Below are 115,343 nucleotides of genomic sequence, written 5' to 3' on the forward strand. Positions count from 1 at the left end.
TGATCTGTTGATCCAAGCTTGCGCTTGGCTTGCCTCTCAGAGGCTGTACTGCCAGTCCGAAGACCGGCTTGTGGTCTTGCGACCTCTCGAGTCTGGAGTCTTCCGAAGAAAACCGCTCGCACACCCTGTCGGGCGTTCCTTTGCTTCTCGAACATCTTCCGTTGTCATGCTTCGCGGAGCGGAAAGCTCCGGTGTGCCTGGGGTTTCCCCGTCAGCAACTCAGTAAATATAGCCTTTACTTGAAAATCTGTCAAGCTCCTGCTCACATCTTCCGAGCGCCTGCGGCGCAACTGNTGCCTGGGGTTTCCCCGTCAGCAACTCAGTAAATATAGCCTTTACTTGAAAATCTGTCAAGCTCCTGCTCACATCTTCCGAGCGCCTGCGGCGCAACTGAGGGCGAACCCGGACGAACCGCACCGTCCCACCAGCCCAGTCTGCCATAAAGCGGTCAGACCGGCCCAGAAAAATACGGTCTGTATCCGGCGATGTCAAGCCTGGACGTGGCGGTCATAGATTGGCTTCCGGAAGATGACGCTACAGTCTGAAATAGAGCTCAGCTGGCTGCTCCAGCTCTCGCTGACCTCTGACAGTGGCAAGTGGCGTTGCATGGCATAAAAAAATGCGCTCAGAGATGAGATCGGCCTGATCCTCGATGTTGATCCCCCGAAATATGGGCTCGACACCAGCAGGTGGACTACAGCGCATATTCGGCCCGTTGTCAGCGTGACCTACGACATCTGGCTCGATCGCACGCGCCTCTCCCGACAACTGAAACGCTGGGGGTTCTCGTATCAGCGGGCCGTAGAGCGTAACGACGACATCGCCACCTGGCTCCGCGTCCACCATGACACGCCGGGAAAAAATTCGCTGAAGGCACCACGACGGTGTGCCTACATGGGAATGATTTCATCCCCGCACCGAAGGAACGCGCCTAAACTATGCCTCATCCATGTCTTCACCCTCTGCGCCTGCCGCCGCACCCTTCGACGTGCTGGTCCTGGTTGCCCCGGTAGGTACCCCGGAGGCGACCTTAGCAGTGCTGGCCGAGCTTCCCCCCACCTTGCCCGTCGCGGTCCTGATCATGTCCCCGCAGGAGAAGCCTGCCTTGAAGGACCTGCGCCGCCTATCACTCCTTCCTATGCGCGAGGCGGAGGACGGCGCGGTTCTGGAGTCAGGCAACGTCTACGTCGCTCCACCGCGCCAAGTTCTCACCATCCGCCCTGGACTGCTCTGTGCCCTCACCCCGCAGGACGACCGGCCCTCGCCGCCCCCACTCGACCAGTTGCTGGGCTCCCTAGCCCTCAGTGCCGGTTCGCGTGCGCTCGTGGTGATCCTGGGCGGCGAGGGCCAGGAGGGGGTGGCTGGAGCGCGTGCTCTGCGCGGGGTAGGCGGCACCGTGCTCGTCCAGCGTCCAGAAGAAATGACTGGAGCTGCCTTACCGACCCTCCTGCTCCAGACGGCCACACTGGTGCTGTCTCCCGCGACGCTGGCTCGGGTGGTCGCTGACCTCCTGGGGCACCGCTTGAGTGGGTATAAAGATCCCTATCAGGCGGTCCCCTCCTTTGAAATCACGGAGCGTAAGTACCGCGAAGCGAATCAGGCCTTTCTGGTTGAAATTTCCAGAGACCTCAGCCAGCTCGCCAGCGAGAAAGAACTGTGCCATACGGTCGGCCTAAAACTGGCAGCCCATCTGGGACTGACCTGTTACCACTATGTGGATGTGGATGAGGACCGTGCCGAGGTGACGGTCCTGCATTTCTGGCATGCGCTGGACGTGCCAGAGATCCTGGGCACCTATCCCGTTGCCGGGTTCATCGCTTCTGACAGGCTGGGTGGGTTGCGCGCCGGGGAAACGACCATCATTCACGACGTTCAAAACGAGCTCCAGGAAGACTCGCCCGCAGCGGCGGGGCTGAGGGAGGGGGCCGCGGCCCAGAAGATCAGCGCTTACGTGGCCGTACCCTACAGCCAGGACGGACGGTGGAAGGCCTATTTCGCCGTCGCGGACAGCCAGCCGCGGCGGTGGACGGAACTGGAAGTTAGGCTGATTCAGGAGGTCGCCGGCCAACTGTCTCCGCGCATCGAGCGTCTCCGTGTCCAGGCTGCCCTGCGCGCCTCTGAAGCGCAGTACCGCCTGGCCGAAGAAGCCGCCAATGGTCTGAGCTATACCTGGAACCTGGAGGCCCTCCACGTTACGCCGGGCGGTTTAGCTTCGTCATCCACCCCTAAGGACATCCGGGAGTCGTTGAGGACCCTCACGCCCACGTATAGCGACGGCTTCAGCAGGGTTCTGGGATACAGTCCCGGCGAAGTGCCGCTGACCTGGGCGGCGTGGCAGGCGCTGATTCATCCGGATGACCTAGAGCGGGTATCGGCCGAATACGGCCAACCGTTTCTGCCGGGTCGCTCCTCGATTGAGTACCGGCTGCGTCACAGGGACGGCCATTATCTGGACGTCCTCGACCATGGCGTAGTGATCCTTGATGAACAGGGCCGTATTCGCCGCCTCACCGGCTCTGTCACGGATATCACCGAACGCAGGCGCGCCGAGGAAGCCCTGAGAGAGAGCAAGGAGCGGCAAGTGTTTCTGCTACGGCTCAGCGAGACCCTACGGACTGAGCCCGACGTGAACGCCGTGGCAGACCGGGCGCTGGGACTGCTTTTGGAACAGCTGAGCCTGGACCGCTGTTCCATCGCCGAGTACCAGCTGGAAGAAGACTGGGCAGACCTCACCCATCAGGTCGGCAACGGCCGCATGCCGCCCCTGCCGAACGGTGTCCGCCTGTCGGATTTCCCGGAGGCTCTCCAGGTGATGCTCGACCGGACGCTGGTGATTGAGGACGTGACCCACACGCCTGGCCTCTCGGACCTGGACCGGAAGAACATGAACAGACTCGGCGTGGGCGCGCTTGTCGCCGCGACCCTGCGCAGAGGGGAGGGGCGTCCGCTTCGGTGCATCTTCGCCGTCTCTGCAAGTGCTCGGCCCTGGACCTCCGGTGAGATCGCCCTGATCGAAGAGAGTACCGAGCGCACCTGGGCGGCGATGGAGCAGGCACGGGAGGAGATGCTGCGCCGGCAAGCGGAGGAACTCAACGCCTTTCTGGTCCGCTTCACTGACACTGTGCGCCGTTTCACCGACCCACAGGCCGTCGCCGAAACGGCTTGCCGACTCATTGCCGAACGGCTCGGCGTCGAGCACGCGTACTGGACGGAGGTGGACTGGGCCACGCGCGAGCACGTTATCACGGCCTCAGTCCACACCCCGGGCGTACCCGTACCCGTCATCGAGAGCCGTTTCCCGGTCGGGGACTGGGAACCCCTCGCGTCGTTACAACGCGCCGGCCTTCCCGTCGTGGTGGACGACACCCAGGAAGACAGCCGCCTTCCGCCCGAGGTGAAGGCAGGCTACGTTCAGATCGCTGTCGGCGCGGACCTGTCCGTTCCGGTGACAATAGACGAAAAGCTACGCTGCGCACTCGCAGTCAATCAACGGCTGCCGCGTCACTGGAGCGAGGGGGAGATCGCACTTGTTCAGGGTCTCGTGGGACGTTGCTGGTCCGAGGTGGAGCGCGCCCGAGCCGAGGAAGCCCTGCGCGCCTCGGAAGCCCGGTTCCGGGCCGTCGCCAACCTCGTGCCCGATCTGCTCTGGGAAAGCGAACCGGACGGGTTGACCCCCTGGTACAACCAGCGTTGGCTGGACTACACCGGTCAGACGTTCGAGCAGGCAACCGGCTGGGGCTGGACAGACGCTATTCACCCGGACGACCGCGAGGGCTCAGCCCGGCGGTACGGTCAGGCCGTTCAGTGCGGGCAGCCGCTCCGGCAGGAACACCGCATCCGCCGTCACGATGGCGAGTACCGCTGGTTCGTGGTCAATGCCTTTCCTCTGCGAGATGAAGACGGTGAGGTCAACCGGGTTTACGGCGCGGCCACCGACATTCACCACCTGCGCGAGAAGTCTGCGGTGCTCGAAGCGCGTGTAGAAGAACGGACCCACCAACTGGCGGAGCTCAACGCCGAGTTCGAATCACGCAACCGGGCCCTGGAAGCGTTCGCAGAGCTGACCCGCAGTCTGGCCCTGCATCTCGACCCGTATGCCCTGATCCGGCGGGGGCAGGAAGTCGCCCTCTCTCTGCTCCCGGAAGGCTTTGCGACGTACTAGGTTCCCTCTGGCGGTTACGCACCCAGGTGGGGGACATGCGCAACCCGGCTCTCCAGGCGATCGTAGAGGCCGGGCTGAACAGGGGTGATATTCCCAGTCTCGACCAACCTTGGAAGAGCGGCTCGCCGTTCTTTCAGGGACACTATGCGCCGGACACCGATGGCCTGGGCGCTCTGGAGCACGGCACGAACGCGGTGGCAACGCTTCCTCTGACGGTCGGTGGCCGTCAGGTCGGGGTTTTCGCTGTAGCACTCTTCGGTGAGCGTGCCTGGTCGGGCGCCGACCGGGCCATGCTGGAGACAGTCGTCCGCAACCTGGGGCTGGCTCTGGAGCGGGCAGAAGCAGTCCGTACCCTGGCCGAGGAACGCGAAGCACTGGGCACCTTCGCCCAATTCGCTGAGCAGGCCAATGAACTTCAGGAGGTGCCGGCCCTCGCGCAATACGCCACCGCGGTGCTTCAACAGGTGCTGTCTCCAGGCAACACCGTGTACCTCGAACGCGAAGGAGAAGTCTGGCAGCTGCGTCATGTCTCCGGCCAGCTCGACCCTGAACTGGAAGCTGCCCTGCGCGGGGGCGTACCTGCCGCTCTGCCCGGCTTTGAGGTTTCCTTCGGGCGCCGGGAACCCGTGTTCTTCGAGCATTGGGACCCTGGCGAACTCGCTCCTCCGGTTCACTTCACGGCTATCGCCACATACCCCCTGTTTCCCCAGGACCACCCTGCCGGAATGCTCAGCATGGCCCTCATGGACCGCCCCGCCTAGACTGAGCGGGAGAAGGCCGTGTTCCGCGCCGTGGGGGACAGTTTCCGCCTAGCTGTAGAACGCAACTCCCAGCTGCAACAGATCGGGCGGCAGCGCGAACGTCTGGCGGACCTGAACGCCGAACTAGGAAATCTCATCACCCGCACCGCCCATAACCTCGAAGCTCCGGCGCAGAAACTCAGCCACCTGCTGGGCCCCGGCCTGTCAGGCGGCGCGCAGCCTTTCGACGGCCTTTCCCCCTACGACCCCGCGCTCCTTCAGGAGGAGATCGCGCGCCTGAAAGGCGTGGCCGAGGACCTCCGGCACCTCGCCCACCTGGAAGTGCGTCCGCTCAGCGCCGCGCTGCTGCCCTTGGGCGAAGTGTTCGCGGAGATGCGGGCAGCGTTGCCACACTTCCCGGGGCGACCGGTGGCCTGGCAGGTGGCCCGCCTGCCCATCGTGCGGGGAGACCGGGCGCTCCTGCGGCAGGCCCTGGAGGTGCTGATGACCTTTACCCTGAGTGACACACGCGGCGCGGGCTACGTGACGGTGGACAGCGCTGTCGTCGGCGGCGAAGTGCAGATTACGGTAGAGGACGACGGTGTAGGCCTCGTGGCCGAGGAGGCGGCGACCCTCTTTGACCTAGTGGTCCGCACAGATCAGGGCGTCCCGGTGCTAGAGGGCGGCGGCCTGATCCAGGTGCGGCGTATCCTGGCCCGCCACGGCGGCTGGGCTTGGGCGGAAGCCCGGAGCACCGGTGGAAAAGTAGTGCTGACCTTTCCCCAGGATGAGAAGGTGGGTGAACTCGAGGCCCTGTTTGGAGATGACCTGCCGGGGGCCTGAGACGCAGCTCTGGTCTACTCGGCCGCCTTCGGCCAGGCGAACCAGAAGGTCGCGCCCTGGTCGACCCTGCCTTCACCCCAGGCCCGCCCTCCGAAACGTTCGCAGAGCCGCCGAACCACTGCCAGGCCCAGACCCGTTCCCTCGTACGAGCCTGGGGGATGCAGGCGGCCGAACAGCTCAAAGGCCTTGTCCTTGTGGCGCAGGTTGAAACCGACGCCGTTGTCCTCAACCCCGATGCGGTACTCGGTGTCTGTACTCTGAACCAGGATATGTAGGCGAGCGCGTTCGCGGGTCCGGGTGAACTTCAGGGCATTGCCAACATACTCGTGCAAGATCAGTTGCAGCACCTGGCTGTCCCCATACACGGTGGGCAGGGGGACGGCCGTCACCTGCACGTCACGCCCCGCCATCTGGGGCTGGACTTCCTTGAGGACCTCACGCAGGACTTTGCCGAGGTCCACACTGCGCATGCGGGCTCGCAGGTTCCGGGCCCGCATATACCCTTTGAGCGAATCGAGCAGGGCCTGCGTCTGCTGCATGGCCTTGGCAGCGTGGTCCAGCGGCGCCGCGTCCTCGGTACCCGGCTTGACCAGGGTCAGGAAGTTCTCGGCGCGGGTCACGGTGCTGGTCAACTCCCGGGCCGAGAGGAACATCACGCTCTCGAATTCCTCTTCGAGCCGCAGAATCCGGTAACGCTGATCCTGAAGTTGCTGCGTCTGAGTCTGGTTGACGTCGAGAAGGGTTCGGTGGGCGGCCTTGAACGCCGTCACGTCGGTCAACGTGAGGTGGCAGGTGGCCGGCTTGCCTTCCCGCTGCTGTGACACAGCTTCCACCGCCAGGTCAAGGACCTGCCCATCCGGGAGCCGCACCTGAATCTCACCGGTCTGCGCCCCCCGGTCTCCAAGGGCTCGTCCTAACAGGGCCGTGAACGTGGGCCGGGAGGCCGCAGCGATCAACGGCAACAATGGACGCCCCGTGAGCCCCTGAGGGCCAGACGCGAGCAGGGCGGCTCCCCGGGCATTGACATCTATCACACGTCCCTGGGCGGAGACCAGAAGGGCGGCCTGGGGGGCACCATGAAACAGGGCCTTGGCCTGCACAACAGCCGCCTGGAGATGCTGGACCTGAGCTTCCAGCGTTTGCAGTCGGGCTTGGGCCGACGAGGGAGTGTCGGTGGGCTGGGAGGGAGGCTGGTGGGTCATCTGAGTTCACCGGGCAGAGGAGGGAAGTGTCCCCGCTGTGACACGGGGTGCGGAGGAGCCACAGCGGCCGAAGATTAGAACTGGAGCTTACCGCTCCTTATCGTCTCGGATGTGGAAGCTGGGTCAGTTCGGCGCGGCCTATGCGTATGCCGGGAACCCCAGCAGACCGAACAGATGTTCCTGCTCTTGGGTCATCCGGTGGTCGCTTGAGCCACCTGGGACACCCGCCGCAGCACACCGAGCCTCCCTTGAAGAAAGTCCGCCGGCTCAGGGCCGGTCAAGCCGTGGCAACGTAAGGAAACGGGGGAGTGGCGAGGGCATCCGCAGGTTCTATCCCTCCTTCAATGTTCCCATCACGTCCCGGCCGACCTCGCGGAGAAAGGCGGAAATCACCTTCCGCTCTGCTGGATCGAACCCATTGAGGCAGGCCGAGAGCAGGCCGAGAACCGCGGCCAGCCTGAGCGTGTCCGTACTCTCGCCTTTGAGGGACTGCACCATGACACTGCGTCGGGCAGTTGAGTGGGAAGCCCGTTTCACAAAGCCCCGCTTGACCAGACGAGCGATCAGGGCCGTGGTCGCGCCCAAGCCCATCTGAACCCGGTCCACTCCCCCACATGGCATGCTCGGGGGGTGACCCGCACCTCCGCCCTGACCCCGCACCTGCGCGAACTCGCGCGGCTGCGCCGTGTCCGCGACCGGATCGACCGCGAGTACGCCCAACCCCTGAATGTCGAGACCCTCGCACGCGGCGCCAACATGTCGGCGGGGCACCTCAGCCGCCAGTTCCGTCTCGCTTACGGAGAATCGCCCTACAGCTATCTCATGACGCGGCGTATCGAGCGCGCCATGGCGCTGCTGCGCCGAGGCGACCTGAACGTCACCCAGGTCTGCTTTGAGGTCGGGTGCACCTCTCTCGGGACCTTCAGCACCCGCTTCACCGAACTGGTTGGGATGTCTCTCAGCGCCTATCTCCGCCAGGCCAGACAAACAGTAGTCGCCATGCCCCCCTGTGTGGCGAAACAGGTCACCCGACCGGTCAGAAATCGAGAAGCGTCAGAGCCGGGAGCGCGCCTAGAGTGAATGCCATGGACCTGCTCATCCACCAGACCTTCCTCCCTCATACCGGTCCCGCAGCCGCACTGGCCTTCTACCGTGACCTGCTCGGTTTCGAGGTGCTCGACGACGTCGGGTACAACGGGATGCACTGGCTGACAGTCAGGCCCCCCGGCCAGGCAGGTCCGTCCATCGTCCTGTACCCACCAGAGGCCACCCCCGGGATCACGGATGATGAGCGCCGCAGCATCGCGGAGATGATGGCCAAGGGGTCATACGCCACACTCATCCTGACCACGGTGGACCTCGACGGCACATTTGGACTTCTTCAGGGCCACGACATCGAGATCGTCCAGGAACCGGCGGCGCAGCCCTATGGGATTCGTGACTGCGCGGTCAGGGACCCGGCGGGAAATCTCCTGCGGATTCAGGAGCGGCGCTGAGCACCATGGAGAAAACTGATGAAAGCCCCCAGAGCCCCAGCCTGCTCCGGACGCCGACATATAAGTTCAGCCCTGCATAGGAGGAACAATAGATGACCGTGAAGCCCCCCAGCAAGCTGGCACAACCGTCCAGAAGTACAGCCAGAACAACGGAGCCGCAGGGATTCACAGCGGAGGAACGAGCGGCGATGAAGGCCCGTACCCAGGAGCTCAAGGCAGAGGCGCGCCTGGGCAGGAACCGGGCGGAGGGGGAACGCGCGGTTCTTGCTGCCCTCGCCCTGATGCCGGAACCAGACCGCACTCTGGGTGAGCAGTTCCACGCGCTCGTCGGTGCGGCGGCGCCGGAGCTCCTGCCGAGAACCTGGTATGGCATGCCCGCCTATGCCAGGGAAGGTCAGGTGGTCTGCTTTTTCCAGAGTGCGTCTAAATTCAAGACGCGGTATACGACGATCGGCTTCAGTGACGCGGCAAATCTCGACGAGGGCACCTTGTGGCCAACGACCTTCGCCCTGACGACGTGGACCCCCGAAGGAGAGGCGAAGATCGACGCGCTCGTGAGGAGAGCCGTGAGCGAGGGGCTGCCCAGTCAGTCGAAAAGGGACTGAGCCGGAGAGATCAGGTGTGAATGGTCCACCGCGAGGCGTCCCCGAAACACAGATCGGCATTAATGGCGGCGGCAGCCCGCGCGCCACTGGCCGCCGCCAGAACAACCTGCTGCTCGCCGATCATGTCGCCCGCAGCATATACGCCAGGAACGCTGGTTAGCCCCGTCTCGGGAGTGACAGCCAGCAGCACGCCGGCCAGTGGGCCACGGTCGATGCGGGCACAGCCGAGTTGCTCAGGGAGGGCGGAGCGCTGTGCCTGCCCAGGGGTCACGAACAGGGTGTCACGGCCGAGCCGGGTACCGTCCTCGAAAGTGACATTTCGTCCGTCCCACTGGGCGACGAGACGTTCATCAATGCGGACGCCCAGGTCATCGAGGTTCGATTGTTGCTGAGCTGTGAGATGGGCAGGGCCGTGGGTGAGCAGGACCAGGTGGGGCGTCCATTGCCGCAGCAGGACGCCGCGGTGGTAGGCCATATCGCCGCCGCCGGGAATCAGGTCGGCGAGGTCCTGATCGCGAACTTCCCAGCCATGGCAGTAGGGACAGTGGTGGACGGTCGTGCCCCAGCCCTCCTGCAGGCCGGGAATGTCGGGAAGGAGATCGGTGACGCCTGTAGCCAGCAATAGGCGGCGAGCGTGGACGGTGTTGCCGCCCTCCAGCGTGACGGCGAAGCCCTCCTGAGCAGGAACGACTCCTTCGGCAAGGCGGGCGAGGCGGGTCACAGGGTAGGGGGCAAGTTGTTCGCGGGCGAGGCGGGTGAGTTCGAGAGGTGGGGTGCCGTCGCGGGTGAGGAGGCCGTGGGAGGCCTGAGCTGGGGCATTGCGGGGTGGACCCGAGTCGAGAAGTAGAGTGGAGCGCCGGGCACGGCCGAGAACGAGAGCGGCGTTCAGTCCAGCGCTCCCGGCACCAACTATGACCACATCGAAGGAAGCATCTTTTGATATCACGTTATCAATAGATAGGATTTTTGCATGTTGGTCAACCCTGGAATGCACAATCCATAAGGGGCTGTAGAGGGGATGGGGTGGGACTCAGAGAAGAGAGGCTCGCCGACCACCAAGTCGCCCTCATGATCATTGTTTATCACTCTGTCCGGGCAGTACCAGGAGAGACAAGCGTGCGTACAGCCCGCCGGTCACACTCGGACGCTTCAAGCTGCCTTCTATTACGCAACGGTCCACCCTGGCACAGGAACAGCTTGAGCCCGGGTAGCCGGGCCCATCCCTGCCTACCTGCCTGTTCCCCTCTGGCCTCCTCACTGCCAAAACGTCCCGCCTCAGTGGTGGACATCCGAGACGAAGAAGGCACTCTGGTCCTTTCCCACGGCGTACCCCCACCGCACGTCGAACCAGATTTCCCGCGCTCCCCTGCACGTCTTCAGCTCCAGACCGACCGTGTGCATGCCTACGCGCTGCCCGAACTGAGGCTGGCCGTTCTGGACTGCCCGGGAGCCGTACCGCGTCTGACCGTAAACATCCAGAATCGTCGTGGTCTGAAGAGGGTCGAGCGCGACGTTCAGATCGTCACGCAGTTCCTGCGGACCGGCGGGTGTGCCCCAGTGCCAGGTCAGACTGCGCAGGGTCACGGGTCGTCCACCGACGTTCTCCATCCAGAGGTGGTCCACAGGCCGCGCCCGGTAGTGGTAGAGCTCGGGAGGGAGTTCACGGGCATGCAGGAGATAGTTAGGATGCTCGAGCAAGGTATGAATGGTGGTCTCGCAGCTCGGCATGGGACCCGCTATATCAGGTGGTCTGTAACGGGTGCGTTATCGCCGGCCTGGCCCTGTTCCGCCTGGAGGTGCCCCTCATCCCCAGGCCCAGGAGGACGCCCCAGCAGGCCTCCATCGACAACAAGAAATTCGATGCCCAGCAACGCGCTTCCTTTCCCCCTTCATGGGTGTCGGCCTCGCACCCAACGTCAAGCGAGGCTACGCGCACGACCCTCCCTACGGGCTGCGGCGCCAGCAGAAGTGGTCCCACTGTCTCAGGACCTACACCGAGCGGTACCGCGTGCTTGGCGAGGCCCTGAGGTGGCAGGTGCAAGCCGGCAGATTCAACTGCCGCTCAATACCGGACCGGCCAAGCGACTTGGTCGCCCTCCAGGTAGCCGCTCGCCTCGAGGCTGGTCAAGCCTATACGCACGTCCAGTCCATGTTCAGGCAAGGCCTCGCAACTTCATGGTCAACCAGAAACGCCTCTACCTTCTGAGCAGGAAGACCTCTACCCTGACCCAGCCCCGAGGAGCCACCTGGAGGCCTGTTTCCCTACGGTGGCTGTTGCTCAGGTGAGGCACCCACCCCCCACCCCCCCAGATGCGGTTACCAACACTTCCTCGTGCAGCGTCAGGTTCATGGGCAGCCAGATCGAACATGCTTTCCGCAGCCTTGTAGACGTCGTACTGACCTCACAGCCCACATCGGCTTCTGAACAACAGGGCAAATTTAGTTCCTCTGACGAAAAGTAATATTTTTGGTATTCCAGTCTTTCAAAGATGAGGTCTAAACAATAACTTTTTCGGCTACAGCGCCGCGTTCCCTTCCGTCTCTTACCGCCGGCCATCTTCCTTTGGTCTGCCTTTCCTGAGGTGCAGCATGTCTAGCGCAAAAACCGTACTTCGGCATTCGTTGTTCGTCCTCATCGGTTTGTCGAGCTTCGCCCAGGCCGCGACCCTCAAGATCGCGAGTGTCAGTCCGCTCTCAGGCGACTTGAGTCCCATCGGCACCGAACTACGCCGCGGGGTCGAACTCGCTGTCGAAGCGCGCGCCCGCGCCTTCAAATCCCAGGGCTACGATCTGCTTCTCGTTCCCTTCGACGATCAGGCGTCGGCCAGCCGTGCGGGCGGCATCGCGCGTGACATCGTGGCTGATCCGGCCATCGTCGGCGTCGTGGGTGCTGTGAATTCCAGTGTATCCAACGTGATCGCTCAGGTCTTCGAGGGGGCTCAGCTCGCGGCTGTCTCTCCGTCGAGTACCGACGACACGCTGACGACTCACGGCTGGAAGTCCTTCAGTCGTCTCGTCGCCCCTGACCGGGCCCAGGCCATCGCGGCCGCGACGTACCTTCAGGAAGAAGCCAACGCGAAAAACGTCTACATCGTCTCCGACAATACGGCTTACGGCAATGGCCTCTCGACGAGTGTTCAGGATCAGCTGAGACGGCGCAACATCACCGTCAGCGGCTACGTCGGCATCTCGGACGCTGCCGCGCTGGCAGGCGCCGTCAAGCGGATCGTCGACAGCCAGCCCGACACCGTGTACTTCGGCGGTAGTGACGACACGGGCGCAGAACTCGTCCGGGCTCTGCGCACAGCAGGGGTCACCGCTCTGTTCATCGGGGGAAACGGTCTGGATGCGCCGAGTTTCGCCAAGCGCGCCGGGAGTGCTGCCGCCGGCGTCGTCTACTCGACCGTCTATGGTCCGGTCAGCGCCTATTCCGGTTCCGAAGTGTTCGAGAAGCAGTACACGGCCCGGTACAAGTCGGCTCCGACCGGCCGCGCCCTGATGGCCTATGACGCAGCGAACGTTCTGCTGAGTGCGATCAATACGACTCTGAAGTCTCCAGCGGTTCTCCCAACCCGCGCGGACGTGAGCGGCGCAGTACGCAAGGTCAAGTTCGAGGCCTGTGTCAACAAGAGTGCGCTGTTATGTGAAAGCATTTCGGGGCCGGTGGCATTCGACCCGCGCGGGGAACGGATGAGAACCCGCGTGATGTTGATGCGTCTGGGCAGTGATGCCAAAGCCAACATTCTGAGTACCAAGACCGTCGCTGCCGAAAGTCTGAGATAGGAAGCCGACCAGGACACGTCAGCTGTAGGATTTGCTCAGAAGCTGTAGCCTACGCTCTCCAACTATATGGAGCACTATGTCCTATTATAACTGAGCGCTCCGAACTTGAGTACAGAAACAATCCCTCAACAGGCTCACTCTGAATATGAATACCGTACAGAGTAAGCCGTGTGGCAAATAATCATCCGGGCAGAAGTCTATAGTTACGGAGGAATGTTTCAGATACACTCCTCCGCAACACATCAAATACCCGGGAGGTCAGATGAGATTCTCGGTATCAATGCGCAATTCAGCCAGTGCCGATCAGCAGACTGGAAATCTTTCTACAGTGATTGGAGTGGAATTATTATCCATAGAAAATCAGGATTACAGCCGTTATAGGAATGCAAGGTGGCACTCGAAGAAAGGCTGGCTTCTCCCCAGCTCGCTCAGCTCTGGGTAGAGCCGGCCATCACAAGGGGCTTACCTTCTCTATCCACAAGTACGGTCAGGCCATCACCTGTACCGCCCCACTTTGTAGAGGTGACAGACCCCTGTTTCGCGGTCGCAGATCACCTCAACCACCTTGCCGAAAGTCTTTTCCTCATGGACCGTCTCAAAGCGTTTCTCCCTCACCATATAAGTCTTCTATCCAGAAATACATGTAGCAGAGTTTAAGAGGCATGAAAAACTAGTTCATGGAGCACTGCTGATCATCCTTGAGGCTTTGCAACGGCTTCGACAAAACGATTGGTTTTCACTACTGAGTAATTGAGCGTACAGCGATAGAGCCGGCCTCTAGACATCAGGTTACCCCTAGTCGATGAACTACCGGTATTTACTTGTACTCTGATCCGGAGCGGTGGGCGCAGCTGGCCGAGTATTCGATCTGCGGCGGGGTTCGGGGCATAGACCTGAGGGGTGCCGGCACGGCTCAACCAGTAAGTCTCAATCAGACCACCAGCTCGTTCTGAATAGAACGAGTCTGCACTTTTCCGCGCGGCGCCGACCCCGTCTCAATCCGACAATGTGATGGGAGGGGCTGGCCAGACTGGCTTCCCGTCATGTCAGTGGGCGCCACGAGGCATAGCCCCTTCTTCACCTGCATCATGAATACCACCCAGAACCTCCGTCCAGAAGGCAAGGTTGGCCTGTTCGTAAAGAAACCCCATGCGCAGCGTTCGCAGGGACGCAGGGACCAGCGCGTCACCGCTCATATCAGCCTGAATCTGTTCGTACTCCCGCATCCGCTCGCGGTGCACTGCCAGTTGCTCCTGGGCCAGCGAACGTAGCGCCGCTTCCGGCTCATCCGCGATGAAAAACAGTTTGAGCAACCCCAGGTCACGAAGTTCCGGCATACCTGCAGGCGCCCGCAGCCAGTCCCGGAGCGCCGCGCGGCCCGGGCCGGTCAGGTCGAAAAATCGCCTGCGCCGTCCCCCTGACTCCTGTTCCTCGCGCAACAAACCCAACCCCACGAGGCGCTGCGGCTCGGCGTAGAGCTGAGAGCGGGGGAAGTGCCAGAAATAACCGACCGACTCGTCGGCGCAGCGCTTGAGGTCATACGAGGTGCTGGGGCCACGCTGGGCGATGAGCCCCAGCACGATGTAGGACGAGGGGCTCAGGCTTGTGTCGCTCACCTTCTCAGTGTACTCTTGGTCCAGACCATCTAATTTGGACTGTCCAATATAGACTATTGGAGTCTGATGGGGGCCTTCAGGAGGACCTATGTCACAGCACACCGCACCCCCCACCCCCCGCCGCCTGACCGCCGAACTGGACGGGGGCTTCGTCGTTTTCCTGATCGGGATGCGTATCAACCAGCCCTGGAAGGTATGGGTCTGGCTGCCCGTGGCCCTGGCCATGCCGAAGATGCTGCGCGAGTTGGCCCAGCAACCGGAACTGGGCCTGCTGGCCACACAGATGCAGGGCGGGACGCTGGTGCAGTACTGGCGTGACGTGGACAGTCTCAACGCCTACGCCCGCAGCCGGGACCAGGTGCACCTGCCCGAGTGGGGCGCCTTCAACCGTCGGGCACGGCAGGCCCAGGGGGCGGTTGGGATCTGGCACGAAACCTATGTGGTCGGACCGGGGCAATATGAAACGGTGTATGTGGATATGCCGGCCTACGGTCTGGGCCGCGCCGGACGGTTGGTGGAGGCCAGAGGGCACCGTCAGACGGCTCAGGGCCGCTTGACAGGCCATCCTGTAACTCCGGGTCAGGCTGGCGCGGCGCAGCCTGACCCGAGCTGAGCAACTTCTGGCCTCAGACACGGCAACCGCGCCAGATAGGCCACAGGCTGCGCCTCCTTAAGCTGCCCACACTGTACCCACACCTGCGTTGGTCTGAGGATTACCACTCACTTGACCCTCCCCATAGGGGAGCTGTTTGCAAAGGAATCACGGCGATCCTCCCCCGTCAGTCCTCCGGCTGGGCCTGCCAGGGATCGAGCAGGGTCACGCCAGTCCCCTGAAAGTCACTGACGTTCCGCGTCACCAGCGTCAACCCATGGATCAGCGCAGTCGCGGCCAGCAAGCCGTCCCGTTCAGGTTGCGTCTCAGGCACGTTCAGCGCAGCACATTGGCGCGCGATAGCCACCGTCACCGGCAACAGGCGACCGGCAAAGGCAGGGAGCACCTGACCTTCGACCCATCCCCGCAACGCGTGGCCCCGCTCTGCATCCCGGCGCTCCTGAAGCAGGAGGCCGAGTTCCAATTCCTGAACCGTGATGACCGAGAGATACAGTTCGGTCGTCAGAACCCGCTGTGCCCACTGGGCGACGTGTTTATCGGCCCGTCCAGCCTTCACCTTGCGTAACTCGGAAACGGTGTCCGTATCGAGGAGGTACATTCAGTCGAACTCCGCGGCCTGCGCCAGACCCTGAGCCCTGGGAAATTCCACGTCCAGGTCGCCTCCGAAATGGAGAAGATCGACGATGGACATCTGGCCGCCCAACAGCGCCTCATACGCCTCGATACTCAGCAGCACATGGCGCGGCCGGCCCCGCTCCGTAATGAAGACCGGCTCCTCGAGGGCTGCCTGACGGGCCCTGCTGACCTGCTGATTGAACTCCCGTGCACTGATCGTCGTCATCGTCGGCTCCTTTGTAGTGACAAGACTACAAAAGAAATCCATGCAAGAGCCTGGACTCTCCGCAAGTACGGCCACCAGCAGCGCTGAGGGTCGAGGCGGTTCATCAGGACGCTGCATTTTGCTGGCCCTGTGTCCTCTGGAAAAACAAGGCGGGACCTGGCCGGGCTGGCACTGAGGTCCTCACCTCACCCCTCCGAACCACTGCCGTTTGGCCATCAGTCTTACGTCCACGAAGTTGCCCCCGAGCACAGCCTCGACCTGCAGCTAGCTATCCATGACTGGAGCCAGTTCTCACGACTCGGCACGGAGGCGCCGGTAGAGCTTGAGAGGGCGCCCGGTAGGGCGGTACTCGATATCCATCTCTATGAGGTGAACGGTCGCCAGATATTCCAGGTAGCGCCACGCCGTGATCCGGCTCACGCCGATCCGTTGACCGACCAGTTCCGCGCTCAGAGCTTCGTCGGTGCGGTTCAGCGTCTCCCGGACCTTCTGCAGGGTCGCGGCGTCAATGCCCTTGGGCAGGTGGGCCACGGGGTCGTGGCGCAGCAGACGGTCGACTCCTTGCTGGGTCAGGTGGGCCAGCGACTGGGGGCGCCGGCGCTCCTGGTGGCGCTGCAACGCGGTCTGAAGTCGGGCGCGGTGAAACGGCTTGATCAGAAAATCGAGTACGCCGCTGAGGACCGCGTGCTGGACGGTCGGCAGATCGTTGGCCGCCGTGATCATGATCACGTCCGGCGCAGCGGAGGTGCGGGGCAGGCCCTGGATCCAGTCCAGGCCACTGCCGTCGGGCAGATAGATGTCGACGAGGAGCAGATCGGGCGACAGGTCGGCCAGATCACGCTGCGCCTGGGCGAGGGTGCCGACCGCACTGACCACCTGGAAGCCCGGCGTCTCCTCAATCAGGGCGCGGTGAACGGTCCGGACGAGGTCGTCGTCCTCGACAATCAGGACCCGGCTGAGAAACTCCGGCGACATCACCAGGTGCCCCGCGAAGGCCGGGGAATACTCACGATGAAGACCGTCTCCCCCTCCATGCGCCGGTATTCGAGCTGACCCTGTAGACCGAAGAGCTGTTGCCGGATCAGGGTCAGTCCCTGGCCGTGTCCGGGCCCCTTGGTCGTGAATCCGGCGGTCTGCCAGCGCTCCAGCTCAGCCGGGGTCAGGCCGGGGCCGGTGTCGCGCACTTCGAGTTGCAGGCCTTCGTGATCCTCTCCGAGGAGGACGGAGACGACCGGCTCCGGCCGGCCCTGCACGGCGTCGAAGGCGTTCTCGATCAGGTTGCCCAGTGCGAGCACGAGGGCGTCGATCACCGGCTCCGGCCAGGTATCTTCCAGACCACAGGCCTCGTCCAGTCGCAGCTCGGTCCCCAGTTCGCGGGCCCGGGCGAACTTGCCGACGAGCAGGGCGGCCAGGCGCGGAGGCGCAATGCTGCGGACCCGGTCGCTGATCTCCTGCGCCTCGCCGGATTCGCGCTGAACGATCTGCAGGGCCAGTTCCGCACGGCCGATCTGGATGAGGCCCGCGATGGTGTGCAGCCGGTTGGTAAATTCGTGTGTCTGGGACCGCAGCAGATTCACGTACTGCCGGGTCTGGGTCAACTCCTCGGCCAGCCGCATGGCCTCCTCGCGGCGGCGGAACAGGATCAGGTGTTGCTGACTGGGCAGCACCGACCGCGTGACGAGCATGGAGTGCCCGGCCAGGGTCAGAGGACGGCTGACCAGCGTCTGGTCCGCTGCAGCCCGCAGCAGGGCGTGCAGTTCCGGCCAGAGGGCGGGCAGAGCGGGCAGGGCCGCCACCTCGTGGACCCGCAGCAGGTCCAGCGCCCGCTGGTTCGCCAGCGTAACCTGCTGCCCCGAAAGCACCAGGACCCCGTCCTCCAGGGCCGTGAGAACCGCGTGGTGCTGCGAGACCAGACCGGAAATCTGGTCGGGCTCCAGGTCGAACAGGTCGCGCCGGAGCCGGCGGCTCACGATCAGGCTGCTCAGGAGCGCGAACAGCAGGCTGAAGCCGTACCACGGCAGCAGGGCGCGCATGACCCCCTGCACGCTGGCCTGTACGGTGGGCAGGCGAAATCCGGTGGAGACCACACCGATGATGGTCTGGCCCGGACCCATGACCTCCGCCTTGCCCCAGATGAAGTCCTTGAGCTGCCGGGTGCCGACCTCGACCGGATCGCCACCGCCGAGCACGTCGTCCGTACTTGAGGAGACACTGATCTTCTGGGCCAGGTCGGCGGGAAAGGGATGGGCATAGCGCATCCCCAGCCTTCCTCCCACCACCAGGAAATCCGCGCCGATGTCCCGGCTGATGGCCTGCAACAACGGATCGATCTGCAACGGAATCTCGGGCCGCGTGAAATAGGTCTGGACGGTGGGCATGGTGGCGACCGTCCGCGAGAGCATCAGGGCGCGGTCGCCGTACTCCTGACGGGTACGGCCGGTCAGGGACGTGTACTGCACGGCGCCCAGAACCAGGGTCAGGAAGGTGAAGATCAGCACCTGGGTCCAGAAGAACCGCTGCCACATGCGCCAGCGCCGCCACCGCGCCGGCGGAATCACCGCGCGCGCCAGCTGAACAGCCTGCTGCGGCTGGAACGTCGGGCTAGAAGCGCGCATTGTAGGCCTGAAGAATCTGATCGGCGCGGACCTTGGCGGCATCGAGCGTCTTGTGGACCTCCGCCCCCGCCAGAACACGGTCGATGCAGGCCGCCATCACCGCCCGGACCTCGTAGAAGCTGCCGAACAGGGCGCCCTGCGTGGCCAGCGTGGGCTGGGTGTCGCGCAGTTGCCGGAACGCGACCGTGTGCGGCTCGCCTGTCCGGAACCAGCCCTGCCGCTTCAGCAGGTCCACGCTGCTCTGGCGCAGGGGATCGTATCCGCTCAGTCTGTGCCAGGCCGCCAGATTCTGCGTACTGCTCAGGAACAGGGCGAAGTCCTGCGCGGCCTGCGCCGTCCGGGTGGGCAGTTCGCGCGGAATCCACAGGCTGCTGCCCCCCACGACGACGCCCACGCGGGCGCTTCCGGACGGCACCGGCATCTTTCCGACCTGGACGGAGAACCCAGCCCTGCGCCCGCCTTCCATGACCTGTCCGATGCGGGAGGAGGAGGTCAGCAAAAAAGCAGTCTTTCCCTTCAGGAACAGCTCGACGGCGCCCGCATTGTCCTCGTGAACGCCGGTCTGGACGTAGTACCCCCTGTCGTTCATGCGCTTGAGCCAGCTCAGGGGCCGCTCAATGGCCGCGCTGTTCAGGAAGGTCTGCGTGGCCCGCCGCTGCCGGCCGTTGCCCCCGTCGACCCACAGAGCGTCCTGCTGCGCGGCCCACTGCTCGAAGTACCAGGCGTCCACCGGAAAGGTGAGGCACCGCGCCGCCGCCCGGACCTTCCCGAGCTGCTCGCAGCTGTGTTCAAGTGCCTCCAGCGTGTCCGGCAGCGGCCGCGCCGCTTTACCTGCGCGCCCCAGCAGGTTCAGGTTGGCGTACAGCACGGGAGACGACGTGTTGAAAGGCAGGCCGTAGACCTGGGTCCCCACGGTGTAGTACCGCGTGACGGCCGGCCAGTAGTCGCCGAGCTGCTGCACGAGCGCCCGGGGGTAGGGCCGGAAGAGCATGCTGTCGATGGCGAGCTGAGTACCCGCCTCCGAGATGAGGACCAGGGCGGGCGCCTTGCCGGTGCGGGCGGCGGTGGCGAGCGCCTGGAAGGTCTCGGGGTAATTGCGGAACGGCACCGGAACGACTACCGTGCCCGGGTGCGTCCGGGCGAATTCGGCCGCCCGTTGCTGCATCCACTCGCGGCGGGGGGCGTCCGTGAACACGTGCCAGAACTCCACGCGCACCGGCGCAGGAGCGGCGCCGGCCTGTCCCGCGCCGCACAGCAGGGCGAGGAACAGGACAAGGCGTGTCATCTGTCCGGAGAACGGAAGCAGTGACCGCGCAGACCTGCTGAAACAACCGATTTTCACGACTGTGTTCAGTCTAGACGCGGCCGCCAGATTTCACAGGGGCCGCGTCTGAACTCAATGAACCAAAGCTTGAGTCGCGGCCGGGTGGTCTGCACACTCGTGGAGCAGCACAATTCGTCTCTTTGCCGCCGGGCCGTCCGCAGGGACCGTCCATGCCTGTGGCGGCGTCACGCGCCGTGGGGACCGTGCCCCCCACTGCTCTTCTGGAGGATGTCATGAACCGAACGTTCAGTCTGGCCCTGTTGCTCTCGATGACCACCGCTTCTGCCCAGAGCAGTCTCACTTTCGTCTGCGGCGCCCAGGCCGACTGGTGTCAGGCGGTCGCCAACGCCTACAAGAAGGAGACGGGCGGCGAGGCCAAATTCCTGCGCCTGTCGGCCGGCGAATCGCTCGCGCGGCTCCGGGCGGAAAAGGCCAACCCCAGCTTCGACGTGCTGTTCGGCGGCACGGGCGACGTGCACGAGGCGGGGACCAGGGAAAAACTCCTGACGTACTACAAGCCCAAAGCCTGGAACGACCTGTACCCTTCCCTTCGCCAGCAGGTCAAGAACGCCTACGTTCCCCTCTATACCGGCGCCCTGGGCTTCGCGGTGAACGACACGGTACTCAAGCGCCGCAACCTGCCGGTGCCCGCCGACTGGACCGACCTGGGCGATCCCCGGTACAAGGGCCTGGTCGCCATGCCCAACCCCAACACCTCGGGCACCGCCTACACCATGATCACCACCCTCATCCAGATCTACGGCGAAAAAGCGGCCTTCGATCTGCTGAAAAAGATCCACAACAACGTCCCGCGCAACGGCTACACCCGGCCGGGCAGCGGCGCGGCGTTCCTGGCCGCGCGCGGTGAGGTAGCCATAGGGGTCACGTTCATGCACGACGCCGTGGCCCAGAACGTGCGCGGATTTCCGGTACGCGCCGTCGCTCCAAAATCGGGAACCGGCACCGAGATCGGCGGCGTGAGCCTCGTGACGGGCGCGCCCAACGCCGAGGCGGCCAAGCAGTTCATCGACTTCGTGCTGAAGCCGGAGACGCAGAAGCTCGCGGCGACGGTCGAGTCCTTCCAGATCCAGTCGAACAGCAAGACGCCGGTCGCCGCCGCCGCGCCCAACCTGAGCAAGATCAAGCTCATCGACTACGACTTTGCCAAGTGGGGTGACACCGCGACCCGCGCTCGCCTGATCTCCACATGGACCAAGGAGGTGTTCCCATTACCACGGCGGTAGGTCCGTCCCTGAACCCGGCGCGCGGGGTGGGCGGCGTCCAGTGGGGGCAACTGCTCTGGCCCCTGCTGGGGCTGCTGGCCTTCGTCTTCCTGCCCTGGCTGCGGCCCAGCCGGGCATTCCTGGCGGGCGGCGACAGCGCGCTCCAGACCCTGGGCGCGTCGCCCGTGCTCTGGATTCCGCTCCTGACCCTGGCGGGCACGCTGGCACTCAGCTTCCTGCCCAGGCGGGCGCGGGCGTGGCCCACCCTCGCGCTCGGCCTGGTCGGCTTCGTGGTCACGGCCTTCTTTATCGTCTCGGTCAACAAGCCCGCCGACCTGGGGGCCGTGCTGACCTCGCTGGCCCTGCTGTCCATCACGGGCATGGCGCTGTCGGATACAGGGGTCATCAAGGCGGACCGCTTCATCGCCAGCGCCACGCTCTGGGTGGGCCTGTTTCTCATCCTGTTCGTGATGTTCCCGCTCTTCAAGGTGTTGCGCAACGCGTTCGGTGAGTCGGGCTTCAGCCTTGAGGCCTTCCGCAGCGTCCTGAGTTCGCCGGCTTTCTTCGTGCTGGAAAACACCACAACCCCCCGCAGCGAGACCCTGCTCGTACAGGTCCTGACGGGCATCGGCGGCGTGGCCGGGCTGGCCTGGTCGCTCTGGAAACGCTACGCCCTGTGGCCCCTGCTGCGCACCACCGTGCTGGCGGCGCTCGGTACCGCCGTGTGCGCGGCCGTCCTGTTCGGCTTCGGGGCGCTGCGTAACAGCCTGCTCCTGTCAGTCAGCGTGGCCACGGCCTCAACCGCCCTGGCCTTCGCGTTCGCGCTCCTGGGTACCCGCAGCACCGCTGCGTTTGGCCCCTACCTGTTCCTGCCGCTGGGGCTGGCCGGGTACGCTACAGGATCACTGCTGTCCAGCACGCCTGAAACCCAGGGATTCGGCCTGTTGTTCAAGGGCCTGGGGGTCCTGGCAGGCCTGGGGCTGGCGTGGTGGATGACCCGCAGACGGACCACGGCTGCCCGGCTCCTGAACGTCTTTTCCCTGCTGCCGATCATCACGCCGCCCTTCGTGATCGGATTTTCGCTCATCTTCCTGCTGGGCCGCCAGGGCCTGATCACCAAGGGCCTGTTCGGTCTCGACACCGACGCCCTGCTGGGGCCGCTCGGCGTGGGCATCGCCCAGACACTCGCCTATACGCCTATCGCCTATCTGGTCCTGGTCGGGGTCGTTCGGAGCCTGAACGGCACGTTGGAAGAAGCAGCCGTGACCCTCGGCGCGAGCCGCGGGCAGGTCCTGCGCACCGTGATCTGGCCGCTGGTCCGCCCCGGCCTCGCCAACGCCTTTTTGCTCACCGTCATCGAGAGCCTCGCCGACTTCGGCAATCCCTTCGTGATGGGCGGCTCGTTTCTGTCCACCGAGGTGTACTTCGCGGTGGAATTCAACCCCAGCGAGGCTTCGGTGTACGGCACGGTCCTGCTGGCCCTGAGCATCACGGCGTTCCTCGTGCAGCAGGCCTGGCTGGGCCGCACCAACTTCACAACGGTGACCGGTAAGCCGCTCCAGAGCACCCTCACCCCGCTGCCCCCGGTGCTCGAACGCGCCCTGCTGCTCGTGTTCATGGTCTGGGTGCTGTTCGTCGGCGCGGTCTACGGCAGCATGCTGTTCGGCGCGCTCGTCAAACTCTGGGGCTTCAACAACACGTTCACGCTGGAGCACCTGCGCAACCTCTCGACCGGCTCGATGGACGTGTTCCTCAACACCCTCAAGATCGCCTTCATCAGCGCAGTTCCCGTCCTGATGCTCAGTGTCGTGATCGCCTTCCTGATCACCCGGCAGAAATTCTTTGGGCGCGGCTTTATCGAACTCGGCTCGCTGCTGTCGTTCGCGGTACCGGGCACCGTCATCGGTATCGGTTACGTTCTGGCGCTCAACAGCGGGTTCGGGTACATGACCAGCACCATGCTGATCCTGGTGATCGCATTCGTGTTCCGCAACATGCCTGTCGGGATTCGCAGCGCGGTCGCCAACCTGCGCCAGATCGACCCCTCGCTGGAGGAGGCGAGCACCACCCTGCGCGCCAGCAGCGTCACGACCCTCTGGCGGGTGGTCATGCCCCTGATCCGCCCGGCGCTGATCTCGGCCGTAGTGTTCGCGTTCGTCCGCTCGATGACGGCCATCTCGCAGATCATCTTCCTGATCTCGCCGGACCACAAGGTCGTGACCAGCGAAGTGCTGAGCATGGTGGAACGTGGCCAGCTCGGGGACGCGGCCGCCCTCTCTGCCCTCCTGGTCATCACGCTGGCGGTGGTCATCACCCTGATGAACCTCGCGGTGAACCGGTGGGGCACCAATTCCAGGGGAACCTCATGACGGCAATACTGACTCCGCCCACCCCCCGAATCCAGAACAAGGCGGCGGCGCCCGTCACCCTCCAGGGGGTCACCAAACGCTACGGCAAGAATGTCGTCGTTCAGACCGCGAACCTGGAAATCGAACCCGGCAAGCTCGTGACCCTGCTCGGCCCGTCGGGCTGCGGCAAGACCACCATCCTGCGCATGATCGCGGGCCTGGAAACCGTGAGCGAGGGCAAGCTGTTCATCGACGGCGAGGACGTAACCCACCTGTCGGCCGCGCAGCGCGACGTGACCATGGTCTTCCAGAGCTACGCCCTGTTTCCGCACCTGAGCGTCGGGGAAAACGTCGCCTACGGCCTGCGCATCACCAAGCACCCCGCGCCACTGGCGGCGGCCGAGGACGCCCTGGCCCTGGTGGGCCTGAAGGGCTACGCGCAGCGCGCGCCCAGCCAGCTCTCGGGCGGGCAGCAGCAGCGGGTCGCGCTGGCCCGCGCCCTGGTCATGAAACCCAAGGTGCTGCTCTTCGACGAGCCGCTCTCCAACCTCGACGCCAAGCTCCGGCGCAAGATGCGCAACGAGATCCGCGCCATCCAGCAGGACCTGGGCATCACGGCCGTCTACGTGACCCATGACCAGGCTGAGGCGCTCGCCATCTCCGACGTGGTGGTCGTCATGAGTGCCGGGCACATTGAGCAACTCGGCACCCCCGAGGACCTCTACCGCCGGCCGGCCAACGCCTTCGTCGCCGATTTCGTCGGTGAGGCAAACCTGCTGCGCGGGTACTACGACGGCCAGACCCTGCGCTTCGAGGGCGTGAGCCTGCCGTTCGTGCAACCCGGCGCTCCCCAGGGCGAGGTACGGGTGCTCGTCCGGCCGGAGTCCATCGCCTTTGCGGCTCAGGGCCTGAGCGGCAGGGTCACGACCGGCGCGTACCTGGGAGCGGTCACCGAGTACACCATCGACACACCCGCCGGAGAGGTGCTCATCGCTCCGCCCTCGGACGCCCAGGTTCTCGCCAACGGAACAGCGGTCCACCTGAGCTTCCGCAACAACGGCCTCTACATTCTCCCTGCCTAAAGGAGTTCTCCATGCGTACTGTTCTCATGACCACTGTCCTGCTGCTTGGCGCAGCCAGCGCCCAGATGACGATCTTCCAGATCCCTGCCCTGCCCCCGGTCAGTGCTCAGCCGGCTGTCTCGACCCCGGCACCCACACCCCCGGCGCCCACGGCAGCTCAGGCACCGATCACTCAGATGCCGGTCGCCAAGGTCGAGCTTCAGGATGTCGAGGTCACTGCTCCCGCCAGCACGGGGACCACGCCCACGGTCGCCAGCGACGATGTCGGAGAGGTGATCGTCCCGGTGCTCGCCACGGACAAGGACGGCAATCCTGTGGCCGGAGTCGAAGTCGGCTGGACGGTCAAAAACATGGGGAAGGCGCCCCTCTACGTCATCTCCAGCGAGTCGGCGGGCGCCAGTCAGAACGTCGCCGCCACCCTTGAGCCGGGGGCCACCGGAACATACACGACCGTGACCGGGCCGGACGGCCTGACCTCACTGCTGCTGAATGCCACCGCCAGTACCGCTGCCCTGATTCAGCCCGTGACTTCTCTCGGTGAAGTCAAGAACCTGCGCAGCGCGGTCCAGAGCGTCGACTGGCTCGGCACCCAGTAGGCGACCGCGAGAAGGGGCCCGGCACGGGCAGGTTGAAAAGTGGGGACGGAGCGCGCCGAACCTGAATGATGTGCCCACGGTATGGCCAGAAGCATCTCCAGTCTTCTCAAACGGAAAGCGCCCCTTTAAAGGGGCGCTTTCGTCTTTCTTTTGCCGGAGCTTGGCTCTTGGTCTCCGTTTTGCGCGTGGTTGAATGCCGGCCATGACTCACTCCATCCCGCCCTCCACGGTCCTTCAGGAACCGCAGCCGGCTTTCTTCCTACCGCGGCTAGGTCGAAGGCAGCGTCGCCGCGCACGCCGCCATCAGCCGCCGCGCCAGCGCCGGATCGGCAGCCAGATGCAGGTGCAGGTAGCTGGCCAGCACGTTGCCGTGCGCGTAACCCTCCAGAACCGGTCGCCCGTCCGTACTGGTCCAGCGGTAGGCGGGGTGCGTGGGCGCGTGGGTGAGGACCGAGTGGTGAAACTCGTGACCGCGCAGCGCCGCGCCGGCGGGGGCCAGCGGTGAATCGGCGAGGACGGACGCGTCGCGGTAACCCAGCGTGACCTTCGGCAGCATCCGCGTGCGGTAGGGCACCACACCGCACATGTCGAACACGGTGCCGGAAGCGTCTTCCAGCGTCTCCGACAGGTACATCAGGCCGCCGCACTCACCTACCACGGGCCGCCCCGACGCGCCAAAGGCGCGGATGGCCGACCTCATGGCCACGTTGGCACTCAGCTCGGCGGCGTGGGCCTCGGGGTAGCCGCCGCCGAGGAGCAGCCCCGCCACGTCCGGCGGCAGCCCCGCGTTCCGCAATGGACTGAAAGGCACGAGATCGGCCCCGGCCAGCCGCAGCTCGTCGAGCGCGTCGGGATAGTAGAAGTGAAAGGCCTCGTCGTGCGCGTAGGCGAGGCGCACGCGGGTAGGTACAGCCTGCACCGTGGGCGGGATGGGCAGGGCCGGGGCCCCGGCGGCGGCCAACAGCGCGTCCAGGTCAAGGGTCAGGGCGGCGCGGCGCGCGTCTTCCTCGGCCCAGCTCGCTTGCTCGGCGCTCAGCAGACCCAGGTGGCGCGAGGGCAGGTGCAGAGTCTGGTCCCGCAGCACATAACCGAAGGTGGGCAGTCCGACCTGCGCCAGCGCGGCGGCGCATAGCTCGGCGTGGCGGGGACTCCCCACGCGGTTGAGAATCACGCCGGCGATGTCCGTTCCGGTCCCGAAATCCCGCAGCCCAGCAGCCACCGCCGCCGCCGTACGGGCCATACCATGCGCGTCGAGCACCAGCACCACCCGCGCGCCCAGCAGCCGGGCGAGGTCAGCGGTAGAGTGTTCGTCACTGAGAGGATCGCGGCCGTCATACAGGCCCATGACGCCCTCGACGATGCTGAGGTCGGCGTGCTGCGCGGCGCGGGCGAACAGCTCCGGCACCCGCGCGCGCGGTAACAGGAAGGTATCGAGATTGCGCGCCTGACGCCCCGCCGCCCGCGTGAGGTGCGTGGGGTCGAGGTAGTCGGGGCCGAGCTTGAAGGGCTGCACCGCCAGCCCACGTTCACGGAAGGCGAGGCACAGCAGCGAGGCGACGGTCGTCTTACCACTGCCCGAATGCGGCGCGGCGATGACCAGTCGGGGCATGGCAGGTGAACCGGAAGAAAGAATCATGCGGGCTCCAGGGTCTGCAACCGGGCGCCCAGCACCCCGGCGAGTTGTGCGGCGCGGCCCAGACGCACCCGGCCGGCCTCGGTATCCACGACCAACGTCGGCAGGCCCCGCAGCCGCTCGGCGGCATGCAGCGCATCCGCCCAGGCGTCGGACCCCGGAGAGAGCGGCACGTTGGCCCGCCCGTCGGTGAGCAGCACGAGTTCGGCGCCGCGCACCCCGGCCAGCAATTCGGCGGTGAGGACCAGCGCGTGGGCCAGCGGCGTGCGCCCCCCGGTCGGCGCGGCGCGCACGGCCGCCTCGGCCTCGGCGGCGTCGGTCGTCCAATTGAGCAGCGTGACAGCTCCAGTCCCCCGGAAGGTCACGAGGGCCACCCGGTCGCGCCCGCCCTGACTGGACAGCGCGTCCAGCAGCGCCCCCTTGAGTGCGCCCATCCGCCCCGAGACGCCTACGCTGCCGCTCGCATCAGCCACGAACAGGACGCGGCGGCCGCCCTCCTCGGTGGGCACAGGCGTGCGGAAGTCGTCGCGGGTGGGCACGGCGGCTCCCCGGCCCAGCGCCGCGCGCAGCGTCGCGGGCACGTCCAGGCGCGTGGCCTGCGGGTCGGGCACGCTGCGGGGAGCCGGAAGGCGGGGTGCACCGGCCTCTCCCCTGCCCGGCGTGAAGGCCTGCAACGCCAGCGGCGCGGCGGGCGCACTCGGCGCGAAGATGTCCTCCGGGGGGGGACCGCCCGCGTCCGGTGGAGGAGGTGTATCCGGCTGCTGTTCGGGCGGAGCCACCGGCGGGGGGAGCGGGGGCTCGGGAGGCGGCGACCCGGACGGTGGGGGCGGCAGTCGGGGATCGCGGCGGTGATTCAGGACCAGGGGGGCCACGCGGCGCAGGTCGGCCTCCGTCGCCTCGGCGCGGCCGTCAAGAGCGGCGCAGGCGCGGGCGGCGCGGTGCAGCACGAGGTCGGCGCGCAGGCTGCGGACGCCGGCCTCGCTGCTCAGGGTGGTGATGGTCTCCAGCAGAGCGTCGGGCAATGTGACCTGCGGCAGCAGGCGGCGCGCCGCCGCGAGTCGGCCGGCCAGCGCGGCCTGCTCGGCGTGCCAGTGAGCCCCGAACGCCGGCGCATCGGCCTCGAAGGCCATACGGCGGCGGATGATCTCGGCGCGCTCGGCGGGGACCTGGGGCGCCGAGACGTCCACGCACAGGCCGAAGCGGTCGAGAAACTGGGGCCGCAGTCCTCCCTCCTCGGGGTTCATGCTGCCGATGAGGGCTAGGCGGGCCGGAGCCTCAGCATTGAGGGAGTCGCGCTGCACCCGCACCACCCCGAGGGCAGCGGCGTCGAGCAGCACGTCGACCAGATGGTCCGGAAGGAGATTGACTTCGTCGATATACAGCAGCCCGCCGTCGGCCTGGGCGAGCAGTCCGGGCCTGAGCCTCACCTCGCCCCGCAGCGCCGCGTCGAGGTCCAGCGTGCCCACCACGCGGTCCTCGGTCGCGCCCAGGGGGAGGTTGACGAAGGGCGCACTCAGGCCGTCCGGCCCCGTCGGTAGCAGCTCGGCCAGCCCGCGCGCCGCCGTACTCTTGGCCGCCCCCCGGTCCCCCCGGATGAGCAGGCCGCCGATGGCCGGAGCCACCCCCAGCAGCGACAGGGCGAAGAGCAGTTCGGGCTGGTGGGCGACGGCGGCCAGGGGGTAGGTCGGAGGGGAACCAGGAGTCATGCATCCTCCCAGCGGACATGCAGCACGTGGACATCGAAAGTCCAGCGGTAGCGCCAGCCTTCGTCCCCGGAAGTCAGGTGGGGGCGCAGAACCTCCAGCGCCTCGGCGTCCGGCAGGGGCAGCCGGGCCTGGGCGAGCAGCGCAGCCGTATCGGGGAAGGTCAGCTCGCGCATCTCGGTGATCTGGAGATGCTCGTGAGGCAGGTCCAGCGCGTGTAGGGCACGGCGCAGGCCCGTGGCCCGCTGCGGCCGGGGCTGCCCGGCCAGCGAGCGGCGCAGGGTGACGTGAGGACTGCCCAGGCCATCGTCCTCCAGCAGAAAGAGATCGCGGCGGGCGAGGCGGCGCAGCCCCATCAGTGCGCCGCGCAGATCGGGCAGGTACGCCAGCGACCACGCGGCAAGCACGGCGTCGTGGGGGGGCAGACCAGGGTCGTGTAGGGCATCCGCGAGTTCCTGGCAGCGCAGCACCAGATGTGCGGGCGGCCCCTTGCTACGTAGCACCGCGAGCATGTCGGGCGAATGGTCCAGCGCCGTGACCTGCCGCACTGCCTCCGCCAGAGGCAGGGTCAGGCGGCCGGTGCCCGCGCCCACGTCCAGTAGAGAAGCCAACCCGGCCAGGCGCTCACGCAGCCACGCCGCCATATTCGGAAGCTCGGGCTGGCCCGCGTCGTACTTCGCGGCCTGGGCGTGCCAGAAGGCCCGGTCACGTTCCGGCTGCCAGCGCCCCGAGCGCACGGCGAGCACCTGCTCGCGCCACTCGTCGAAAATGTCGGCCTGAACCGTCATCCGCCCGCCCGTGCCTGCTCGCCGCGTTCTTCGAGGAGGCCCTCACTCTCGGCCAGGAGGGTTTGCAGCGCCTCCCGGGTATCTGCCCCCGCCTCCCACAGTCCCCGGTCCTGCGCCTCGAGCAGCCGGGTCGCAATGGCGTTCAGGGCCCAGGGATTGCTGGCCTTCAGGAACGCCTGGTTCTCGGGGTCCAGGGCGTAGGCCTGCGCCACGCCCTCGTACATGAAGTCGTGGGCGATCTGCGCGGTGGCGTCGAACCCGAACAGGTAATCCACCGTGGCCGTCTGCTCTAGGCCGCCCTTGTAGCCGTGTCGCCGGATGCCCTCCAGCCACTTGGGATTTACCACCCGCGAGCGATACACCCGGAGGGCCTCCTCGCCCAGGTCGCGCACGCGGGCGCGCTCGGGGTTGGCCGTGTCGCCGAAATAGTGCCGGGGCTGCGTGCCCGAGAGGTGGCGCACCGAGGCGATCATGCCGCCGAAAAACTGCAGGTAGTCGTCACTGTCGAAGAGGTCGTGCTCGCGGTTGTCCTGGTTGTGCAGCACAAGCTGGGTCTGCGACAGCCGGGCACGGAAGTCTTCGCGGGCGTCGGTCCCGGCGTCGGCGGCCGTGTAGGCGTAGCCGCCCCAGTTGACGAACGTCCGCGCGAAATCGCCGTCGCCCTGCCAGTTACCTTCATTGACCAGGTCGAGGATGCCCGCGCCGTAGGTGCCCGTCGCACTCCCGAAGACGCGGTAGGCCGCGCGGGCCTCGGCCTCCTCGGGCGGCGTGTCGGCCAGCCGCCCGGCGAGGTCGGCCAGAAAGTGCTTGCGAGGAAAATTCTGGTCCCCCGGTTCGTCGGCGTGCATGGCCGCCGTGAAGGCCTCGTCGAGCAGCCCGATCAGGTGCGGGAAGGCGTCGCGGAAGAAGCCACTGATGCGCACCGTCACGTCAATGCGCGGGCGGCCCAGTTCGGCCAGTGACACGAGGTCCACACCCTCCAGCCGGCGGCTCTGAGGATGCCAGCGCGGACGCACGCCCAGCAGCGCGAAGATCTCGGCGATATCGTCGCCCTGGGTGCGCATGTTGCTTGTACCCCAAACTGAGATGGCGACGTGTTCGGGGTAGCTGCCAGCTTCCTGAAGGTGGCGGGCCAGGACTTCGTGCGCGAGGTTCTGCCCCACGATCCAGGCCGCCTGCGAGGGCAGGGCGCGCGGGTCCACGGCGTAGAAATTGCGCCCGGTGGGCAGAATATGCGCCTGACCTCGTGAGGGCGCGCCGCTGGGTCCGGCAGGCACGTAGCGCCCCGAGAGCCCGGCGAGCAGATTCGTGATCTCGTCCTCCGTCGCGTGCAGGTCGGGACGCAGGCGGCGGCAGGCGTACTCCAGGGTCTGCGGCAGCGTGCCGTAGCTCTCGCGCACACCCAGCGTCAGGGCCAGCACCTCCGGAATGGCGGCGGGGTCGTAGTCGCGCTCCTGCAGCAGTTGGTAGAGATGCAGCGCGAGGTCGTCGAGCAGTTCCAGCGCGTCGCCGTTGGTCTGCACCGGGCGGCCCGCGAGGGTGTGGAGGTCAGGCGTGGTCATAGGACATCCAGAAGAACCGGCGCGGGGCCAGGGTCGCCGCCGCGCCGTCAGGGGAAGAGAAGCTCAGGCTCTGGCGGGGGCCGCTTTGGCCTCGGGATACGCGAAGTGGTAGGCCAGCGCTACGAACACGGCCCCGCCCACGACGTTGCCCAGCGTGACGACCGCCAGGGTCAGGGCGACGTGCGGGAGGTCCAGCCGGGCCGCACCCGCCACGCCCTCCACCCCGTCCCTGAGCATCAGGCCCAGGGGCAGCAGGTACATGTCGGCCACCGAGTGCTCGAAACCCGCCGCAACGAAGGCGGTCACCGGCAGCAGCACGGCCAGCACCTTGTCGGCCAGGGTCTTGCCCGCAAAGGCCATCCAGACCGCGAGGCACACGAGGACGTTGCACAGCACGGCGCTGAAAAACAGCTGCGGCACGGTCTTCCCGACCTTGCCAGCCGCGACCAGGACCGCCTCGCGCGCCACACCGCCCCCGTCCAGGTTCGGGTGCCCAGAGGCGAGAATCAGGGCGGCCAGCAGCACGCCTCCTACGAGGTTGCCCGCCAGCACGAGGCCCCAGTTGCGCGCGACCTGCCCCCACGTCACCCGGCGCCGCACGGCGGCCAGGACCATCAGGATGTTGCCGGTCAGCAGTTCCGCGCCCGCCACGAGCACCAGGACCAGTCCCACGCAGAAGCCCAGGCCACCCAACGCCTGCTTGAAGGCGAAGTCGATGCCGCCCGCCTCGATGAGGGTATAGAACATGCCCCCCAGGCCGATGAACATGCCGGCCAGCACCGCGAGCACGAAGGTCGGTCCCGCGGCGCGCCCGGCCTTCTCGACTTCCTTGTGGACGACCGCCTGCGTCAGCGCGGCGCCGCTCAGGACGGTCGGATCGGGGGCCGGAGCAGGACTGGACGCAGTAGGGGGGGTCGTCATGCCTCCACCATAGGCCGCTCATCTGTCGGCCTCCTGGAACGCCTCTTCAGCCCTTGCTGAGGCAGTAGGGGGTGCGCCGAGCCGCGCGCCGGGCCGGTCGAGCAATGTTCCGAGCTCTAGACCCAGGACCCCGGCGAGCCCGGCGTGCAGCCCCGGCACGCCGGCGTTGGGCAGGCGGGTCAGGGCGCGCATCATTTCGGGCATCTGTTCGCCCTGCGGCTCCTGCCCCAGCGTGTGCAGCCCGTCCCGGATCTGCGCGGCGCCCAGTTCGCACAGGTAGCCGTCGATGTCCTCGAGCAGGTGCGCCACGTCCGGGCCGTTCATCTCGGTGAGGGTCACCGGCACGCCGTCCTCGGTCTCGGACTCGTCCCACTCGTGGACATGGTCGCCGTGGTCACGCCGCAGCAGCGTGCCGAGGTCGGTCCCTAGGTCGGCCTGCTGCACGAGGTCCCAGATCTGTCCCTGTAAGAGCGGCAGCTTGGAGGGATCGAGCAGTTCGAGCTGGTAATACTCGTCGACCAGCGCAGCGAGTTCGGCCAGCGGGCCGTAGGTGTCGGCGCGGGTCAGGGGCGGCGGCAGATGATCGAGGATGGTCGCGTGGGCGCGGCGTTTGGCCTGCGTGCCCTCACCGGGGTCGTTGATGACGAACGGGTAGAACAGCGGCAGGTCGCCCAGCAGCGAATCGGGGAAGCAGTTCTCGGACAGACCCACGCCCTTGCCGGGCAGCCACTCCAGCGTGCCGTGCTTGCCGACATGCACCAGCGCGTCGGCCCCAAACCCCCCCAGGGCAGTGGGCTCGCGCAGCCAGCGGTACAGCGCCGCGTAGTGGTGCGTGGGCGGCAGGTCGGGCGTGTGGTAGATGGCGTCGGGGTCCATGCCGTAGCCCCGCGGGGGTTGCAGCGCCACGAACACCTTGCCGAAGGTCATCCCTGCCAGGCACAGCTCGCCGCCGTGGACATACGCCGAGCCGGGGGGTGGTCCCCACTGCTCGCGCATGCGCCGCTGCTGCGACGCGGGCAGCTCGGCGAACCAGCGGGCATACACCTCGCCGGGAATGCGCGCCGCCGTGCGGGCCAGTTGCCCCGGCGTCATGACGGTCGTGTCGTAGTTACCGCCTTCTATCAGGCTGTGCATCAGCGCGTCGGAGGACTCGGGCAATGGCGTAGCCGAGTGCTGGCCCACGTCGTAGCCGTCCTCTTCCAGCGCCCGCAGCACACGCAGCAGCGACGCTGCCGAGTCGAGGCCCACCGCGTTGCCCACCTGCGACGCCTTGGCCGTCGAGTTAGTGAACACGAACGCGAGCCGCTTATCGAAGTTGGCCTTATGCCGCAGCCGCGCGAGCCGCACGGTGATCCCGGCGAGGCGGGCGGTGCGCTCGGGGTCGGCGACGAGGCGCCGGGCTTCGCCGGATTCCTGTTCTTTGAAAGCAAACGGAACCCCGATGATCCGCCCGTCGAATTCCGGCAGCGCCACGTTCATGGCCGTGTCAAGCGGGTTCAGGCCGCGTGAACTCGTCTCCCAGGGGCCGCGCGCGCCGCCCAGGGTCAGGCCCTGCACCACCGGCACACCCAGGCGCTCCAGCGCCGAGACGTTCTCGCCGGGGGCCGTGATCTCGCCCGCCTGCACGTCGGCCATCGCGAAACTGAGGGTCGAGATTACGGCGTCCACCCCGGCCAGCAGCGCGAAGGCTTTGGGATCGCCGGCCGCATTCACGTCCTTGAGCGAGGTCGTGAAGACGGGCAGGGCGTCGGCCCCGGCGTCGTCGAGCGCCGTGATCAGACTGTCGATGAAGGCCGTATTGCCGCTCAGGGCGTGCGCCCGGTAGAACAGCACGCCGACGGCGGGTCGCTGCGGGTCGCGGATGCGCTCCCAGTCGGCCAGCGTCGCCTGTTCAGGCAGGTCGGGGTGGTAGACGCCGTGCTCGGGCTGCGCCAGCGGGGGCCGGGCGCCGTAGCCGGTCAGGCGCAGGGTGTCCGAGAGCGAGAGCAGCAATTCGCGCATGTTCGGCCAACCGCTTGCCGCGAGGTAGGTCAGGGCGGTGTCGAGGGTATGCGCGGGCGCCAAGCTCAGGCGGGCGAGTTCGGGGTCGGGTTCGTTCGTGCCGCTCACGATCAGGAGGGTCTGCCCGGCAGTCCGGGCGTGCGAGAGCAGCAGGTCGCCGCCCGGCACCGCGCCGAATTTACCGTGTACGCGCACCAGCACGACCTCGGCCCGGCCCACTGCCCCGGCCAGCAGCGTGGTCATCTGCGCCTCGCTCCGGATGCCTCCCAGCGCCACGCCGGTCACGGGGCCGAAGTCGTCCGGCAGCATGTCCTGGGCCGCCCGCAGGTTGAGCAGGTCGGTGTCGGCGTGCGAGAGCAGCGCGACGCCCGACAACTCGCCGGAGGCGTCTGGGGTCGCCAGGGGCAGGGCAGCCATCGCTGCGCTCCCCGCATCCCAGGTGTAGTAGTTGAAGGTGTACTCCACGAGGTCGGGCGGCACCGGCAGGGGGCCACCAGCCTCCAGCATCGCGCTGACGTACTCGAAGATGGCGACCACCAGCCAGGGATCGTTGACCGAGTGAAACCAGGTGTCGTGGCCGTCGAAGACGAGGTGCGCCACGTTGTTCAGCGTGCACGGCCCCAGGCAGCCCGACTTGGTGAGGTGAATCTGGTTGCGCAGCCGCCGCCGGGTCCACTCTTCCTTGTAGGTGTCCACGGGCGCGGGCGCGTAGCCCTTGTCGGTGCGCCCACAGCAGCAGCCGTGAAAGCAGTAGCTCAGGTGCCCGCGCTTGCGGACCACGTTGATGGTGCGGCCGTCGGCCCGCGTGACGCGCTGGCGGACAGAGGAACGGGTCATGCGCCCAGACCTCCGCCCGACCGGCGGCGCTGGCGGTACGCGACGCTGGCAGCCGCGAACAGCGCCAGGGTCAGCCCCGCCAGCCAGAACCCCAGCGGCGACACGTCCACGTTTTGCAGGGCGGCCAGGGCGCGGGCGGCGGCCGGAAAATGTTCGCCGGCCCACTGCGAGAGGGTCACGAAGCCGATCGCGAACGCGATCACGCCCGACAGGCCCGTCACGAGGAGGTTGTAGGCCCTCTTCTTGCGCGGGTCATGCAGCGCCCAGCCGTAGGCGTGCGTCATGGCGACGCCGTCGAGGGTGTCGAGCAGGGTCATGCCCGCGCCGAACAGCAGCGGCAGCGACAGCACCGCGGCCCAGCCCAGCCCCTGCCCCGCCGCCGTGCCAGACAGGGCCAGCAGGGCGACCTCGGAGGCCGTATCGAACCCCAGGCCCATCAGGAAGCCCAGCGGGAGTACCTGCCACTGCCGCGAGACCAGCCGGGTGAGCGGCGCGATGAGGCGGGCCAGCAGGCCGCCGTGCGAGTGGGTATGGTCGTCGCCCGAGCGCGCGATACGCCACGCCGCAGTCAGGTTGACGAGCGCCACGGTGACGAGGTACGCCCCCGCCACGAACGGGCCCACCCAGCCGCCCACGGCCCCGATGCCGTCCTGTGCGCCCAGCAGCGCCTTGCCGATCACGGCTGCTGCCAGCGCCATCAGGAACACCACCGACGAGTGCCCCAGGCTGAAGAACAGCCCTACCCCATAGGCGGGCCGCCCCAGCGTGAGCAGCTTACGCACCGTGTTGTCGATCACGGCAATGTGGTCGGCGTCCCAGGCATGGCGCAGGCCCAGCAAATACGCGGTGACGCCCACGCCCCAGAGCAGCGGCGACTGTAGCGCCGCTGGAATCCACAGGCACAGGGCCAGGGCGTGCAGGCCCAGCACGACCAGCAGGAAGGGCGCGCCCCGCCGCAGGCTCTCGCGGGCGGTCAGGGGGGCGGGGACGGGCAGAACTTCGGTAGGCAGGTGGGTCATGGTGCCTCCAGGCCGGACCCGGTGGGGCCTGCGGCGGGGGCGTCACGAACTGGCGGGGGCACCGCAGGGCAGCGGCGCGCCGCTTCGTCCCGGACGCGGGGACGAGGGGCGTGGCTCAGCGTGGGTCGGACTGTGACCGTGGCGCGACCGTGGCGGACTTGCACCGCACTTCCAGGGGCTGAGGGCAGGGAAGGAGAAGGCGTCGATTCGGACGTGGCGCCACTGTAGCGCACGCGGCCCCTCGCATCCCTTGTCGCGTCACGTGGCGCCGGGGCACGGGGCATAATCGGGCGCAATGGCCCCGCTCACGCGCCCCCGCCGCCGGCCCGCCGGTCTGCTGCTCGCCGCTCTGTGTCTGGGAGGGCCGGGCCTGGGGGGACTGGGACAGGCGGCCGCGCAGGCCTGCGTGCTGCCCAGCAGTCCACCGCCCAGCCGCTCGCGGGTGGTGTTCATCCTCGACACCTCCGGCTCCATGCAGGGGCTCGGAGACGGCCGGGCCAACATCTTCGCGCGGGTCCAGGGCGCCATCCTGCGCGGAATGCGCGCGGCGCAGGCGCCGGGCTCGGTTGAGCTGCTCACCTTCGACAAGGGGCCGCGCCAGCGCCAGAGTTTCGCGTGGCCCTCGCATCGCAGCGAGTTCGAGAAGACGGTAAACGCCGTGCGGGCCGACGGCTCGAACACCTGGCTGTACACCAGCATGCAGAGCATGTTCGCCTCGCTCCAGAGCCGGAATGACACCGCCACGACCGTCTATGTCCTGACCGACGGCATAGACAACAACCCCGACCGCGCGGCGACCATCGCCACAGCGCTCACGGCCTTCAACGTCACGCGCGGCGACTTCGACAAGCTGTACTACGTCGGGCTGGGGGTGCAGGTCCCGGCCGAGGTCAAGGCGCAGTTCGCCCAGACCACCTTCGCGCAAGCAGTCGAACTGCCCCTGAACACGCCGCCCGACCTCACCTCGGCGCTGCTGCTGCCGGGCATGGTCAACGTGTCGCCCGACGCTTCTTTTCCCTTCCGGCGCCCCCAGGGCACCCACCTGAGCCTGGAATCGGGCAACGTGGGCGGCGGTCAGGTGACGATCCTGAACCCCGAGGGCGCGGGCGACCGGGTGCGGCTGGGCATCAAGGGCAGCGTGCCGGCGGGGTCGGTAGGCTACGTGTGTGCCGAACTGCCGGACGGTGAACAGCGCCTGCTGCTGCGCTTCGAGCAGACCACGCCGCCGCCCTCCGGCGCGCCGGCCCCGCCGCCGCCCGCCCTGGGCACCCTGCGGCTGCTGAACCCCGACTTCCGGCGCGAGCTGAAACGCGGCGAGAAGGTCGTGCTGCGCTATCAGGCGGTGAACGGCCCGGTGACGGTCGAGGTGGCCCAGGCCCCCGGCGAGATCACCGCGAAGCTGCCCGACACGGTGGTCAGCCTGCTCGAGGGCCAGCAGGTCGAACTGACCCTGACCGACCTCACGCTGCGCGGCGGCCAGCAGGCGACGTCCTCGCTGCGGCTGAACAACGCCGCGACGCAGGCGGTGCCGCCGGTCGTGGGCGTCGAGCCGGTGCGGCGCAACTGGTGGTGGCTGCTGCTGCTCGTCCCGCTGCTTTTGCTGCTGTGGTGGCGACGTGAGGGCCGGCCCTTCGAGCCGTATGCCCTGTCCGTGGACCGGGCGCTGCGGATCACGCTGCACGAGCGCGCCACGCGGCGCAAACGCAGCCGCCCGACGCGGCGTGACCTCAGCGACGTGGGGGCGCTCTTCCGCGTACCAAAACTCCGCGGCATTGTGCTGGAGCGCTACCAGCCCGAAACCGCCATCGAGGACGAAGTGGTGCTGGACAACAGTGACGCGAACAGCATCCGCGACTACGCGGCCCAGCAGCTGCGGCGGGCGCTGCGGCTTCAGGCCCAGCCCGAGCGGCTGCGGCTGCATAAGGACGGCGAGCCGGAGGGCACCTTCCTGGCGGTGCAGGAGACGCTGGCGCTGGGGCAGCTGTACGTGTTCACGCCTTACGAACCGCCGCGCGCGCGGGTGCGCCCGGCCGCGCCGCCGCCCGAGCCGCCCATTGAGGTCATCGTGACGCTGCTGCGCGGCGTGGCGATGCAGGACCTCGAACTGCCGCTGGAGGACGTGGACCTCGCCGACGTATTCGCCGAGGAAGGCCTGCGCGGGCTGGTCGTGCGCCGCGAGCCGGGACTGTTGCGGCTGCGTGCCCTGGCGGGCGAGATGCGGCTGCGGCACATCAGCCGCGAGTTCGGGCCGGGCGACGCGCTGCCACTGGCGGTCATGCTCGATCTCACGGCGGCGGGCGGGAGCTTCCAGCTGCGGGTGCGCGACAAGGCGTCCATGAGCCGGATGCAGCGCTAGGGCGGCGTGGTCCGGCCGGCGCGCCGGGGCTCCTGACCGGGAACCTAGCGCGCCCAGCCCAGGAAGGCCGCGTCGTCCAGCGACAGGCGCCCGAGCTTGCGCCACTCGCCCCGGATCGCCTCGCGCATGAGCGGCATGGTCAGGGGCGTGCCCTGGGCGGCAGCCATGAAGGCGGCGTTGAGCGCCACCGAGCGGATATTCCCCCCCGCGAGCTTGATCTGCGCGAGCTGCGCGTAATCCAGCGCCGAGGTCTCCACCTGTTCGGGAAAGGCGCGCTGCCAGATGCGGGCGCGCTCGGCCACCTCCGGGGCACGGAAATTGAGTGTGAAGCGCAGGCGGCGCATGAAGGCCTGGTCCATGCTGCTTTCCAGGTTGGTGGTGAGGATCGCCAGACCCCGGTAACTTTCCATGCGCTGGAGGAGGTAGTTGACCTGCGTGTTGGCGAAGCGGTCGTTGCTGCTCTGCACGTCGCCGCGCTTGCCGAACAGCGAATCGGCCTCATCGAACAGCAGGATCACGCCGCCCTCGTCGGCCGCGTCGAAGATCTGGCGCAGGTTCTTCTCGGTCTCGCCGATGTACTTGCTGACCATGCTGGACACGTCCACGCGGTACAGGTCGAGCTTCAGGGCGTGCGCGACCACCTCGGCCCCCAGCGTCTTGCCGGTGCCTGAGGGCCCGCTGAACAGCGCGCTGATGCCCAGCCCACGTGAGCGGCCCATGCCCCAGTCCTCGTAGACGCGGGCGCGGTGGCGCACATGCTCGACGATCTGTGAGAGCACCGCCTTGTCCTCGGGCGGCAGCACGAGGTCGTCCCAGCCGGGCTCGCCGGTCAGGCGCTCGGCGAGCTTGCCCAGACGCTGGCGCCCGGCGACCCGGCAGGCCTGCCACGCGCGTTCCAGCTTTTCGTCGTCGCCGTGGGCTGCCTCGCCCAGCGCTGCCGCCGCCGCCCGCGCCGCGATGGCGCGGGAATTGAGGCTGAACTGGTCGGTCAGCTCGCCCAGACGGGGCGAGTCGGCCCGGCGCAGACCCAGGCGGGCCGCCCACACCCCGCGCTGCTCGGCGCGGGTCAGGTGAGGCACCTCCAGTTCCAGCGCGGGGCGGGCCGCGCCCAGGTCCAGGGGTTCCTGGGCCAGAACCACCAGCGGCGCGCGCAGGTGCGAGGCCACGCTGGCGACCAGCCGCTCCAGCCGGGGCACAGGCCAGGTCTCGTCGCCAACCTCCAGCTGGTTCAGGTGCGCCCCGAGGACGAAGGCCGAAGGGTGCAGCGCAGCGTGTCGCTCCCACAGCGTCAGGTCGCGCCCCAGGGCGTCCCCCGCCGCCACGAAGTCGCCCAGAGCCAGATGCACGACCGGGCGATCCAGGGCCGCCAGTCCGGCCAGTGCGAGGTCAAGCTGCGTGCCCAAATCGGCGCCGTGAAGCTGCGCAGCGGCCTCCGGCCCAGTGGCGAGGTGCCGCGCGAGGGCGGCCACCAGCTCGCCCGTGTCGCCCGCCTCCACCGCTTCCGGCAGCGGCTGCACGTAGGGCGAGAGTTCGGCCGGTACCTCGTCCGAACCGTAGAGATAGGCGAGAACCGCCGGGTCAAGCCGTAGCACCTGAAGGCTGAGGCTACCCTGCGGCTCGCCCGCCACCGGCAGCAGCAGCCGTGACGTGAACAGGGCGCTGCGCTCTCCCATCACCCCGGCGTCGTCGCCGAACAGGCTGAGCGCGAGGTGGCGGGTCACGCCCCCCAGTGGCGGCGGCTGGTCGTCGTAGTGCAGCTGCACGAACTGGCGCAGTCGCAGCGGATGGACCTCGCCGGCCAGCGCGAGCATGAGCAGCCCGCCCTCGACCCCCGAGAGGTCGAGTGCCCGCGCCAGCTGTGAGAAGCGCGACCGGCCATCGTCGAGCGGGTTGACGAGCGCATCGTCCGCCTGCCCGCTGAGGTGCAGCTCGATCGCCTGAATGAAATGGAGGACCGCCTCGGTCGTCGAGGGAGCCGTCCAGGCAGGCTCGGCCACGGCGACCGGCGCGGCGCGCGATTTGCGGCGACCGGTCACACCAGACCGCCAGAGCGGAGCTGCTCAGCGGTCACGGCGCATCTCCGTGGCGAGGCGGCGCTTGAGCACCGCGTAGACCTGCTCGGCCAGACGGTCGAGATCGGGAGCGCGTCCCTGTCGCCGCGACGAGCCGGTGTCGGGACCGCGCGCCGCAGGTTCGGGGCTGCTGGCCGGCGCGGCCTCCTGGGCTGGCGCCGCCGGAGAGCGTGAGGTACTCGCCGCGCGCACGACCGCTCCCGGCCCGCCCGCCGCGGTAGGCGCGGCGCTGGCCGGCGCACTCGGCCGTGCGGCGGGGCGGGGCGGGCCCGGACGCACCGGAACGGCTGGAGCATCGTCCCAGAAGGGCAGCGGTTCCCAGGGGGCGGGCAGGTCACCCCAGGGCGCCGTAGGGCCGGAGGCGCGCAGAGCAGGGCCGGCTGGAGTGGCAGGAGAAGACAGCGGCGGGGTCAACCGCGCCGCCGACTGGGCACTCACGCGCGCCTCGACCTGCTCGGCGAGGGTTTCCTCGTCGGCTGGGGCACCGCTCGGCGTAGGGGTTGCCAGCTGAGGCGACGACCGACCCGGGGCAGCACCAGCTGGCGCGCGCAGCACCGCCGGCACGAAGGAGGGATCGCGGTCGCGCAGGATGTGGGTGAGCTCGTGGGCCAGCAGGCCCAGGCCGCGCGGTGAGGCGAGGTCCTGACCCGGACTGAGCAGCACGGCGTCACCGACCGCCAGCGCGTCGGCCGCCGCCTCGGCTGTCGCCGCTGCCGCGTGGGCGTCCCGGATGAGCCGCACATGTCCGACATCGGCCCCCAGCGCGCGGCTCAGGGCCGCCTGCGCGCCCAGCGGCAGCGGTTCACGCGCCTCGGGACGGGCCAGGGCGCGCCCGGTCGCCTGCGCGGCTCCCTCGCTCACGCCGGTCAGCGGATGGGGCTGGGGTGACTGTCCCATCAGCCCAATGGAGACTGGTCGGACTGCGGCAGGCTCGGCCGGAACGGCCAAGGGCTGCGCGACTGCAACTCCGTCCGCCCCCTCCTGGCCCAGCTGCGGAGGGAGAAACGGAACAGACGAGGGCTGAGCCGGTGGATCTTCAAGTGGCACAGCCATAGACGGTAGCGACTGGACCGTCTGCCCCCAAACGGGCTGAACTTGTTTTGTCGTGGGCGCTTCGGGTAGACGTTCGGCGGCCGGAGACAAGGGTGCCCCATTCTGTACGGGTCGCAGCATTGCCCCCTCGGCCGGAGCGGGTCGAAGCGGAGCCGGTACAGGCGGCGCGGGCACGAGTTCTGACCCCAACTCCGTCCGGTTCCGCCCTGGGGAGGACGACACCGGGCGAACCTGGGGACTTGGGGAAGGCAGCGGTTCAGCCGAAGCGGACCGGGCCATATCCGGTAAGACCCCGGAGGGCAGCGATCGGGGGACTGGAAGGCTGAGGGGTGTGGGAGGAGCCTGCCCAGACCAGGCCACTACAGGTTCGGGGCGATCCGCACGCCCAGCCACAGCAGGCGCCGTTTCCTCGGGCGTCAGGCTGACCCCCTCCGGCTGCAGCAGAGGGAGTGACGAGAGTGGCTGTTCGGCAAGAGACGGCAGACCAGCGGATGGAGCCGCCGACAGCTCGACCGGAAATGTGGGCACCGGCAGAGCGCCTTCTCCTTCCTGCGTGACAACCGACGACAGCCCGGTTGCTGGCGCAGGGTCGGCCGGCCGGCTGACGACTCGCACGGGAAAAGGCGCAGTCTCCCCGACCGGAGTAGATGAGGGAAACGTAAAGCCCGGCAGCGGCGCAGGAACGCCCGGAGCCGCGGCTTGCGGAGAGGCTGGTTCCTCACTCCACGGCGTGCGTCTCATCTCCCTCGCAGGCTGCTGCTGGAAGGTGGCACTTTCTAACGCTGGGAAGGGCACGGAATCGCCCACAGCAGGTTCAAGCGGACGCGGCATGGCTGGCAGCGCCGCTGGGATAACGGGATCAGCCTTCCCCTCGGAACCGATGCGCTCAGGCCTAGTTGGCACTTCTAAAGCGCGGGAATCGGCAGGAACTGTCGCCTCTGCGGCAGGCGTCGTCGGCACCAGTCTCGCGGCAAGAGGGGCCGGAGGGAGTAACGAGAGGGGTACCGCCGTCGACGATGGTGTGAGGTCTGCTTCGGCACTGGGAACACCGGGCAACCCGACGAGATGGAGCTGGGACGCGTCCCCAGACACCGGCAACGGTGAAGGTGAACGGCCCGGCACGGTCACCTGAGCCACACCCACCTGCTCGGCAGGGGCAGCAGGCAGAGGCATTTCCAACACAGCTCCAGTTACAGAGGTAGCTTCCCCAGACAACGGCGTGGAGCTGTTCTCCGGCTGGACCAAGCCCTCCGGGGCGACTGGACGCGGCTGCCCCGGCAAAGCGGAAGACAGTGGAGATGGCGTGACCAGATCAGCCACGGGCGCAACAGGCAGGCGGTCGCTGACCGGAGCACCGGTAGCCGGGCCGAACCGGGCAACAGCCTCCTCGCCAAGTCTGGACCCAGCAGGGTCACTGAGAACAGCAGCGGGGCGTGGCAGTTCGGGGAAAGGCACCTCAGGCAGTGGGTCTGGCATCTCCGTGACCACAGGCGGCCGAGGCGCTGCGTCTTCTGGTCGTGGGAGTTCGTCCAGTTGCCCGGACAGGAAGCCGGCCCCTGCCTCTCCGGCCTGAGTAGGTCCCACCGACACGGGAGGAAGGGCCACAGCGGGCGCCAGCGGCATCAGGGATTGAGGAGCTTCCGAGGACGGCTGAAGCGGCGCGGGCACCGCCGGAAACGGTGCGGATGGGTCAGGTCTGGCGACGTTTCCCGCGTCGCCCTCTACTTTTGGGGAAACTGTCCGGGACGGCGGGGTAGCCTGGCGAGCCGGGGCTGCGTCCTGGGCAGCCGGAGCCGGACGGACGGCGGTAGGGACCTGCCCGGGAAGGTCGCCAGATACAGGCACTGGTAGGGGAGCGACAGCATCAGCCGGAGCCAAAACCGTGGAAGGCAGAGGGGACAGGTTCTCAGAATCACTGGGCGGGAAGGCCGACCTAACCTCTGCCGGCTCCAGACGACGCTCGGTCGAGGACTGTTCCGTCTCGGCAGGCGCCGACGTCTCCTCTTCTGCCCCGGCCAGAATATCGGGAGGCTGGTCGGACTTTGGCCGCGCCTCTTCGGCTGGGGTGTCCTGAGCCGGGGCGGCACCGATGGGGCGGTCAGGAGCCTGCCACGTCATCAGCTCCGACAACGACAGCGGCCGCGCCTCGCTCGTTCCTTCGTTCTCCCGCTCGATCATCCGGTTGAGCCGTGCCAGATAACTCTGCGCCTGTTCGGGGCTGTGCACCGGCGCCTCCGGCTCCGGTTCCGCCACCTTCGCCGCCTGGAGCGGCATCGGGCGCGGGCGTCGCGGCAGACTCAGCTGTGCGCCCCCCTCCGACACCGGCAGGTGATCACGTACCTGTCGGCGTGTCGTCTCGTCCTGCGCCGGTGACACGAAGTCCGTCGGAGGCGGCTCCAGCAGCGCCGGAGCAGAGGACGGCGCTCCCTCTGCCTCCGGCCCCTCGCCAGCTGCTCTGGCTATGGGAGCAGCAGGCTGCTCGGGTGCGGGTGTTGCGACAACTGGGACCACCGTTTCCAGAGGCTCGGCCTGTGGCACAGCTGGGGCCGAAGGGGTCGGTACCGGTTCAGGTTCGGCCACGTGCGCCTGAGCCTGCGGGAGCGGGGGCAACTCGGTCTCCTCGACCAGGGCAATAGGCTCTGCCCCGGCCACCGGAGGCGCCGGAGCTCCGGCCGCAACCGGAACCTCCGCCGCTCCTGTCTCGGCTGTGAACGGGGACATGACCGGTGCATTCTCCGCCGAGGCGTCCTGAGCCGGGGCGGCACCGATGGGGCGGTCAGGAGCCTGCCACGTCATCAGCTCCGACAACGACAGCGGCCGCGCCTCGCTCGTTCCTTCGTTCTNCGTCCTGAGCCGGGGCGGCACCGATGGGGCGGTCAGGAGCCTGCCACGTCATCAGCTCCGACAACGACAGCGGCCGCGCCTCGCTCGTTCCTTCGTTCTCCCGCTCGATCATCCGGTTGAGCCGTGCCAGATAACTCTGCGCCTGTTCGGGGCTGTGCACCGGCGCCTCCGGCTTCGGTTCCGCCACCTTCGCCGCCTGGAGCGGCACCGGGCGCGGGCGTCGCGGCAGACTCAGCTGCGCGCCTCCCTCCGACACCGGCAGGTGATCGCGCACCTGTCGGCGTGTCGTCTCGTCCTGCGCCGGTGACACGAAGTCCGTCGGAGGCGGCTCCAGCAGCGCCGGAGCAGAGGACGGCGCTCCCTCCGCTTCCGGTCCCTCACCCGGCGCAACCTCGCTGGCTGCGGCGCTCGCAGGAACGACTAAGGATGGTGCAGTAGCTTCAATGTTGGGGCTGGGTTCGACTAGTTGCTCTACTAGGCGGGCCACCTCGGCAGAGACCGGCGCGGCGACGCTGGGGGTGGGAAGGGACGGAGCAACCTCCACCACCGGAGGTGTTGGGCCGACCACCGGATTGACCGGCGCGGCACTGGGCGCCGGCGCAACAGCCTGGACCAATACAGGACCTCGGTCCAGAAGCGGCCCGGCGACAACCGCTGGAGTCTCGCGCACCTCGTCTGCGCGGGGCAGCGTGACCTCGGCGGCCGGCACTTCGGGCGCTGGGTCCGCTGCGCCGCCGTAGGCGAGCAGACTGCGAAAGTCGAGCTGGCCGGTCGCCGGGTTGAAGGTCGCCGGCTCGGGGGCCCGCACCGGCTCCTGCCCGGCGGCTGGGGACAGCGGCGCACTCCACACGCTGCCGGACGCGTCCAGCAGGCGGTTGACCTCCGTGGGCGAGAGAGCACTGCCTGGCTCTCCCGGAGGCAGCCAGAACGCCTCTTGAGCCGGAGCGGCCGTGTCCTGGGAGCCGAGGCCGGCTTCCTCCGCTGAGGTCCAACTTTCCGCCGTGGCCGCCACCTCAGCAGCTGGACTGACCCGCCACGGCGCTGTCAGGACGGGCTCTATCTGCTCAGCAGGCGTTTGCCGTAACGTCGCCCGAACCCGGCGCGGTGCGGCTGCCTGCGGTACGACTACGGCAGGAACCGCCCAGGAAGCCGACACAGCCAGGGGCACTGGAGCAACCGGAAACGCGACTGGCACCGGTGCCCTTGGCCCCCGGACGGCGGGGGAAGCGGGCTGGGCAGCCGGCCTCTGGGTGCCGAACAGCACCGTGAAATGCTCGCGGTAATGCCGCAGCAGTTCGGCGCGGCCCTGCATCGTCGGTGACCTCATGCGTTTCCTCCCGAGAGGCCGGCGCCCCTGGCGGCCGGGGTTATTCCACGGCCAGAATGCCCACGTGGGCCAGTTCTATGGTTTCGATAGCGACGGCGTCGGTCCCGGCCGACAGTTGCGGCCCGGTCCACTTGCAGGGAAAGGCGTTGAGCAGTTCCCAGGTCACGACCGGTTGCGCCTCCTGCGTGGCGTACAGCGTGATGGTCACCGAGCGCAGGTCCATCACGCCGCGCGCCACGCGCTGATACCACTTGAACAGCTCATTGTCGCGGGCCACGCCGCGCTTCAGGGTCACGTTGCCCGCCTTGGTGATGCCCGGCAGGCGGTGGACGTAGCTGTTGTTGCCGCCCTCCTGGTACTCGAACAGCTCAGTTTCCATCTGGAGACCGCTGACCTCCGAGAACACCGCCTTGGGCATGTTGTCCACCGTGACGTAGTAACGGCTCGACGCATTGGCAACCGGTTTAACGTAGGCCGACGACGGCCCCGAACCGCCGAGTTTGCTCCCGAAGCTCATCGCCTCACCTCCGGCCTGCGCGGCGCAGTTGCAGCTTGAGGTCCTCACGCATCAGGCGGTACACCCGGTCGGCGAGTTGTTCGATGTCGGTTGCAGGAGCCTTGACCGACGAGGCGACCACCCGGCCGCTCGGCGCCTGGGGACCTGTTCCGGAAGCAGAAGAGGAAGATTCGGCCATGTGTGCTTCTCCTTGCCGAGCACCCTCACCCGGCCCCTGCGCTCATTACTTTCCGCTCGGCCCCGAGGTGTATTCAGGCGCCTGAGAGGTCGAGCAGCAGGTCGCTGCCGCAGTGTGGGCAGGTCGTTTCGACGGTGCCCCCTAGAGGCACGGGCTGGGCAGGCGGCGGACCGGCGACTGGCGCGGGTGCCACAGCCCCAGGGCCCGGAGGCAGACTGAGCGCCGTGTTCAGTTCGAGGTACAACCCCTGAAGGTAGGCGAAGTCGGCGGTATAAAGCCCGGCGATCACTTCCGGCGGTACGGGCGAGAAATCACCCAGCCGCACGACCACTCGGCTCAGCAACAGCAGTCCCAGGTAGGCCTCGTTGCCCTGCACCCGCGGGTCACCCAGCGGCTCAATCTCGTCGAAGGCAGTCGCCAGACGCATCAGACCCCGGCGGTGCAGCCGCCCGGCGGCGTCAGCGTAGCCCAGGGGCAGTGCAAATTCGTGCAGCGCCGCCGGAGCGGCCGTCAGGGAACCGTAGGTCATCGTGCCCTCCGCGCGTGGGGTTCAGCGCAAGGGGGGCGGGAGCGCGGCCCCATCTCTGCCGCGACCCGCCCCTGCCCCGCCCTGCGCGCCGCCTTACTGAACGCGCTTGTACCCTTCGTGGGTGATGGTCAGTTCTTCGATGGCGACCTCGTTGGTCTTGGCATCGTAGGTGGGGCCGTTGAGCTTCTGGGGCCAGGCGCGCTCGAAGTTCCAGCGGGCGATAGCCTCACCGCGCTGGTTGTACAGCGTGATGGTGCCACTGCGGCGCGCACCCTCGATATCGCCGTCCTCGACCTGCTTACGCCACTGCCACATGTCCATGCTATCGGTGATGCCGCGCTTGAGGACGATATCGGTGTACTTCATGGTGCCCGGCTCGCGGATCAGGATCGGCTTGCCGCGCGCGTCGGTGGCGCGGTACTCCACGACCTGGCTCTCGCTGCCCAGGCCGTTGCACTCGCGGAAGGCGCCAACCACGCCGTTCTGGAAATCGACCGCGAAGTAGGCGGCCACCAAGGGGTCTTTGTGTACGGGCTGGGTCATGTCCTTGCCTCCTGTGGTCCGACCCCGATGTCAGGGATGCGTGGGGGCCGGGGAATGAGGGCGGAAAAAAGGGTGAGGGCCTTTTCGCCGTGGCCGGCAGGACCGGCGGGCGCGCGGCGCGGCAAAAGGTTCCGGGCGGCGCTTACTGGCCGGTACCGGCGTATTGCCCGAAGCGCAGCACCACGAACTCGGCAGGTTTGACCGGCGCGATTCCGATCTCGACCATGACCATTCCTAAGTCACGGACCTCGGGTGGATTGAGTTCGGCATCACACTTGACGTAAAAAGCCTCGCCGGGCGTCTTGCCGAACAGCGCCCCGCTGCGCCACACGATGGTCAGGAAGGCGGTGATGTCACGGCGCAGCTTGGACCACAGATCGTCGTCGTTGGGCTCGAAGACGGCCCACTGGGTCCCGCGCTCGATGCTCTTCTCGACAAAGTTGAAGATGCGGCGCACCGAGACATATCGGAAGCGGGCGTCGCTGCTCAGGGTGCGTGCGCCCCAGATGCGCAGGCCCATGCCGGGGAAGGTGCGGATGCAGTTCACACCGATGGGATTGAGGATGTCCTGCTCGCTCTTGGTGATCTGCATGGCCGGGTCGAGGGCGCCGCGCACGATCTCGTTGGCGGGGGCCTTGTGCACGCCGCGTTCCACGTCGCTGCGGGCGTAGATACCGGCCATGTGACCGCTTGGCGGCACCAGGATGGGCCGGCCTTCCGGGCCGTTGATCTTGATCCAGGGGTAGTACAGCGCCGCGTAGGAGGAATCGAAGTTCGACTCGTGCTCGCGCCAGCGCTTGACCTGCTGCGGGTTCAGGTCGGGCAGGGGATCAATGAGGGCCACACGGTTGCGGTTGCGCTCGCAGTGGTCGATCATGGCACGCTGCACGGCCTTGACGCCGTCCTCGTCGATCAAGCCGTTCTGGTAGGCGCTCATCAGGTCGGGGGCGCACAGCATGGACACGTCCTCGGCGACCTCCATCCCCTCAATGCCCGAACGGTCATGCACGCTGCCTACAAAGTGGTTGCTCTGAAGGACGATGCTCGTATCGGTCGGCGCAAAGGCCGAGTGGATGGTGAAGCCGCCGAACTCCGGCACGCGCTCGGCCAGGGCGCCGGCCGTGCTCTGCTCCAGAATCTCGATAATCTGGCTGTGCTGGTTGACCACCTCGACGACGTTGCGCGGGTGCTTCTTGGCCATCGAGACGTTCTCGAAGGTCTCTTCCTTGTCGTCGAGACGGACCCGCAGGGTGAACACGCCGTCGGCAGGAGTGGGGTCCTGCTCGGTGAGTACGGCGGGCTGCACCTCGACGTTCACGTCGCTGGCCGGCTGGCCCTTGACGCCCACCGTCAGTGCGGGCAGCGCCTTGGACGCCCGCGAGGACAGTTGCAGCGTCTTGGGCATGTCGACCGTCTTACCGCTGTCCTTGTTGCGGTTGGGCGGCACGATGCGGGTGATGTAGCAGCGCGTGCCGCCGTTGTTGAAGTACCCGTACACCGAGTGTGACATGTAGGTGCCCGGCATGTGCGGGTTGACCGTACCGTCAGCCTCACGCGAGCCGAAAGTCTCGAGGTACTGCGACCAGTTGGCGATGAAGATGGGCGTATTGGCCGGGCCACTGGGCGCGAAACCGATGAAGGCGGCCGTGGTCGTACTGATTCCCTCGATGGGACGGGGACCCGAGGACATCTCCTCGATGTATACGCCTGGCGACAGATATTCGGGCATGGATAGTCCACCTTTTGGGGGGAGGCTTGCCGGAGGTCCGGGGTCGACGCTGGACGCAGAAACCTGCGGGCGAAAAGTCTGCTGACGCACAGAAGTATACCGCTGCGTTCCGGTCCGCAAGCGCAAACTCGTGTAGAGGCTTTCTGACCGGCGTCTTACAAATGATTGATAACGTCCAGGACACATCTTAAACCTGTCTATACAATTTTGGTAGAAGCGATGCATCCACTTTGTCGGCCCGGCTCCGCAGGGAGGGCGCTATGGTGGGCACACAGCGGGACCGCAGGCAAGAACGACACGACCCCCGGCGCACGGGCGCGGGAAAGGAGCGACAGGCATGACACGACTTCTGGCAAGTGGCGCGCGCACACGGCGGTCGGCCCCGCCCGGACCGGCGCGGCCATGAGCGATCACCTCGGTACCGGCTGGGCCTTTCCCGTCGCCACCGACCCACGCGGCCGCATTGGCATGGTGAGCGGCGTGCGCGCGGTCGAGCAGGCCATGCTGATGATCCTGATGACCCCCAAGGGTCAGCGCGTGATGCGGCCCGAGTACGGCTGCCAGCTTCACGAACTGGTCTTCGCGCCCAACGACGCGAGCACCCTGGGCCTGGCTTCCTACTACGTTCACGAGGCGCTGAGCACCTGGGAGCCGCGCATCGAGCTCGAAGAGGTGGACGCGGACGTGGACCCCGACTATCCCGAGCGCATCGTGATCCGGGTGAACTACCGCCTCATCGACGAGCCCAACGCGCGCTCGCTGGTGTTTCCCTTCTACCGGATGCCCACCGAGACCCTGCCCTGAGCGGAGGCGGCGCCGCGCTCCCTGGACCCTGGGCGCCCAGGGTTCCGCACGCCCGAATCCGGAAGGCCGGGCGACCACCCCAAAGACAGACTCCCCACTCCAGACTCCGTCTCCCGAGGTCAAGCGTGCCCCTACCCACCGCCAACCTGGACGACCGCCGCTTCGACGACATCGTCGCGCAGGCCCGTCAGCTCATTCCGCAGTACTGCCCCGAATGGACCGACCACAACACCTCGGACCCCGGCATGGCGCTCATCGAGATCTTCGCCTGGATGACCGACCTGCTGCTCGTGCGGGTCAATCAGGTGCCCGACAAGATGTACGTCAAGTTCCTGGAACTCATCGGCGTGCAGCTCGAGCCGCCGCGCGCGGCCGTGGCCCCCGTGACCTTCTACCTCACTGCCGCGCCGTCGAGCCCGCTGACCATCGCCGCCGGGTCGGAAGTCGCCACCGTGCGCACTGAGGTGACCGAGGCGACCGTGTTCTCGACCGAGGCCGACCTGACAGTGAACCCGGCCGAACTGCTCGCGGCCTACAGCGGCAACGCGCTGGGCGAAAATACCTTCGTGCAGCATGACCTCGAGCGCCTGGGCGTGCTGGGCCACAAGGTCCCGATCTTCTCGCCCGAGCCGGTGCCGGGCGACGCCTTCTACCTGTGTTTCGCGGGTAACCTGAGTGCCCACGTGGTCTCGCTGATGATGGTCTGCGAGGTCGCGGGGGGCGCGGGCGTGAACCCCAAGGAGCCGCCCTTCGTGTGGGAGGTATGGCAGGGGCCGCTCAACCGCTGGGTGGCGTGCACGGTCGAGTTCGACGGCACGCTGGCCTTCAACAGCAGCGGCGAGACGATCCTGCGGCTGCCGGGCATGGTCTCCGAGGAATTCTTCGCGCAGCAGGGCTACTGGCTGCGCTGCCGCATCACCAGCGAGCAGAACTACGCGGGCTACCGGGTCTCGCCCGACCTGGAGTCGCTGGCGGTCGAGTCGCGCGGGGGCACAGTCACGGCGCGGCACGCGGTGGTCGTGCGCGGCGAGGTTCTGGGCCGCAGCGACGGCACGCCGGGCCAGCGTTTCGAGCTGGTCAACACGCCCGTCCTGCACATGGACAGCGCCGAGGACGTGATCGTGAGCGAACTGGGCGGCGAGACGCCCGAGGTCTGGACGCTCGTGCCCGACTTCGCCGACTCGGGTCCCGACGACCGGCACTACCGTCTGGACCACGTGACGGGCGAAATCACCTTCGGGCCGGCACTGCTGCAACCCGACGGCACGGTGTACCGCTTCGGGGCGGTGCCGGCGGTCGGGGCGTCGCTGCGCTCGCGGCGCTACCTGTACGGCGGCGGCGTGCAGGGCAACGTCCCCGCCCGCGCCCTGAGCGTCCTGAAAGCCAGCATTCCTTACGTGGCGCGGGTGGTCAACCACGCCCCGGCGGTCGGCGGTCGCAACGCCCAGACCCTCGAAGACGCCATGATGCGGGTGCCCCAGCAGCTGCGCACCCGCAGCCGCGCCGTGACCGCCGACGATTTCGAGTATCTGGCGACGCAGGTGCCGGGCGTGGCCCGCGCGAGCTGCATCACCCCGAACGCGGCGCTCGAAGCCGGCGAGACCTCCTTTCCGGGCCAGATCCGCACACTTGACGTGCAGCCGGGGCAGGTGTCGGTGGTCATCCTGCCACGCGGCGAGGTCACGGCGGGGCGGGTGCCGCCCGAGCGGCTGGGGCTGTCGGCCGAACTGCGCGCCAGCGTCCAGAACTACCTCAATGAGCGCCGCATGGTCGGCACGGTGCTGGAAGTGCGCAGCCCGCAGTATTTCTGGGTGAGCGTCTCGGCGCTGCTGCGCGTCCCGCCCGGCACCAGCCCGCGCGTGCGCGCCGACGTGCAGCGCGCCGCCGAGGCCGCCCTGTACGCCTACCTCAACCCCTACGTGGGCGGCCCCGAGCGGGGCGGCTGGCCCTTCCGGCGAGGGCTTTACCTCGCCGAGCTGTACGCCCTGCTGCGCACCGTGCCGGGGGCCGATTTCGTCGAGGACGTGCAGGTGTTCCTGAGTGATCCCGGCCACCCCGACGAGCGCGAACCGGCCGGGCCACAGGTACTACTGCCGCCGCAGGGCCTGATCGTGTCGGACGTGCACACGGTACGGGTCGAATGATCCGGGACGGCGCTGATCCCCGGCCCAGTTTACGGAACGGCCCCCAGGGTTCCGGAAAGGCGTGGTCCTTCTCCGAAGTCCGCGTGACCCGGAAGGGCCGCCCATGAGCGACCGCCTCTTCGTGCAGTACCAGGGCGAGACGGTGCGCGTCCTGAACCTAGAGATGTCACTGCTGTCGGTGGGCCGCACGCCCGATAACGGGCTGGCGCTGCGCGACCCCTCGGTCGCCATCCGGCACGCCGAGGTGCGGCTGCTCTCGGGCCAGTTCGTGATCACCGACCTCGGCAACGGCGAGACGTACATGGGCGGGCGGCGCCTGATGCCGTTTCAGCCGCAGGTCCTCGCGGAAGGCGCCCTGATTCAGATCGGCCCCTACGTGCTGGCCTACGCGCCCGGTCAGGACACGCCGCCCGACGTGCCCGAGCCGGAACCGGCGCCCGACCTGAACTTCGCGGCGCTGCCCCTGGCCCCCGCCCGGACGCCCTGGCCCGCACGGCCCGAGACCAAACCCGCGAGCGCGTACCTGGACTACCTGCCGGCGCTCTACACCGAGTCGGACTTCCTGGGGCGCTACCTGCTGATTTTCGAGACGCTGTGGGAGCCGCTGCAGCGCCGGCAGGAACACATCGAGATGTATTTCGCGCCCGGCACGGCCCCGGCAGAGCTGCTCGACTGGCTTTCGTCGTGGCTGGGGCTGGCGCCCGACCCGCACTGGCCCGAGAGTCGCAAGCGCCTGTGGGTGCGCGAGGCCATGAGCCTGCTCCGCTGGCGCGGCACGCCCTATGGCCTGCGGCGCATCGTAGAGCTGGGCTGCGGGGTCACGCCGCTGATCGAGGAGGACGCCGCGCGCCCCTACCACGTCCGCGTCCTGCTGCCCGACCCCGAGCCGGCCGGGTTGCAGGAGGTGACCCGCGACAGCGCCCGGCAGCTCATCGCCCGGCACATGCCCGCGCACGTCCTGTATGAAATCGTCTTCGTGCCCGCCTCGGTGACGAACTGACCCTGGCCGCCTCTGTGTCCAGCGCAGCTTTCCGGCACGCGGGCACAACTGTACGGAACCCCGCTGGGCCGCTCCCCAGCCCGGCCCTATGATCGGCCGCGTGATTCATGACACCCGCATTTCGGCCCTGAACCGGCAGCCTGAGAATCCAGACGGCCGACATGTCCTGCTGTGGGTGCAGGCCACCGTGAGGGAACGCGACAACCACGCCCTGGAATACGCGGTGCAGGAGGCCAACCGCCTGAAGCTGCCCCTGGTGGCGGTCTTCGGCCTGACGCCCGGCTACCCCGAGGCGAACGCGCGGCACTACCTGTACCTCCTCGAGGGCCTGCGGGACCTGCGCGCGGGGCTGGGCAGGCGGGGCGTCCCGCTGCGTGTCGCGCTGGGTGAGCCTGTCGCGGAGGTGAAAAGGGCGGCGCGGGAGGCGGCCCTGGTCGTCACCGATCTGGGCTACATGCGCATCCAACGTCAGTGGCGGGACGACGTGGCGGCGGCGCTGAAGGTCCCATTAATCGCCGTGGAATCCGAGGCGGTCGTGCCGGTGCGGGTCGCCAGCCCCAAGCAGGAGTACGCTGCGCGTACCCTCCGTCCCAAGATCCACCGGCTATGGCAGGAGTACCTGGTCCCGCTCGACACGCATGACCTCGACCACCGGACAGACGACTGGGACCCCGGCCAGGGGGTGGACGACCCGGCGGCCCTCGCGGCACGCCTGCCCATCGACCAGGGTGTGGGGGCAGGCCACGAGACGGGCGGCGAGGGGGCGGCGCTGGCGCGGCTGGCAGACTTCATCGCCCACGACCTCGCGCACTACCACGAGCGGCGCAACGACCCCACCCTGGACGGCAGCAGCCGCCTGAGCGCCTACCTGCATTACGGTCACCTCTCGCCGCTCACGGTCGCCCTGGCCGCGCAGGAACGTCCGGGGCCGGGTACCGACGCCCTGCTCGAAGAACTGGTCGTGCGCCGCGAGCTGAGCTTCAACTTCTGCTGGTATAACCCGGACTACGACCGCTACGAGGGCGTCCCGGACTGGGCACGCAAGACGTTGGAGGAGCACGCGGCTGACCCCCGCCCCGCACAGTACACGCCCGGGCAGCTCGACCGGGGCGAGACCGGCGACCCCTATTGGAACGCTGCCCAGCGCCAGATGGTCCGCACCGGCCGGATGCACAACTACATGCGGATGTACTGGGGCAAGAAATTGCTGGAATGGAGCGCCACGCCGCGCGAGGCCCACGCGACCATGCTCGCCCTGAACAACCGCTACGAGCAGGACGGCCGCGACGCCAACAGTTTCGTGGGTGTGAGCTGGGTGCTGGGCCTGCACGACCGCCCCTGGGCGCGCCACCCCGTGTTTGGGACCGTGCGCAGCATGAGCGCCTCCGGGCTGCGGCGGAAGTTCGACATGGAGGCGTATGTGGAGGCCTGGGGCGGCTGAGACGGGACGCCTCCGGGCACCACGGCCCCGTTTCGCTCCCCGGCCGCGCCAAAGTCGGCTAGACTACCGGGCATGATCGGAGGGCGGCCATGAGTGCCACAGGCACGATCTTTGAGGGCTTCCGGCTGCTGAGGCCGCTGGGGCAGGGGTGGCTGGGGCAGGTCTTCACCGCCCAGAACCTCGACGGCGCCGGTGTGCAGGCGCTGCGCGTCGTGTCGCCGGAGCTGGTGGCGCAGCCGGGCCTGATGACCCAGTTCCGGCGCCTGTTCGCCAAGTGGCGCCGGCTCTCGCACCCCAACATCCTGCTGCCCGACGACCTGCTCGAGCGCGAGCAGCATGTCATGTACGCCATGCCGCTGGCGCAGAGCGGCAGCGTGCGCCAGTTGCTGCAGTCGCAGGTGCGCGCGGGCGAGTTCCTCGACCTGCTCGTCGCGGTGGACCTGGCGCGGCAGGCGGCGGGCGCGGTCGCCTACGCCCACGAGCACAACCTCATGCACGGCGACCTCAAGCCCGAGAACCTGCTGCTCACGCCCGCGCGGGCGCTGCTGGGGCGCCGGGCCTACGGAGTCCTGGTGTCGGATTTCGGGGTGGCCGAGCTTCAGGCCTTCACGCATGGTACGCACGACCGCCAGATCATGAGCGCGCCCGCCTACATGGCACCCGAGCAGTTCCGCGGAGTACGCAGCGAGACGCGCAGCGACCTGTACGCGCTGGGCGTCATGCTCTACGAGCTGCTCACCAACCTCGTGCCCTTTGAGACACGCGACCTCGCCGAGGCGATGGACAAGCACCAGCACGTCGCGCCGATTCCGCCGGGGCAGATCCGCTACGACATCCCGCCCGACCTCGAAGAAGTCGTCCTGACCTGCATGGCCAAGGCGCCGCAGGACCGCTACCGCACGGCGGCCGAGCTCGAGGAACAGCTTCAGCGCGTGATGAATACCCTGCTGCCGCAGGGGCCGCAGCCGACCGTGGTGCTGCCGGACATTCCCGAGCCGCCCGCGCCGCGGATCGAACCGCTGCGCGACCGCAAGCCCTACGCGCGCCTCCAGATCTGTGACGCGGCCGGGCTCCTGCTGCGCGTCGAACCGCTGACCGGCGACGTCGTGACCATCGGGCGCGCGCCGGGCAACTCCATCGTGCTGGAACACGCCGGCGTGTCGCGCCACCATCTCAGTCTGGACCTCAGTGACGAGGGCGAGGTGCACGTCACCGAACTCGGCTCGACGAACGGCACGACCCTGGGCGGCGAGGCGCTGCCGCTGCGCGCGCCCCTGCGTTGGCCCGACGGCGGCGTGCTGCGCGTCGAGCCGTTCTGGCTACGGCTCCAGCCGCCGCAGCGTGTGGTGCAGCAGGCCCGCATCGCCCTGCTCGTCGAGGACAACGACCTCACGCTGGACCCCGGCGCTTCCGTCCTGCTGCCGGTCAAACTCTCGAATACCGGGCGCACGGTGGACCACTTCCGGCTGGAAGTCGAGGGTGTGCCGGCCGAGTGGGTGCAGAACCTGTACCACGAGGTGCAGCTCAACCCCGGCATGTCGGGCGAGACCACCCTGAAGATCCAGGTGCCGCGCGCGCCCACGTCGCGGGCCCAGACCTACGACGTGCGCGTGCTGGCCCGCAGCCGCGAGAACCCGGCCGAGTACGGCACCGCGCCGATGAGGTGGACGGTCAAACCCTTCACCGAGACCGTCACCGAGTTCAAACCGGTGCGTCGCAGTGCGTGGCGCCGCACGCACTATCAGCTGCACATGGTGAACGTCTCGAACGTCACCGTGACCTACGCCCCGACGGTGGGCGACGACGAGGGTGAGGTGAAGCTCGAGGCGCCCTGGAGCCAGATTCAGGTGCCGGCCAGCGGCAACCTCTCGAACGTCATTCCAGTGCGCACCATCGCCTACAACTACATGATGCGGCTGCGTGAGGGCATCGGGAAGGTGCGCGTGACCGGCCTGCCCGAGACGCTGACGCTGGAACCGGGCGCCGCCTACGACCAGCGGCTCGACGTGCGACTGCCCATGCGCTGGATCGCCGCGCCGCGCCCGCGCACGTTGCAGTACCACCCCAACCCCGATACGGGCGTGGACCGCGCGACCAACCTGTCGCTGCTGCACCTGCCGCTCATTCCGCTGTGGGCGCTGCCCATCGCGCTCCTCATGGCGCTGGGCCTGGGCTTCTGGCTCTTGCAGGAGCCGCGCGTGGTCGTGAGCGTCGAGCCGCAGAACCCGGTGGTCGGCCAGCCCTTCACCCTGAAGTTCCAGTCGCAGAACGCCACGCGCATCGAGGTGCAGCCCTTCGGCAAGACCGTGACGAACACCAACGGCACCCTGCTCGTGCCTCAGGGCGTCAAGGAACCGACCAACGTACAGCTCATCGTGCATGGGCGCGTCCGCAACACGCAGGCCAGCGTGCAGGTGCAGCCCAAGGTGCTCGCGCCGGTCCTCAAGACCTTCACGGTCACGCCGCAGAACATCACGCCGGGACAGCAGGCCACCGTGCGCTGGGATGTGGAGGGAGTGCAGGAGGTCAACATCGAGCCCTTCGGCACCGTACCGGCCAAGGGCGAGCAGCGCTATACGGTCGAGGCCGACACGACCTTCCGCCTCAGTGCCAGCAACGGCGGCGGCCAGGTGGACCGCGCCTACCCGGTCAAGGTGCTGCCGGCGGCCATCGAACTGTTTCAGATCGAGCCGGCCGAGGCGGCCGTAGGCCAGACGGTCACCCTGCGCTGGCGGGTGCGCAACGCCCAGAGCGTGACCCTCGAACCCCTGGGCAGCGTCGCCAGTAGCGGCCAGACGAAGTGGCAGGTCAAAGGTGAGCAGGCGTTCGTGCTGCGGGCCAACGTGAGCGGCGGCGCGCCCATCAGCTCGACCCAGACACTGCGGGTGCCGGCCCCAGTCATCGAGACGTTTCAGGTGACGCCCGCGCAGGCGCGCATCGGCGACCCTGTAACAGTCACCTGGAAGGTCCGCAACGCGCCGAACGTGACCATCGACCCGCTTGGCGCGGTCGAGGCGCAGGGCCAGCGCAGTTTCGTGATGGACACGGGCAACCGCGTGTTCCGCCTGCAGGCCAGCAACGGCGCGACCACCACCGAACAGAGCTACAGCGTGAGCGCCGAGGCCCGTGTGCCCAGTGTCAGTGAGGTCAGTGTCTCGCCGCGCAAACCCCGCGCCGGGTCGCCGGTCACGCTGACGTGGTCGAGCCAGGACGCCCAGAGCGTCGAGCTGACCGGGCTGCCGCAGGGCACGCTGTCTCTGTCGCCCTCGGGCAGCACCATCATTGCCGCGCCGAGCGGCAACGTCACCCTGACCTTCACCGCGCGCGGCAGTGGGGGCAGTGCCAGCCGCTCGCTGTCGCTGCCGGTATTGCCGGCGGCCAGTAGTGCGGCGGCCACGCCGGCCGTGACCATCACCACTCCAGTTCGCAATCCCACGGTCCAGGGCAGCGCGTCCCAGGGGGCAACGCGGCCCGCGACGCCCACGCCCAATCCGGCAGGTGGAAACGCGCCTCCCCGCAACTCTAGCAACACCCAGAGCGGCGCGGCGACCACAGCACAAACACCCACGGTGCAGCCGAAGCCCGCGACCGGCAATGCAGCAACGACCGGCGGCGCGGCGGCCCCACGCGGCACTCAGCCTGCGGTCACCCCGAACGGCGGAGCAGCCGCCACGGTCGCCCCTACTCCCCGGCCCCAGCCGGTGACTCCAGTCACCCCCACCCCAGTGACCCCGACGCCGCCCCCGCGGCCCCAGATCGTGAGTTTTGGGGCCAACGCCACCATCGTCAAGGCCGGGCAGATCACCAAACTGAGCTGGCAAGCTACCGGCATCAAGACGGTGAAGGTGTTCCCGCAGGGCCTGCCCACCAGCCCGAGCGGCAGTCTCCAGGTCCGCCCGGCGCGCACCACGACCTACACCCTCGTCGCCGGCACCCAGACCCGCTCGCTGACCATCGTCGTCATTCCGCGTGCGGGGACGCCCACTACCGCGCCCACGGGCAATGCCCCTCAGAACGGCGGGACGGCCTCCACGGGCCAGACCTCCACGACTCCGCAGGCACCGACCACGCCGGCCGCCAGCACACAGACGCCTCCTGCTACGCCCGCCGGGTCCGCCGCTTCCGGGACGCCCGGCCAGACAGCTGTGGGGGCACGGCCGGCGAACGCCTCGGCCGTGACCATCGAACGCTTCGAGGCCAGCGAGACGACCGTGTCGCGCGGCACCCGCATCACCCTGAGCTGGGACGTGGCGAATTCCAACAGCATCTTCTTGTCGCCGGGCATTGGCAAGCAGGCAGCGAGCGGCTCGGTCGAGCGCTCGATCCTGCGGGACACCGTCTTCAAGATCGAGGCGCGGCGCGGGTCTCAGATCGTGACCCGGCAGCTCACGGTCAAGGTCGAGTGACGCCGGGTAGGATGGCCTGACCCCCTTCCCCTCTCCGGCCGCCGCGCCGTGACCCTGCCCACAGGAGGACGCCTATGAGCACCGGACCGCTCGTGAAAGCCAAGATCCAGAGCATCGAGGGCAAAAAGATCGAAGTGACCTGCCTGTTCAACCCCAAGGAATACCAGCTTCAGCGCAGCAACAACTGGGGCTCGGCCGAGAACAGCACCAAGAACGCCTTCGACCTGACCTTTTCGGGCAGCAGCGGCGCCAAGCTGAGCATGCAGCTCTTTTTCGACACCTACCTTCAGGGCCGCGCGCCCGGCTCGGTGGAGGCCCAGGACGTACGCATCTACACCGATCCGCTGTGGCAGCTCATGAACATCGACGACACGCTGCGCGACCCCAAGACCCAAAAGGGCCGCCCACCGCGCGTGCTGTTCACCTGGGGCAAGAACTGGCTGTTCAATGCCGTGATCACCAGCATGCAGCAGCAGTACACCATGTTCACGCCCTCGGGCATGCCGGTGCGGGCGATGGTCACGGTCGAGTTTCAGGAGTCGGCCGAACACCGCACCCTGATGGCCGACGGCACCTCGGCCCGCAGCGAGGCCATCCGGGACGTGGCGGCCAGCGTGGTCGGCGACCTGCGCAAGCGGTTCCGGTAGGCCGCCGTGACCCAGCCCCCCACGTCCATCAACCTGCGCGGCGCCGTGCCGCACTTCTACATCCGCATCGACGGCGACCTCGCCACCGACGAGATGCAGAGCCTCGACTCGCTGAGCATCGAGAGCAGCCTGCACCTGCCCGACATGGCATCGCTCGTGCTGCGCGACTTCACGCCGCTGCGCGAGCAGGCGCAGGGCTACCGTTTCGTGGACAACGAAAAGGGCAAGTTCGTGAACGGCAAGTCGCTGACCATCACCATCAAGGTGGGCACCCACGAAGAGGTCAACGTCTTCGACGGCGAGATCGTCGAGGTCGAGGCGCAGCTTTCGGGGCACGGCCAGCGCCTGCTCGTGCGGGCCTTCGACCGCCTGCACAAGCTGTCGCGCGGTACCTTTACCCGCACCTTCCAGAACGTGACCGACATGGACGTGGTGCGCAAGGTGGCCGGCGAACTGGGATTGACCGCTCGGACCGGCCCGGCCAACTTCGTGCACGACTACGTCCTGCAGAGCAACCAGACCAACCTGGAGTTCCTGCGCGGGCGGGCGGCGGCGCTGGGCTACCTGCTGTTCGTGGACGGCAAGGAACTCAACTGCGTGCCGGTCGAGAGCATGGGCCACGCGGGCGACCTGCAGTGGGGCGTGAACCTCAGCGAGTTCACGCCGCGCGTGAGCAGCCTCGACCAGGCCAAGCGGACCACCGTTCGCGGCTGGGACCCACAGCGCAAGCAGGCGGTCGTGAGCAGCGCCGGCCGGGGCAAGGGCGAGCCGCAGGCCGGAGCGGCCGGCGAAGAAGACCTCTCGCAGGAATACACCGAGACCTCGCGCGTGGTACGCCAGGAGAAACTGGCCGAGGCCTACGCACAGGGCAGCGCCGACCAGAAACGCCAGAAGTTCCTGGAAGCCAGCGGCGTGGCGGGCGGCTACCCCAAGATGACCGCGGGCATGACGGTGGCCCTCAAGGGCGTAAGCGAGCGCTTCGAGGGCACCTACACCCTGTCGTCGGTCACGCACCGCTTCCATACCGACAGCGGCTACGTCACCGAATTCACGGTGAGCGGGATGCGCGGCTCGGACCTCGCCCAGACCCTGACGGGGGCGGGCGGACGCGGCGAGGCAGGGGGCGGCAGCGGCGGCAAACAACCGGGGCTGGTCATCGGCATCGTAACCAACAACGACGATCCCAAGGGCATGGGCCGGGTCAAGGTGAAGTTTCCCTGGCTGTCGGACAAGCACGAGAGCGACTGGGCGCGCGTGGCCTCGGTGGGCGGCGGCGCGAAACGCGGCATGGCATGGCTGCCCGAGGTGGACGACGAGGTCCTGATCGGGTTCGAGCAGGGTGACATGCACCACCCCTATGTGGTCGGCGGCCTCTGGAACGGCGTGGACGCGCTGCCCGAACCCAACAAGAAGCTCGTCAAGGGTGGCAAGACCGTGCGCCGGGTGCAGTACTCGCGCAAGGGCCACAAGATCGTCCTCGACGACAGCGACGACCAGCCCGGCATCACGGTTGAGGACATGAACGGCAACGTCATTCACATCGACAGCCGGACCAACAAACTCACCATCCGCATGAAGGGCGACATCGAGGTCAGTGCCCAGGGCCGCCTCGACCTCAAGGCCCAGACCGGAGTCTCCATCGACGGCGGGGCGGGCGCCGTGACGGTCAGGGGCACGACCATCAAGCTCAACTGAGGCCGGAACCTGCGGGGGAGGGCCGGCGACCTCTCCCCTCTCAGGGCCGGAAATAGTCGCCGTGTTCCAGGTCCTCCATCAGGGTGCGGTGGGTCGGCTGCCAGTTCAGCGTGTCGCGGGTCCACCGGTTGGAGGCGGGCGCGTCCAGGGCGAAGAAACGGCCGATCCAGCCGAAGTGGGCCGCTGCGTTTTCCGGCGCCACCGACACCACCGGCAGGCTCAGGTGCCGGCCGATGGCCTGCGCGATGTCGCGGGTGGCGAGGCCTTCCTCAGCCACGCCGTGCAGCACCGCGCCCGCCGGAGCCCCCTCCAACGCCAGCCGGAAGAGCCGCGCGGCGTCCTGGCGGTGCACCGCCGGCCAGCGGTTCTCTCCATCCCCGATGTAGGCTGAGGCCCCCTGACGCCGCGCTACCTCGACCAGCGTGCGGATGAATCCGGGATCGCCCAGGTCATGGACCGTGGGCGAGAGCCGCACCACCGAGGGCCGCATCCCCTGCCCGGCCAGTGCCAGGGTCTGGGCGGCCGACCCGGCGCGCGGGTTGACGGCCGGGTCGGCCACATCCTGTTCGGTCACGACCTGGCCCGGTGCGGCCCCCAGGATGCCCGAGGCGATAACCAGTGGCCCTCCCGTGCCCGCCAGGACCTCACCGAGCGCCGCGATGGCCCCCTGGTCGCTGCGCAGCGCGCCCGCGAAGTCCGAGAAATCGTGCTTGAACGCGAGGTGAATGACCCCGTCGGAGGCGGCCGCCCCGGCACGCAGGCTGTCCGGGTCGTCCAGGGAGCCGCGCTGGACCTGTGCCCCAGCGCCTTGCAGCGCGGCGGCAGCCGTGTCTGAGCGGGCGAGGCCCACGACCTCATGCCCGGCGGCGAGAAGTTCGGGGATGACGGCGGAACCGATGAATCCGGATGCACCCGTGACGAAGACGCGCATAGTTCGACCTCCAGAAAGAGACGGTGGGCCCACTGCGGACCCGCTCCGATGTCAGCGACTGACATAGATACGCTAGGCCCTCGGCCGGCTGATGTCAATGGCTGACATCACTGGGGGGCGCGGGCTCCGCTAGACTCGGCGCATGGCTCGCTGGACCCCCGATGCCCGCAGCCGTCTGGCCAAGGCCGCGCTGGCGCTGTATATCGAACACGGTTTCGAACAGACCACCGTCGCCGAGATCGCCGGGCGGGCGGGGCTGACCGAACGCACCTTCTTCCGGCACTTCGCGGACAAACGCGAGGTGCTGTTCGGTGGGTCGGCGGTGCTGGAGGCGGGTCTGGTCGCGGCGGTCGCCCAGGTGCCGGACGGCCGGCCCCTGGACATGGTGGTGGCCGCGCTGGAGACGGCCGGCACCTTTTTCATGGACGACCGACGCGCCTGGGCGGGCCAGCGTCAGGGGGTCATCGAGGCGAACACGTCCCTGATGGAGCGCGAGCTGATCAAGCTGCACGCTCTGGGAGGGGCGCTGGCCGGCGCGCTGGTCCGGCGCGGCGTCCCGGAGCCGGCGGCGACCCTGGGGGCCCAGGCCGGCCTCGTCGTGTTCTGGCAGGCCTTCGGGCGCTGGTGCCACGCGGACCCCCCAGCCGACTGGGGGGCGACCGTGCGGCAGGTCCACAGGGAGCTCGGGGCCGTAATCACGGAGAACGGCCCGCCGGACCGGAAGAAGGGAGACCGAGACGAACGGGGCTGACAAAGGCGGGAGCCGGACCTGTCTCCGACTCCCGCCCCCTGTTCGGTCTACTTCAGGCCCGTTACAATCGCTTTCGCCAGCGTGCCCTGCGCGTCGTCGCCGTCGAGGGCCCAGGCCATCGCGCCGCCCAGGCCCTTCTGCTTGATATATGCCATCTTCGTGGCGATGACCTCGGGGTCATCGTAGCTCCAGAAATTGCTGCCGTCGTACTTCCACATCTGCTTGGTGGTCGCGTCGCGGTACACGGTGCCGGGAGCGTTCTTGAGCACCTTGAAGTCCTCGTAGCCGGCCTCGTAGGTGCCGCTGGCCGCGCCGGTCGCCGACTGGTAGAGGCCGTTGTTGGCTGCCGGCACACCCTTCCAGCCGCGCCCGTAGAAGGGAATGCCGACCACCAGCTTGCTCGCGGGCATGCCGGCGTTCAGGAAGGCGGTCACGGCGGTATCGACCGAGTAGTTCTTTGTCACGCCCGTACCAGGGTCCTGCGGGCTGGGGTACAGGTTCGAGTGGAAGTTGGTCGGCCCGGTCGCGTCCCAGGCGCCCCGGAAGTCGTAGGTCATGATGTTGACCCAGTCCACCGCCGACCGGTACCCCGCCGGGTCCTGGTTGGCGATCTTGTCGGCACCGCCCGGCGCAGCAATCGTGAGAAGGTAACCGGACCGCAGGGCGTCGAGCTGGCGCCTGAATTCCTGAAGGAGCAGCGTGAAGTTCTGCTTGTCCTGCGCGCTCACGCCGTTGGTCGGCAGGCCGCCGCCGCCCGGATATTCCCAGTCGATGTCAATGCCGTCGAAGACACCCGCCGCCGCGCCGGTCCCGCCCGCACCGTCGCTGACCGGCAGGTTGCCCCGGATATACACATCGAGGCACGACGCCACCAGGGCCTTGCGCGAGGCGTCGGTACTGGCCGCCGCGCTGAAATTCCGGCTCCAGGTCCAGCCACCCAGCGAGATCAGGACCTTGAGGCCCGGATACTTGACCTTGAGCTTCTTGAGCTGATTGAAATTGCCCTTCAGGGGTTGGCTCCATACGTCGGCCACGCCGTCCACGCTGGTCGCCGCGTCGAAGGACTTGCCGTAGTCGGCAAAGCCGTCACCGCCGTCACCGTTGCCGCTCTCGGCGCGGGTCACGATGTTGCAGCGGTAGGTACCTCCCTCGTTGTACACGTTGCCGAAGGCGTAGTTGATGTGGGTGAGGCCAGCTGCCGTGCCGCTCGTGTCGATATTCTTGACCTGATAGTTGCGTCCGTAGATGCCCCACTGCGAGAAATACGCCACCCGTTTGAAGCCCGAGGTGCTGGGGGGTGGGGTGGTGCCGCCGATGCTGACGGTGACGCTGGCCGCCGCCGTCGCCGCGTTGCCCGCCGCATCGTAGGCCTTGGCCGAGTAGGCCCGGCTGCCGTTGTCGCTGGCGGTCACAGCGTCGCTCCAGGTGTACGGCGCCCCCGTGTCGGTGCCCAGCAGGCGCGTGCCCTGGTAGAACTCCACCCTGCTCACACCCACGTTGTCGCTGGCCGAGGCGCTCAGGCCCACGTTGCCCGCCACCGTCACAGTCGCTGGGCTGGCACTCAGACTGACCGTGGGGGCCGTCGTATCGCCGCCGGTGGGGGGCGTGGTGGTGCCACTGCACGCCGAGCCGTTGATGGTACAGGTGCTCACGCCGCTCAGGGTGCCGGAGCCGTCGTAGTTGACGACGACGCTGCCGCCCGCCGGAATGGTCGCGCCGCCCCAGGTGTTGGGGGTGACGGTGTAGAGGCCGCTGCTGTCCTTGCTGATCGCGCCGCCCGCGCCCCAGACGCTGCTACCTGCCGCGGCATTGCCGTTGAACTTGAACTTCAGCGTCCAGCCCTGGATCGCCGCCGTGCCGGGGTTGCTCAGGGTAATCCGGCCGGAAAAGCCGGTGTCCCACTGGCTGGTGGCCTCGAAGGTGACGGTGGGACCGCTTACCGCCTGCGCCCCCAGGGACGCGGCGACCGGCGTGCCGGCCTGCGCCGCGGGGGACGACTGCCCGTCGCAGGCGGCCAGCACCAGGGCGAGGGTGAGCAGAACTGAACGGGACATGACGAGTCTGGACATGACTGACCTCCGGACCCCACGGGGGGCACTGACGGGGAAGAACCGAACAACAGGCTGAAATGAACACCATTAGAAAATCACAACCCGTTTTGGAAAAGATGTTGAAAATTTCTATCACCCTAGACAACCTGAGAACTGTTTTTAATCTGGTTGGGATCTAGAAGTCAGCAGAGCCCAGCGTCTCGTGGCTCAGAAGTTCATAGAGGCACGAGCACCGACGGCCGACGATGCCGGGGCGACCACATCGCCCCGGCATCGTCAAATCCGTAGATCCCCGTCATCACGCCAAAATTCTGCGAGGTCATCCAGAAAACCGGGTGAGAACCGGCACCCCTGATCAGGAGACGACCTCTCGGATACTCCATTTTCGGCATCAGCAGACGACCGCTTGACAAAAATAATTTTCTCCCTAATGCTGAATTGGCAGTAAAGAATTTTCAGGTTTCAGGCCATCCGCCGGCCCGGCTTCGGTGGCGCGTTTCTTTTCAGGAGGTTCCGTGACCACATTTTCCACCTCCTCCCCGGCCACCTCATCTCCGGCCCTGCCTGGAGGCGCGCTGGGCCGCATCCGGCTGGAGGCTGACCACCTCTCACCCAGCCTGCGCCGGGTGGCCGACCACGTCCTTCAGGACGCCGACAACGTGGTGCACCAGAACATCACCGAGCTGGCCCTGAGCGTGGGCGTGGGTGAGGCGACCATCACCCGCCTGTGCCGCAAGCTGAATTTCGCGGGCTTTCACGCCTTCAAGCTGGCGCTGGCCGCCGACGTGATGAACCGCACGCCCGCGCCGCCCCCCGGCGGCGACAGCCTGGCCGCCCGCGCCGCCCGGCTACTGCACTTCACGACCCAGACGCTGGAAAACACGGTGCAACTGCTCGACGCGGCGGCAGTCGAGCGCGTCGCCACCCACCTGGCCCGTGCGCCGCGCGTGGTGCTGGCCGGGCAGGGCAACAGCGGCCTGCTGGCGCAGTATTTCGCCAACCGGCTGATGCGGCTGGGCATCACGGCGTCCGTGTCGACCGATCCCCATATCACGGCCGTAGGCATCAGCACCCTGCCGGGCGGCGGCGTGGTCATCGGCCTGAGCAGCAGCGGCAGCACCATCGACACCGTGCAGCACCTGCAACTGGCGCGCAACCATGGCCACTACACGGTCGCCGTCACGCACCGGGCCAGCAGCCCGATCACCCGCTACGCCAGCGACGTGCTGTTCACGGCCGCGCAGGAAGACCCCCTGAGCGACAGTGTGCTCGACACCCTCACGAGCCAGGCCCTGATGCTCGAACTGCTGTATGCGGCCATCCTGCCCAAGCGTCCCGAAGCCCACACCCTGCTGCGCGTCACCGCCGAATCCGTCGTCGACAAGAAGTTCTGAGGCCCCCGCCCCCTCACGTCCCCCGGAGGAACCCCCATGACCGTGACCCGCCCGAAAGCCGCCCGCCTGATCATCCTCGGCCTGAGCCTCTCGCTGGGGACGGTCATGAGTACCGCCGCCGCGCAGCAGAAGGTCGAACTCCAGTTCTGGACGTGGTATCTCAGTCCCAAGTTCGACACGTACATCAAGACCACCCTCGCGGCCTTCGAGAAGGCGAACCCGAACATCACGGTCAAGTGGTTCGACAAGCAGGACAGCATGGTGCAGGACTTCATCTCCAGCGTGAACCTCGGCGGCGCCCCCGACGTGATCAACCTGAACATTGACGAGACGGCCAAGGCGGCTCAGAACGGCTTTCTGCGCGACGTGAGCGCCCTGACGCCGCGCGCCACCCTGACCGCCACCTACTATCCCCAGAGCCTGACCAACTTCACCTCGGGCGGCAAGGTGTACGGCTACCCCTGGTACGGCTGGCTCAACGAAGGCGTCATGCTCTACAACCCCGACCTGTTCAAGAAGGCCGGCATCACGGCCGCGCCGCGCCGCACGAGCGAGCTGCTGACGATGGCCAAGACCATCAAGGACAAGACCGGCGCCTACGCCTGGGTACCCGCCCTGAAGGACCCCAACACGGCGTCTTTCCTGGGCTACTTCTACGCCGAGGGCCTGCCCATCTACGACGCAGGCGGCAAGGCGGTCTTCAACACGGCGGCCCACGCGGCGCTGCTCCAGCAGTACGTGACGCTGTACAAGGGCGGCTACATCCCCGAAGACGTGGTGCGGCGCGAGGCTTTCCAGGTCGCCACCGAGCTCTACGCCCAGAACCGCGTGGCCCTCATCGTGGGCGGCCCGCAGGCCCTGACCCGCATCAAGGACACCAACCCGGGGCTGTACGCCAAGACGGTCGTGACGAGCGCGCCGCTGGGCAAGGCCGGGGTGCAGACCGGCGGCAGCATGGACCTCGTGGTGCCCACCGCCAGCAAGCACCCCGCCGAGGCAGCCAAGCTCGCGGCCTTCATGACCAGCAACGCCAGCCAGATCGCCTTTGCCAGGGTGGTGCCGGTCGTGCCCACCACCCGCGCCGCACAGAGCGACGCCCTGTTCAAGCAGACGGGCAGCGACCCGGTCGCCCGCGCCACGGCGCTCGTCGGCTCGTCGGGCCGCCTCATCAACCCCGGTTACAAGGCGCCCACCAACAGCGACGACCTCTACAAGAACCTGAACGACAACATCGAGGCGGCACTGCTGGGCCGCAAAACGGCGCAGGCCGCCCTGAACGACTCGGTGGCCTACTGGAACGCGAATATGAAGAAATGAGGGCCGGGCGGCCCGCCGACCTGGACACATGCGGCTGGAGATGAGGGTCCGTCCCGGCGCAGGCTCCGGGGCAATCCGAAGTCGCGGGCTGTCCTCCGCTCAGTCCCCTCCGCATCTCGCTCCCACCTGCTTCCTCTCCGGCCCGTTGCCTGCACCCGTTCGCGCGGGCCCGGCGGTGGGCCGTACGCCGTAAAGGAATTTCTATGCGCGCTTCCTGGCGGGACACCCTGCTCTCCTACGCCTTCCTGGCCCCAGCCCTGGTGCTGCTGACCCTGTTCACCTTCTACCCCCTGGCCTACGGCTCGTATCTGGGCTTTACCGAATACGGCGGCGCCCGCTTCGCGCAGGGACTGGCCCCCAAATGGGTCGGGCTGGAGAACTTCCGTACCCTGCTGGCCGACCCGCTGTTCCTGACCTCGCTGGGCAACAGCCTGAAGTACCTGCTGGTCGTGCCCGCGCTGCAACTCGCCTCGCTGGCGGTGGCGGTCCTGGTGAGCCGTGAGTTGCCCGGCATGGCCTTTTTCCGGGCGGCGTACTACGTGCCGGTCGTGACGAGCGTATCGCTCGCCGCCGTGATGTGGGAGTGGGTCTTTAACCGCGAGGGCACGCTGAACTGGGCGCTGGGAGCGCTGCACCTGCTGCCGGCGGGCGGAGCCTTCGGCTGGCTGAACAATGAGCACACCGCCTTCTGGGCCGTGATGCTCGTGACCTTCTGGCGCGGTTTCGGATACTACATGGTGCTGTATCTGGCGGGCCTCCAGAGCATTCCCGCCGAGCTGGAGGAGGCAGCGGTCCTCGACGGCGCGAGCGCGTGGCAACGCTTCTGGCGCGTGACCGTTCCGATGATGAAACCGACCATCCTGCTGTGTTCGCTGCTCTCGACCATCGCGGCGCTGCGGGTGCTGGAGGAGGTGCTCGTCCTGACCAACGGCGGGCCGCTGAACTCGACCTACACGGCGCTGATGTACGTGTACTCCAAGGCGTTCCAGGGCTTCAACTTCGACTACGGGCTGGCGAGCGCTGCCGGGCTGGTTGTGGCGGCCGTGGCGCTGCTGCTCTCGCTGGCGAACTTCCGGCTCTTCCGCGAGTCGGATGGCGAGGGGGGCCGCGCATGAGCGCCGTCACCCGCCCCGCGTCGCGTACCCAGGCCCGCACGCGCCGCACTGCCTCGCCGCGTAAGGTAGGGCGGCTGGTGCTGCGCTACGTGCTGTTGGTGGGCGTGTTGCTGTTCGCCGTGTTTCCCTTCCTGTGGACCCTCGCCATCGCCCTGACCGACAAGACGGCGGGCGGCAGCATCTACGCCTTTCCGGCCAGCCTGTTCCCGCGCGCGGTCACGCTGAACAACTTCATGGAGGTGTACCGCACCTTCGGTCTGGGCAAATACATCTGGAACAGCGTCTCGATCACGGCCCTCACGGTGGTGGGCACGCTGATCGTCTCGGCGCTCGCGGCCTACCCGCTGGCCCGCTTCCGCTTTCCGGGTCGCGAATTGATTTTCGGCGTGATCGTGGCGACGCTGGTGCTGCCGGGCGAGACCACCTTCATCGTGAACACCCTGACCCTGAAAAAGATAGGGCTGCTGGGGACCCACCTCGGCGTGGTCCTGCCGACCGTCGCCGGAGCCTTCGGGATCTTCCTGATGCGCCAGGCGTTTCTGGCTGTGCCGCACGCCCTGCTGGAGGCGGCGCGCCTCGATGGTGCGGGCGAGTTCACGGTCCTGACCCGCATCATGCTGCCCCTTACGCGGCCCTCGCAGGCGGCGCTGGGCATCTTCACGCTCGTCACGACCTGGAACGCCTACTTCTGGCCCATGCTCGTGCTCTCGGCCGCGCCCGACAAACTGCCGCTGTCGGTAGCGGTCCTCAAGCTCAAGGGGCAGTTCAACTACGACCCCTTCAACATCGCCGCCGGGGCTCTGTTCATGATGGTGCCCGTGCTGCTCGTGTTTCTGGCGGCCCAGAGGCTGTTCATGCGCGGCCTGGAAGGAGCGGTGAAGTGAGCGACCTCTCGCCCAACCGCACCCTGATCGTGGACCTGCCGGGGCCGGACCTCACGCCGGACCAGGGCCGTTTTCTCCGTCAGCACGGCTTCGGGGGCGTGTGCCTGTTCGCCCGCAACATCACGGCCCCGGAGCGCACCGTCCGCCTCATCCGCGACCTGCGGGACGCCTTGGGCCACGACGCCCTGGTGGCGACCGACCAGGAAGGGGGCGCGGTGCTGCGCCGCCTGGACGTGCCCCTGCCCCCCACCCCGCAGGCCCTGGGCGTGATCGGCTCCGAGGCCGCCGCCCACGAAGCCGGAGCGGTCGCCGCGCGCGGACTGATCGAGTTGGGCATCAACTGGAACTTCGCCCCCAGTCTGGACGTGAACAGCAACCCCCGTAACCCGGTCATCGGCGAGCGGTCCTTCAGTGCCGACCCCGCCGAGGTCGCCCGCCTGGGCGTGGCCTGGGCACTGGGCAGCGAGGCCGCCGGGGTCATGGCGTCGGTCAAGCACTTTCCGGGTCACGGCGATACAGCCCAGGACAGCCACCTGACCCTGCCCACGGTGAACAAGCCGCGTGCCGAACTGGAGGCGACCGAATGGCTGCCGTTTCGCGCCGCTGTGCAGGCTGGGGTGGGCAGCGTGATGACCGCCCACATCCTGTACCCGGCCCTGGACCCGGCGCGGCCCGCGACCCTCTCGCCCGCCGCTTTGACCGGGCTGCTGAGGCAGGACTGGGGTTACGACGGCGTGGTTGTGACCGACGCGACCGATATGCGGGCCATTGCCGACCATTACCCGCGCGGCTCGGCGGCTCCGGCGGCGTTGGCGGCCGGGGCCGACGCGGTCCTGAGTTGCGGGCACGGTTCGCTGGCCCTGCACGCTCAGAACGCCGCCGCCCTAGCCGAAGCCCTCGCGGCGGGCACCCTGAGCGCCGAACGGCTGGCCGAGGCGCAGGCCCGGCTGGCGCGCGCCGCCCTGCGCTTTTCCGGCATGCCGCGCCCGTATCCGCCCGCGCAGCACGGGGCCGACCAACAGGCCGTGCAGGACTGGGCCGCCCGCAGCCTGCGCTGGCAGGGCACGCCGCCCGCCCTGGACCCGGCGGGGCCGGTCCTCCTCGTGGCTCCCGAGTCGGCGGCCCTCGGGGGGCCCTACGGCGACTTCCTGGGCGGCGCGGCGCTGGCGGCCAGCCTGCGCGGCATGTTCCCCCACCTCCAGGTTGCGCTGCACGGCGGCCACGATTCCGGCGCTGCCGAGGCCCTGCTAGCCCAGTTTCCCGGCACGCCCGTCCTGCTGGCGACCACCGGCCGCTGGGGCGTCTCGGCCGCTGAGGCGCGGCTGGCGGCCGGTCTGCGGCAGAGTCGGCGCCCGGCGCTGCATCTGGCCCTGTGGTCCCCGGAGACGGTGGAAGCGCTGGGCCTCCCCGCCATCGTCACCCACGGCTTCCGGCCGACGAACCTGCGGGCTTTGGGGGCCGCGCTCGCTACGCTACGGCTCCATGCCCCGCACTGATGCGCTCTCCCCCCCGGCCCCTTCCACCACCCTCGAAGGGCAGGTCCTCACTCCGGAAGGCACCTTCCGGCCCGGCCGCCTGCAATTCGGCACCCACGTCGGGACTTTCGAGGCGCTGGACGAGGCCCCGGACCGCTGGATCGTCCCCGGCTTCATCGACTCGCACGTGCACGGCGGCGGTGGCGGCGACACGATGGACGGCCCCGAGGGGGTCCGGACCCTGGCCCGCGAGCATGCGCGCTACGGCACCACCACCCTGCTCCCCACGACCATCACGCAGACCTGGGACCGGGTCTTGGCGGCCCTGCGCGGCGTGCGCGAGGTCATGGAAGCGGGCGGCGTCCCCGGCGGGGCCAATCTCGTGGGCGCACACCTCGAAGGCCCCTTCATCAGCATGGGCCGCCTGGGTGCCCAGCCACCCCACGCCGTGGACCCGGCCCCGGAACGGGTGGCCGAGGCCCTCGCCACCGGAGTCGTGCGCGCCGTGACCCTGGCCCCCGAGCTGCCCGGCGCCCTGGAGGCTGCCCTGGCCTTCGCGGCGGCCGGAGTGCGGGTGGGTGTGGGCCACACCCTGGCGGACGCCGACACCGTAGCCGCCTTCCTGCAGGCCGTGCGCGGGGCCGGGGGCCGGGTGGCCGCCACCCACCTCTTCAACGCGATGGGCGGCGTCGAGGGCCGCGCGCCGGGGCCGGCCGGCGCCCTGATGGCCGACCCGGAGGCGTATCTGGAAATCATTCTGGACGGCCATCATGTTCATGACCTCGCCTTCCTGCTCGCCCGCGCGGCGGCGCCAGGGCGGGTGGTGCTCGTCTCGGACGCGATGCGCGCCGCCGGCCTGGGAGACGGGTACAGCGAACTGGGCGGCCAGCCGGTCACGGTGACCGGCGGACGCGCGACCCTTCTCAACGGCTCGCTGGCCGGCAGTGTGCTCACACTGGACGCGGCGCTGCGCCGCGCGGTGGCAGCAGGCGTCCCTCTGGCCGAGTCTGCGAGGATGCTTGGAGCAGTTCCCGCCGCGTCACTGGGGCTGCGAGACCGGGGTGAGCTGCGCCCCGGTCTGCGCGCCGATGTGATCGCTCTGAGCCCCGACCTGACTATCGAGAGAGTCTATGTGGGCGGCCAGCCCATCCCCCTGCACTGATTGCCCTGGCCTGATCTATCTCCCCGGAGGTTCTATGACCGCAGACCTACCCCCCTCCTCTGCCCGTCCACTGATGCTGCGCGAGGCGGCCGAGGCCCCCGGCGTCATCGCCCGGCAGCCGATCCTGAACCACCAGGTAAATGCCGGGCTGCTTGCGGCGCTGCGGGACACCCCGCCGGCCTACGCGGTCACGCTCGCGCGTGGTAGCAGCGACCACGCCTCGACCTTTCTCAAGTACGCCCTGGAAACCGCGCTGGGCCTGCCCGTGGCCAGCCTGGGGCCGAGCGTGCATACGCTGTATGGGGCACGGCTACGTCTGCGGGGCGCCCTGGTCATGGCCGTCTCACAGTCGGGCGCGGGGCCGGACGTGGTCGAGACCCTGGAGATGGCCCGCGAGGCCGGTGCCCTCACCGTCGCTCTCGTCAACGTCGAGGACAGCCCGCTGGCCGCCGCTGCCCAGTTCGTGGTGCCGCTGCGCTGCGGCGAGGAACAGGCCGTGGCCGCCACCAAGAGCTACCTCGCCAGCCTGAGCGCCCTCCTGCCGATCATCGCCCAGCTCGGCGGCGACGTGGCCCTGCAAGATGCCCTGGACCGCCTCCCGGCCGTGCTGGAACAGACCCTGGCGCTAGAGGATCAGGCGCGCGAACTGGCCCGGCACTACCGCAACGAGGAGCGCCTGATTGTGCTCTCGCGCGGCCTGCACTGGGGCATAGGGCAGGAACTGGCGCTGAAGTTGCAGGAGACGGGCGGCATCCAGGCCGGGGCCTACAGCGCCGCCGAATTCAGCCACGGTCCCAAACGCCTCCTGACAGGCGGCGTGCGCCTGCTGGGCCTCACCTCGGCCGACGCCGCGTGGCCGGCCACCCAGGGGGCCTATGAGGCCCTGCGGGGCGACGGCGCCGCTCTGCTCACCCTCGGCCCGGCCCAGGGCAGCACGCTGGCCACCCCCCCCAGCGGCCATCCGCTGACTGATCCGCTCGTCAGCGTCCTGGCCGGCTACCTCTTTGCCGGGCACCTCTCGCTGCACCGTGGCCTAGACCCCGACGCCCCTCCCCTCCTAAGCAAGGTGACCCGTACCCGCTGAATCGTCCCTCTTTTCTTTCACTCTCCTGCACGACACACCTGAGCGATTGCAAAAACTCGGGGTGGAGGGCAGGAGGGTTTTATTAGGCCCAATCCATCCGATATTATATGTTTTAAGCTAAAAATTTTTGTATTAATTGCCTGATAACAGTATAAAATCATGAAATCTCTCGACGACACACCTGAGCGATTGGCCGTTTTACCGACGACACATCTGAGCGATTGGGGCATTTCCTCGACGACACACCTGAGCGATTGGCCTGCTTCTCCCGACGACACACCTGAGCGGTTGGCTCTTCTCCCGACGACACACCTGAGCGATTGGCTACGACACACCTGAGCGATTGGCTACGACACACCTGAGCGATTGGGGGCTTCTCCCGACGACACACCTGAGCGATTGAGGGCTTCTCCCGACGACACACCTGAGCGATTCCCTACGACACACCTGAGCGATTGAGGGGTAAAAGCAGCGTCCTGGACGAAGTTTTGCCTGACGCTCTTGATGATGATCAATCAATGTATTTATTCAAATCTTTTCTGTTTATAGGCTTTAAGATTCAATCAATCAAAGGAGGCCCGTGACGACCGACCGACCAACCCGCTTCGACGAACTGAACCTCTCCCGACTCAATCTGATCTCGGCCGTGGACCAAGCTGATGTCAGCGAGTGGGACGTGACCTACGAGGCGCAGGGCCGGGTGGTGCGGGTCCGCTGCGAGGCTTTGCCTAAATATGCCGTGCCACACGGCCTGGACAGCGATGTGACGGCGGCGCTCATCAACCTGTACATCGAGCTGAAGGAGCCTGAGGACGGCCGCTTCTCGGTCAGTGCCACAGCCCTGATCAAACTCTGCGGCTGGCACAATACCGGCAAATACCATGCCACCCTGCGTCAGTGCCTGGAACGGTTGCACACCTCGTCCTACAGCGTCAGTGGGGGCTGGCGTGACCACCCACGCGGCCGCTGGACCCACGCCAAATTCCATTTCATCGAATCGCTGGATTTCAGTAGTGCCGACAGCAGCGGCTCCTTCGACGAGCGCACCATGATCTCGGGCCGCCTGGCTGACGCCATCGTGGCAAGCATCCGCAGCGGCTACGTCAAGCCGCTCGACTCGGAATTCATGCTCTCGCTCTCGCGCCCCCGGACTCGCGCCCTGTACCGGATTCTTGACGGCGCGCGTTACGACCCGCAGCGTCCTGACGAGCGGGTAGACACCCTGGAAGTCAACCTGATCAACTGGGCGGACCAGTGCAAGATTCCAAGCACCATCCCCGGCAACATCCGGCGCGCCCTGGCCTCGCCGCACGAAGAGCTGGTCAAGCGCGGATATCTGCGCGACGTCACCCTCACGGGGCGGGGCCGCGACCAGATGATCCGGTACGAGTTCGTGCGCGAATTCACGCCGATGGACCCGGTGCTCTCGCGGCGCTTCCGGACCTACGGCGTAGCCGACGGTGTGGCCCGCCGGCTGGTGCGCGAGGTGGGTCAGCCCTTTCTGACCGAGTCGATGGACCGCTTCGACCGTCTGGTCCGGGCAGGGGTGCTCGTGGTCAAAAAAAGCAAAGCGGCGGCCCTTATCCACCTGATCCAGAATCCGGACGAGTACCCCTATCCCAGCGCTGCACCCTCGGCGCGATCCCCTGTCCCATCTGAGCCATCCCCTAAAGCGGCCCGCATGGAGCCTCTGCTGGCCCTTCCCAGCGTCCGGGAGGAGTTCCTAGGCTTAGACCCTACGCAGGCCGCCGAGAAGGCTCTGGGGCGCTTGGGAGTCCATTACCGCAAACTGCTGAGCGTGAGTGAACTCGACCGCCTGCGTCACGCCATCGTTCAGGGCCGTCTCGACGCGGCTGAGCTGCTTGACGAGGCGATGGGGGCCGTTGCCCGACTGGAGAAGGAAACCTTTGCCCAGCGCCTGCGCGCGCAGCTTCCGGCCGACTGACCCTCCCCCTTTCCTCCCAGGAGCTCTAATGACCACCCCGATGTCCATACGCGATTCCGTCACCCGCAGCCAAGCCTACTTCGCCGGAGAGTGGCATGAGACGCCAGCCTCCTTCGAGGTCATTCATCCGGGCAACCTGGAGAGTATCGGCGCAGTGGCCGACTGCACGCCCGACGATGCGCGGCGGGCCATTGACGCGGCCGAGGTGGCCCTGCGCGGCTGGCGGGCCGTGAACCCTTACGAACGTGGGCAGGTGCTGCGCCGGTGGCACGACCTGATGTTCACCCACAAGGAGCAGCTCGCCCGCCTGATGACCCTGGAGATGGGCAAGCCGATCAGCGAGACTCGCGGCGAGGTGCATTACGCCGCCAGTTTTGTCGAGTGGTGCTCGGAAGAGGCCAGCCGCATTGTCGGCGAGCGGGTGGCGATGCGCCTGAGCCACAAGCGCGGGTTTTCGAGCGCCGAGCCGGTAGGGATCGTATACGCGGTGACGCCCTGGAATTTTCCGGCGGGCATGATCACCCGCAAGGCGGCGCCCGCACTTGCCGCCGGGTGCGTGATGATCCTCAAACCGGCCGAGCAGAGTCCCATGACGGCTCTGTATCTCGCCGAGCTTTGGCTGGCGGCTGGCGGCCCGCCCGATACCCTACAGGTGCTCCCGACGAGCGACGCGGCCGCCCTGACCGCGCCGATGATGGATGACCCGCGGGTACGCAAGCTGACCTTCACCGGCAGCACGGCGGTGGGGCGGCTGCTGTACACCCAGGCGGCGAAGACCATCAAGCGGGTGTCGCTGGAACTCGGCGGCCACGCACCCTTCCTGGTGTTCGGGGACGCCGATCTGGAACGCGCCACGCGCGAGATCATGGCCTCGAAGTTCCGCAATGCCGGGCAGACCTGCATCAGCACCAACCGGATCTACGTGCAGCGCGAGGTGGCCGCTGAGCTGACCCGGCTCCTGAGCGACCAAGCCGGCCGCCTGACCCTGGGCGATCCTCTGCTCGACAGCACCCAGGTCGGGCCCGTAGTCGAGCAGGCGGGGCTGGACAAGGTGCGTGCCCAGGTCGAGGACGCCCTGTCGCGCGGGGCGCGTGCAGTGGTGGGCGGCGAGGCGACAGGCGGCCTGTACTTCCAGCCGACCGTCCTGACCGATGTGGCCCCGGACAGCCTGATCCTGCGAGAGGAGACTTTCGGGCCGGTGGCCCCGGTGGTGGTCTTCGATACCGAGGAGGAGGCTCTGGCTCTGGCAAATGCCAGCGAGTACGGGTTGGCTGCCTACGCCTACACCCGCGACCTGAGCCGGGCCTGGCGTGTGGCTGAAGCCCTGGAGTACGGCATTGTAGGCATCAACGACGGCGTGCCGAGTGCGGCGGCCCCCAATGTTCCTTTCGGCGGTATGAAGAACAGCGGTGTGGGCCGCGAGGGCGGGCACTGGGGCTTGGACGAGTACCTGGAGACGAAGTTCGTCAGCCTGGGCCTTTAAGGGGCTTTTCAGAGCCGTTACGGGGCATTGGTGGACGGAGGTTCGCCTAGCGTTCGATCCGGCACAACACTCGACAGTTACCAAATGTAAAAGAAGTCACAAATGCGAAAAAGTTCATGAACGGCAGCCGACCCGCCGTGCTAAACCAAACGGGTTCGTGACAACAGTGTTCGGCGTCTCCGCGGTTCAGGTCTGTAAGCCTGAGCTTTGCCGGACCCTTTGTGGTGATTGTCTCTCATCTTCACCTGCTCTCTGGAGGTTCTATGACACGGTTTTCTCTGCCTGTTCTGACTCTCGGTGCCCTCCTGTTCACCGCCTGTGGCAATGTCCAGACGGTCAGTGTTGCCGACCTGCCGGTCGCGGCCAGCACCCAGGCCCTGCCCACCGAGTCCCAGACGGTGATCAGTGCCGACCGGGCCTTCGGAAATCTCTCGGAGCAGATTGTGTACGGCACGGTCACCAGCGTAAGTACCCGCCCCTATCAGGTCAGCGTCACGCCGCAGTCGGAATTGTCCGGGGGCTGGTGCGGTGGCACCCTCCTGAGCAGCGAGTGGGTGCTGACGGCAGCCCACTGCGTCGAGGGTCAGAGCACCAGCAGCATGCGCGTGCGCGCCGGGATCAACAACCTGACCCGCACGGAGGGCCAGCAGCGCAGCGCCTCGCGGATCATCCTCTACCCCGGCCGCAGCAGTTCCAGCGACGCCTACGACATCGCCCTCATCAAGGTGAGCAGCGCCTTCACGCTGGGCAGTACGGTGCGGCCTGCCGCCCTGCCCGGCAGTAGCGCTGAAAGTGCGCTCGACGTGAACGGCAAATCGGCGACCGTCAGTGGTTGGGGCAGGACCGAGAGCGGCGGCTATAGCAATACGGCGCTGCGCGAGGTCACCATTCCCATCACGCCGACCGGCAGCGACTGCGGCAGTCGCCCCGGCAACACCATCTGTGGCAAGTATTCGGGCGGTAAGGATTCGTGCAACGGAGACAGCGGCGGCCCGCTGGCGGCGCCTCTGAACGGCAAAACTTACGTGCTGGGTGTCGTGAGCTACGGCCCGACGGAGTGCCGGGGCTACGGGGTCTATACCCGAGTGAACGGCTACATCAACTGGATTGCCCAGCAGACTGGCATCGAGGCGCAGTAACGGCGTCAGGACAGGAAAAGGGGGCATTCGGCGACTGGCCGGTGCCCCCTCTTCCTGTTGTCCCTGACTCAGTCGCTCGCCTGCGCTGGCTCGCTCCAGCCAGCGAGAATCTTGTCGAGCGTCAGGGGATAGTCACGGATACGCACACCGCTGGCGTTGTACACCGCGTTGGCGACGGCCGCGCCCACGCCGCAGATACCCAGTTCTCCGATGCCCTTTGCCTTGATCGGCGAAGCCTTGTCGTCGAGGTCTTCGAGCATCACCACGTCGAGGTCGGGAATATCAGCGTGAACCGGCACATGGTACTCGGCAAGGTCGTGGTTGATGAATAGGCCCAGACGGGGATCTACTTCCAGGTTTTCCATGAGTGCCGCCCCGATGCCCATGGTCATGCCGCCCAGACACTGGCTGCGCGCCGTGACGGGGTTCATGACCCGGCCCACGCTGACCACGCTGAGCATCCGGCGTACCCGCGTTTCGCCGGTCACGCTATTCACCGCGACCTCCGCAAAGTGTGCCCCGAAGCTGGCCTGCGCGTACTTCTCGGTAAGGTCCCCCCAGGTGATCTTGCCGGTTCCTACCAGCCCCGCTTCACCGGCAACCTCGGTCAGCGGCACGTGGTTGTCCTCGCAGCGCACCTCGCCATCCTCGAAGGTGGTGCTGGCCTCGGCGAAATTCAGCTGCTGGAGGATGCTGCGGCGTAGGTCCATGCAGGCCACGTAGACCCCCGACGCCGAGCTGTTCGCCCCGAAGGAACCGCCCGACCCGGAGGCCTGTGGAAAATCGCTGTCTCCTAGGCGCACACGGACCTTGTCCAGCGGTAGGCCCAGCATCTCGGCCGCGACCTGACCGAGGATGGTATAGCTGCCCGTGCCGATGTCGGTCATCTGCGTCTCGACGGTCAAGGTTCCGTCCGGTTCCAGAACGACCCTGGCCCCCGACGGCTGGACGAGGTTGGCGCGGAAGGCCGAGGCCATACCAAGACCGATGAACCACTCGCCGTCACGGACCTGCCGGGGCCGCGCCTCCCGCTTCTCCCACCCGAAGCGTTCGGCTCCGAGCTGCAACGCCTCGACCAAGCGGCGCGAGGAAAAGGGCCGCTCCGGTCCTTTCTCGGGGTCGTGCTGAATATCGTTAACGACACGCAACTGCACCGGGTCCATCTCCAGCGCCTCGGCGAGTTCGTCCATCGCGCCTTCGAGGGCGAGCAGGCCTACCGCCTCACCGGGTGCGCGCATACTCGCCCCTGGCGGCAGGTCGAGTTCGGCCAGCCGGGTACGGATCAGGCGGTGGTCGCCGGCGTACAGCAATTTGGTCTGGTCGGCCGCCGCCTCGGTATCGCCTCCAGGCAGGTTACCCGACCAGGTGTCATGGCCCACAGCCTGAAGGCGGCCGTCGCGCCCGGCGGCCAGCCGCACGCGCTGCACGGTCGCGGGCCGGTGGCTGGTGGAGTTGTAGTATTGGGGACGCGTGAGCGCCACCTTGACCGGGCGCCCCAGCAGTCTCGCGGCGGCGCCGCTCAGGACCGCATCGGCGAAGAACAGCAGTTTGGACCCGAAGCCCCCACCCACGTAAGCACTCACGATGCGCACCTGCGCCGGCTTGAGCTTGAGGGTCTTGGCGATGCCCATCTGGACCCAGTGCACGACCTGATGGGCGGTGTGAAGCGTCAGGGTCTCGGACTCGGCATCCCACTCGGCCAGAGTGGCTTGCGGCTCCATCGGTGACTGCGACTGGTCGGGGGTGGTGTACCGCAGGTCAACCTTCACGGGAGCGTCGGCGAAAGCCCGGTCGAAGTTTCCGACTACGCTGTCCTCCGAATCTTTGCTTGGCTGGGCGTTGTCCAGTTCGTCTCCGAGCACATAGCTGCCAGCCTGCGTGTCGTATTCGATCTCGATGAGACGTGAAGCCGACCGCGCCTGCTCAAAGGTCTCGGCGACCACGAGGGCCACGGCCTGATGGTAGAAGCGCACCTCCGGTCCGCTGAGCTGCGGCGAGGCCTTGCGCTGCTGTGGCACCGGCGTATCCGATTCGCCCTGCTCGGGCATGTTCTCGTGCGTCAGGACGAGGAGAACACCCGGCGCGGCCTTGGCGCGGCTGGTGTCCATCCGCCTGATGGTGCCCTTGGCGATTCCGGCACTCAGGACGTAGCCGTAGCTGACCGGACTGTCGGGCTGGTACTCGTAGGCGTAGGGGGCCTGTCCGGTGACCTTCAGTGGCCCGTCGAGGCGAGTGTGTGGGCGGGTCAGGACCTTCTGACGGTCCAGAGGGTTGCTGCCGGCGGGGGCGTCGAATTTCATGCGTCACTTCCGAGGGTGGCGGGGAGAGTGGGCGTACCGTTCAGGGCCGCCGCGATCAGTCGGCGGGCGAGGGGCAGCTTGAAGGCGTTCTGGCTGGTAGGCGTCGCTCCCTCGAAGATGCGGGCGTGCAGCTTCTCGGGGTCGCGGCTGTCCTCGGCCGCTTCCACGCGCCAGGGCCTGGGGGCCACCCCACCGAAGGCGAGCCGTACCCGGTCTTCCGTGACCACACTCGCCAGCGACACCTCGGCGAAGGCGTAGGACGCCCGGTCGCGCACCTTGCGGTAGGTGTGCACGCCGCCAAGTGGGGCCGGCAGGGTGACAGCGGTGATGAACTCGCCCTCCTCCAGTACGTTTTCGAGGTGGGGGGTGTCGCCGGGCAGGCGGTAGAAGTCGGCCAACGGGATGGTGCGCGCCTGGCCTTCGCCGTTCACCGTCTCGACCACGGCGTCGAGGACGCGCAGGGCGACCGCCATATCCGAGGGGTGCTGCGCGATGCAGGACTCACTGATCCCGATCACGGCGAGATTGCGACTGAAGCCGGACAGGGCGCCGCAGCCCGATCCCGGCTCGCGTTTATTGCACGGCAGCGCGGTGTCGTAGAAATACGGGCACCGGCTGCGCTGGAGCAGGTTGCCGGCCGTGGTCGCCTTGTTGCGCAGCTGCCCCGAGGCCCCGGAGAGCAGCGCCCGCGACAGCACTTCGTAGTCCCGGCGCACCCGCTCGTCGGCCGCGAGATCGGTGTTGCGTACGAGCGCGCCGATGCGTATCCCACCGTTTTCTGTCTCTTCAATACGGTCCAGGCCCACGCGGTTGACGTCGATCAGGTGCGTGGGCGTCTCGATCTCCAGCTTCATCAGGTCAAGGAGGTTGGTGCCCCCCGCGATGAATTTGGCGCCGGGGGTGCGCGCGGCGGCCTGAGCGGCGGCCTGCGGCGTATCGGCCCGTTCGTAGGTGAAGGCCCTCACTTCTGGCCTTCCTGCTCGTGGACATCGCGGATGGCCGCGACGATGTTCGGATACGCGGCGCAGCGGCAGATGTTGCCGCTCATCCGCTCGCGCACTTCTTCGTCGGAGTACCCCACGTTCGTGAGATCGGCCGTCACGTGGCTGGGAATGCCACGCCCGATCTCGCTGAGGACCGCTACGCCTGACATGATCTGGCCGGAGGTGCAGTAGCCGCACTGGTAGCCGTCGTGCGCAATGAAGGCCGCCTGCATCTCCCCGAGGTCATCTGGCGTGCCCAGGCCCTCGATGGTCGTGATCTCGTCGTCGCCGTGCATGACGGCCAACGTCAGGCAGGAGTTGATACGTTCGCCGTTCACGAGCACGGTACAGGCGCCGCACTGGCCGTGATCGCAGCCTTTTTTGGTGCCGGTGAGGTGCAGTTTCTCGCGGAGGGCGTCGAGCAGGGTGACGCGCGGGTCGAGCTGTAGGTCACGGGGCTGTCCGTTGACGCGGAAGGACACGTCAACGGTTTCGGTGGGAGGCCTGACGGATGAGGCCGAAGAATGAGCTAGGGAAGTCATGGGTATACCTCTTGGGAAAGTCGCGGTGGGCCAGGAAACGTGGGCATTCTAGGCAGTGGGATGACCGCGTGACATTAAGCGGGATTGGGAAAAGGTTGACCTCGACGCGGGAAATCTGCCTGGGGTCTCCGCTGTGCCTGATCTGATTGTCCTTTCAGCCGAGGCGAGGGGCATGGGGCGGTAGCATGGCGCCACTGATGAACGTCATCACCTTTTTCAACCACGCGGGCGGAGTCGGCAAGTCCAGCTCGGTCCGGGACATCGGGTTCACCCTGGGGCGGCTTGGGTACCGGGTGCTGCTCATTGACGCCGATCCGCAGGCCAATCTCACTGACTGGCTGGGGGTTCGCCAGATTCCCGACGGGGAGCACACGCGCGATATCGAACTCTCCGATACCCTCTATCCGGCGGTCCTGGCCGAGGGCGACGCCGATCTGGCGCTGCCTGAGCCGGTACGTGTGCATGGGCTGGACCTCATTCCGGGGCACCTCGACATGGCGACCATCGAACCTCTGCTGCCGGGTCAGCTCATGGGGGTGCTGCGACTGCGCGACGCCCTCAGGTCTCTGGAAGGGCGGTACGACTTCGTTCTCATTGATCCGCCGCCCAGTCTGGGTCAGCTCAGTACCCTGGCGGTGATGGCGGCGGGACACGTGGTTGTGCCTGTACCGGCCAGTGGCAAAGGTCTCAAGGGTCTCCAGACGGTGGGTGTGATGCTCTCGCGGTTCCGCAAGGTCAACCCAGGGCTCAAGCTGTCCATGATCCTGGTCACGCAATACAACGACACCACCAACCATAGTCGCGAGAGCCTAGCCCAGCTCCGTTCGCAGTTCGGGCGGCTGGCGCCTATCAGCCGGCCGCTCACCTACCGTCCCGCGCTCTATCCCGACTCGCAACTGCACGGCGCGCCATTGCCTGAATTCGTCCGGCGCGGTCCTGTCACCGAGGAAATCCTGGCAGTGACCCAGCAGCTGCTCGGAGCGGTCGGGGTGCTCCCGGAGACGGAGGCTGGCGGTGAGTAGGCGCAGCCGGGCTGACGCTTTCAGCTCCCTGCTTGGAGGGCTGCCGGATGCCGCCGAGTCGGGAGCAGGCATGGTTCAGGAGGTGGACCTGGCCCAGATCCGGCTCCGGCCGGAGCAGCCCCGCCGCTATTTCGACGAGGCAGCCCTCGCGGCCCTGAGCGAGAGCGTGCGCCAACAGGGCGTCCTACAACCCGTTCTCTTGCGGCCGGTAGGTGACGACTATGAACTCGTGGCCGGTGAGCGCCGCGTGCGGGCTGCGCGGGCGGCGGGGCTAACAACAATCCCAGCGGTAGTCCGTGAGGTGGCCGACGCCGATGTTCCGCTGCTCGCCGCATTGGAGAACCTGCAACGCCAGGACCTCAATCCGCTCGACGAGGTCGAGGCGATCCTGACTGTCACGGCTCAGCGACTTGGAATCCCGCAGGCGGAAGTGCTGCCGCTCCTCCATGCCCAGCGCCGCACACCCGACCCGGAGACGACGGCCACACTCGACGCCCTGTTCATGCAGTTGGGCCGGGGGACCTGGGCATCGTTCGCGGCCAACCGGGCCGGGGTCCTGCGCTTCCCTCCCGACCTTCTCGACCTGATGCGCAGTGGCCGGCTGGAATACACCCGCGCCGCCGCCCTGGCCCGCGTCAAGGACGACTCCCAGCGGCGCGCCCTGACGGAGCGGACACTGGCCGAACATCTCGGAGTGCGGGAGATCGCGGCTGCATTGAAGGCTCCGGCTGCCGATATCTCTCAACTGCGCCGTGTTCGGGGCCTTCTGGACGAGCGGCGCGTCGCTGCGCTGAACCGCAGGGAGCAGAGCCGGGTCGGTAAGCTCCTCGAAGAGCTGGAGCAGCTGTTGAAGGCCGGTACGAAGGAGTAGGCGTGCTCATAACGTTATGAGCAGAGGGAACTGGAATTGCTCTTAACGTTATGAGCAGCAGATGTTGGTCCGGGTTAGAGCAAGCATCCGCCGACTGTAAACCCCAAGCACGAAGGATAGGACTGGTGGGACCACCTTTGACCAGTCCGACCTGACCTCGGGGTTCACAAGTATAAAGGTCGAGGGTCAACTGGAGCAATCTGGGACAAGCACTGGACTTCTACAGTGGTGAGGTCTTATTGATAAAGCGTAGTTATCCAGTCGGAATACTTGTATATAACCTTCGTTCTCTCTACACTCCGACCATGCCCTCAAGCCGTTTCCACCCCGCGTCCCTCCTTCTCGGTGCCTTTCTCCTGACTGCCCCCTCCGCTGCCGGGGCTCAGAATGCCGCGCCGGCCTGCGCTGGGCAGCTCGTACGCGACGTAATGGGGCAGGTATGTATTCCTAAAATCCCCAAGCGCATCGTGACTATCGAATGGACCTACAGCGAGAACCTGCTTGCGCTCGGGATTCAGCCGGTGGGCATGGCAGACATCAAGAATTTCAAGGACTATGTCAAGACGCCGACGCCGATTGCCGCCAGTGTCAAGGACGTGGGCGCGCGCGGTCAGGTCAGCATGGAGGTCATCGCGGCCCTCAAGCCCGACTTGATCATCAACCAGTCCGGAGACTATAGCCAGCGTGAACAGCTCGCCAGGATTGCGCCCACGCTGGTCTTCAATCCCTATCCCTCGGCCTCCAGCGGCCTCACGGCCTATCAGGAAATGCGCCAGACCTTCGCATTGATGGGCCGCATCACTGGGCGCAGCGCGCAGGCGACACGTGTGCTGGCCCAGCTCGACGCCGACCAGGCAGCGGCCCGCCGCACTCTGACGGCGGCCGGGCGCGGTGGGCAGACCTTCGTGCTCTCGCAGGGGTACACATACAACACGCCCACCATGCGGCTGTTCGGGACCCGTTCACTGGCCAGCGAAATTCTGGAACAGACCGGGCTGCGCAACGCCTACCGGCCCGACAAGATGCCGGCCTTCGGCTTCGATGCCCTGTCCCTCGAAGGTCTGACCACCCTCAAGACCCAGAACTTCTTCGCCATCGCGCCTGCCGACGACAACGTGTTCACGGCCCCTGCCAACCGCGCGGTCTGGAACAATCTCGATTTCGTCAAGCAGGGACGCGGCTATACCCTCGATCCCGCCACCTGGGTGTTCGGCGGCCCCTACAGCGCGCAGGTGCTCATCAAACAGGTCGTGGACGTGATGACCAGGAAATGAGTTGGGGACGTCTTTTTGGGCGAGGGTGCCCTGAGCAGGGGAGAGGGGGCCCGCCGGTCTGCGGCCCAGCGGGCCCTACAGTGGGTTGCTGCCTGTTGCCCGGCCGCCCCTCCCTTCACCCCTGAGACGGCGGCCCACAAGGTCCGGCGGGCCGAGGACGCCTGGAAGACCCGCGACCCCGGCCGGGTGTCCCTGGCCTACACCTAAGGCAGCCGCTGGCGCAACCGCTCGGAGTTCCTGCAGGGCCGGCCCGCCATCGTCGAGTTCCTGACGCGCAAGTGGGAACACGAACAGGACTACCGCCTGAGCAAAGAACTCTGGGCCTGCACGGGTGACCAAAGCGCCTTGCGGTTTCAATACGAGTTCCGTACGGCGGCGGGCCTGTGGTTCCGTACCTACGGCACCGAGCAGTGGTCCTTCGGCCCTGAGGACCTCATGTCCCGGCGCGAGGCCTCAATCAACGACGTGGCTATCGCCGAGGCCGAACGGCGCTTCCACTGGCCCGCCGGTCCGTGCCCGGAAGGCCACCCCGGCCTCAGTGAGCTCGGTCTCTGAGCCTGGCGGCAGACCGGAATGACCGGCGATCTTGAGAGACCGTTTAACATTTGATTTCTGGCGCGGCGCCGTGTGAGGGTGCCTGTGTATCCCCCTGCCGTGATCTTTGGGGCCGTCCGGCGCCTTCCGCGTGCCGGGGCTGCCTGTTTGCCGGTCCATCTCTGACCTTCGTCACGTTCTGGTTGCGTACAGGCCAACCGTTCAGGAGAGTGTCCATGACCTCGCTGACGACCGTCGCTACACTGAAAGCCAGGCCCAGGAAGGAACAGGAAGTCTACGGCGCGTGCCATGCCCTGCTGGCCTCCACGCTCGCCAAGGGTCGAGACGTTCCTGGCGCGTCACCCGGCCGAACAGGTCACGCGCTTCGGCGGGTCCACGCTGGAGCTCACGCCCGAAACGCTGCCCGAGCGGACGCACATCTACGTGTTCGAGCAGTCGCGCTGAGGTTGTGGGGCCGAGGAACTGCGGGCCTCTCCGGCCTCGCTGCGGTGCAGTTCGAGGGCGAGGTGCAGGGCCAGTTGCCGCCGGTGGCCGCTGAAATCGCCCAGCATTCCCCGGAGCTGTTCCATGCGGTAGTACACCGTCTGCCGGCGCACACCCAGCCGGCGCGCCGACTCGGCCACGTTGAAGTTGGTGTGGAGCAGGGCCTCCAGCGTGCCCAGCAGCGAGGCGCGTGGGCGGGCGGGTAGCGCCAGCAGCGGCGCGAGCTGCGCTTCCAGAAAGGCCACGCTGCGCCCCGTCTCGGCCAGGGCGTCGAGGAGGGGCGCCAGCGACGGCTCAGCGCCGCGGGTGGGCGGCGACAGGATACGAGCGTGCGCCGCGCGCGTGAGTTGCGCGAAGCTGACCTCCTGGCGGAACACCACAAGTGGAAAATGGTAGAGCCGCGCCGCGCCCAGCACGGCGGGCGGAATCTCGGGCAGGTCGCGCACGAGTTCAAGGACCAGGCCGTGTGCGCCGCCCTCGGCCAGCGAGCGCAGATACCGTTCCTGCTCGGGGGCAGGGGCCGCCGCGAGCGCCGTGCCGGTGCTGATGAGCAGTTCGCCCCCTGACAGGAAGCGCGCCGCGTCCAGCACTTCGCTCACATGGGTCCAGGTGACCGGCTGGTCCAGCCCCGCGTGCCCGCACAGCACCTCCGCCCCTGCGAAGGCGGGCAGGGTGAGCAGTTCGCGCAGGGTGGGGAGCACGCCTAGCGCTCCTGCACCCAGGCCATCGCCCGGGTGGTGAGGCGGTCGAGGGCCTGCACGCTCAGCGCGATGTGGTCCTCGCGCGTGTCCTCAATCTTGTTGTGCGAGATGCCCCGCAGACTCTGAACGAACAGCATCACGGTGGGCACCCCGGCGCGGGCTACCTCGGCGGCGTCATGCAGCGGCCCGCTGGGCAGGCGGTGGGTCGTAGGGGTCACTTCCAGGATGCTCGCCTCAGCGGCAGCGATCAGTTCGGGGTGGAAGGGGATCGGTTCGATGTTCCAGAGGGAGCCGAAGTCTACGCTGCAGCCCCCTTCCTCGGCAAAGCGGCGAGCGGCGTCCTGGGCATCGTGCCACATCGCTGCGAGCTTCCCGGCGTCGAGGTGGCGCTGGTCGAGGGTGAGTTCGCAGGTCTCGACCACGCTCGTCACGATGCCCGGCCAGGTCTTGACGCTGCCGACCGTGCACACGCCGCCGTGGCGCGCGGCAATCGCGTAGATCTCCTGTCCGAACCTGCCAGCAGCCAGGAAGGCGTCGCGGCGCACGTTCATGGGCGTGCTGCCGCTGTGGGCCGCCTGTCCCCGGAAGGTGAGGGTATGGCGCTCGACTCCCACCGTGCCCAGGACCGCGCCCAGCGGTAGGCCCAGCCCCTCCAGCACCGGCCCCTGCTCGATGTGCAGTTCGAGGTAGGCGGCGGCCTTCGCCAGTTCCGCGCGGGCCTGCGGAGCGTCCTCCAGCGTCACGCCGACCTCCCGCAGGGCGTCGCCCAGGGTCACGCCTTCCCGGTCCCGCAGTTTGGCCAGTTCGGCCACATCGAAAAACCCGCTCGCCGCACTCGACCCGTACAGGCTGCGCCCGAAGCGCGCGCCCTCCTCGTCGGCCCAGTCCACCAGCCGCAGGGTGACGGGCGGACGGCCCGCATACTGCGCCGAGACGCGCCGTAGCACTTCCAGGCCCGCCAGCACGTTCAGGCAGCCGTCGAGCCAGCCGCCGTTGGGCACGCTGTCGAGGTGCCCGCCGATGAGCAGTTCGCGCTCGGAATCGCCCTTCAGGGTCGCCCACAGGTTGCCGGCAGCGTCCTGGTGGACTTCGGCCAGTAGTTCCGCCAGCTTGTCCTTCAGAAATTGCCGGGCCGCCAGCCAGCGCGGGGTGAAGGCGACCCGCTGCGCGCCGTTCTCGTCACCGGTCAGGGCGCGCAGTTCCTTCAGCTCGGCCAGGGTGCGGGCCGGGTCCACGGCGGGGGAGGGGAGAGCGCTCATCCTTATTTCTTCCCGGTCGCGGCCTGCCAGACGCGGTAGTCCACGGCGGCGGCACTCGGGTCGCTCTTGAGGATGCCGAGCGACCTCAGCAGCGCCACGTTGGCCTTGTAGGTGGCAGGGTCGAGATACCCGGCGCGGCCCTGCAGGGTCGGCCCGGCGTTGTAGAGCTTGGCGACCTCGGCCATCTGCCAGGTCTGGTGCGCCTGGGCGCTGCTGCGCGTGCCCGACCCCTTGCAGGTGTTGCCGCAGTTGACGAGCACGATGCCCACGGCTTCACGTTGGTTGCGCACGGCGTAGTTCCAGCCTTTGATGGTGGCGCGCACCAGCCGCGCGGCGACCTCGCGTCCGCTCAGGCCGCTGCCCCTGAAGTTGGCGTTGTTCAGCGTGCGCTCGGTCGAGAACATGAGGTCTTCGAGGAGGTTGATGCCGTAGTCGGAGGTCTGGAACACCTGCAACTTGTCGAGTGAGTAGCCCAGCCCGATGATCTGGTCGAGTTCGTTGTAGGTCATGGCGGAGACGAGGTCCACCTTGCCCGGAAAGACGATGCTCGGGTCGAAGGGGTACGTCACCGCCTGCACGCTGGGGTTACTGACCGTGCTGTCGAGGCTGGTGGTCAGGCCGTACTTCTTCAACAGGGCGACGGCCGGGTACTCGTTCCCGCTGGGCCACACCCCCACCCGCTTGCCTTTGAAATCGGCCGGGGCCTTGATGCCGGAGGTCTTGAGCGAGACCAGGGTATAGCCGCTCTTCTGGAACAGCTGCGCGATGTGCACGACCGGAATGCCCTGCTGGCGGGCCGTGAGAAGGTCAGTGATCCAGGTGGTGCCGAAGTCGGCCGCGCCGGTGGCCACCGTCTGGATGGGCGACTGGTCCCCGATGGGCAGCAGTTGCACGTCCAGGCCCTCGGCCTTGTAGAAGCCCTTGGCCTGCGCCACGAAAAACCCCGCGAACTGCGCCTGCGGAAACCACTTGAGCTGGAGCTTGACGGGCACCGTCTTCGCGGCGGCCTGCGCCTGGGCGGCGGGAACGAGGGCGAGCAGCAGCAGAGAGGAGAGCAGCGCAGCGTTCTTCATGGTGAAACCTCCGGGAGCGGGGAGTGGAAGGGTAGAAGCGGGTATCAGGTGGGGCGGGCCGGAACGAAGCGCCGTTCGAGCGCAAGCAGCAGCAGGTAAGAGGTCACGCCCAGCACCGAGGCGACCACGATGGCGGCCCAAACGATGTCCAGGCCGAAGCGCCCCACCTCGATCTGGATACGGAAGCCCAGCCCGCTGCCCTCGGTGCCGAAGAACTCGGCGACGATGGCGTTGATGAGGGCCAGGGTGACGCTCAGACGCAGCGCGACGAACACGAAGGGCAGCGCGGCGGGCCAGCGCGCGGTCCGGAAGGTCTGGGCCGGCGTGGCCGCGTAGGAGTGCAGCAGGTCGAGGTGGTGCGCCGAGGCGCTGTGCAGGCCGCGCACGGTGCTGAGCAGGACCGGAAACAGCACCGTGATCGCCACGACCGCCGTCTTGGATGGCCAGCCCAGCCCGATGGCCTTTACGACGACCGGCGCGAGCGCCACGATGGGCACGCTGGAGAGCAGCGCCGTGTAGGGCAGCAGCCCCCGCTCCAGAAAGCGGAAGCGCACGGCCAGCAGCCCCAGCCCCAGCCCCGCCAGCGCGCCCAGCACGAAGCCCAGCAGCGCCTCGTACACGTAGGTGGTCAGGGCGTCGCGCAGGAGCACCGTGCGGGCCGCCCAGAGTGCCGCCCCCACCCGGCTGGGCGTGGGAATGAGGCCAGGAGGCACCGCGTAGGCCCGCAGCAGCGCCTCGGCGGCCAGCAGCGCGAGCAGCAGCGCTCCGGCGGCGGGCAGCGTGCGCGCCAGCCGGCCTTCGCCCTGCGCCGCGCCCCGCAGCCCGGCCGCGCCGACCAGCAGCAGCGCCAGCGTGCCCAGCAGCCAGGGCCAGGGCGTGCCCGGAGCCTCGCCCCGGGCCAGCGCGAGGCACAGGCCCAGCAGCCCCAGCGCCGCGAGCAGCAGCACCCCCGCACCCAGACCAGGGCTGCGCCGCGTGCCCGCCGGGGCCGCCAGGGTCAGCGGGCGGGTCGCCACCGCGTCACCGCCCGTTCGGCCAGCCCGACCACGGCCACCAGCCCGATACCCAGCGCGGCGCCGTACACCATGATCACCCAGAGGGCGACCGTGTCCGAAGCGCGCGAGTTCTCGGCGAGCATCTTGCCCAGGCCGGAAAAGGAGATGGTGCTGATCTCGGCCACGATGCTGCCCACGAGCGCCGCCGTCGCCGCCACCTTGAGCGCCGTGAACAGGTACGGCAGGCTGGCGGGCAGCCGCAGTGTCCAGAACACCTGCCAAGCCGAGGCCCGGTAGGTGCGCATGAGGTCGAGCTGCAGGGCGTCCGGGCTGCGCAGCCCCTGGGCCGCTCCCACCGCGACTGGAAAGAAGGCGATGTACGCGGCGATGATCGCCTTGGGCAGGAAACCCTGCACCCCGTATTGCCCCAACAACACGGCCAGCATGGGCGCGATCGCCACAATGGGCACCGTCTGCGAGGCGACCAGCCAGGGCAGTGTGGCCCGCTCGAAGCTGCGGCTGAACACCAGCAGCGTCGCCAGCCCCAGCCCCAGCACGCTTGCCAGTGCCAGCCCCAACAGCGTCTCGCCGCCCGTCACTAGGGCGTTGTAGGGCGCGCTGGTGGGGGCCAGGGGAGGCGTGCTCAGGGTCCGGAAGCCGGCTGCAAACTGCCCCGGTGCGGGCAGTACCGGGTTGCGCAGCACCGTTGCGCACTGCCACGCCGTGCCGCAGCCCAGGTCCGCCCCGCTGCGCAGCGCCTCGTCGGCCACGCTCCGGTTGGCGATGAGCATGACCGGCCAGTACAGCACTATGGCCAGCGCGGCGACCGCCAGCATGGGCCAGAGGTTGGCGGCCGGGCGGCGGGCCGTCACGCCGCGCCGCCGGGGGTGGCCTGGGGGGTGGGGAGAGGGGCAGCCCTCACGCGTGCCCCCGCCGCAGCAGTTCGCGGACCTCGGTCGCCGCTGCAAAGAAGCGGGGGTCCTCGCGCGTGTCGTCGCCGCGCGGGTGGGGCAGGTCGATGGGCACGATCCCCTCGATCTTGCCGGGACGGGCCGTCATGACGACCACGCGGCTGCTCAAAAAAACGGCCTCGGAAATCGAATGGGTCACGAAGACCACCGTCTTGCCCGTCTCCCGCCACAGCCGCAGCAGTTCGAGGTTCAGCATCTCGCGCGTAATCTCGTCGAGCGCCCCGAAGGGCTCGTCCATGAACAGCAGCGGCGGGTCAAAGGCCAGCGCCCGCGCGATGCTCACCCGCTGCTGCATGCCGCCCGAGAGCTGCCAGGGGTACGACCGCTCGAACTTCTCCAGCCCCACGAGTCGCAGCATCTCGCGCGCCCTTGACTTGCGGTCGCCCGGCACGTTCATGACCTCCAGCGGCAGCAGCACGTTGTTCAGCACGTTGCGCCATTCCATCAGGGCCGGAGCCTGGAACACGTAGCCGTAGGCCCGGCGCCGGCGTGCGGCCTCTGGGGACTCGCCGCCGATCGTCAGTTCGCCGCCCGTCGGCTGGATGAGGTCGGCCATCAGCCGCAGCAGCGTGGTTTTGCCGCAGCCCGACGGCCCGATGAGCGAGATGAACTCGCCCGGCGCGATGTCGAGGTCGGCCCCCTGGAGCGCCACCGTCTGCCCCCCCGGCACCGGAAACACCATGCCGAGGTTGCGCGCCGACACGATGGGCGCGGCGGCGGAGGAGATCGGAGACGACGGGGGGGATGTGGATACGGTGTGCGTCACGGGAGTCTCCAAGAAGTCGTGAGTGGTGAGTGGAGGCAGCGGGAGGGGGCGAGCGCGGTGGTGTTTCCACTTCCCACTGCCCGTACCCCCCTTACCTGCGCAGCAGGTGCCCCCGCCCTGGCGTGCCCACGAACTCGCCGCCGCGGACCGCCACCTCGCCGCGCACGGTGACGATCTCGGGCCGGCCGTCGATCTCGACCCCCTCGAAGCCGCTGTAGTCGTTGTTCATGTGCGAGGTCGCCGCCGAGATCTGGCCCCGGTAGGTCGGGTCGTAGACCACCAGGTCAGCGTCGCTGCCCACGGCCACCGTTCCCTTGCGCGGGTAGAGCCCGAAAATGTGCGCGCTGCGGGTGCTCGCGGCGTCCACGAAGCGCTCCAGGCTCAGGTCGCCCCGGCTGACGCCGTAGGTGTAGAGCAGGTTCACGCGGTCCTCGATGGCCGGAATGCCGTTCGGGATTCGGGTGAAGTCGCCGTCGCCCATCTGCTTCTGCGCCACGTCGAAGGGGCAGTGGTCGGTCGCTACCGTGTCGATGTCGCCGGCCTTCAGGGCGGCCCATAGCCGTTCCTGGTTGGCCTTGTCCCGCAACGGCGGCGACATCACGTACTTGGCTCCCTCCACGCCGGGGCGCTCGGCGTAGGTCTTGTCCAGCGTCAGGTGCGGGATGACCACCTCCACGCTCAGGTTTACCCCCCGCGCCCGCGCGTCCAGAGCGGCATCCAGCGCGCGGGCGTTGCTCAGGTGCACCACGTACCCCTTCGCGCCCGTCATCTCGACGAAAGTGGCGAAGTGCGCGGTGCCCTCGGCCTCCACGCTTTCGGGGCGGCTCGGCTCGTGCCACTCGGGGCCGGTCCTGCCCTCGGCCAGCAGCTTCTGCTGGAGCTCGGCCACCAGATCGGCGTTCTCGCAGTGGGCCGTGACCACCACGCCCAGCTCGGCGGCCAGCCGGCACACCCCGTACAGCGCGTGATCGTCGATCCCGAAGGCCCCCTTGTACGCCAGGAAGACCTTGAAGGAGGTCATGCCCTCGGCGACCAGCCGGCGCAGCGTGGCCTCGGTCCCGTCGTCCCAGCGCGTCACGCCGATATGGAAAGTGTAGTCGCAGGCGCTCTGGCCCGCCGCCATGCCCGTCCAGGTCTGCCAGCCGTCTTCCAGCGCCTCGCTTCCCGCCGGGGCCAGCATCTCGATGTAGGTGGTCGTGCCGCCGATCAGGGCTGCCTGCGAGCCGGTCGCGTGCGTGTCCTTGGCAAAGGTGCCCATAAACGGCAGGTGGATGTGGACGTGCGGGTCGATGAGGCCGGGAAAGACGTACTTGCCCGCCGCGTCGATGACCTGCGCCCCCTCGGGGACGGGCAGGTGCTCGCCGATCTGGGCAATCTTCTCGCCCTCGACGAGCACGTCGGCCTTGTACCGCCGGCCGTCGGAGACGATTTCGCCGTTCTGAATGAGTAGGGTCACTGGTCTCGCCTCCTGTTGATCTCTGAATGGCCCGCGCCGTCCCTAGTGGATCTCGAAGCCGTTCTCGGCCCGGAAGGCTTCCATCGCGCTCCACTGCTGGGTCACGGCAGGCTGCCGGGCACTTAGGTCGTCCCAGGTGACGTGCGGGCGGCCGCTGGGCACGCTGACCATCTCGATACAGCCGTCGACCGGGCACACGTTGGCGCACAGCGCGCAGCCCACACAGTCCGACTCGCGGATCACCGGGCGCGGGCGGTCCACACTGACCTCCTTGCCGCCCGCGCGCAGGTCGTAGCCGGGATCCACCTGCACGCCGCCGGGCGCGTACAGGTCAATGCACTGGTGGGCCGTGTCGTTGCAGGCCACGTAACAGAGGTTGCACCCGATGCACTTGTCGGCGTGGATGCGCGCCACCGCCTGATACCCGAGGTCGAGCTGCCCAAAGGTGCTCACCTGCGGCACGGCGCGGCCCGCTACGTCAGCGATGGTTGCAAAGCCCTTGTCGTCCATCCAGTTGCTCAGGCCGTCGATCATGTCCTCGACGATGCGGTAGCCGTAGTGCATCGCCGCCGTGCACACCTGCACCGAGGTCGCGCCCAGCAGCAGGAATTCGGCGGCGTCGCGCCATGTCTGGATGCCCCCCATGCCGCAGATGGGCACGCCGCTGCGGCGCACGCCCTCGTCGGTCACGAGTTCGGAGAGGAGGTTCAGGGCGATGGGTTTGACTGCCGGTCCCGCGTAGCCCCCGTGCGTTCCGCGCCCGCCGATGCTCGGCGTGATCTGGAGGGTGTCAAGGTCCACCTTCATGATCGAGTTGATGGTGTTGATGAGCGACAGGGCGTTGGCCCCGCCCGCCAGGGCCGCGTGTGCCGGCTCGGTGATCCGGGTGATGTTCGGCGTGAGCTTCACGATCACCGGCAGCCGGGTCACACTGGTGACCCAGTGGGTATTCAGCTCGCACATCTCGGGCACCTGCCCGACGGCTGCGCCCATGCCGCGCTCGCTCATGCCCTGGGGGCAGCCGTAGTTCAGCTCGATGCCGTCGGCCCCAGTGTCCTCGATCATCATCACGATGTCGCGCCACGCCTGCGGATCGGCGTCCACCATCGCCGAGACGATCACGGCGCGGTCGGGCCACATCCGCTTGACCTCGGCAATCTCGCGCAGGTTCACGTCCAGCGGGCGGTCGGAGATGAGCTCGACGTTGTTGATCGCCAGCAGGCGCTGTCCGCCCAGCGACAGGCCGCTGTAGCGGTTGGAGATGTTCAGGACCGGTGCCCCGATGGTCTTCCAGACCGCGCCGCCCCAGCCGTACTCGAAGGCGCGGTGAATCTGCGCGCCCGAGTTGGTGGGCGGCGCCGAGGCCAGCCAGAAGGGATTGGGCGCGCGGATGCCCGCAAAATTCACGCTCAGGTCAGCCATGGGTGTTCTCCGGGGTGCCCGCCTGTACGGGCGGCGTCTGAGGATGGTGGGCCTGGGCGTACAGTGGCAGGTGCCGGACCTCGGTGGGCACCTGCGGCTTGAGGGTCACATTGGCCTCGCGCCCCAGCGCGGCGCTGATGCTCACTGCCGCGATCTTGCCGTCCTGCACGGCCATCACGGTGCTGGCGCTGCCGCGTACGCGCACGCCGTCCCCGCCGGCCCATACACGGTCCAGGCTGGTGCGCAGGTTCTCGTCCACGGCGATGTAGCCGCCGTCCAATCTCAGGCCCAGTGCGGTCGCCAGCGCGGGTTTCTCCTGCCCGATGGCCTTGACCACCGCGTCGCAGGGCAGCACGAACTCGCTGCCAGGCACGGCCTCCGGGCGCGGGCGGCCGGAGGCGTCGGGCGCGCCCAGCGCCATCTTCACGCAGCGCAGGCCCACGACCTGCCCCGCCGCGTCCAGCTCGACCCCGACCGGCTGGGTCAGGAACGCGAAGCCGATGCCCTCGTGCAGCGCAAATTCGTATTCATGGCGGTAGGCCGTCATCTCGGCCTCGGTGCGGCGGTAGACCATCACGACCTCGGCTCCGGCGCGGCGGGCCATTGTCGCGGCGTCGATAGCAGTATTGCCCGCCCCGATCACGGCCACGCGGCGCGCGGGTGGTAGGTCGTGCGGGCGGAGTTTGGCCGTCTCGATGAATTCCAGGCCGTCGAGAACCGCCGCCTCACCGGGAATGCCCATGGCAGGGACGGCCCCCAGGCCCAGACCCAGAAATACGGCGTCGTGCTCCAGCAGCAGTTCGCTCAGGCCCGCGAGGTCCCGCAGCTCATGTCCGGTCCGGACCTGCACCCCCAGGGCGCGTACCATCTCGACCTCGCGCTGGGCCACCTCGACCGGCTCGCGCAGCGAGATGATGCCGTAGGTCGAGAGGCCACCGGCCAGCTCACGCTTTTCGAGCAGCGTGACGGCGTGGCCAGCTTTGGCCAGTTCGGCGGCGGCGCTGATTCCGGCCGGGCCGCTGCCGACCACCGCCACGCGCCGTCCGGTCGCCGGGGCGGGCGTGAACAGGGTCAGACCGCGTTCCTGCACGTGGTCGACCGCGTGGCGTTGCAGCCGCCCGATCTGGATGGGCTTGTGGTCGGGCCCCAGCACGCACGCCCCCTCGCACAGTTCCTGTACCGGGCACACGCGGGCGCAGGTGCCGCCCAGAAAGTTACTCTCCAGGATGGTGCGCGCCGACCCGCGCAGGTTGCCGGTACTGATCTTGCGGATGAAGGTCGGGATGTCGATGTGGGTCGGGCAGGCCTGCATACACGGAGCGTCGTAGCAGTACAGGCAGCGGTTGGCCTCCACGCTGGCCTCGTGCGCGGTCATAGGCGGCAGGAGCTCCTGCCAGGCGCTGCCGGTCGGGGAGAGGTCGGGTGCGGAGAAGGCCTGCGGAGAGCCGGACTGCGTCATGGATACCTCGTCAGGGCGTGAAATCAGGCGCGGTGGTCGGGGCCCGGTTCAACCCTCACGGGAGCTGCTTTAACCGTCATGCATAATTTTGAGGCAGACGGACAGGTGTGTCAATCTCCTGCCTAGCTTAAATTCCTTCTGAGACGGACGTTTTCGATAAGAAGACATTCAAAAGACGACTAGACACTCTGTCAAAATAGAATATTTATGCAAAAAGGAAAATATAAATACATTCAGCACTCTGAAAGGTTGTGGTGTCGTATCGTCCTGGCGCGGAAAACCGGCATTCAGGTCTCTATCTTTCTAGCGGATTGCTGAATTATTCCTCAACGATTCGCACATTTATTCTGCTTCCAGGAGGAAGGGGTGCGGATTAGTGCAGATTGTCAAAAATACCGATGACAAAACGCAGGACAGGGCGACGTAGAGGCAGAGGCTCCACGGCCCGTTCAGGTCGAGACGATTGGTGCTTCAGTCTAATCCTGCCGGGGCCCGTGCCGACGTACAGGCTGCGTGGCAAAGTCCGGTGAACTGCTTTCAAGGGAGCAGGCTTCACGGTATCTTCAGCTATGTCCGACGTCGCCGTCCTGAAGGAGCAACATCGCCTGAGCGAGCAGCTCCACGGCGTCCTTCACCGGATCGGCGGCCTGCAGCAGCCTGGGCTGGCCTGGGAGGGACTGCTGGACGCGGCGGTTCAGGAGTTCGCACCTGTTCACGCCGCCGTCTGGGAGGTGGGTGAGCGTGGCCTGTGCCGCGTAGGCGCTTCCGGCCCCCTGCCGGACGGCGCGGCGTGGCCCCCGGTGGACCAGACCCCGGACGAGCAGGCCGCCTACCTGATGGCGCTGTGCCGGGCTCCCGAACAGCTGACCGGCGAACAGACCGAACAGGTCCTGTGGCCGCTGTGCCTCGACGGTGCGCCGCTGGGGCTGCTGCAACTGGAGTTCCCGCAGGGGCGGTTCGTGTCGGCGGCCCAGCAACGTTTTCTGGACAAGCTGACACTGTACGGCGCAGCGACCCTGGGACATCTGCTGGCACGGCAGCGTGAACACGCCGCCTTCGCCGAGCTTCAGCAGAGCGAGGAGAGGTCGCGCCGGCTGCTGCAGGAAAGCCCGGTGCCCATCCTGAGCAGTACGTTGGGAGGCCGCCTGACCGGGGCCAACGACGCCGCGCTGAAGCTGCTCGGGTATACCCACGAGGACTTCGCGCTCCAGGTGCCCGATTGGGCCACGCTGCTGCCGCCCGAACATATGGACGGCGCCCAGGCGGCCTTCGAGCAGGCGGTGAGGACGGGGAGGTCGGACCCGGCCGAGAAGGAAGTGCTGACGAGTGGCGGCGAGCGCGTGCCGGTGGACGCTTTTCTGGTCCGGGACGGCGACGGGGAAGCCGGTGGGCTGGTGTGCTATCTGCGCGACCTGCGGTCCGAACGCAGCTTCAGGCGGCTCTGGTCTACCCGGGCTACCCTGCTCCAGAGCCAGGTGGACCAGAGTCGCAGCGACCTTGCGCGCCAGGCCGAGGAACTGCGGCAGAACAATCTCGAACTCGAGGCCCGGACCCGTGTGCTCGAGGGCTTTGCTGAACTGACGCGGCACCTGACGTTGCACACCGATCCCTACCGGCTCATCGGCCACGCGCAGGAGTTCACGCGTTCGCTGCTGCCCCAGACCTTCGCGCTGTACTACGAACCCGAGGGCGGTCTGTGGCGCGTCCGGTCCCAAGTGGGCGACCTGGGCAGCCCAGCCCTGCAGGAGGCGCTCGACGCCGGGTTGCCCTACCACAGCAGCGTGTACCTGCTGGTGCCGTGGCAGTCGCGCCAGCCCTACTACACCGACCATTACGCCTTGGAGACCGATCCGGCGCTGTCGGGCATCCTTTCGCCGCAGGAGATGCCGGTCGAGACGGTCGCCACCCTGCCGGTCCTGGTCCACGGCGAGGTGCGCGGCGTCTTCGCGCTGGGCCTGAACGTGGCCCAGCCCTGGACGCAGGTGGACCGGGTGATCGTCGAAAGCGTGGTCCACAACCTCGGGCTGGCGCTGGAACGCGCCGAGCAGGCCCAGGCCCTGCAGCAGCGCACGCGTGAGCTGGAGCGCAGCAACGCCGAACTCGAACAGTTCGCCTTCGTGGCCAGCCACGACCTGCAGGAGCCGCTGCGCAGCGTGTCGAGCTTCGCGCAGCTGCTGGCCCTGCGCTTCGGTGACAGCGGCGACCCGCGCGTGGCGCGGTACGTCTCATACATCACCGAGGGCACCGAGCGGATGCGTCTGCTGATCGACGACCTCCTGACCTTCTCGCGCATCGGAAGTCGGCCCCGCCCCTTCGTGCCGGTCCTGCTCGATACCCAGGCGGCGCAGGCGAGTCGCGAGCTCGCCGTACCACTGGCCGACCGCGGCGGTACCCTGAACATTGGGCCGCTGCCGCAGGTGCTGGGCGATCCCGCACAACTGCGCCTGGTGCTGTCCCATCTGCTGGACAACGCCCTGAAGTTCAGCTCGCCCGCGCGCCCCCCACAGGTCGAGGTGTCGGCCCGGCGCGGGGGGCAGTGGGTGACCGTGACGGTGCAGGACAACGGCATCGGGATCGAGAAACGCCATTTCGAGCAGGTGTTCACCATCTTCCAACGCCTGCATAGCCGCGAGCGGTATGCGGGCAACGGCATTGGGCTGCCCCTCGTACGCAAGATCGTCGAGCGTCACGGCGGGCAGGTCACGCTCGACTCGGTGCCGGGTGAGGGGACCCGCGTGGCCTTCACGCTGCGCGCCGCGGCCGACGATCCGGGCAGCGACTGAGTCCTGGGCCCGCTGAGAGCGGGCTACTGCAACGGCAGTGCAACGCTCCTTCTCCTAGCGTCTGACTGTGCCCGAATTTCCGGCGTGCCCCGAGCGGGTCGCCGCGTGCCCAGGAGGCCTGCCATGAACGCGAACCCCCGTCCCCTCCGCCTTCCGACCCGTCGCCTGCTCAGCTCTCTCGCTGCTTTCTCCCTGCTCGCGGCGCCCGTTGCCCAGGCCGCGCCCACCACGCTCGTCCTGAACGGCCAGTCGGTCACGCTGAACACCACTGTGATCGGCGGGGTCACGTACCTCAAACTCGCCGACCTGAAGGCAGTGCTCGCGGCCCAGGGCGGGGCCAATGCCAAGGCCAGTGTCGAGGGCTGCGTGAACGAGTGGTTGTTCAACGGCATTGAGCGGCTGCGCGTGACGAAGGTCCAGGCGGTCAAAGACCAGTACTACGGTGACGGTTGGGGCGTGACGGTCGAGATCAAGAACGGCGCGCAGGAGACGCTGACCCTCGACGACGCCGGCATCGAGTACAACGGTGCGGTCAGTCTGGCCTTCGCCGACGGCAACAGCTGGAGCAAGAGCTGGCGTGAGGGGTGGCAGAGCAAGACCTACGCCAAGATGCAACAGGGTACCGGCACCCTCTACGAGTTCCAGATCTTCCCCGAGAGCAAGATGGACCCTGCCGCCGTCGCCACCTACACGCCCCAGAAGTTCCTGCTGGAGGTCGGCGCGAAGAACGCCGAGCGTGTCAAGGCCAACTTCAGCGTGCCCGACCCCAGTTTCCGAGTGAATCTGACCTGCCGGAAGTAGGCGGAGAGGGGGCGGGACCAGGACATATTCCCGGTCCCGCCCCCCCTCCCAGGATTCAGGCCTCGCGCGCGGTCTTTAGGGCCTTCGCCCACCACAGCAGTTCGTCGAGCATGGCCTGCACGCCCGGCTGAAGGTGCGCCATGTCTTCGAGCGCCGCGCCCTGCTGCCACGCCCCGAAGAAATCCGCGCCCTGGATGTGCACGCCGGTCCGGGTCGGGGCCATCTGCAACTCCACGGCGATCTGCCGCAGCTGCTCGATCGCCCGCGCCGCGCCCACCGAGCCGTAGCCCACGAACGCGGCGGGCTTCTTGTTCCACTCGGGATAGGCGTAGTCCAGGGCGTTTTTCAGCACGGCGGTCGGCGCGTGGTTGTACTCGGCCGTCAGGAAGATGTAGCCGTCGAACTCGGCGACCTTGTGCTGCCAACGGACCGCGACCTCGTTCTGCGACGGCGCGTAGGCGTTCGAGGCGACCTCGTCAAAAAAAGGCAGGGGAAAGTCGCGCAGGTCCACAAATTCGTAGTCGGCGTCGCTGCGCTGCGAGACGATGCCGCGCAGCCAGTCGGCCGGCTTGTCGGCAAACCGGGCGGCGCGTGTACTGCCGATGATGATCGCGATCTTGACCATGTGGTTCCTCCGAGAGCAGGGAAGGGGTGGGCCGCGCGGCAGCGGACCCGCCGGGTCGGTTCCGTCACGCTACCATGGTCACCGCGCCGCACTCTGGGACAGGCGGGCGGACCCTGGCTTGACAGGCTGGGCCGTAGCACGGGCTTTTGGGAAAGGTGTCCGGAAAATCTGACCCTCTGCCGGCCGTCCTTTCCCTGTTCGCGGGTACAGGTCTCTCTGTTTTGTCCGCCGCTACCTTGACTGCCCTATGGACATTGGGCTACGGGCCGAGTGCCTTGATCAGTGTTATCAAGGCGACCCCCATGCCCCTATGGTCTGCCGATCAGGCGGCCAACGTGTCCAGCAGCGCCTGACAGGCGGCCTCGCAGCGTCGGCAGGCCTCGGCGCACAGGCCGCAGTGCTCATGGTGTCCGGCGTGTTTGCTGCACTCGTCGGCGCAGGCCCGGCACGCCACGAGGCAGGCCTGAAGCTGGGCTCGCACGACCTCCGGCGTCGTCGCAGTCTGGCGCACGAGTACCCGCCCAGTCACCCCACAGATGTCGGCGCAGTCGAGGTCCAGCCGGATGCAGGGCACCATCATGCCGATGTCCGACTCGGCGAGGCAGGCGTCGGCACAGGCTGCACAGATTTGGGTGCACTCGGCACAGGCGGCAATGCACTCGGCCAGGGTGGGCAGGTCGGCGACCTGCGCGGCGCGCGGGTGGTTCTGAAGCATCCGGGTCAGGGCGGGCGTGTGGTCGGAAGTCGTCATGGTCTTCTCCTGAGCAGGCGCGGGGAGGGTCGGCAGATCGGCTTGCCTAGCCTGCACGCCCCCCATACCGCGCAGTGAAGAACTCACTCGTCCTACCTTCGGACAACCTTGAGGGGGACTTCAGGGCCCGCGTGTCAGTCCCGGCTGATGACGTACACGTCCACGTTGCGCGTCTCGCGCAGCACGGTCTTGATGATGTCCCCGCGCAGAAATTCGGTGAGGCGCGAGCGGCTCGTCTCGCCCATGACGACCTGCGTCGCGTGAATCTCCTGTACGAAGCGCACGAGGACCGGCGCCACGCTGCCCTGGGCGTCGAGGACATGGAACTGCCCCCCCAGGGCCGCCGTGATGGCCCGGAAGGTGCCCAGCATCCGGGCCTGCTCGGCATTCAGGCGCGTGGGCCGGATGGTCACCACATGCAGTTCACCGTGCAGCCGCTCGGCGAGTTGGCCGCCCCGGCGGATCAGGCGGCCGCCCGTCTCCTCAGCGGCGATGGCGACCACGACCCGCTCCTGCACGCCGGGTTGGCCCGCAGGCGCTTCCATCTCGACCGCGTTGGCGACCTGCCGCAGCGCGATCTCGCGCAGGGCCGTGAGGTTGGCGACCGTGAAGAAGTTGGTCAGCGACTGCTCGATCTTCTCGGGGCCGTAGATATGCCCGGCCCGCAGCCGCGCGCGCAGGTCGTCGGGCGGCAGATCCACGAACACGAGTTCGTCGGCGCCGTGCAGCACCGCGTCGGGCAATCTCTCTCGCACGCGCACGCCGGTCAGGCGGGCCACCGTATCGTTCAGCGATTCGAGGTGCTGGACGTTCACGGTCGAGATCACGTCGATTCCGGCGTCCAGCAGCGTTTCCACGTCCTGCCAGCGCTTTTCGCAGGCGCTGCCGGGGGCGTTGGTGTGGGCCAGTTCGTCGACCAGCACCACGCCGGGGCGGCGGGCGATCAGGCCGTCCACGTCCAGCTCGCCCAGGGTCACGCCGCCGTGCGCCAGGACGCGGCGCGGAAAGACCGGCAGCCCCTCGGCGGCCTGCACGGTGCCCCGGCGACCGTGCGTCTCCAGCACGCCGATCAGGGCGTCCTCGCCGCGCTCCAGGCGCTCGCGCAGTTCGTTCAGGGCGCGGGTGGTCTTGCCCACGCCCGCTGCCATGCCCACAAAGATCTTGTAGAGGCCGCGTGTGCGCCCCGCGCCCTCCCCGGGACGGGAGAGCGAGAGGCGTTCGGGCTGGCGCGGTTCGGTCACGGCATCTCCACGGGGGGGCTGTTTCAGCGCGCCGCGTCCAGCGCGAGGTTCAGACGCAGCACGTTCACGCCCGGTTGGCCCAGGCCCAGGGCTCCGCGCTCGGTATTCGCGGCGACCAGGGCGCGCACCTGCGCCGCGTCCAGCCCACGCACCCGTGCCACCCGCGCTACCTGAAGCTCGGCCCCGGCGGGCGAGATGTGGGGGTCCAGCCCCGCGCCCGAGGTGGTCAGCAGGTCCACCGGAATCTGCGAGGCGGCTACGTTTTCACGTGCCGCGATCTCCCTGGCGCCTGCCTGCGCGCGCTCACGCAGCGCCGGGTTGCTCACCGCTAGGTTGGACCCCGAGGCGTTGGTGGGGTCGTACCCCGCCCCCGCTGCGCTGGGCCGCCCGACGAAGTAGGTGTTGCCCGTGAAGGTCTGCCCGACGAGCGCCGAGCCGACGACCTTGCCGCCCTGTTCGATGAGCGAGCCGTTGGCCTGCCGGGGAAAGAGGGCGCCGGCTGCCAGAGTGGTCACGAGAGGGTAGAGCAGTCCCGCCAGGGCGAGCCACAGCAGCGTGAAGCGCAGCCAGGACAGAACACCGGGTTGAGGAGCGGCATCGGTGGACAGGGAGGGAGTGGTCACGGAATTCACCTCTGGAAGCCCAGCACGCCGAGGGCCAGGTCAATGAGCTTGATGCCGACGAAGGGCACGAGGACGCCGCCCAGGCCGTAGATCACCAGGTTGCGGGCCAGCAGGGCGTCGGCGCTGCCGGGGGTGTAGCGCACACCCTTGAGGGCCACCGGAATCAGGGCCGGAATGACGAGCGCGTTGAAGATGACGGCCGACAGGATCGCACTTTCGGGGCTGCGCAGGCCCATCACGTTCAGAGGCGCGAGGGCCGGAAGCTGCGCGGCGAACAGCGCAGGCAGTACCGCGAAGTATTTCGCCACGTCGTTGGCGATCGAGAAGGTGGTCAGCGCGCCGCGTGTCATGAGGAGGCCCTTGCCGATCTCGACGACCTCGATGAGCTTGGTGGGGTCGGAATCCAGATCGATCATGTTGGCGGCTTCCTTGGCGGCCTGGGTGCCGCTCTGCATCGCCAGTCCCACGTCGGCCTGCGCCAGTGCCGGAGCGTCGTTGGTGCCGTCGCCCATCATAGCGACAAGCTTGCCGCCATGCTGTTCCTCGCGGATCATCCGCAGCTTGTCCTCGGGGGTCGCCTCGGCCAGAAAGCCGTCCACGCCGGCCTCGCGGGCAATCGCCTCGGCGGTCAGGGGGTTGTCGCCGGTGATCATCACCGTGCGCAGGCCCATGCGGCGCAGTTGCTCGAAGCGCTCGCGCATCCCCGGTTTCACGATGTCCGACAGGGCCACCACGCCCAGCAACCTCTCGTTCTGGATGACGACCAGCGGCGTGCCGCCCCCGCGCGCCACCTCGTCCACCAGCGGCTGAAGCTCGGGCGGCACGCGGCCCCCGCGCTCGGCGGCGAGACGGGCGATGCGGTCGGACGCGCCCTTGCGGATGCTCGACGGGCCACCCACGGCCGGAAAGTCCACGCCGCTCATGCGGGTCTGGGCCGTGAACTCAATGAATTCCGCGCCGCCCGGCGTCTCCACGGTCACGCCCTGGGTGCGGGCCAGGGCCACGATGCTCTTGCCCTCGGGGGTGGGGTCGGCCAGCGAGGCGAGGGCAGCCAGGCGTGCCAGCTCGGTCTCGGTCACGCCGGGCAGCGGCGCGAAGCGGGTGGCCTGCCGGTCCCCGATGGTGATGGTGCCGGTCTTGTCGAGCAGCAGCACGTCCACATCGCCCGCGACCTCAACCGCTTTGCCGCTCTTGGCGATCACGTTGGCCTGCAGGGCCCGGTCCATTCCCGCGATACCGATGGCGGGCAGCAGCCCACCGATGGTCGTCGGGATGAGGCACACGAGCAGGGCCACGAGCGTCACCACGTTGACCTCGGCCCCGGCAAAGCGTGACAGGGGCAGCAGCGTGGCGACGACGATCAGGAACACCAGTGTCAGTGCGGCGAGGAGGATGGACAGTGCCAGTTCGTTGGGCGTCTTCTGGCGGCTCGCCCCTTCGACCAGGGCGATCATGCGGTCCAGAAAGCTCTCGCCGGGCTGCGAGGTCACGCGCACCACGATGCGGTCGGACAGTACCCGCGTGCCGCCGGTCACGCCGCTGTGGTCGGTGCCCGCCTCGCGGATCACGGGGGCGCTCTCGCCGGTAATGGCGCTCTCGTCCACCGAGGCCAGCCCCTCAACGACCTCGCCGTCGCCGGGAATCATCTCGCCGGCCTCGACCACGATCAGGTCGCCGGGAACGAGGCGGGTGCTGGGCACCACTTCCTCCACAGTGTTGACCAGCCGCCGGGCGGGCGTGTCCTCGCGCGCCGAGCGCAGGGTGGCGGCCTGGGCCTTGCCGCGCGCTTCGGCCAGCCCTTCGGCGAAGTTGGCGAACAGCACCGTGAACAGCAGCAGCAGCGTGATGGTCAGCTCGTAGCCCCACGAGCGGCCCGAGGCGAGGTTCATGACCGTGAGGATCGCCGTGAGCACACCGCCCACGAGAACCACGAACATGACGGGGTTTTTGGCCATCGCGCGCGGGTCGAGCTTGACGAAGGAGGCACGCAGGGCGTTCAGGAGCAGGGCCGACGAGAAGATGCTGTTCGGCGCTTTGGGGGGCTGGGCAGTGGTCATGGTTGGTCCTGTGTGCCGGTAGAAGCGGCAGCGGCTTGAGCGGCAGTGGCGCGGTTCAGCGTGAGCTGTTCGGCCACCGGCCCCAGCACCAGTGCGGGGGCGAAATTCAGGAGTTGCAGCAGCAACATGACGCTCAGGAGCATCCCGGCGAACACGGGGGTGTCCACCCGCAGTGTGCCGCTGGTTTCGGGCGCGGCCTTCTTGGTGGCCAGCAGTCCGGCGATCGCCAACGGTCCCAGGATGGGCAGGAAGCGGGCCAGGATGAGCACCACCGAGCAGGTCACGTTCCACCAGGGCGTGTTGTCGCCCAGGCCCTCGAAGCCGCTGCCGTTGTTGGCGAAGGCCGAGTTGTACTCGTAGAGCACCTGCGAGAGTCCGTGGAAGCCGGGGTTCGAGTTGGCCGTGACCGCCGGATTGGCCAGTGCCGCCGCCGTGAAGCCCAGCACCAGCAGCGGCTGGAGCAGGATGATCAGCGAGGCGATTTTCATCTCGCGGACCTCGATCTTGCGCCCAAACAGCTCGGGGGTGCGCCCAACCATCAGCCCGGCGATGAACACGGTCAGGACCACGAAAATCAGCATGTTGATCATGCCCACGCCGATGCCGCCGTATACGTCGTTCAGGAACATGCCGAGCTGCGGCACCAGCCCGCCCAGCGGCGTGAACGAGTCGAGCATCCCGTTGACCGAACCGTTGCTGGTCTGGGTGGTCACCGCTGCCCACAGCGCGGTGGCATCGGCGCCGAAGCGCACCTCCTTGCCTTCCAGGTTGGGGCCCAGTGCCGAGAGACCCTGAAGAGCTGCGTTCGGCCCGCGCTCGGCCAGCACCGCGCCGAGGGTGAGCGCCGCAGACATCACGCTCATGACCACCATGATCGCCAACCCGAAACGGGCGCGGTTCAGAAAGCGGCCCACCGCGACCACGAGCGACACCGGAAACAAGATGATGCTCACGATTTCCATGAGGTTCGACAGCGGCGTGGGGTTTTCCAGCGGCGTGGCCGAGTTGGGGCCGTACCAGCCGCCGCCGTTCGTGCCGAGCTGCTTGATGGCAACCATCGCGGCGACCGGCCCGACCGGGATGGTCTGGGTGGTGACGGCCTTGCCCTCAATGGTCTGGGCCTGCACCAGAGTGGCCGTCTTCGCGCCGCTGAAGGTGCTGGGCACCCCCTGCCAGGTCAACAGGAGGGCCAGCACGAAGGCAGTGGGCACCAGAAAGCCGACCGCGCGCGTCACGTCGAGGTAGTAGTTGCCGACGTCCGTCTGGCCCTTGAGGCCGCGCAGTACCGCGAACAGGGCCGCCATGCCCACGGCGGGCGTCACGATCTGGAGCGCCGTGATGCCCACCATCTGCGAGAGGTACGACAGGCCGCTCTGGCCGCTGTAGTGCTGCTGGTTGGTGTTGGTAATGAAGCTGGAGACGGTATGCAGGGCCGTGTCCCAGCGCATGTTGGCGATCCCGTCCGGATTCAGGGGCAGGTTGCCCTGGAACAGGAACAGGAGGTACGCGGCCACGCCCAGCAGCACGTTGGTGCCCAGCAGCGCCGCGCCGTACTGCCGCCACGTCATGCCGTGCGAGGCGTCCACGCCGCTCAGGCGCAGAAAGCCGGACGCGAGGCGGGAGGCGGGGCCGGCGAAGACGCGCGCGATGAGCGCCCCCAGAGGAATCGCCAGCGCGAAGGCCAACGCGTAGGTCAGGAAGATGTCCACAGCGTCACAGCCTTTCGGGGACGAGGATGAAGGCCGCGGCGGCGCCGAACAGGGCCAGCAGCGTCAGGAGGCCGATGACCGCGCCCATCAGAACTTCTCCGCGCGCACGAGGGCGTACAGCAAGTAGGCGGCGAGCAGGAGCACGATCAGGAGAAGGGCAAGGTCCATGAGCGGCATCCTCTTCCCCGGTCGCTCCGGCCGGTATCCTGCTTCCGGCCAGTGGATTGGCCAGATGGCCAGTGGTGGCCGCCCGCCGAAGCACTAGGCTGCGCCTGGGCCGAGCGCCCTCCCCGGAGACCCATGCCTGTCGTCAGAGCCAACCCGATTTCTCCAGCCGAGCCGGTGCCCGTTTCCGAGGTCCCCGCCACCGTCTTTCCCCTGAGCGAACGCGCGTTGCTGGGGCTGTGCCTGGGCCTGATCCTGCTCATCACGCTGGTGGACATTCTGACCCCGGCCTCGCTGGTGGTCGGCACACTGCTCAGCGCGCCCATCGCCCTGGCGGCATTAGGAGTTTCGCGCCTCTGGACGCTACGCCTGATCGGCCTGGTGCTGGCCGGCAACGTCCTCGCAGCGGTGTGCAACGGCCTGCGCGACAGCGCGGACGTGGCCGATCTGGTCAACCGGGTGGTCAGCATGCTGGCCGCGCTGCTTGTCGGGGTGCTCACGCTGCGGGCCCGCGAGGCCTCGGCCCGCGCCGCCCGGCTGACCGAGGAGCGGCGCCGCCTGGGCCGCGAGCGGGCGCTGCGCGCGCTCGTCGAGGCAGTCAGTGGCCCCTTCGGGCAGGGCGAATTCGTGGTGCGGGCGGCCCAGGCCCTGCGCGACCTGTCGGGGGCTGAGAGGGTCGAGATCGGCAGTGTGGACCGCGCCGTATTGGCCGCCCCGCACGGCCTGAGCCCCGAACACGGCCCCGGCCGCCTGGGCATGCGGCTGCCGCTGGAGGTCCTGGCGCGCCCCGCCGGTACCGGGCGCGTATGGGCAACGGGCGGCGGCGACCTGCTGCTCGCGCGGCTCTCGCGGCCGCATGGCGACGACCTGCTCCTGCTCCTGACCCGACCCACGGCGGCTCCCGACGTGCTGGAGGAAGCGGTGCTGACCCTGCAACCCCTGCTTGACCGCACGGCCCTGCTCGACGACCTGCAGCTACGCCAGACCCAGCTTCAGGAGCGCGGCGAACTCATGCAGGACCTCGTATATGCCCTGAGCCACGACCTGCGCACGCCCCTGATGGCCAACACCATGAACATGCGCTTGGCCCTTAAGGGGGCCTACGGGCCGCTGCCCGAGGACTACCTCTCGACCCTGCGTCACGGTCTGGACGCCAACGCGGCGCTGCTGGCGCTGGCCGATCAGCTGCTGCTCGTCGCCAAGTACGAAAGCGGCGAGCAGGAGGACCCGGTGGGCAGCGTGGCCCTGCGCGACGTGGTGTTGGGCGCCCTGAGCCAGCTCAGCGCGCGGGCCGAGGAGCGCGGCGTGAGCTTCGAGACCGGCCTGGACGGGGTGCGGGTGCCGGGCCTGACGCATGACCTGCGCCGCGCCGCGCAGAACCTGCTCGAAAACGCGGTGCGCTTCAGCCCGCCGGGCGGCGTGGTGCGCGTGACCCTGAGCGCCGACGACGGCGAGGCGGTGCTGCGCGTGCTCGACCAGGGGCCGGGCATTGCGCCGGGCCGCGAAGCCACGCTGTTCCAGCGTTTCCGGGCCGGCGGCGCGGGCGGCGGCACCGGCCTGGGCCTGTACCTTACGCGCCGCATCGCCGAGGCGCACCGGGGGCGCGTGACCTACACCCGCACGGCGGCCGCCCAGAGCGTGTTCAGTCTGTGGCTGCCACTGGAGACCCCGTGACCCCCTCGCTCATCCGCGTGCTGCTCGTCGAGGACCACGCCTTTACCCGCGACGGCCTGCGCGCGGCCATCAATCTGGAGGCCGACCTGCGGGTGGTCGCCGAGGCCCGCAGCGGCGAGGAGGGCCTGGAAAAGCTGGTGCACACCGGGGTGGACGTAGCTGTGCTCGACATTGGGCTGCCGGGCATGGACGGCATCGCCCTGGCCGCCGAGATCAAGCGTGGCTGGCCCAAGACGCGCGTCGTGATGCTCACGGCCCACAACCTGCGCGAGGAGGTCCTTGCCGCTCTGGCCTCGGGCGCCGAAGCCTACTGTCTCAAGAGTGGCGACCCCGACCTGCTGCTGCTCGCCATCCGGGCCGCCGCCGCCGGCAGCGCGTACCTTGACCCGCAGGTGGCGCACCACGTCCTGGGCAGCATCCGCGCGCCGCACGCCGTCTCGCCCCTGACCCCGCGCGAGACCGAGGTGCTGCGCCTCATCGCCGAGGGGCAGGGCAACAAGGAAATCGCCCTGGCCCTTGGCATCAGCGTGAGCACTGTCAAGCTGCATGTGCAGGACCTGCTCGTCAAGCTCCAGGCCGCCGACCGCACCCAGGCCGCCGTGCAGGCGCTGCGGCGCGGGCTGCTGTAGGGGCGGGCATAGCGGCGCCACACGCTGTGCCCGCCCGAGCGGAGTCATTCGCCAGCACGTTCCGGCCAGAACTATGGGCTGCCCGAGGTCAATCCCCCGGGCACCGAATGGACAACCACTTCAGGCCCCCGCGCCGCCAGGGGAACTGCGGCGTCCTTACCTGCCCAGACCGGCCTTGTCGGCAAGCTGCTGGGCGGCGGCAGCCGCGCTCTGGGCGTTCTTGCTCGCCACGAACTGGTCGATCACGGCCCCGAAGGCGCTCGTGAAGCTCTCGGGAGCCACGGCCCCGTGCGCCATGCTGCCCACGATCCGGTCCTTTTTCCAGTCGGCGGCGGCGCTGCGGGAATACGTGTTGTAGCGCCGGATGTCGCTGTCCAGGCGGGCGGCGATGCTGCCCTTAAGTGGGTTGAAGGTGTCCTGGCCCTGCCTACTGCCCAGCACCTTGAGCCAGTTGACCGCCTCGGTGCGGTGCTTGGCACCCTTGGGGAGCCCGAACGAATCGGCGAGCATCACGAAGGTGCCGTCGGTACCGGGCGCGGTGGTCCAGCCGAAGCCAGTGTTCGGCAGAAGGTAGCGGCTGTTGGTGAGGTACCCGGCGGCCCAGTCGCCCATGATGTTGAAGGCGCTCGTGCCGTCCGCGATGCGGTCGCTGGCCTGCTGCCAGCTCAGGCTGGCGGCGTCCTTGTTGGCGCAGTCCATGACCTTGCCGAAGGTCGTGAAGGCCGCGACCACCTTGGGATCCGTGAACTTGGTCTTGCCGCTCCACAGGTTCTGCCAGCCGTCCGCGCCCAGGCTACCCACCATCACGTTCTCCCAGAGGTGCTGCTGGGTCCAGTTTTCGCCCACGACGAGCGGCGCGGCGACGCCCTTCGCCTTGAGGGTGTTACAGGTCGTCAGGAACTCGGCCCAGGTCTTGGGCGGGGTCACGTCCCACGCCTTGAGCTTGGCGGGGTTGTACCACATGACGTTGGAGCGGTGCACGTTCACCGGCACGCTCCAGATGCCGCCTTTACTGGAGATGAGCTTGACCACATCGGCGGGGAACGCTTTGGTCCAGCCCTCGGACTTGAACAGGCTGCTGAGGTCTTCCATGCGGTTGGCGACGACCCACGTACCGATGAGTTCCTGGCCGGCGTGCGCCTGGAACGAGTCGGGGGGCGTGCCGCCCAGCATGCGGGTCTTGAGCACAGCCTTGGCGTTCGTGCCCGCCCCCCCCGATACGGTCGCGTTGTTGACGCTCACGTCCGGGTATTTCTGCTGATATAGCCGCAGCAGGGCGCGCAGGGCCGGGGCCTCGTCGCCGGCCCACCAGGAAAAGATTTCGAGTTTGGCGGCCGAGGCGCTCGACAGCGCGCTCAGGCCAGCCACCAGTAGGACGGCTCTGTACATGGTCTTCTCCTAGAAACATCTTGTGTGTGGGCCACGGCTTCCCACAGGCAGGGAGGGGGGCGGCCCCGGGGTCGTGCGGTTGAGATGCAGGGCAGCATGAATCCCCCGGCGCTACAGCGTTCTTACATCCCGCCGCAGCGTGCGGGATGAAGGCCGGCTGCGTCAGCGGTCAGTCCACGCCGGCCCCGGCTGCGGTTTTCTCTGGGGCCACCCCCACCCTCCCCCCTCCGGTGATCAGCTCCCCCGGTGCCCCAATCCCCAGGACACTTCGGCGGCCACACCCGTCAGCCGGCGCAGCAGGGCTTCGCGTCCCCGCAGCCGCCCTGTGGGAAAGCTCAGGCCCAGGGCTGCCAGCACCGCGCCGCCCTCGCCGCGCAGCGGCACGGCCATGCCACTCGTCCCCACCTCCCACTCGTCGCGCGCCAGCGCGTGGCCGCTGCGGCGGATGGCCTGCGCCTCCTGCGGCCAGTCGGCGGGGGCCGTGTCTGGGGTCAGGCCATGCAGGGCGAACAGCAGCTTGCCGCTGGCGCTGGCGTGCGGCGGCAGCACGAATTGGGTCTCGCCTGCCACCGCGCCGCCCTCGCGGCCCTGCACCGACCGGGCCACGCACAGAACCCGCGGCGACGGCCCGGCTTGCAGCACCGCCAGAAAGGCCAGCAGGTGCGTGCCGCGCGCCAGGGCCGTCATGGCGTCGTGGGCGGGGGCGTACCAGGGCACGCTGCCGTACAGGGCGCTCGACAGCTTGAGCAGCCGCCACCCCAGCTGGTAGCGCCCGCGCCCGACCTGAAGGAGCAGGCCGCAGCCACACAGCGTCTGCAGGTGCTCGTGCAGCGTCGAGGTGGCCAGCCCCAGGTGTGCGGCCAGGGCGCTCAGGGTCCATTCGGCATGGTCGGCGTCGAAAGCTTCGAGCACGCCGACCGCACCCTCGACGGTCGAGCGGGTACGGGTCACGGCCCAATCCTAGCTCCTTTCCGGACATGCCGGAAAAGCGCCTTGTGCGGGAAACGTGGCCGGAGAAGGATGGGGGCACTTCAAGTTCAGAGCTGTGCTCCCAGGAGACGACATGACCACCGAAACTGTACCCGTCATCCGCGCCCCGCGTGGCCCCGAGAAGACCGCCAAAGGCTGGATCCAGGAAGCTGCCAAACGCATGTTGATGAACAACCTCGACCCCGAGGTGGCCGAGCACCCCGAGACGCTGGTGGTGTACGGCGGGCGCGGCAAGGCGGCGCGGAACTGGCCCGCCTTCCACAAGATCGTGGAGACGCTCGACCGCCTGGAAAACGACGAGACGCTGCTCGTGCAGTCGGGCAAGCCGGTGGCGGTCCTGCGCACGCACGAGTGGGCGCCGCGCGTGTTGATCGCCAACTCCAACCTCGTGCCGCACTGGGCCACCTGGGAGACTTTCGACAAACTCGACCAGGCGGGGCTGATGATGTACGGCCAGATGACGGCCGGAAGCTGGATATACATCGGCACGCAGGGCATCTTGCAGGGCACCTACGAGACCTTCGCGGCGGCCGCCCGCAAGCACTTCGGCGGCAGCCTGAAGGGCACGGTCACGCTGACGGCCGGACTGGGCGGCATGGGCGGCGCGCAACCGCTGGCGGTCAAGCTCGCGGGCGGCGTGAGCATTACCGTCGAGATCGACCCTACCCGGATCCAGAAGCGCTTGGACACTCGGTATCTGGACGAGGTGGCGAGTGACCTTGACGACGCCGTCCGGCGTGCCGAAGGGTACAAGGCGCAGGGCGTGGCCCGCTCCATCGGTCTCCTGGGCAACGCCGCCGAGGTACTGACCGAGGTGGTGACACGCGGCTGGACGCCCGACCTCGTGACCGACCAGACGAGCGCCCACGACCCGATGTGGGGCTACCTGCCGGTGCTGGCCCCCGACGAGGACGCCGCCGCGCTGCGCACCGAATACGCCGACGAGTACCGGGCGCGTGCCTACGAGGCGATGGCCACGCACGTCCGCGCCATCCTGACCCTGCAGGAGCGGGGCGCAGTGGCCTTCGACTACGGGAACAACCTGCGTCAGCGTGCCCTGGAGGCCGGGGTCGAAGGCGCCTTCGGCTACCCCGGCTTCGTGCCCGCCTTCATCCGCGACAGCTTCTGCGAGGGGCGCGGGCCGTTCCGCTGGGTGGCGCTGTCGGGCGACCCCGAGGACATCTACGCGACCGACCGCGCGCTGCTGGAGCTGTTCCCGGAGGACGAGCGCCTCCAGTCCTGGCTGACCTATGCCGCAGGTGAAATCGCCTTTCAGGGCCTGCCTGCCCGCATCTGCTGGCTGGGGTACAAGGAGCGCGACCGCGCCGCGCTGCTGTTCAACGAGATGGTGGCCGACGGCCGCCTTAAGGCCCCCATCGTGATCGGGCGCGACCACCTCGACGCGGGCAGCGTCGCGAGCCCCTACCGCGAGACCGAGGCCATGCTGGACGGTTCGGACGCCGTGTCGGACTGGCCGCTGCTGAACTTCGGGGTAGGGATCGCCTCGGGCGCGGCCTGGATGAGCTTTCACCACGGCGGCGGTGTGGGCCTGGGCTTCTCGCAGCACAGCGGACTGGTGGCGCTGGCCGACGGCACCCCCGAGGCCGCCCTGCGCCTGAGCCGCTGCCTGACCAACGATCCCGGCATGGGCGTGCTGCGCCACGCCGACGCGGGCTACGACCTCGCGCTGGATACGGCGCGGGAACGTGGGCTGGACTTGCCGAGTGTGGAGCGGTGAAGCAGCCGGGAGAACAGCCAGCCCACCTGCCCTATTCCGGCATTGCCACCTTCGCCCGCGCCCCGCTGCGTGACCTGAGGGAGGACTGGCACGCCGACGTGGGCGTGCTGGGCATCCCCTTCGACCTTGCGCTGGGTTTCCGGCCCGGTGCCCGCTATGCTCCCCGCGCGCTGCGGGAGGCCAGCCTGCGCTACGTGCCGCCCTTCATGGGGCTCGACGGGCGCACCCGGTTGGAGGGCGTCACTTTGGCCGACGCGGGCGACGTGGCGCTGCCCAGCCTGGAGCCGGAGCTGGCCCGCGAACGCATCACGCAGGAGGCGCGGGGACTGCGCGGACGCTGCCGGGTGCCGGTCTTCCTGGGGGGCGACCACAGCGTCACCTACCCGCTGCTGCGGGCCTTCGGCGACGTGCCGGCGCTCCATGTCGTGCAGCTTGACGCGCACCTCGACTTTACCGACACACGCAACGACACGCGCTACAGCAACTCCAGCCCGTTTCGCCGCGCCGCCGAGGAGCTCCCGGACCTCGTCCACATCACGACCGTGGGCCTGCGCGGTCTGCGTTTTGACCCCGAGGCGGTGGCGGCGGCGCGGGTGCGGGGACACACCCTGATCTCGATGCCCGAGGTGCAGGCTGGGCTGGCGGACGTCCTGGAACGGTTGCCGCAGGAGAAGAATGTCTATATCAGCGTCGATATAGACGGGCTGGACCCCGCCGTGGTGCCGGGCACCTCCAGCCCCGAGCCGGATGGCCTGACCTACGCGCAGGCGACGGCGCTGCTGGCGGCCACGGCACGCCGCAACACCGTGGTGGGCCTGGACCTCGTGGAGCTGGCCCCCAACCTCGATCCCAGCGGCCTGAGTGCCCTGATCGGCGCGCGGCTCGTCATGGAGACGCTGTGTGAGGTCTTTGATGCCGGAAACTGAGGTGCTCTACACGGGCATGTCCCAGCTCACCACGCCTGCCCCCGGCCCCCAGCGCGGCGCGGCGATGCGTGAGCTGAGGGTCATCCCCGACGCCGCCCTGCTCGTGCGCGGCGGGCAGGTGGCCTGGGTGGGCCGTCGCCAGGACGCGCCCGCAGTCTCGGAGGAGCACGACCTCGGCGGTGTGGCGGTCGTGCCCGCCCTCACCGACCCGCATACCCACGCGGTCTGGGCGGGCGACCGCCTCGCGGACTTCGGGGCGCGGGCGCAGGGCGTGGCCTACGAGACGATCCTGGCGCGCGGCGGCGGCATCCGCAGCACCATGCGCGCGACGGCGGCGGCGAGTGTGGATGAGCTCGTGGCCCTCGCCCGCCCCCGTCTTGCGGCCCTGATCCGCTCGGGCGCGGCGACGATTGAGGTCAAGAGCGGCTACGGCCTCGACTTCGCCGCCGAACTGCGGATGCTGGAGGCGGTGCAGGTGCTGGCCCGCGAGATGCCGGGAGCGCTGGTGCCCACCCTGCTCATTCATGTTCCGCCGCCGCAGGGCCGGGCCGAGTACGTCCGCGAGGTCTGCGAAGTGCTGATCCCCGACGTGGCGCGGCGCGGACTGGCGACTGCCGTAGACGTGTTCTGCGAGCGCGAGGCCTTCACGGTGGGGGAAACGCGGGCCATCCTCACGGCGGCGCGGGCGCATGGCCTGGGGCTCAAGCTGCACGCTGACCAGTTCCACGCCATCGGCGGCACCGAACTGGCCTGTGACCTCGGCGCGCTCAGTGTCGACCACCTGGAGGCGAGCGGTGACGCGCAGGTGCGGGCGCTGGCCGCTTCGGGGACGGTGGCCACGGTGCTGCCGGGTGTCTCGCTGCATCTGGGGCTGCCCGCCGCGCCCGCCCGGCATCTCGTGGACGCCGGAGCCTGCGTGGCGGTGGGCACCGACCTCAACCCCGGCAGTTCGCCGCTGCCCAGCGCCGCGCTGGCCCTGGCCCTCGCCGTGCGCCTGTGCGGCCTGACCCCTGCCGAGGCCCTGACGGCGGGCACGGTCAACGCCGCCGCCGCTCTGGGCCTGCGCGACCGCGGCGCACTGGCACCGGGGCAACGCGCCGACTTTCTGGCACTGGAGGGCCGCGACTGGCGCGACCTCGTGTATACGCTGGGCGGCCAGCCGGTGCGGCAGGTCTACCGGGGCGGGCAGCCCGCGCAACAAGGAGAACGACTGTGATTCTGGACCGCGAACTGACACTGGAAGGCTTTATTGAGATCGTGCGCGGCGGCGACGCCGTGGAACTCGCCCCCGCCGCACGCGGGCGTATCGCTAGGGCACGCGCCGTCGTCGAGGCCATCGTGGACGGCGACCGGGCGGTGTACGGGGTCAACACCGGCTTCGGCAAGTTCGAGAGCGTCCGCATCGGGCGCGGGCAGCTCGAACAGCTTCAGCACAACCTCATCGTGTCGCACGCCATCGGTCTCGGAGAATCCCTGAGCGCTGAGGTCGTGCGCGGCATGATGCTCCTGCGCGCCCAGAGTCTCGCGCACGGGCACTCCGG

At 68.0% G+C, this 115,343-nt stretch carries 90 protein-coding genes and 2 pseudogenes (1 of these 92 running past the window's edge); 44 read left to right on the forward strand and 48 right to left on the reverse strand.

All coding sequences use genetic code 11. The features are described 5' to 3' along the window. Window positions 1-949 precede the first annotated feature (949 nt). From ASF71_RS19410 to ASF71_RS19420, 3 genes are read left to right on the forward strand one after another with little or no spacing between them, the layout of a single operon-like run. Window positions 950-4,162, forward strand: a complete 3,213-nt coding sequence (locus ASF71_RS19410; protein ID WP_082506219.1) for a PAS domain-containing protein — start codon at window positions 950-952, stop codon at window positions 4,160-4,162. 35 nt (window positions 4,163-4,197) lie between these two features. Further along, window positions 4,198-4,923 carry a GAF domain-containing protein gene (locus ASF71_RS19415; protein WP_056303201.1) on the forward strand — a complete coding sequence of 242 codons (726 nt, stop codon included), beginning with the start codon at window positions 4,198-4,200 and terminating at the stop codon, window positions 4,921-4,923. Window positions 4,924-4,941: 18 nt separating this feature from the next. Continuing rightward, window positions 4,942-5,745: a sensor histidine kinase KdpD gene (locus tag ASF71_RS19420; RefSeq protein WP_056303203.1), complete on the forward strand. Its 804-nt coding sequence runs from the start codon at window positions 4,942-4,944 to the stop codon at window positions 5,743-5,745. A gap of 14 nt (window positions 5,746-5,759) precedes the next feature. Here the strand turns inward: ASF71_RS19420 and ASF71_RS19425 are convergent, their stop codons facing one another. Together ASF71_RS19425 and ASF71_RS19430 are read right to left on the reverse strand one after the other, a co-directional pair. Beyond that, on the reverse strand, window positions 5,760-6,947 hold the full coding sequence (locus ASF71_RS19425; RefSeq protein ID WP_082506220.1) for an ATP-binding protein: 1,188 nt from the start codon (window positions 6,945-6,947) through the stop codon (window positions 5,760-5,762). A 330-nt stretch (window positions 6,948-7,277) separates the two neighbouring features. Further along, window positions 7,278-7,553, reverse strand: a complete 276-nt coding sequence (locus tag ASF71_RS19430) for a hypothetical protein (RefSeq protein WP_056303207.1) — start codon at window positions 7,551-7,553, stop codon at window positions 7,278-7,280. 24 nt (window positions 7,554-7,577) lie between these two features. Here ASF71_RS19430 and ASF71_RS19435 point away from each other — a divergent pair, with 24 nt between their 5' ends. From ASF71_RS19435 to ASF71_RS19445, 3 genes are all read left to right on the forward strand, one after another. Next, window positions 7,578-8,027 carry a helix-turn-helix transcriptional regulator gene (locus tag ASF71_RS19435; protein WP_056303208.1) on the forward strand — a complete coding sequence of 150 codons (450 nt, stop codon included), beginning with the start codon at window positions 7,578-7,580 and terminating at the stop codon, window positions 8,025-8,027. Window positions 8,028-8,032: 5 nt separating this feature from the next. Further along, window positions 8,033-8,443, forward strand: coding sequence for a VOC family protein (locus tag ASF71_RS19440; RefSeq protein WP_056303211.1), 411 nt, complete (start codon window positions 8,033-8,035; stop codon window positions 8,441-8,443). Between the two features lie 92 nt (window positions 8,444-8,535). Next, the gene (locus ASF71_RS19445) at window positions 8,536-9,048 is read left to right on the forward strand and encodes an iron chaperone (protein WP_056303213.1); all 513 of its coding nucleotides are present in this window, start codon (window positions 8,536-8,538) and stop codon (window positions 9,046-9,048) included. A gap of 10 nt (window positions 9,049-9,058) precedes the next feature. Here the strand turns inward: ASF71_RS19445 and ASF71_RS19450 are convergent, their stop codons facing one another. Then, entirely contained in the window at window positions 9,059-9,994 is a 936-nt protein-coding gene (locus tag ASF71_RS19450; RefSeq protein WP_162243145.1) for an NAD(P)/FAD-dependent oxidoreductase, read from the reverse strand. A gap of 329 nt (window positions 9,995-10,323) precedes the next feature. Continuing rightward, window positions 10,324-10,746 carry a hypothetical protein gene (locus tag ASF71_RS19460; RefSeq protein ID WP_156372990.1) on the reverse strand — a complete coding sequence of 141 codons (423 nt, stop codon included), beginning with the start codon at window positions 10,744-10,746 and terminating at the stop codon, window positions 10,324-10,326. A gap of 891 nt (window positions 10,747-11,637) precedes the next feature. Between ASF71_RS19460 and ASF71_RS19465 the strand changes: the two genes are divergently transcribed. Then, window positions 11,638-12,831, forward strand: coding sequence for a branched-chain amino acid ABC transporter substrate-binding protein (locus ASF71_RS19465; protein WP_235514631.1), 1,194 nt, complete (start codon window positions 11,638-11,640; stop codon window positions 12,829-12,831). Between the two features lie 495 nt (window positions 12,832-13,326). Here ASF71_RS19465 and ASF71_RS25925 read toward each other — a convergent pair whose 3' ends face one another. Together ASF71_RS25925 and ASF71_RS19470 are read right to left on the reverse strand one after the other, a co-directional pair. After that, window positions 13,327-13,449, reverse strand: coding sequence for a DUF6440 family protein (locus ASF71_RS25925; protein WP_369815028.1), 123 nt, complete (start codon window positions 13,447-13,449; stop codon window positions 13,327-13,329). A 428-nt stretch (window positions 13,450-13,877) separates the two neighbouring features. Then, a complete protein-coding gene (locus ASF71_RS19470) occupies window positions 13,878-14,447 on the reverse strand; it encodes a PadR family transcriptional regulator (RefSeq protein ID WP_056303220.1) in 570 nt (189 codons plus the stop codon). A gap of 88 nt (window positions 14,448-14,535) precedes the next feature. On the opposite strand from ASF71_RS19470, the gene ASF71_RS19475 reads away from it, so the two are divergent. Continuing rightward, window positions 14,536-15,060 carry a DUF4188 domain-containing protein gene (locus tag ASF71_RS19475; RefSeq protein WP_056303222.1) on the forward strand — a complete coding sequence of 175 codons (525 nt, stop codon included), beginning with the start codon at window positions 14,536-14,538 and terminating at the stop codon, window positions 15,058-15,060. 166 nt (window positions 15,061-15,226) lie between these two features. On the opposite strand, the gene ASF71_RS19480 is transcribed toward ASF71_RS19475, so the two are convergent. The 5 genes from ASF71_RS19480 to ASF71_RS19500 all read right to left on the reverse strand — a co-directional run bounded on the left by ASF71_RS19480 (window position 15,227) and on the right by ASF71_RS19500 (window position 19,801). Then, window positions 15,227-15,658: a type II toxin-antitoxin system VapC family toxin gene (locus tag ASF71_RS19480; RefSeq protein ID WP_056303225.1), complete on the reverse strand. Its 432-nt coding sequence runs from the start codon at window positions 15,656-15,658 to the stop codon at window positions 15,227-15,229. After that, a complete protein-coding gene (locus ASF71_RS19485) occupies window positions 15,659-15,901 on the reverse strand; it encodes a type II toxin-antitoxin system Phd/YefM family antitoxin (RefSeq protein WP_056303227.1) in 243 nt (80 codons plus the stop codon). 291 nt (window positions 15,902-16,192) lie between these two features. Next, window positions 16,193-16,876, reverse strand: a complete 684-nt coding sequence (locus tag ASF71_RS19490) for a response regulator (RefSeq protein ID WP_056303230.1) — start codon at window positions 16,874-16,876, stop codon at window positions 16,193-16,195. Further along, entirely contained in the window at window positions 16,876-18,516 is a 1,641-nt protein-coding gene (locus tag ASF71_RS19495) for an ATP-binding protein (RefSeq protein ID WP_056303232.1), read from the reverse strand. The genes ASF71_RS19490 and ASF71_RS19495 overlap by 1 nt, the downstream gene beginning before the upstream one ends. Further along, on the reverse strand, window positions 18,503-19,801 hold the full coding sequence (locus ASF71_RS19500) for an extracellular solute-binding protein (protein WP_056303234.1): 1,299 nt from the start codon (window positions 19,799-19,801) through the stop codon (window positions 18,503-18,505). Before ASF71_RS19500 ends, ASF71_RS19495 begins: the two co-directional genes overlap by 14 nt. A 272-nt stretch (window positions 19,802-20,073) precedes the next feature. Here ASF71_RS19500 and ASF71_RS19505 point away from each other — a divergent pair, with 272 nt between their 5' ends. The 4 genes from ASF71_RS19505 to ASF71_RS19520 are packed head-to-tail and all read left to right on the forward strand — an operon-like array spanning window position 20,074 to window position 25,089. After that, window positions 20,074-21,084, forward strand: coding sequence for an ABC transporter substrate-binding protein (locus ASF71_RS19505; RefSeq protein ID WP_056303235.1), 1,011 nt, complete (start codon window positions 20,074-20,076; stop codon window positions 21,082-21,084). After that, window positions 21,048-23,432: an iron ABC transporter permease gene (locus ASF71_RS19510; protein ID WP_082506222.1), complete on the forward strand. Its 2,385-nt coding sequence runs from the start codon at window positions 21,048-21,050 to the stop codon at window positions 23,430-23,432. Before ASF71_RS19505 ends, ASF71_RS19510 begins: the two co-directional genes overlap by 37 nt. Then, entirely contained in the window at window positions 23,429-24,493 is a 1,065-nt protein-coding gene (locus tag ASF71_RS19515) for an ABC transporter ATP-binding protein (RefSeq protein ID WP_056303239.1), read from the forward strand. Before ASF71_RS19510 ends, ASF71_RS19515 begins: the two co-directional genes overlap by 4 nt. Window positions 24,494-24,504: 11 nt before the next feature. Continuing rightward, the gene (locus tag ASF71_RS19520; protein WP_156372993.1) at window positions 24,505-25,089 is read left to right on the forward strand and encodes a hypothetical protein; all 585 of its coding nucleotides are present in this window, start codon (window positions 24,505-24,507) and stop codon (window positions 25,087-25,089) included. Between the two features lie 268 nt (window positions 25,090-25,357). On the opposite strand, the gene ASF71_RS19525 is transcribed toward ASF71_RS19520, so the two are convergent. From ASF71_RS19525 to ASF71_RS19555, 7 genes and pseudogenes are all read right to left on the reverse strand, one after another. After that, complete coding sequence (locus tag ASF71_RS19525; RefSeq protein WP_056303243.1) at window positions 25,358-26,698, reverse strand: cobyrinate a,c-diamide synthase; 1,341 nt, start codon at window positions 26,696-26,698, stop codon at window positions 25,358-25,360. Window positions 26,699-26,721: 23 nt separating this feature from the next. Beyond that, complete coding sequence (locus tag ASF71_RS19530) at window positions 26,722-28,428, reverse strand: VWA domain-containing protein (protein WP_056303245.1); 1,707 nt, start codon at window positions 28,426-28,428, stop codon at window positions 26,722-26,724. Continuing rightward, window positions 28,425-29,213: a class I SAM-dependent methyltransferase gene (locus ASF71_RS19535; protein ID WP_056303247.1), complete on the reverse strand. Its 789-nt coding sequence runs from the start codon at window positions 29,211-29,213 to the stop codon at window positions 28,425-28,427. Before ASF71_RS19535 ends, ASF71_RS19530 begins: the two co-directional genes overlap by 4 nt. Then, window positions 29,210-30,763: pseudogene (locus ASF71_RS19540) on the reverse strand (cobaltochelatase subunit CobN); the annotation flags it as partial. The pseudogene ASF71_RS19540 and the gene ASF71_RS19535, both read right to left, overlap by 4 nt. A 75-nt stretch (window positions 30,764-30,838) precedes the next feature. Then, window positions 30,839-31,696: a formate/nitrite transporter family protein gene (locus ASF71_RS19545; protein ID WP_056303249.1), complete on the reverse strand. Its 858-nt coding sequence runs from the start codon at window positions 31,694-31,696 to the stop codon at window positions 30,839-30,841. A gap of 18 nt (window positions 31,697-31,714) precedes the next feature. Continuing rightward, complete coding sequence (locus tag ASF71_RS19550) at window positions 31,715-34,534, reverse strand: cobaltochelatase subunit CobN (protein ID WP_235514633.1); 2,820 nt, start codon at window positions 34,532-34,534, stop codon at window positions 31,715-31,717. Beyond that, on the reverse strand, window positions 34,531-35,553 hold the full coding sequence (locus ASF71_RS19555) for a HoxN/HupN/NixA family nickel/cobalt transporter (RefSeq protein WP_056303251.1): 1,023 nt from the start codon (window positions 35,551-35,553) through the stop codon (window positions 34,531-34,533). The genes ASF71_RS19550 and ASF71_RS19555 overlap by 4 nt, the downstream gene beginning before the upstream one ends. 295 nt (window positions 35,554-35,848) lie before the next feature. Between ASF71_RS19555 and ASF71_RS19560 the strand changes: the two genes are divergently transcribed. After that, window positions 35,849-37,909 carry a vWA domain-containing protein gene (locus ASF71_RS19560; RefSeq protein WP_056303253.1) on the forward strand — a complete coding sequence of 687 codons (2,061 nt, stop codon included), beginning with the start codon at window positions 35,849-35,851 and terminating at the stop codon, window positions 37,907-37,909. Window positions 37,910-37,953: 44 nt separating this feature from the next. Here ASF71_RS19560 and ASF71_RS19565 read toward each other — a convergent pair whose 3' ends face one another. The 7 genes from ASF71_RS19565 to ASF71_RS19595 form a co-directional block, all read right to left on the reverse strand. Continuing rightward, on the reverse strand, window positions 37,954-39,945 hold the full coding sequence (locus ASF71_RS19565; RefSeq protein ID WP_056303255.1) for an ATP-binding protein: 1,992 nt from the start codon (window positions 39,943-39,945) through the stop codon (window positions 37,954-37,956). Window positions 39,946-39,969: 24 nt separating this feature from the next. Then, a complete protein-coding gene (locus ASF71_RS24605; protein WP_056303257.1) occupies window positions 39,970-40,878 on the reverse strand; it encodes a DUF4157 domain-containing protein in 909 nt (302 codons plus the stop codon). 4,367 nt (window positions 40,879-45,245) lie between these two features. Beyond that, window positions 45,246-45,722, reverse strand: a complete 477-nt coding sequence (locus ASF71_RS19580; RefSeq protein WP_082506225.1) for a phage tail protein — start codon at window positions 45,720-45,722, stop codon at window positions 45,246-45,248. A gap of 4 nt (window positions 45,723-45,726) precedes the next feature. Then, window positions 45,727-45,900, reverse strand: coding sequence for a hypothetical protein (locus ASF71_RS24305; protein WP_156372996.1), 174 nt, complete (start codon window positions 45,898-45,900; stop codon window positions 45,727-45,729). Between the two features lie 73 nt (window positions 45,901-45,973). Next, a complete protein-coding gene (locus ASF71_RS19585) occupies window positions 45,974-46,429 on the reverse strand; it encodes a hypothetical protein (protein WP_235514635.1) in 456 nt (151 codons plus the stop codon). Window positions 46,430-46,522: 93 nt separating this feature from the next. After that, the gene (locus tag ASF71_RS19590; RefSeq protein ID WP_193352025.1) at window positions 46,523-46,972 is read right to left on the reverse strand and encodes a phage tail protein; all 450 of its coding nucleotides are present in this window, start codon (window positions 46,970-46,972) and stop codon (window positions 46,523-46,525) included. A 142-nt stretch (window positions 46,973-47,114) separates the two neighbouring features. Next, entirely contained in the window at window positions 47,115-48,701 is a 1,587-nt protein-coding gene (locus ASF71_RS19595) for a phage tail sheath subtilisin-like domain-containing protein (protein WP_056303261.1), read from the reverse strand. 402 nt (window positions 48,702-49,103) lie between these two features. On the opposite strand from ASF71_RS19595, the gene ASF71_RS19600 reads away from it, so the two are divergent. From ASF71_RS19600 to ASF71_RS19630, 7 genes are all read left to right on the forward strand, one after another. Further along, window positions 49,104-49,505 (forward strand): GPW/gp25 family protein, encoded by a 402-nt coding sequence (locus ASF71_RS19600; protein WP_056303262.1) that lies wholly within the window; start codon window positions 49,104-49,106, stop codon window positions 49,503-49,505. A 125-nt stretch (window positions 49,506-49,630) separates the two neighbouring features. Beyond that, window positions 49,631-51,649: a putative baseplate assembly protein gene (locus tag ASF71_RS19605; RefSeq protein ID WP_056303264.1), complete on the forward strand. Its 2,019-nt coding sequence runs from the start codon at window positions 49,631-49,633 to the stop codon at window positions 51,647-51,649. Window positions 51,650-51,752: 103 nt separating this feature from the next. Next, on the forward strand, window positions 51,753-52,649 hold the full coding sequence (locus ASF71_RS19610) for a phage tail protein (RefSeq protein ID WP_056303266.1): 897 nt from the start codon (window positions 51,753-51,755) through the stop codon (window positions 52,647-52,649). A gap of 100 nt (window positions 52,650-52,749) precedes the next feature. Further along, window positions 52,750-54,090 (forward strand): deoxyribodipyrimidine photo-lyase, encoded by a 1,341-nt coding sequence (locus tag ASF71_RS19615; protein WP_235514637.1) that lies wholly within the window; start codon window positions 52,750-52,752, stop codon window positions 54,088-54,090. Between the two features lie 89 nt (window positions 54,091-54,179). Beyond that, window positions 54,180-58,496: a protein kinase gene (locus tag ASF71_RS19620; RefSeq protein WP_056303268.1), complete on the forward strand. Its 4,317-nt coding sequence runs from the start codon at window positions 54,180-54,182 to the stop codon at window positions 58,494-58,496. A gap of 74 nt (window positions 58,497-58,570) precedes the next feature. Then, window positions 58,571-59,143, forward strand: a complete 573-nt coding sequence (locus ASF71_RS19625; RefSeq protein WP_056303270.1) for a hypothetical protein — start codon at window positions 58,571-58,573, stop codon at window positions 59,141-59,143. Window positions 59,144-59,149: 6 nt separating this feature from the next. Further along, window positions 59,150-60,838, forward strand: coding sequence for a VgrG-related protein (locus tag ASF71_RS19630; protein ID WP_056303273.1), 1,689 nt, complete (start codon window positions 59,150-59,152; stop codon window positions 60,836-60,838). A 40-nt stretch (window positions 60,839-60,878) separates the two neighbouring features. Here ASF71_RS19630 and ASF71_RS19635 read toward each other — a convergent pair whose 3' ends face one another. Then, window positions 60,879-61,769 carry an SDR family oxidoreductase gene (locus ASF71_RS19635; protein ID WP_056303275.1) on the reverse strand — a complete coding sequence of 297 codons (891 nt, stop codon included), beginning with the start codon at window positions 61,767-61,769 and terminating at the stop codon, window positions 60,879-60,881. Window positions 61,770-61,911: 142 nt separating this feature from the next. Between ASF71_RS19635 and ASF71_RS19640 the strand changes: the two genes are divergently transcribed. Further along, window positions 61,912-62,520 (forward strand): TetR/AcrR family transcriptional regulator, encoded by a 609-nt coding sequence (locus tag ASF71_RS19640; RefSeq protein WP_056303276.1) that lies wholly within the window; start codon window positions 61,912-61,914, stop codon window positions 62,518-62,520. Between the two features lie 47 nt (window positions 62,521-62,567). Here ASF71_RS19640 and ASF71_RS19645 read toward each other — a convergent pair whose 3' ends face one another. Further along, window positions 62,568-64,574: a glycosyl hydrolase family 18 protein gene (locus ASF71_RS19645; RefSeq protein WP_162243146.1), complete on the reverse strand. Its 2,007-nt coding sequence runs from the start codon at window positions 64,572-64,574 to the stop codon at window positions 62,568-62,570. Between the two features lie 512 nt (window positions 64,575-65,086). On the opposite strand from ASF71_RS19645, the gene ASF71_RS19650 reads away from it, so the two are divergent. The 10 genes from ASF71_RS19650 (at window position 65,087) to ASF71_RS19695 (ending at window position 77,569) form a co-directional block, all read left to right on the forward strand. Further along, window positions 65,087-65,965 carry a MurR/RpiR family transcriptional regulator gene (locus ASF71_RS19650; protein WP_056303278.1) on the forward strand — a complete coding sequence of 293 codons (879 nt, stop codon included), beginning with the start codon at window positions 65,087-65,089 and terminating at the stop codon, window positions 65,963-65,965. 36 nt (window positions 65,966-66,001) lie between these two features. Beyond that, window positions 66,002-67,282 (forward strand): sugar ABC transporter substrate-binding protein, encoded by a 1,281-nt coding sequence (locus ASF71_RS19655; protein ID WP_082506227.1) that lies wholly within the window; start codon window positions 66,002-66,004, stop codon window positions 67,280-67,282. Window positions 67,283-67,485: 203 nt separating this feature from the next. Then, the gene (locus tag ASF71_RS19660) at window positions 67,486-68,397 is read left to right on the forward strand and encodes a carbohydrate ABC transporter permease (RefSeq protein ID WP_056303280.1); all 912 of its coding nucleotides are present in this window, start codon (window positions 67,486-67,488) and stop codon (window positions 68,395-68,397) included. Continuing rightward, on the forward strand, window positions 68,394-69,281 hold the full coding sequence (locus ASF71_RS19665; protein WP_056303282.1) for a carbohydrate ABC transporter permease: 888 nt from the start codon (window positions 68,394-68,396) through the stop codon (window positions 69,279-69,281). The genes ASF71_RS19660 and ASF71_RS19665 overlap by 4 nt, the downstream gene beginning before the upstream one ends. Next, a complete protein-coding gene (locus ASF71_RS19670; RefSeq protein ID WP_156372997.1) occupies window positions 69,278-70,777 on the forward strand; it encodes a glycoside hydrolase family 3 N-terminal domain-containing protein in 1,500 nt (499 codons plus the stop codon). The genes ASF71_RS19665 and ASF71_RS19670 overlap by 4 nt, the downstream gene beginning before the upstream one ends. Then, complete coding sequence (locus tag ASF71_RS19675) at window positions 70,764-71,918, forward strand: N-acetylglucosamine-6-phosphate deacetylase (RefSeq protein WP_056303284.1); 1,155 nt, start codon at window positions 70,764-70,766, stop codon at window positions 71,916-71,918. The genes ASF71_RS19670 and ASF71_RS19675 overlap by 14 nt, the downstream gene beginning before the upstream one ends. A 34-nt stretch (window positions 71,919-71,952) precedes the next feature. Then, complete coding sequence (locus tag ASF71_RS19680) at window positions 71,953-73,002, forward strand: SIS domain-containing protein (protein ID WP_056303286.1); 1,050 nt, start codon at window positions 71,953-71,955, stop codon at window positions 73,000-73,002. A 580-nt stretch (window positions 73,003-73,582) separates the two neighbouring features. Then, complete coding sequence (locus ASF71_RS19685; protein ID WP_082506228.1) at window positions 73,583-74,947, forward strand: replication initiator protein A; 1,365 nt, start codon at window positions 73,583-73,585, stop codon at window positions 74,945-74,947. Between the two features lie 28 nt (window positions 74,948-74,975). Further along, on the forward strand, window positions 74,976-76,430 hold the full coding sequence (locus ASF71_RS19690) for an NAD-dependent succinate-semialdehyde dehydrogenase (RefSeq protein ID WP_056303288.1): 1,455 nt from the start codon (window positions 74,976-74,978) through the stop codon (window positions 76,428-76,430). 263 nt (window positions 76,431-76,693) lie between these two features. Further along, window positions 76,694-77,569, forward strand: coding sequence for a serine protease (locus tag ASF71_RS19695; RefSeq protein ID WP_056303290.1), 876 nt, complete (start codon window positions 76,694-76,696; stop codon window positions 77,567-77,569). Between the two features lie 68 nt (window positions 77,570-77,637). On the opposite strand, the gene ASF71_RS19700 is transcribed toward ASF71_RS19695, so the two are convergent. Genes ASF71_RS19700 through ASF71_RS19710 form a run of 3 tightly spaced genes read right to left on the reverse strand, consistent with a single transcriptional unit; the run spans window position 77,638 to window position 81,394 of the window. After that, entirely contained in the window at window positions 77,638-79,869 is a 2,232-nt protein-coding gene (locus ASF71_RS19700) for a xanthine dehydrogenase family protein molybdopterin-binding subunit (protein WP_056303292.1), read from the reverse strand. Beyond that, entirely contained in the window at window positions 79,866-80,834 is a 969-nt protein-coding gene (locus tag ASF71_RS19705; protein WP_056303294.1) for a xanthine dehydrogenase family protein subunit M, read from the reverse strand. The genes ASF71_RS19700 and ASF71_RS19705 overlap by 4 nt, the downstream gene beginning before the upstream one ends. Beyond that, window positions 80,831-81,394 carry a 2Fe-2S iron-sulfur cluster-binding protein gene (locus ASF71_RS19710; protein WP_082506229.1) on the reverse strand — a complete coding sequence of 188 codons (564 nt, stop codon included), beginning with the start codon at window positions 81,392-81,394 and terminating at the stop codon, window positions 80,831-80,833. Before ASF71_RS19710 ends, ASF71_RS19705 begins: the two co-directional genes overlap by 4 nt. A gap of 185 nt (window positions 81,395-81,579) precedes the next feature. On the opposite strand from ASF71_RS19710, the gene ASF71_RS19715 reads away from it, so the two are divergent. From ASF71_RS19715 to ASF71_RS23210, 5 genes and pseudogenes are all read left to right on the forward strand, one after another. Beyond that, window positions 81,580-82,416: a ParA family protein gene (locus ASF71_RS19715; protein WP_056303299.1), complete on the forward strand. Its 837-nt coding sequence runs from the start codon at window positions 81,580-81,582 to the stop codon at window positions 82,414-82,416. A gap of 70 nt (window positions 82,417-82,486) precedes the next feature. After that, window positions 82,487-83,287 carry a ParB/RepB/Spo0J family partition protein gene (locus ASF71_RS19720; protein WP_156372998.1) on the forward strand — a complete coding sequence of 267 codons (801 nt, stop codon included), beginning with the start codon at window positions 82,487-82,489 and terminating at the stop codon, window positions 83,285-83,287. Window positions 83,288-83,592: 305 nt separating this feature from the next. Next, the gene (locus ASF71_RS19725) at window positions 83,593-84,561 is read left to right on the forward strand and encodes an ABC transporter substrate-binding protein (RefSeq protein ID WP_082506230.1); all 969 of its coding nucleotides are present in this window, start codon (window positions 83,593-83,595) and stop codon (window positions 84,559-84,561) included. A gap of 15 nt (window positions 84,562-84,576) precedes the next feature. Continuing rightward, a pseudogene (locus ASF71_RS19730) lies at window positions 84,577-85,116 on the forward strand (DUF1348 family protein). A 288-nt stretch (window positions 85,117-85,404) separates the two neighbouring features. Then, on the forward strand, window positions 85,405-85,560 hold the full coding sequence (locus ASF71_RS23210) for a hypothetical protein (RefSeq protein ID WP_200939749.1): 156 nt from the start codon (window positions 85,405-85,407) through the stop codon (window positions 85,558-85,560). Here the strand turns inward: ASF71_RS23210 and ASF71_RS19735 are convergent. From ASF71_RS19735 to ASF71_RS19775, 9 genes are all read right to left on the reverse strand, one after another. After that, window positions 85,536-86,300, reverse strand: a complete 765-nt coding sequence (locus ASF71_RS19735) for a PucR family transcriptional regulator (protein ID WP_082506231.1) — start codon at window positions 86,298-86,300, stop codon at window positions 85,536-85,538. The genes ASF71_RS23210 and ASF71_RS19735 overlap by 25 nt on opposite strands. Window positions 86,301-86,302: 2 nt before the next feature. Beyond that, the gene (locus ASF71_RS19740) at window positions 86,303-87,559 is read right to left on the reverse strand and encodes a hydantoinase/carbamoylase family amidase (RefSeq protein WP_056303305.1); all 1,257 of its coding nucleotides are present in this window, start codon (window positions 87,557-87,559) and stop codon (window positions 86,303-86,305) included. 2 nt (window positions 87,560-87,561) lie between these two features. Further along, a complete protein-coding gene (locus ASF71_RS19745) occupies window positions 87,562-88,632 on the reverse strand; it encodes an ABC transporter substrate-binding protein (protein ID WP_056303307.1) in 1,071 nt (356 codons plus the stop codon). 44 nt (window positions 88,633-88,676) lie between these two features. Next, complete coding sequence (locus tag ASF71_RS19750) at window positions 88,677-89,648, reverse strand: ABC transporter permease (protein ID WP_235514638.1); 972 nt, start codon at window positions 89,646-89,648, stop codon at window positions 88,677-88,679. Further along, complete coding sequence (locus ASF71_RS19755) at window positions 89,630-90,499, reverse strand: ABC transporter permease (protein ID WP_235514639.1); 870 nt, start codon at window positions 90,497-90,499, stop codon at window positions 89,630-89,632. The genes ASF71_RS19750 and ASF71_RS19755 overlap by 19 nt, the downstream gene beginning before the upstream one ends. A 46-nt stretch (window positions 90,500-90,545) precedes the next feature. Continuing rightward, entirely contained in the window at window positions 90,546-91,364 is an 819-nt protein-coding gene (locus ASF71_RS19760; protein WP_056303309.1) for an ABC transporter ATP-binding protein, read from the reverse strand. 91 nt (window positions 91,365-91,455) lie between these two features. Then, a complete protein-coding gene (hydA, locus tag ASF71_RS19765) occupies window positions 91,456-92,820 on the reverse strand; it encodes a dihydropyrimidinase (protein ID WP_056303311.1) in 1,365 nt (454 codons plus the stop codon). Between the two features lie 42 nt (window positions 92,821-92,862). Next, complete coding sequence (preA, locus tag ASF71_RS19770; protein WP_056303313.1) at window positions 92,863-94,242, reverse strand: NAD-dependent dihydropyrimidine dehydrogenase subunit PreA; 1,380 nt, start codon at window positions 94,240-94,242, stop codon at window positions 92,863-92,865. Continuing rightward, window positions 94,235-95,701: an NAD(P)-dependent oxidoreductase gene (locus tag ASF71_RS19775; RefSeq protein WP_056303314.1), complete on the reverse strand. Its 1,467-nt coding sequence runs from the start codon at window positions 95,699-95,701 to the stop codon at window positions 94,235-94,237. Before ASF71_RS19775 ends, preA begins: the two co-directional genes overlap by 8 nt. 569 nt (window positions 95,702-96,270) lie before the next feature. Here ASF71_RS19775 and ASF71_RS19780 point away from each other — a divergent pair. Further along, window positions 96,271-98,484: an ATP-binding protein gene (locus ASF71_RS19780; protein ID WP_056303317.1), complete on the forward strand. Its 2,214-nt coding sequence runs from the start codon at window positions 96,271-96,273 to the stop codon at window positions 98,482-98,484. A gap of 123 nt (window positions 98,485-98,607) precedes the next feature. Continuing rightward, complete coding sequence (locus ASF71_RS19785; protein ID WP_056303319.1) at window positions 98,608-99,285, forward strand: hypothetical protein; 678 nt, start codon at window positions 98,608-98,610, stop codon at window positions 99,283-99,285. Window positions 99,286-99,340: 55 nt separating this feature from the next. Here the strand turns inward: ASF71_RS19785 and ASF71_RS19790 are convergent, their stop codons facing one another. The 7 genes from ASF71_RS19790 to ASF71_RS23215 all read right to left on the reverse strand — a co-directional run bounded on the left by ASF71_RS19790 (window position 99,341) and on the right by ASF71_RS23215 (window position 106,468). Further along, on the reverse strand, window positions 99,341-99,910 hold the full coding sequence (locus tag ASF71_RS19790) for an NADPH-dependent FMN reductase (protein ID WP_056303321.1): 570 nt from the start codon (window positions 99,908-99,910) through the stop codon (window positions 99,341-99,343). 322 nt (window positions 99,911-100,232) lie between these two features. Further along, window positions 100,233-100,661 carry a four-helix bundle copper-binding protein gene (locus tag ASF71_RS19795; RefSeq protein ID WP_056303503.1) on the reverse strand — a complete coding sequence of 143 codons (429 nt, stop codon included), beginning with the start codon at window positions 100,659-100,661 and terminating at the stop codon, window positions 100,233-100,235. A 134-nt stretch (window positions 100,662-100,795) separates the two neighbouring features. Further along, on the reverse strand, window positions 100,796-101,902 hold the full coding sequence (locus tag ASF71_RS19800; RefSeq protein ID WP_056303323.1) for a universal stress protein: 1,107 nt from the start codon (window positions 101,900-101,902) through the stop codon (window positions 100,796-100,798). A 23-nt stretch (window positions 101,903-101,925) separates the two neighbouring features. Next, entirely contained in the window at window positions 101,926-102,525 is a 600-nt protein-coding gene (kdpC, locus tag ASF71_RS19805; RefSeq protein ID WP_235514640.1) for a potassium-transporting ATPase subunit KdpC, read from the reverse strand. A gap of 5 nt (window positions 102,526-102,530) precedes the next feature. Further along, window positions 102,531-104,582, reverse strand: coding sequence for a potassium-transporting ATPase subunit KdpB (kdpB, locus tag ASF71_RS19810; protein ID WP_056303325.1), 2,052 nt, complete (start codon window positions 104,580-104,582; stop codon window positions 102,531-102,533). Further along, window positions 104,579-106,291, reverse strand: coding sequence for a potassium-transporting ATPase subunit KdpA (kdpA, locus tag ASF71_RS19815; RefSeq protein WP_056303327.1), 1,713 nt, complete (start codon window positions 106,289-106,291; stop codon window positions 104,579-104,581). Before kdpA ends, kdpB begins: the two co-directional genes overlap by 4 nt. An 87-nt stretch (window positions 106,292-106,378) precedes the next feature. After that, window positions 106,379-106,468 carry a potassium-transporting ATPase subunit F gene (locus tag ASF71_RS23215; protein WP_082506232.1) on the reverse strand — a complete coding sequence of 30 codons (90 nt, stop codon included), beginning with the start codon at window positions 106,466-106,468 and terminating at the stop codon, window positions 106,379-106,381. A 123-nt stretch (window positions 106,469-106,591) separates the two neighbouring features. Between ASF71_RS23215 and ASF71_RS19820 the strand changes: the two genes are divergently transcribed. Both ASF71_RS19820 and ASF71_RS19825 read left to right on the forward strand, forming a co-directional pair. Beyond that, the gene (locus ASF71_RS19820) at window positions 106,592-108,130 is read left to right on the forward strand and encodes a HAMP domain-containing sensor histidine kinase (RefSeq protein WP_235514641.1); all 1,539 of its coding nucleotides are present in this window, start codon (window positions 106,592-106,594) and stop codon (window positions 108,128-108,130) included. Next, window positions 108,127-108,759, forward strand: a complete 633-nt coding sequence (locus tag ASF71_RS19825; RefSeq protein WP_056303329.1) for a response regulator transcription factor — start codon at window positions 108,127-108,129, stop codon at window positions 108,757-108,759. Before ASF71_RS19820 ends, ASF71_RS19825 begins: the two co-directional genes overlap by 4 nt. A 156-nt stretch (window positions 108,760-108,915) precedes the next feature. Here the strand turns inward: ASF71_RS19825 and ASF71_RS19830 are convergent, their stop codons facing one another. Both ASF71_RS19830 and ASF71_RS19835 read right to left on the reverse strand, forming a co-directional pair. Beyond that, complete coding sequence (locus tag ASF71_RS19830; protein ID WP_056303331.1) at window positions 108,916-110,148, reverse strand: ABC transporter substrate-binding protein; 1,233 nt, start codon at window positions 110,146-110,148, stop codon at window positions 108,916-108,918. A 234-nt stretch (window positions 110,149-110,382) separates the two neighbouring features. After that, the gene (locus ASF71_RS19835; RefSeq protein ID WP_056303334.1) at window positions 110,383-111,099 is read right to left on the reverse strand and encodes an IclR family transcriptional regulator; all 717 of its coding nucleotides are present in this window, start codon (window positions 111,097-111,099) and stop codon (window positions 110,383-110,385) included. A 112-nt stretch (window positions 111,100-111,211) separates the two neighbouring features. Between ASF71_RS19835 and hutU the strand changes: the two genes are divergently transcribed. The 4 genes in view from hutU to hutH are tightly spaced (each overlapping or abutting the next) and all read left to right on the forward strand, a layout consistent with a single transcriptional unit that may run on beyond the window. Continuing rightward, the gene (gene hutU / locus ASF71_RS19840; RefSeq protein WP_056303336.1) at window positions 111,212-112,876 is read left to right on the forward strand and encodes a urocanate hydratase; all 1,665 of its coding nucleotides are present in this window, start codon (window positions 111,212-111,214) and stop codon (window positions 112,874-112,876) included. Further along, window positions 112,873-113,802, forward strand: a complete 930-nt coding sequence (locus ASF71_RS19845; protein ID WP_082506233.1) for an arginase family protein — start codon at window positions 112,873-112,875, stop codon at window positions 113,800-113,802. The genes hutU and ASF71_RS19845 overlap by 4 nt, the downstream gene beginning before the upstream one ends. Continuing rightward, window positions 113,789-115,018 carry an imidazolonepropionase gene (gene hutI / locus ASF71_RS19850; protein WP_056303338.1) on the forward strand — a complete coding sequence of 410 codons (1,230 nt, stop codon included), beginning with the start codon at window positions 113,789-113,791 and terminating at the stop codon, window positions 115,016-115,018. The genes ASF71_RS19845 and hutI overlap by 14 nt, the downstream gene beginning before the upstream one ends. Then, window positions 115,015-115,343, forward strand: the 5' end (the start) of a protein-coding gene (gene hutH / locus ASF71_RS19855) for a histidine ammonia-lyase (protein WP_056303340.1). Its footprint extends 1,246 nt past the window's final position; 329 of the gene's 1,575 nt are visible here — the first part of the coding sequence; it begins with the start codon at window positions 115,015-115,017; the stop codon falls past the right edge of the window. Before hutI ends, hutH begins: the two co-directional genes overlap by 4 nt.

The sequence above is a fragment of the Deinococcus sp. Leaf326 genome, assembly GCF_001424185.1.
GTDB lineage: Bacteria > Deinococcota > Deinococci > Deinococcales > Deinococcaceae > Deinococcus.

Excerpts from the sequence above, each read along its gene's own strand:
- ASF71_RS19410 (WP_082506219.1), top strand. The coding sequence starts at position 950 with ATGTCTTCACCCTCTGCGCCTGCCGCCGCACCCTTCGACGTGCTGGTC.
- ASF71_RS19415 (WP_056303201.1), top strand. The coding sequence starts at position 4,198 with ATGCGCAACCCGGCTCTCCAGGCGATCGTAGAGGCCGGGCTGAACAGG.
- ASF71_RS19425 (WP_082506220.1), bottom strand. The coding sequence starts at position 6,947 with ATGACCCACCAGCCTCCCTCCCAGCCCACCGACACTCCCTCGTCGGCC.
- ASF71_RS19440 (WP_056303211.1), top strand. The coding sequence starts at position 8,033 with ATGGACCTGCTCATCCACCAGACCTTCCTCCCTCATACCGGTCCCGCA.
- ASF71_RS19445 (WP_056303213.1), top strand. The coding sequence starts at position 8,536 with ATGACCGTGAAGCCCCCCAGCAAGCTGGCACAACCGTCCAGAAGTACA.
- ASF71_RS19465 (WP_235514631.1), top strand. The coding sequence starts at position 11,638 with ATGTCTAGCGCAAAAACCGTACTTCGGCATTCGTTGTTCGTCCTCATC.
- ASF71_RS25925 (WP_369815028.1), bottom strand. The coding sequence starts at position 13,449 with ATGGTGAGGGAGAAACGCTTTGAGACGGTCCATGAGGAAAAGACTTTC.
- ASF71_RS19475 (WP_056303222.1), top strand. The coding sequence starts at position 14,536 with ATGTCACAGCACACCGCACCCCCCACCCCCCGCCGCCTGACCGCCGAA.
- ASF71_RS19480 (WP_056303225.1), bottom strand. The coding sequence starts at position 15,658 with ATGTACCTCCTCGATACGGACACCGTTTCCGAGTTACGCAAGGTGAAG.
- ASF71_RS19485 (WP_056303227.1), bottom strand. The coding sequence starts at position 15,901 with ATGACGACGATCAGTGCACGGGAGTTCAATCAGCAGGTCAGCAGGGCC.
- ASF71_RS19490 (WP_056303230.1), bottom strand. The coding sequence starts at position 16,876 with ATGTCGCCGGAGTTTCTCAGCCGGGTCCTGATTGTCGAGGACGACGAC.
- ASF71_RS19495 (WP_056303232.1), bottom strand. The coding sequence starts at position 18,516 with ATGCGCGCTTCTAGCCCGACGTTCCAGCCGCAGCAGGCTGTTCAGCTG.
- ASF71_RS19500 (WP_056303234.1), bottom strand. The coding sequence starts at position 19,801 with ATGACACGCCTTGTCCTGTTCCTCGCCCTGCTGTGCGGCGCGGGACAG.
- ASF71_RS19505 (WP_056303235.1), top strand. The coding sequence starts at position 20,074 with ATGAACCGAACGTTCAGTCTGGCCCTGTTGCTCTCGATGACCACCGCT.
- ASF71_RS19510 (WP_082506222.1), top strand. The coding sequence starts at position 21,048 with ATGGACCAAGGAGGTGTTCCCATTACCACGGCGGTAGGTCCGTCCCTG.
- ASF71_RS19515 (WP_056303239.1), top strand. The coding sequence starts at position 23,429 with ATGACGGCAATACTGACTCCGCCCACCCCCCGAATCCAGAACAAGGCG.
- ASF71_RS19520 (WP_156372993.1), top strand. The coding sequence starts at position 24,505 with ATGCGTACTGTTCTCATGACCACTGTCCTGCTGCTTGGCGCAGCCAGC.
- ASF71_RS19525 (WP_056303243.1), bottom strand. The coding sequence starts at position 26,698 with ATGCCCCGACTGGTCATCGCCGCGCCGCATTCGGGCAGTGGTAAGACG.
- ASF71_RS19530 (WP_056303245.1), bottom strand. The coding sequence starts at position 28,428 with ATGACTCCTGGTTCCCCTCCGACCTACCCCCTGGCCGCCGTCGCCCAC.
- ASF71_RS19535 (WP_056303247.1), bottom strand. The coding sequence starts at position 29,213 with ATGACGGTTCAGGCCGACATTTTCGACGAGTGGCGCGAGCAGGTGCTC.
- ASF71_RS19545 (WP_056303249.1), bottom strand. The coding sequence starts at position 31,696 with ATGACGACCCCCCCTACTGCGTCCAGTCCTGCTCCGGCCCCCGATCCG.
- ASF71_RS19550 (WP_235514633.1), bottom strand. The coding sequence starts at position 34,534 with ATGACCCGTTCCTCTGTCCGCCAGCGCGTCACGCGGGCCGACGGCCGC.
- ASF71_RS19555 (WP_056303251.1), bottom strand. The coding sequence starts at position 35,553 with ATGACCCACCTGCCTACCGAAGTTCTGCCCGTCCCCGCCCCCCTGACC.
- ASF71_RS19560 (WP_056303253.1), top strand. The coding sequence starts at position 35,849 with ATGGCCCCGCTCACGCGCCCCCGCCGCCGGCCCGCCGGTCTGCTGCTC.
- ASF71_RS24605 (WP_056303257.1), bottom strand. The coding sequence starts at position 40,878 with ATGGGACAGTCACCCCAGCCCCATCCGCTGACCGGCGTGAGCGAGGGA.
- ASF71_RS19580 (WP_082506225.1), bottom strand. The coding sequence starts at position 45,722 with ATGAGCTTCGGGAGCAAACTCGGCGGTTCGGGGCCGTCGTCGGCCTAC.
- ASF71_RS24305 (WP_156372996.1), bottom strand. The coding sequence starts at position 45,900 with ATGGCCGAATCTTCCTCTTCTGCTTCCGGAACAGGTCCCCAGGCGCCG.
- ASF71_RS19585 (WP_235514635.1), bottom strand. The coding sequence starts at position 46,429 with ATGACCTACGGTTCCCTGACGGCCGCTCCGGCGGCGCTGCACGAATTT.
- ASF71_RS19590 (WP_193352025.1), bottom strand. The coding sequence starts at position 46,972 with ATGACCCAGCCCGTACACAAAGACCCCTTGGTGGCCGCCTACTTCGCG.
- ASF71_RS19595 (WP_056303261.1), bottom strand. The coding sequence starts at position 48,701 with ATGCCCGAATATCTGTCGCCAGGCGTATACATCGAGGAGATGTCCTCG.
- ASF71_RS19600 (WP_056303262.1), top strand. The coding sequence starts at position 49,104 with ATGAGCGATCACCTCGGTACCGGCTGGGCCTTTCCCGTCGCCACCGAC.
- ASF71_RS19610 (WP_056303266.1), top strand. The coding sequence starts at position 51,753 with ATGAGCGACCGCCTCTTCGTGCAGTACCAGGGCGAGACGGTGCGCGTC.
- ASF71_RS19620 (WP_056303268.1), top strand. The coding sequence starts at position 54,180 with ATGAGTGCCACAGGCACGATCTTTGAGGGCTTCCGGCTGCTGAGGCCG.
- ASF71_RS19625 (WP_056303270.1), top strand. The coding sequence starts at position 58,571 with ATGAGCACCGGACCGCTCGTGAAAGCCAAGATCCAGAGCATCGAGGGC.
- ASF71_RS19635 (WP_056303275.1), bottom strand. The coding sequence starts at position 61,769 with ATGCGCGTCTTCGTCACGGGTGCATCCGGATTCATCGGTTCCGCCGTC.
- ASF71_RS19640 (WP_056303276.1), top strand. The coding sequence starts at position 61,912 with ATGGCTCGCTGGACCCCCGATGCCCGCAGCCGTCTGGCCAAGGCCGCG.
- ASF71_RS19645 (WP_162243146.1), bottom strand. The coding sequence starts at position 64,574 with ATGTCCCGTTCAGTTCTGCTCACCCTCGCCCTGGTGCTGGCCGCCTGC.
- ASF71_RS19655 (WP_082506227.1), top strand. The coding sequence starts at position 66,002 with ATGACCGTGACCCGCCCGAAAGCCGCCCGCCTGATCATCCTCGGCCTG.
- ASF71_RS19660 (WP_056303280.1), top strand. The coding sequence starts at position 67,486 with ATGCGCGCTTCCTGGCGGGACACCCTGCTCTCCTACGCCTTCCTGGCC.
- ASF71_RS19665 (WP_056303282.1), top strand. The coding sequence starts at position 68,394 with ATGAGCGCCGTCACCCGCCCCGCGTCGCGTACCCAGGCCCGCACGCGC.
- ASF71_RS19675 (WP_056303284.1), top strand. The coding sequence starts at position 70,764 with ATGCCCCGCACTGATGCGCTCTCCCCCCCGGCCCCTTCCACCACCCTC.
- ASF71_RS19680 (WP_056303286.1), top strand. The coding sequence starts at position 71,953 with ATGACCGCAGACCTACCCCCCTCCTCTGCCCGTCCACTGATGCTGCGC.
- ASF71_RS19690 (WP_056303288.1), top strand. The coding sequence starts at position 74,976 with ATGACCACCCCGATGTCCATACGCGATTCCGTCACCCGCAGCCAAGCC.
- ASF71_RS19695 (WP_056303290.1), top strand. The coding sequence starts at position 76,694 with ATGACACGGTTTTCTCTGCCTGTTCTGACTCTCGGTGCCCTCCTGTTC.
- ASF71_RS19700 (WP_056303292.1), bottom strand. The coding sequence starts at position 79,869 with ATGAAATTCGACGCCCCCGCCGGCAGCAACCCTCTGGACCGTCAGAAG.
- ASF71_RS19710 (WP_082506229.1), bottom strand. The coding sequence starts at position 81,394 with ATGACTTCCCTAGCTCATTCTTCGGCCTCATCCGTCAGGCCTCCCACC.
- ASF71_RS19715 (WP_056303299.1), top strand. The coding sequence starts at position 81,580 with ATGGCGCCACTGATGAACGTCATCACCTTTTTCAACCACGCGGGCGGA.
- ASF71_RS19720 (WP_156372998.1), top strand. The coding sequence starts at position 82,487 with ATGGTTCAGGAGGTGGACCTGGCCCAGATCCGGCTCCGGCCGGAGCAG.
- ASF71_RS19725 (WP_082506230.1), top strand. The coding sequence starts at position 83,593 with ATGCCCTCAAGCCGTTTCCACCCCGCGTCCCTCCTTCTCGGTGCCTTT.
- ASF71_RS23210 (WP_200939749.1), top strand. The coding sequence starts at position 85,405 with ATGCCCTGCTGGCCTCCACGCTCGCCAAGGGTCGAGACGTTCCTGGCG.
- ASF71_RS19740 (WP_056303305.1), bottom strand. The coding sequence starts at position 87,559 with ATGAGCGCTCTCCCCTCCCCCGCCGTGGACCCGGCCCGCACCCTGGCC.
- ASF71_RS19745 (WP_056303307.1), bottom strand. The coding sequence starts at position 88,632 with ATGAAGAACGCTGCGCTGCTCTCCTCTCTGCTGCTGCTCGCCCTCGTT.
- preA (WP_056303313.1), bottom strand. The coding sequence starts at position 94,242 with ATGGCTGACCTGAGCGTGAATTTTGCGGGCATCCGCGCGCCCAATCCC.
- ASF71_RS19775 (WP_056303314.1), bottom strand. The coding sequence starts at position 95,701 with ATGACGCAGTCCGGCTCTCCGCAGGCCTTCTCCGCACCCGACCTCTCC.
- ASF71_RS19780 (WP_056303317.1), top strand. The coding sequence starts at position 96,271 with ATGTCCGACGTCGCCGTCCTGAAGGAGCAACATCGCCTGAGCGAGCAG.
- ASF71_RS19785 (WP_056303319.1), top strand. The coding sequence starts at position 98,608 with ATGAACGCGAACCCCCGTCCCCTCCGCCTTCCGACCCGTCGCCTGCTC.
- ASF71_RS19790 (WP_056303321.1), bottom strand. The coding sequence starts at position 99,910 with ATGGTCAAGATCGCGATCATCATCGGCAGTACACGCGCCGCCCGGTTT.
- ASF71_RS19795 (WP_056303503.1), bottom strand. The coding sequence starts at position 100,661 with ATGACGACTTCCGACCACACGCCCGCCCTGACCCGGATGCTTCAGAAC.
- kdpB (WP_056303325.1), bottom strand. The coding sequence starts at position 104,582 with ATGACCACTGCCCAGCCCCCCAAAGCGCCGAACAGCATCTTCTCGTCG.
- ASF71_RS23215 (WP_082506232.1), bottom strand. The coding sequence starts at position 106,468 with ATGCCGCTCATGGACCTTGCCCTTCTCCTGATCGTGCTCCTGCTCGCC.
- ASF71_RS19820 (WP_235514641.1), top strand. The coding sequence starts at position 106,592 with ATGCCTGTCGTCAGAGCCAACCCGATTTCTCCAGCCGAGCCGGTGCCC.
- ASF71_RS19830 (WP_056303331.1), bottom strand. The coding sequence starts at position 110,148 with ATGTACAGAGCCGTCCTACTGGTGGCTGGCCTGAGCGCGCTGTCGAGC.
- hutU (WP_056303336.1), top strand. The coding sequence starts at position 111,212 with ATGACCACCGAAACTGTACCCGTCATCCGCGCCCCGCGTGGCCCCGAG.
- hutI (WP_056303338.1), top strand. The coding sequence starts at position 113,789 with ATGCCGGAAACTGAGGTGCTCTACACGGGCATGTCCCAGCTCACCACG.